This window comes from Amycolatopsis sp. cmx-8-4, assembly GCF_046548675.1.
Taxonomy (GTDB): Bacteria; Actinomycetota; Actinomycetes; order Mycobacteriales; family Pseudonocardiaceae; genus Amycolatopsis.
The window spans coordinates 115,344-230,686 of record NZ_JAEBDZ010000002.1 but is presented as its reverse complement, the minus strand read 5'-3'; the positions used below and the strand labels follow the sequence as shown (position 1 = coordinate 230,686).

The 115,343-nt window shown below is 73.4% G+C and carries 30 protein-coding genes and 1 pseudogene (2 of these 31 cut by a window edge); 15 read left to right on the top strand and 16 right to left on the bottom strand.

Annotated elements, in window-relative coordinates; genetic code table 11:
- From ACLJQZ_RS04300 to ACLJQZ_RS04265, 8 genes are all read left to right on the top strand, one after another.
- Window positions 1-4,416, top strand: the 3' end of a protein-coding gene (locus tag ACLJQZ_RS04300; RefSeq protein WP_410618706.1) for a type I polyketide synthase. Its footprint begins 43,149 nt before the window's first position; 4,416 of the gene's 47,565 nt are visible here — the last part of the coding sequence; its start codon lies beyond the left edge, outside the window; it ends in the stop codon at window positions 4,414-4,416.
- A gap of 450 nt (window positions 4,417-4,866) precedes the next feature.
- Window positions 4,867-20,916 carry a type I polyketide synthase gene (locus tag ACLJQZ_RS04295; RefSeq protein ID WP_410618705.1) on the top strand — a complete coding sequence of 5,350 codons (16,050 nt, stop codon included), beginning with the start codon at window positions 4,867-4,869 and terminating at the stop codon, window positions 20,914-20,916.
- A gap of 48 nt (window positions 20,917-20,964) precedes the next feature.
- Window positions 20,965-43,788, top strand: coding sequence for a type I polyketide synthase (locus ACLJQZ_RS04290; protein WP_410618703.1), 22,824 nt, complete (start codon window positions 20,965-20,967; stop codon window positions 43,786-43,788).
- A 63-nt stretch (window positions 43,789-43,851) separates the two neighbouring features.
- Window positions 43,852-59,604, top strand: a complete 15,753-nt coding sequence (locus tag ACLJQZ_RS04285) for an SDR family NAD(P)-dependent oxidoreductase (RefSeq protein WP_410619058.1) — start codon at window positions 43,852-43,854, stop codon at window positions 59,602-59,604.
- Window positions 59,605-59,620: 16 nt separating this feature from the next.
- Complete coding sequence (locus ACLJQZ_RS04280; RefSeq protein ID WP_410619057.1) at window positions 59,621-69,928, top strand: SDR family NAD(P)-dependent oxidoreductase; 10,308 nt, start codon at window positions 59,621-59,623, stop codon at window positions 69,926-69,928.
- Between the two features lie 199 nt (window positions 69,929-70,127).
- The gene (locus ACLJQZ_RS04275; protein WP_410618702.1) at window positions 70,128-84,959 is read left to right on the top strand and encodes a type I polyketide synthase; all 14,832 of its coding nucleotides are present in this window, start codon (window positions 70,128-70,130) and stop codon (window positions 84,957-84,959) included.
- A 109-nt stretch (window positions 84,960-85,068) separates the two neighbouring features.
- Window positions 85,069-85,851: a hypothetical protein gene (locus ACLJQZ_RS04270; RefSeq protein WP_410618701.1), complete on the top strand. Its 783-nt coding sequence runs from the start codon at window positions 85,069-85,071 to the stop codon at window positions 85,849-85,851.
- 11 nt (window positions 85,852-85,862) lie between these two features.
- Complete coding sequence (locus tag ACLJQZ_RS04265) at window positions 85,863-89,006, top strand: non-ribosomal peptide synthetase (RefSeq protein ID WP_410618700.1); 3,144 nt, start codon at window positions 85,863-85,865, stop codon at window positions 89,004-89,006.
- A 72-nt stretch (window positions 89,007-89,078) separates the two neighbouring features.
- On the opposite strand, the gene ACLJQZ_RS04260 is transcribed toward ACLJQZ_RS04265, so the two are convergent.
- The gene (locus ACLJQZ_RS04260) at window positions 89,079-90,314 is read right to left on the bottom strand and encodes a cytochrome P450 (protein ID WP_410618699.1); all 1,236 of its coding nucleotides are present in this window, start codon (window positions 90,312-90,314) and stop codon (window positions 89,079-89,081) included.
- Window positions 90,315-90,564: 250 nt separating this feature from the next.
- Here ACLJQZ_RS04260 and ACLJQZ_RS04255 point away from each other — a divergent pair, with 250 nt between their 5' ends.
- Both ACLJQZ_RS04255 and ACLJQZ_RS04250 read left to right on the top strand, forming a co-directional pair.
- On the top strand, window positions 90,565-91,338 hold the full coding sequence (locus ACLJQZ_RS04255; RefSeq protein WP_247049358.1) for an ABC transporter ATP-binding protein: 774 nt from the start codon (window positions 90,565-90,567) through the stop codon (window positions 91,336-91,338).
- Complete coding sequence (locus ACLJQZ_RS04250; protein WP_410618698.1) at window positions 91,323-93,287, top strand: hypothetical protein; 1,965 nt, start codon at window positions 91,323-91,325, stop codon at window positions 93,285-93,287. The genes ACLJQZ_RS04255 and ACLJQZ_RS04250 overlap by 16 nt, the downstream gene beginning before the upstream one ends.
- A gap of 337 nt (window positions 93,288-93,624) precedes the next feature.
- On the opposite strand, the gene ACLJQZ_RS04245 is transcribed toward ACLJQZ_RS04250, so the two are convergent.
- Genes ACLJQZ_RS04245 through ACLJQZ_RS04235 form a run of 3 tightly spaced genes read right to left on the bottom strand, consistent with a single transcriptional unit; the run spans window position 93,625 to window position 95,957 of the window.
- Entirely contained in the window at window positions 93,625-94,167 is a 543-nt protein-coding gene (locus ACLJQZ_RS04245) for a DUF1707 domain-containing protein (protein WP_410618697.1), read from the bottom strand.
- A 9-nt stretch (window positions 94,168-94,176) separates the two neighbouring features.
- On the bottom strand, window positions 94,177-94,371 hold the full coding sequence (locus ACLJQZ_RS04240) for an acyl-CoA carboxylase subunit epsilon (RefSeq protein ID WP_410618695.1): 195 nt from the start codon (window positions 94,369-94,371) through the stop codon (window positions 94,177-94,179).
- Window positions 94,368-95,957, bottom strand: coding sequence for an acyl-CoA carboxylase subunit beta (locus ACLJQZ_RS04235; protein WP_410618694.1), 1,590 nt, complete (start codon window positions 95,955-95,957; stop codon window positions 94,368-94,370). The genes ACLJQZ_RS04240 and ACLJQZ_RS04235 overlap by 4 nt, the downstream gene beginning before the upstream one ends.
- Before the next feature lie 227 nt (window positions 95,958-96,184).
- On the opposite strand from ACLJQZ_RS04235, the gene ACLJQZ_RS04230 reads away from it, so the two are divergent.
- Window positions 96,185-96,943: a thioesterase II family protein gene (locus ACLJQZ_RS04230; RefSeq protein WP_410618693.1), complete on the top strand. Its 759-nt coding sequence runs from the start codon at window positions 96,185-96,187 to the stop codon at window positions 96,941-96,943.
- Between the two features lie 34 nt (window positions 96,944-96,977).
- Here the strand turns inward: ACLJQZ_RS04230 and ACLJQZ_RS04225 are convergent, their stop codons facing one another.
- Entirely contained in the window at window positions 96,978-97,769 is a 792-nt protein-coding gene (locus ACLJQZ_RS04225; protein WP_410618691.1) for a hypothetical protein, read from the bottom strand.
- A gap of 264 nt (window positions 97,770-98,033) precedes the next feature.
- On the opposite strand from ACLJQZ_RS04225, the gene ACLJQZ_RS04220 reads away from it, so the two are divergent.
- The 3 genes from ACLJQZ_RS04220 to ACLJQZ_RS04210 all read left to right on the top strand — a co-directional run bounded on the left by ACLJQZ_RS04220 (window position 98,034) and on the right by ACLJQZ_RS04210 (window position 101,360).
- A complete protein-coding gene (locus ACLJQZ_RS04220) occupies window positions 98,034-99,674 on the top strand; it encodes an AMP-binding protein (RefSeq protein ID WP_410618690.1) in 1,641 nt (546 codons plus the stop codon).
- A 4-nt stretch (window positions 99,675-99,678) separates the two neighbouring features.
- Window positions 99,679-100,638, top strand: a complete 960-nt coding sequence (locus ACLJQZ_RS04215) for a phosphotriesterase (RefSeq protein ID WP_410618689.1) — start codon at window positions 99,679-99,681, stop codon at window positions 100,636-100,638.
- A 98-nt stretch (window positions 100,639-100,736) separates the two neighbouring features.
- Window positions 100,737-101,360, top strand: coding sequence for a TetR/AcrR family transcriptional regulator (locus ACLJQZ_RS04210; protein WP_326948006.1), 624 nt, complete (start codon window positions 100,737-100,739; stop codon window positions 101,358-101,360).
- Window positions 101,361-101,465: 105 nt separating this feature from the next.
- On the opposite strand, the gene ACLJQZ_RS04205 is transcribed toward ACLJQZ_RS04210, so the two are convergent.
- From ACLJQZ_RS04205 to ACLJQZ_RS04155, 11 genes and pseudogenes are all read right to left on the bottom strand, one after another.
- Window positions 101,466-102,353, bottom strand: coding sequence for an alpha/beta fold hydrolase (locus tag ACLJQZ_RS04205; RefSeq protein ID WP_410618687.1), 888 nt, complete (start codon window positions 102,351-102,353; stop codon window positions 101,466-101,468).
- Window positions 102,354-102,542: 189 nt separating this feature from the next.
- A complete protein-coding gene (locus ACLJQZ_RS04200) occupies window positions 102,543-105,284 on the bottom strand; it encodes a hypothetical protein (protein WP_410618685.1) in 2,742 nt (913 codons plus the stop codon).
- A 167-nt stretch (window positions 105,285-105,451) separates the two neighbouring features.
- On the bottom strand, window positions 105,452-106,543 hold the full coding sequence (locus ACLJQZ_RS04195; RefSeq protein ID WP_410618684.1) for an acyl-CoA dehydrogenase family protein: 1,092 nt from the start codon (window positions 106,541-106,543) through the stop codon (window positions 105,452-105,454).
- Complete coding sequence (locus ACLJQZ_RS04190; protein WP_410618683.1) at window positions 106,540-107,724, bottom strand: acyl-CoA dehydrogenase family protein; 1,185 nt, start codon at window positions 107,722-107,724, stop codon at window positions 106,540-106,542. Before ACLJQZ_RS04190 ends, ACLJQZ_RS04195 begins: the two co-directional genes overlap by 4 nt.
- Window positions 107,721-108,944 (bottom strand): acyl-CoA dehydrogenase family protein, encoded by a 1,224-nt coding sequence (locus tag ACLJQZ_RS04185; protein WP_410618682.1) that lies wholly within the window; start codon window positions 108,942-108,944, stop codon window positions 107,721-107,723. Before ACLJQZ_RS04185 ends, ACLJQZ_RS04190 begins: the two co-directional genes overlap by 4 nt.
- Complete coding sequence (locus tag ACLJQZ_RS04180) at window positions 108,944-109,966, bottom strand: phosphotransferase family protein (RefSeq protein ID WP_410618681.1); 1,023 nt, start codon at window positions 109,964-109,966, stop codon at window positions 108,944-108,946. Before ACLJQZ_RS04180 ends, ACLJQZ_RS04185 begins: the two co-directional genes overlap by 1 nt.
- Window positions 109,967-110,116: 150 nt before the next feature.
- On the bottom strand, window positions 110,117-110,569 hold the full coding sequence (locus ACLJQZ_RS04175) for a MaoC family dehydratase (protein WP_410618679.1): 453 nt from the start codon (window positions 110,567-110,569) through the stop codon (window positions 110,117-110,119).
- A 5-nt stretch (window positions 110,570-110,574) separates the two neighbouring features.
- On the bottom strand, window positions 110,575-111,336 hold the full coding sequence (gene fabG, locus ACLJQZ_RS04170) for a 3-oxoacyl-ACP reductase FabG (RefSeq protein WP_410618678.1): 762 nt from the start codon (window positions 111,334-111,336) through the stop codon (window positions 110,575-110,577).
- A gap of 134 nt (window positions 111,337-111,470) precedes the next feature.
- Window positions 111,471-112,915: pseudogene (locus tag ACLJQZ_RS04165) on the bottom strand (MFS transporter).
- Window positions 112,916-112,973: 58 nt separating this feature from the next.
- Window positions 112,974-113,972 carry a tannase/feruloyl esterase family alpha/beta hydrolase gene (locus tag ACLJQZ_RS04160; protein WP_410618677.1) on the bottom strand — a complete coding sequence of 333 codons (999 nt, stop codon included), beginning with the start codon at window positions 113,970-113,972 and terminating at the stop codon, window positions 112,974-112,976.
- A 432-nt stretch (window positions 113,973-114,404) separates the two neighbouring features.
- Window positions 114,405-114,818: a winged helix-turn-helix transcriptional regulator gene (locus tag ACLJQZ_RS04155; protein ID WP_410618676.1), complete on the bottom strand. Its 414-nt coding sequence runs from the start codon at window positions 114,816-114,818 to the stop codon at window positions 114,405-114,407.
- A 106-nt stretch (window positions 114,819-114,924) separates the two neighbouring features.
- Here ACLJQZ_RS04155 and ACLJQZ_RS04150 point away from each other — a divergent pair, with 106 nt between their 5' ends.
- A protein-coding gene (locus ACLJQZ_RS04150; RefSeq protein WP_410618674.1) for an enoyl-CoA hydratase/isomerase family protein crosses the window boundary here: on the top strand, window positions 114,925-115,343 show its 5' portion. Its footprint extends 415 nt past the window's final position; the window shows 419 of its 834 coding nt (coding positions 1-419); it begins with the start codon at window positions 114,925-114,927; its stop codon lies beyond the right edge, outside the window.

The window sequence follows — 115,343 nt, the reverse complement described above, 5'->3', positions numbered from 1 at the left end:
GACCCGCAGCAGCGCTTGCTGCTCGAGATCACCTGGGAGGCGTTCGAACGGGCCGGGATCGACCCGCGCTCGGTGCGCGGCAGCCGGACCGGCGTGTTCGCCGGCACCAGCGGCCAGGACTACGGCACGCTGCTCGCCGGCACCGAGGAAGCCGAGGGCTACCTGGCCACCGGCACCGCGGCGAGCGTCGTCTCCGGCCGGCTGTCCTACACCTTCGGGCTCGAAGGCCCGGCGGTCACGATCGACACGGCGTGCTCGTCGTCGCTGGTGGCCCTGCACCTCGCGGCGCAGGCGCTGCGGGCCGGTGAGTGCTCGCTGGCGCTGGCGGGCGGCGTGATCGTCACGTCGACGCCGGGCGTGTTCGTCGAGTTCTCGCGGCAACGCGGGCTCGCGATGAACGGCCGCTGCAAGTCCTTCGCCGAGGCCGCCGATGGCACCGGCTGGGGCGAAGGCGCCGGAATGCTCGTGCTGGAAAGGCTTTCCGACGCCCAGCGCAACGGGCACCCGGTCCTCGCGGTGGTCCGCGGCAGCGCGGTCAACCAGGACGGCGCGTCCAACGGCCTGACCGCGCCGAACGGTCCCTCGCAGCAGCGGGTGATCCGCCAGGCCCTGGCCGCGGCCGGACTGTCCACTTCGGACGTCGACGCGGTCGAGGCGCACGGCACCGGCACGAAACTGGGCGACCCGATCGAGGCGCAGGCACTGCTGGCGACCTACGGCCAGGACCGGGAGACGCCGTTGCTGCTGGGCTCGCTGAAGTCCAACATCGGGCACACGCAGGCGGCCGCCGGCGTGGCCGGGGTGATGAAGATGGTCCTGGCCATGCAGCACGGGACGCTCCCGAAGACGCTGCACGTCGACGCACCGTCGTCCCAAGTGGACTGGACGGCGGGGGCGATCGAGCTGCTGACCGAGCCGCGCGAGTGGCCGGAGACCGGCCGTCCGCGCCGGGCCGGCGTCTCCTCGTTCGGCGTGAGCGGCACCAACGCGCACGTCGTCATCGAGCAGGCCCCGGCACCCGTGGTCCTGCCGGACGTGCAGGGCCCGGCCGTGGTCCCGGTCGTGCTCTCCGGCCACGACGCCGCCGCGCTCGCCGCGCAGGCGTCGAGGCTGCGCGAGCATGACGGCGAACCGGCGGAGCTGGCCTACGCGCTGGCCACCACCCGGTCCGTCTTCGAGCACCGTGCCGTGGTGCTCGCGAGTGATCGCGACGAGCTGCTCGCCGGGCTGGACGCGGTCGCGTCCGGCGGCTCGGCGGCGGGCGTCAGCAGCGGGACGGCACGGCCGGGCGGACTGGCGTTCGCCTTCTCCGGGCAGGGCAGCCAGCGGGCCGGCATGGGCCGCGAGTTGTACGACGCGTACCCGGTGTTCACCGCGGCGCTCGACGAGATCTGCGCCGCGTTCGACTCCCGGTTGGACAGTCCACTCAAGACGGTCATGTTCACCGAGAACGACCTGCTCGACCGCACGGTGTACACCCAGCCCGCGTTGTTCGCCCTGGAAGTGGCGCTCTTCCGGCTGCTGGCGAGCTGGGACGTCCGGCCGGACGTCCTGGTCGGCCACTCGATCGGCGAGCTGGCCGCGGCGCACGTCGCCGGGGTGCTCACCCTGGCCGACGCCGTCGAGCTGGTCGCCGCGCGCGGCCGGCTGATGCAGGAGCTGCCCTCGGGTGGCGCGATGGTCGCGGTCCAGGCATCCGAAGAGGAGGTCCTGCCGCTGCTGGCGGGCTTCGAGGACGTCGTCGGGATCGCGGCGGTCAACGGCCCGGCCGCGGTGGTCATCGCCGGCGACGAGGAGCCGGTGGCCGAGGTCGCGGCGCGGCTCGCCGCGCTGGGGCGCAAGACGAAGCGGCTGACCGTCAGCCACGCGTTCCACTCGCCGCGGATGGAGCCGATGCTGGCCGAGTTCGCCGCGATCGCGCAGCGGCTCGACTACCACGAGCCGACGGTGCCGCTGGTGTCCACCTTGACCGGTGCGCCGGTCACCGCGGAAGAGTTCCGCACGGCGGACTACTGGGTTCGCCACGTCCGCGCGGCGGTCCGGTTCGCCGACGGCATCCGCGCGGTGTTCGCCGCCGGAGTGTCCACTGTGGTCGAGCTCGGCCCGGACGGCGTGCTGACGGCGATGGCGCAGGACTGCGCCGCGGTCGACGGCGGCACGCCCGTGGTGGTGCCGGCGCTGCGACGCGGCCGTCCGGAGCCGGAGGCCCTGCTCACCGCGGTGGCCGCGGCTCACGTCAACGGCGTCGCCATGGACTGGGCGGCGCTGTTCACGCCGGGCCGGGTCGTCGCGCTGCCGACGTACCCGTTCCAGCGCGAGCGCTACTGGCCGGAACCGGTGGCCGCGCCCGCGCCGCGGGACGCCGCCGAGGACCGGTTCTGGGCGGCCGTCGAGCGCGAGGACGTCGACGAACTGGCCGGGACGCTCCCGGCGGGCGTCGACCGCGAGTCGCTCGGCACGCTCCTGCCGGTGCTGTCCGGCTGGCGGCGGCAACGCCGTGAACTGTCCACACTGGACGACTGGCGGTACCGGGTGTCGTGGACCGCGGTGGCCGAACCGGAGACACCGCTGTTCACCGGCGGCTGGCTGGTCGTCCTGCCCGAGACGGAAGCCGCGTGGTGCGGCCAGGTCGTCGAGGCGCTGCGGGCCCACGGTGCCGAGGTGCGCACGGTGCGCGGCACCGCGAACCTCGCGCAGGACGGCCTCCCGCTGGCCGGAGTGCTTTCGCTGCTGGCCGTGGACACCCGGCCGCACGCGGAGTACGGCATGGTCGCCACCGGCGTCGCGGGCACCCTGGAGCTGATCCAGGCGCTCGGCACGGCGGGGATCGATGCTCCACTGTGGACTGCCACGCGGGAGGCGGTGTACGGCGACCACGTCGACATCGCCGGCGCCGAGGTCTGGGGCCTGGGCCGGGTCGCGGCCCTGGAGCACCCGGACCGCTGGGGTGGCCTGATCGACCTGCCCGCGGTGCTGGACGAGCGCGTCGCCGGGCTCCTGGCGGGCGTGCTCGCCGGGGACGGCGCGGAGGATCAGCTCGCGGTGCGGGCCGACGGGGTCTTCGCCCGGCGGCTGGCGCGGGCACCGTTGCCCGCGACGCCGGCCGAGCCGTGGCAGCCACGCGGCACGGTGCTGGTCACCGGCGGCACCGGCGGTCTCGGCGCCCGGATGGCGCGGTGGCTGGCCGAGCACGGCGCCGAGCACCTGGTGCTGGTCAGCCGGCGTGGCCCGGCCGCGCCGGGGGCCGAAGAGCTGCGGGCCGAGCTGGTCGCGACCGGCGTCGAGGTCACCGTCGCCGCGTGCGACGTCGGGGATCGGGACGCGCTGGCCGCGTTGGTCGGCGGGCTGGGTTCCCCGGTGCGCGCGGTCGTGCACGCCGCGGGCGTCAGCCAGGGCACGCCGATCGCGGCGAGCAGCGTCGCGGAGTTCGCCTCCGTGGTGGACGCCAAGGTGACCGGCGCGCTCGCGCTGGACGAGCTGTTCGGCGAGCTGGACGCGTTCGTGCTGTTCTCGTCGGTCGCGGCGACCTGGGGTGGCAGCGGCCAGTCCGGGTACGCGGCGGCGAACGCGGCCCTGGACGCCCTGGCGCAGCGGCGGCGGGCGGCCGGGCTGGCCGCGACGTCGATCGCGTGGGGCCCGTGGGGTGGCGGCGGGATGGCGGCCGAGGGTGAGCACGAGGAGCAGCTGCGTCGCCGCGGCCTCCCGGCGCTCGACCCGGCCCTGGCCGTCGCGGCGCTGACCCAGGCCGTCGACCACGGCGAGGCGGCGGTCACGGTGGCCGACGTCGACTGGGCGAAGTTCGCGCCCGGCTTCACCGCGCTGCGGCCGAACGCGTTCATCGCGGACCTGCCGGAGGTGCGGGCGGTGCTGGCCGCGGAGGTCGCCGAAGAGGCCGACACGGGTTCGGAGCTGCGCGGCAAGCTCGCGGAGCTGGACGAGGCCGGCCGCCGGCGGACGCTGCTGGAGCTGGTCCGCACCGACGTCGCGCTGGTGCTCGGGCACCGCGGCACGGCCGCGGTCGCGCCGGACCGGGCGTTCACCGAGCTGGGCTTCGACTCGCTGACGGCGGTCGAGCTCCGCAACCGGCTGACCGCCGGGACCGGGCTGAAGCTGGCCGCGTCGCTGGTGTTCGACTACCCGACCCCGCAGGACCTGGCCGCGCACCTGGGCCGGGAGCTGGGCGGCGAGGACGGCGTCGCGTCGGTGTTCGGCGAACTGGACCGGCTGGAGGCCGTGCTGTCGGCGGCCGCCACGGACGAGCTGACCCGCGCCAAGGTCAAGGTCCGCGTCCAGGCCCTGCTGGCCAAGTGGGAGAACGAGGAGGCCGTGGTCGAGGACAGCCCGGCGGGCGTCTTCGACGGCGCGTCCGACGAAGAGCTCTTCGAGTTCATCAACAAGGACCTCGGCCGCTCCTGACCCTCGTCGCACCCGGCCCCGGGACGCCTCGCACAAGCGTGGCGTCCCGGGGCTTCGCCATTCCCTCGGCGAGCCCGGTGGACCTGGCCTGCTGACGAGAGTCGCGGGCCGACGGCTCATGCGCCCCAATGTGGCGTTCGGTGCGTTGGACGCACCGAACGCCACATTGGGTGCGTCCAACGCACCCAACGCCACATTGGGGCGTTCCGGTACGCCCCCCGGGCACCTCCTTCGCGGCGCGGCGTCCCGGGGCTTTTCCGCAGGTCGGGGCCGGGTTCGCCTAGGGGCGTAGGGGGTCGCTAAGGGTTGTCGCGAGGGTCGGCGGATTCATAGGTTTCCCTGGCACCGGTTCGTCGGGGCAGCGCTGTGACCACGGGAAAGACCCCGGGAAACGCGCGCACCGAGCGAAGCCGGGAGACGCAGACACGGCGACAAGTGAGGTGTGCGGCGATGGCCGATGAGGCGACGCTCCGTGACTATCTGAAGTGGGTCACCGCCGACCTGCACCAGACCCGGCAGAAACTGCGCAGCCTCGAGGACCGGACGCAGGAACCGATCGCCGTCGTCGCGATGAGCTGCCGGTACCCCGGCGGCGTGCGGACCCCGGAACAGCTCTGGGAGCTGGTGTCGGAGGGACGCGACGTCATCGGCCCGTTCCCCGAGGACCGCGGCTGGGACACCGACGCCGTCTTCGACCCGGACCCCGGCCACAGCGGCACCACCTACGCCAACGAAGGCGGCTTCCTCCGCGAAGCAGGCCGGTTCGACGCCGCGTTCTTCGGCATCTCGCCGCGCGAAGCGCTCGCCATGGACCCGCAGCAGCGGCTGCTGCTCGAGACGTCGTGGGAGGCCTTCGAGCGCGCCGGGATCGTCCCCGCTTCGCTGAAGGGCACCCAGTGCGGTGTCTTCGTCGGCACCACCAGCCACGACTACGCGACGCTTCTCGCCGACGCGCCCGAAGGCGTCGAAGGGCACGTAGCGACGGGAAGCGCGGCGAGCGTCTTCTCCGGCCGGGTCGCTTACAGCTTCGGGCTCGAAGGCCCCGCCGTCACCGTCGACACCGCGTGCTCGTCGAGCCTGGTCTCGCTGCACCTCGCCGCGCAGGCGCTGCGCCGCGACGAGTGCTCGCTCGCGCTGGCCGGTGGCGTCACCGTGATGTCGACGCCGGGCGCGTTCATCGAGTTCAGCCGCCAGCGCGGGCTCGCGCCGGACGGTCGCTGCAAGGCGTTCGACGCCGCCGCCGACGGCACCGGCTGGGCCGAGGGCGTCGGCATGCTGCTGCTGGCCCGGCTGTCCGACGCGCGCCGCCTCGGTTACCCCGTGCTCGCGGTGGTGCGCGGCACGGCGATCAACTCCGACGGCGCGTCCAACGGCCTCACCGCCCCCAACGGCCCGGCCCAGCAGAAGGTCATCCTGCAGGCGCTGGCCAACGCGCGGCTGTCGGCCGGGCAGGTCGACGCGGTCGAGGCGCACGGCACCGGCACCTCGCTCGGCGACCCGATCGAGGCCCAGGCGCTGCTCGCCACCTACGGCCAGGACCGCCCAGACGGACGCCCGCTGCTGCTCGGCTCGATGAAGACCAACATCGGGCACTCGCAGGCCGCGGCCGGCGTCGGCGGCATCATCAAGATGGTCCAGGCCATCCGGCACGGCGTCCTGCCGAAGACCCTGCACGTCACCGAGCCCACCCCGCACGTCGACTGGGCGGCCGGTGCGGTCGAGCTGCTCACCGAGGAACGGACCTGGCCGGAGACCGGCGAACCGCGCCGCGCGGCCGTCTCGTCGTTCGGCATGAGCGGCACCAACGCGCACGCCATCATCGAGCAGGCGCCCGAGCCGGAAACCCCCGAAAAGCACCGGGCTCCCGTCGGCGGCACCCTGCCGCTGCTGCTGTCCGGGCGCACCGAGGCCGCGCTGACCCGGCAGGCCGAGGTCCTGCGCGACCACCTCACCGCGCACCCGGGACTATCCCTTGTGGACGTAGCCCGCACGCTCGCCACCACGCGGGCGGCCTTCGAACACCGCGCCGTCGTGGAAGCTTCCGACCGGGACGCGCTGCTGTCCGCTTTGGACGATCTGTCGACGGCCACGCGCGCCGCGGTCACCGGCTCCGGCCGGACCGCCTTCGTCTTCCCCGGCGCCGGCGCGCAGTGGGAAGGCATGGCCCGCGAGCTGATGACGGCGTCACCCGTCTTCGCCGCCCGGATGCGCGAATGCGCCGCCGCGCTGGCCCCGCACGTCGACTGGTCCCTGCTCGACGTCGTCGCCGGCGCCGAGGGCGCACCGTCCGAAGTGGACCGGGTGGACGTGCAGCAGGTGGTGCTGTGGGCCGTGATGGTCTCGCTCGCCGAGGTCTGGCGCGCGCACGGAGTGACCGCCGACGCGTTCGTCGGGCACTCCCAGGGTGAGATCGCCGCCGCGGTGGCCGCAGGCGCGTTGTCCCTTGAGGACGGTGCCCTGGTCATCGTGACGCGCAGCCGCCTGGTGCTCGGGGTGTCCGGCCGTGGCGGCATGGTCTCCATCGCCCTGCCGCAGGCCGACGTCGAGGCCCTGATCACCGGCGGCCCGCTGTCCATCGGCGCGGTCAACGGTCCGGCCAGCACGGTCGTCTCCGGTGACGACGGTGCGCTCGACGCACTGCTCGCCCGGTGCGAGCGCGACGGCGTGCGCGCCAAGCGCGTCGCCGTCGACTACGCCGCGCACTCGGCGCAGCTGGAAGAACTGCGCGAAGAGTTCGAACGCGCCGTCGCGCCAGTCCGCCCGCGCGCGACCGACGTGCCGTTCTACTCGACCGTCACCGGCGAGCGGATCGACACCGCGACCCTCGACGTCCGCTACTGGTTCCGCAACCTGCGCGAGACCGTGCGGTTCGACGGCACCGTCCGCGTCATGCTCGCCGAAGAGATCGGCGCGTTCGTCGAGGTCGCGCCTCACGCGGTGCTCACCGTGGGGCTGCAGGAGATCTTCGAGGACGAAGGCGTCGAGGCGGCCGCGCTGCGGACCCTGCGCCGCGGCGAAGGCGGCCTCGCGCGGTTCCACCTGTCGCTGGCCGAGGCGCTGGCCGGCGGGGTCGTGCCCGACTGGGCGGTGCTGTACGGCACCGGCGATCGCGCTGACCTACCGACCTACGCCTTCGAGCCCAGCCGGTTCTGGCCGGACGTCTCCGCGGTCCGCGCCGGCGACCTCGGGTCGGCCGGGCTCGGCGCGGCCGCGCACCCGCTGCTCGGCGCCACCGTCGCGCTGGCCGACGGCGACGGCTTCCTGTTCACCGGCCGGCTCTCCGCGCACGCCCAGCCGTGGCTGGCCGACCACGCCGTCGGCGGCACGATCCTGTTCCCCGGCACCGCTTTCGTCGAGCTGGCCGTGCGCGCGGGGGACCAGGCCGGCTGCGACCGGCTGGCCGAGCTGACCCTGGAGGCGCCGCTGGTGCTGCCCGCGCGCGGCGGCGTCACGCTGCAGGTGACGGTCGGCGCCGGCGACCCGCGGACCATCGAGTTCTACTCCCGGCCCGCCGACGCCGCCTTCGACGAGCCGTGGACGCGGCACGCCACCGGCACGCTCACGACGTCCGGCATCCCGGCGCCGGCCGACCCGGTGACCTGGCCGCCGGAAGGCGCGCAGGTGGTCCCGGTCGACGGCCTCTACGACGCCTTCGCCGCCGCCGGTTTCCAGTACGGGCCCGCTTTCCGTGGCCTGCACGCCGCTTGGCGCGCCGGCGACGACTTCTACCTCGACGTCCGCCTGCCCGACGCGGTCAAGCCGACGGCCGGCCGGTTCGGCCTGCACCCGGCCCTGCTCGACGCCGCGCTGCACGGCGTCGGCCTGACCGGTTCCGCCCGCGGCCTGCTGCCGTTCTCCTGGACCGGCGTGACGCTGTTCGCGGCCGGGGCCGACGCGATCCGCGTCAAGCTGAGCCCCGCCGGGCCGGACACGATCTCGCTCGACGTCGCCGACCCGAGCGGCCGTCCGGTCGCCGCGGTCGGGTCACTGGTCCTGCGTCCGGTCGACGCCGCGGCCATCGGCGACGCCGGCCGCGTCCGGGACGCGCTGTACCGAGTGGACTGGCCGGAGCTGCCGCTGTCCGTTGTGGACGGCTCGGCCACCTGGGCGCAGCTCGGCACGCCGCTGGGCGGCTCGGTCGCCTCCTGGACCGATCTCGCCGCGCTCGCCGCGTCGAGCGAAGGCGGCGCACCGGACTTCGTCGTGGTCGCGCCCGGTGGGGGAGACGGGCTCGCGGCCGCCGCGCACCGGGTCGCCCAGGACACCCTCGACCTGGTCCAGACCTGGCTCGCGGAGCCGAAGTTCGACCGCTCCCGCCTGGTCTTCGTGACCCGCGGCGCGCTCGGCCCGGACGGCGGCGGCGACCCGGCCGCGGCGACCGTCTGGGGCCTGCTGCGTGTGGCGCGCTCGGAACACCCGGGCCGCTTCGCCGTCGCCGACCTCGACGCCGTCACGCCGGACAGCCTGCTCGACCTGCTGCCGGCCGCGCTCGCCGCCGACGAGGCCGAGCTGGCCGTGCGAAACGGCGTCGCTTACGTCCCGCGTCTGGCGCGGCACACCGTGTCCGATGTGGACGACACGGTGTTCGGTCCGGATGGGACGGTCCTGATCACCGGCGGCACCGGCACTCTCGGCGGGCTCGTGGCCCGCCACCTCGTCGCCGAACGCGGCGTCCGGCGGCTGCTGCTCGTGGGACGTCGTGGCCTCGCCGCCGACGGCGCCGCTTCCTTGGCCGAGGAGCTGACCGGCCTCGGCGCCGACGTCGAGATCGCGGCGTGCGACGTCGCCGACCGCGACGCTCTCGAAGCGCTGCTGGCGCGGACCGGCGACCTCACCGCGGTCGTGCACACCGCGGGCGTGCTCGACGACGGCACCGTGGAGTCCCTGACCCCCGAACGCCTGGCCGCCGTGCTGCGCCCGAAGGTCGACGCCGCCGCGAACCTCCACGAACTGACCGCCGGACGGCCGCTGCGAGCGTTCGTGCTGTTCTCCGGCGCTGCCGGGATCTTCGGCGGCCCGGGGCAGGCGAACTACGCCGCCGCCAACGTCTTCCTCGACGCGCTCGCCGCGCACCGGCGCGCCGCCGGGCTGCCCGCGACGTCGCTGGCCTGGGGTTTGTGGGCACAGGCGTCCGGCATGACCGGCCACCTCGACGACGGCGACCTCGGCCGGATGAGCCGCGGCGGCATCGAGCCGCTGCCCACCGAAGACGCCCTCGCCCTGTTCGACCTGGCCACCGGCGGCGGCGACGCCCTGCTCGTGCCGGTCCGGCTGGCCGCCTCGACGGCGAAGCCCGGCACGGTGCCGGCGCTGCTGCGCGGGCTCGTCCGGGCTCCGGCGCGCCGGGCCGCGGCCGGCGCCGCCGAAGACGAGTCCCTGCTGCGCGAACGGCTCAGCGGCCTCGGCGAGGCCGAGGTCGAGCAGTCGCTGCTCGACCTGGTCCGGACCACCGCGGCCGCCGCGCTCGGCCACGCGTCCGCCGAAGCCGTGCGGGACGGCAAGCCGTTCAAGGACCTCGGCTTCGACTCGCTGACCGCGGTCGACCTCCGCAACCGCCTCAACCTCGCGACCGGCCTGCGGCTGCCGGCGACCCTCGTCTTCGACCACCCGACGCCGATCGCGCTGGCCCGGCACGTGCGCGGGGAGCTGTTCGGCACCGGCGAGATCGTGCCTGTCCGGCGCGTCAAGTCCACCGTGGACGATACGGACGACCGGATCGCGATCGTCGCGATGAGCTGCCGCTACCCCGGCGGCGTCCGGACGCCGGAAGACCTGTGGCAGCTGGTCTCCTCGGGCACCGACGCCATCGGCGCGCTGCCCGCCGATCGCGGCTGGGACCCCGAGCTGCTCTACGGTCAGGACCCGGACGGCGACGGCTCCCGCTTCGCCCGCGAGGGCGGTTTCCTCTACGACGCCGCCGATTTCGACCCGGAGTTCTTCGGCATCAGCCCGCGCGAGGCGATGGCGATGGACCCGCAGCAGCGGCTCCTGCTGACCACGACGTGGGAGGCCTTCGAGCGCGCCGGGATCGACCCGGCGGCCGCGCGCGGCTCCCGGACCGGCGTGTTCGCCGGCGTGATGTACCACGACTACGGCTCCCGGCTCTACAGCTCGGACGGCCTCGACGAGTACAGCGCCCACCTCGGCAACGGCGGCGCGGGCAGCATCACGTCCGGCCGCATCGCCTACACCTTCGGCCTCGAAGGCCCGGCCGTCACTATCGACACGGCCTGCTCGTCGTCGCTGGTCGCGCTGCACCTGGCCGCGCAGGCACTGCGCACCGGCGAATGCACGATGGCGCTGGCCGGCGGCGTGTCCGTGATGAACACCCCGACGATCTTCATGGAGTTCCTGCGCCAGCGCGGCCTCGCCGAGAACGCGCGATGCAAGTCGTTCGCCGACGGCGCCGACGGCACCGGCTGGGGCGAAGGTGTCGGCATGCTTTTGCTGGAAAGGCTTTCCGATGCGCGCCGCAACGGGCGCCCGGTCCTCGCGGTGGTCCGCGGCAGCGCGGTCAACCAGGACGGCGCGTCCAACGGCATGACCGCGCCGAACGGCCCGGCCCAGCAGCGGGTGATCCGCCAGGCGGTCGCCGCGGCCGGACTCGGACTGTCCGATGTGGACGCCGTCGAAGCGCACGGCACGGGCACGTCGCTCGGTGACCCGATCGAGGCGCAGGCCCTGCTCGCCACCTACGGCCGCGACCGCGCCGGGGAACCGCTGTGGCTCGGCTCGGTCAAGTCCAACTTCGGCCACACCCAGGCCGCGGCCGGCGTCGCCGGGATCATCAAGATGGTCATGGCGATGCGGCACGGCACGCTGCCGAAGACCCTGCACGCCGAGCGCCCGTCCACCCGGATCGACTGGGCGGACGGCGCGGTCGAGGTGCTGCGCGACACACGCAGCTGGCCGGAGACCGGCCGCCCGCGCCGCGCCGGTGTGTCGTCGTTCGGCATCAGCGGCACCAACGCGCACGCCGTGCTGGAACAGGGCGACCCGGCCCCCAAGCTTCCCGCTCCCGCCGACGGCCCGGTGGCGTGGGTCCTTTCCGGACGGACGGAAGCCGCGTTGCGCGCCCAGGCGTCCCGGCTGCTGGAGCACGCCGACGCCGGGCACCCACACGACATCGGCCAAGCGCTGGCCACCGCGCGCTCCGCGTTCGACGTCCGCGCCGCGGTCGTCGGCGAGAACACCGACGAGCTGGTCCGCGGCCTGACCGCCCTCGCCGGCGGATCGGCGGCCGCGAACGTCGTCCGCGGGTCGGCGACCGGCGTCGCGCCCGCGTTCCTGTGCACCGGCCAGGGCAGCCAGCGCCCGGGCATGGGCCGCGACCTCTACGACGTCCACCCCGAGTTCGCCGCCGCGCTGGACGCGGTCTGCGCGGAGTTCGACGCGTACCTGGACCGGCCGCTGCGGATGGTCATGTTCGCCGAAGCCGGGTCGGCCGACGCCGATCTTCTCGGCCGCACCGCCTACACCCAGCCGGCGCTGTTCGCGCTGGAAGTCGCGCTGTACCGGCTCTTCGAGCACTGGGGTGTGCGGCCGAGCCACCTGCTCGGCCACTCCGTCGGCGAAATCGCCGCGGCCCACATGGCCGAGGTGCTGTCGCTGGCCGACGCGGTCAAGCTGGTCGCGGCGCGCGGCCGGCTGATGGACGCGCTGCCGTCGGGTGGCGCGATGGTGGCTCTGCAGGCGACCGAGGCGGAGGTTTCGGTATATCTGTCAGACGGTATGACCATCGCCGCGGTGAACGGCCCGGCCTCGACGGTCATCTCGGGCGACGAGGACGCCGTGCTCGCGGTCGCCGCGCACTTCGCCGAGCTGGGCCGCAAGACCAAGCGCCTGGTCGTCAGCCACGCGTTCCATTCGCCGTTGATGGATCCGATGCTGGCGGAGTTCCGGGGTATAGCTGAGTCTCTGTCTTACGGTAAGACGGTTATACCGATAGTATCGAATGTCACCGGCGAGTTGATCACGGAGTTCGACGCCGAGTACTGGGTCCGGCATGTGCGTGAGGCCGTCCGTTTCGCCGACGGCATGCGGACGCTGGAAGGCCGCGGGGTCACGACGTTCGTCGAGCTGGGCCCGGACGCCGTGCTCGCCGCGATGGGCCCGGAGTGCCTGGAAGGCACCGGCACCGGCACCGGCACCGGCACCTTCGCCGCCGCGCTGCGCGAAGGCCGTCCCGCTGCCCGTACGGTGCTGACCGCGCTCGCCGCTGCCCACACCGGCGGCGCCCGGGTCGACTGGACCGCCGTCTTCGGCCCCGCCGCCCGCGTCGACCTGCCCACCTACGCCTTCCAGGAGCAGCGCTACTGGCTCGACGTCCCGGCCGTCTCCACGACCGGCCCGGTCGACGAGGGCGAGGCGCGGTTCTGGGACGCCGTCGAACGCGAGGACGTCGAAGCACTCGCCGGCACGCTCACCCTGCCCGAGGGCGAGGTCGGCCCGGTCGTCTCCGCGCTGTCGGCGTGGCGCCGATCCCGCACCGAACTGTCCACTTCGGACTCGTGGCGCTACCGCGTCACCTGGCAGCCGCTGCCCGCGGCCGCGAACCGGGTCGGCGGCACCTGGCTGCTCGTCGCCCCGGACGGCGAAGAGGACACCCTCGCCGCCGTCGTCGACACCCTGACCGAAGCCGGCGCCGAGACGCGGATCCTGCGCGTCCCGGTCACGGCCGACCGCGCGATCTTCGCCGAACTGCTGCGCGAGGTGCTCGCCGAAGGGCCGGTCTCCGGCGTCCTGTCGCTGCTCGCCACGGCAGACCCCGGCGCGAACGCCGGGCTCCCGGACGGCGTCGCGGCGACCGCGGCGCTGGCCCAAGCCCTCGGCGACATGGCGGGGGAGGCCGCGTTGTGGCTGGTCACCCGAGGTGCGGTGGCCGTCGGCCGGGCGGACCGACCGGCGGGGGACCGGCGGCTCTTCGCCGCCCAGGCCGCGGTGGCCGGGCTCGGCCGCGCGGTCGCGCTCGAACACCCCGGCCGGATCGCCGGGAGCGTCGACCTCCCGCGCGACCTCGACCCCCGCGCCCTGCTGCGGCTGCCGGGCGTGCTGGCCGGGCTCGGTGCCGAAGACCAGATCGCGGTCCGCGCCAACGGGCTCTTCGCCCGCCGCCTCACCCGCGCCACCGGCCGCGACGGCGTCTGGACGCCACGCGGGACCGTGCTGGTGACCGGTGGCACCGGCGCGCTGGGCGCCGAGGTCGCCCGCTGGCTCGCCGCGAACGGCGCGAGCAAGCTGGTGCTCACCAGCCGCCGCGGCCCGGACGCACCCGGCGCCGCGGACCTGCGCGCCGAACTGTCCGATGTGGACGTCGAGATCGTCGCCTGCGACATCGCCGACCGCGACGAGGTGGCCGCACTGGCTTCCCGCTTCGACTTCGACGCCGTCGTGCACGCGGCCGGGGTCGCCCAAGCCCAGGCCTTCGAGGAGATGTCGCCGGCCGACCTGGCCGACGTCGTCGGCGCGAAGGTCGCCGGGGCTACGCACCTGGACGAGCTGCTGGGCGAGCTCGACGCGTTCGTGCTGTTCTCCTCCATCGCCGGCACCTGGGGTGGCGCCGGCCAGTCGGCCTACGCCGCCGGCAACGCCTTCCTCGACGCGCTGGCCCAGGCCCGCCGCGCCGCCGGGTTGCCCGCGACGTCGGTCGCATGGGGCCCGTGGGCCGAGGCCGGGATGGCGACCGGCGACGCCGCCGAGCACCTGCGCCGCCGGGGCGTGACGCCGATGGCGCCGCGGTTCGCGGTCGCCGCGCTGGCCCGGGCGGTGGCGGGGGACGACCCGGTGGTCACGGTCGCCGACGTCGACTGGGCGCGCTTCGCGCCCGGCTTCACCGCGGCCCGGCCCAGCCCCCTGCTCGGTGAGCTGCCCGAGGTCCGCGCGGCGCTGGACAGCCGTCCCGCCGCCGAACCCGAGGAGCTTTCGGCGCTGCGGCGCCGGCTCGCCGGAGCGTCTGCTTCGGAGCGCTCGGCCGTCCTGCTGGACCTGGTGCGGCACCAGGTCGCCGGGGTGCTCGGGTACGCCGGGACCGACGCGGTCGAGCCCGGCCGCGCCTTCCGCGAACTCGGGTTCGACTCGGTGATGGCCGTCGAGCTGCGTGACCTGGTCGAGTCCGCGACCGGCCTGCGGCTGCCGGCGACGCTGGTGTTCGACCACCCGAACCCGCTCGCGCTGGCCGACCTGCTGGCCGCGAAACTGTTCGACGAGTCCACTGTGGACGAGATCGTCGAGTCCGCTGTGGACGGCACCGAGCCGATCGCGATCGTCGCGATGAGCTGCCGCTTCCCCGGTGGTGTCCGCACCCCCGAACAGTTCTGGGACCTGCTGCGCGCCGGCGGCGACGCTGTCTCGGACTTCCCCGCCGACCGCGGCTGGGACACCGACGCGCTCTACGACCCCGACCCGGACAACCACGGCACCAGCTACTCGCGCTCGGGCGGGTTCCTCGACGGCGCCGAGGAGTTCGACGCGGCGTTCTTCGGGGTCAGCCCGCGTGAGGCGCTCGCCATGGATCCGCAGCAGCGGTTGCTGCTGGAGACGTCGTGGGAGGTCTTCGAGCGGGCGGGTGTCGACCCGCGCACGGTGCGGGGCAGCCGGACCGGCGTCTTCACCGGCACCAACGGCCAGGACTACGTCAACCTGCTGATGGCCTCGGTGGAGGCGATGGAGGGCCACGTCGCCACCGGCAACGCGGCGAGCGTGGTGTCCGGGCGGCTGGCCTACACCTTCGGTCTGGAGGGCCCGGCGGTCACCGTCGACACTGCGTGCTCGTCTTCGCTGGTCGCGGTGCACCTAGCCGCCCAAGCCCTGCGGTCGGGCGAGTGCTCGCTGGCGCTGGCCGGCGGCGCGACGGTGATGGCGACCCCGGCGGCGTTCATCGAGTTCTCCCGCCAGCGCGGCCTCGCCGCCGACGGCCGCTGCAAGGCGTTCGCCGACGCGGCCGACGGCACCGGCTGGGGCGAGGGCGCCGGCATGGTCCTGATGGAAAGGCTTTCCGACGCCCAGCGCCACGGGCACCCGGTGCTCGCGGTGCTGCGCGGTTCCGCCGTCAACTCCGACGGCGCGTCCAACGGCCTGACCGCGCCGAACGGCCCGTCGCAGCAACGCGTGATCCGCCAGGCCCTCGCGGCCGCCGGACTGTCCACATCGGACGTCGACGTCGTCGAGGCACACGGCACCGGCACCCAGCTGGGCGACCCGATCGAGGCGCAGGCGCTGCTCGCGACCTACGGACGTGATCGCGAACGTCCACTGTGGCTCGGCTCGGTCAAGTCCAACATCGGGCACACCCAGGCCGCGGCCGGGGTGGCCGGGCTGATCAAGATGGTGCTCGCCGTCGAGCACGGCGTGCTGCCCCAGACCCTGCACGTCGACGCGCCGTCGTCCCACGTGGACTGGTCGGCGGGGTCGGTCGCGCTGGTCACCGAGCCGACGCCGTGGCCGGAGACGGGCGCGCCCCGCCGGTTCGGGCTCTCGTCGTTCGGCATGAGCGGCACCAACGCCCACGCGGTCTTCGAGCAGGCTCCTCCGGCCGAAGCTGTGGCCCCTTCTGAGTCTTCGGAAGAACTGTCGACGGCCCCGTTCGTGCTGTCGGCCCGCAACGCCGACGCCCTGCGCGACCAGGCCCAGCGCCTCCGCGCCCAGCTCGACGACCAGCCGGACCTCAGCCTGGCCGGCCTCGGCGCCGCGCTGGCGGGCACCCGCGCCGTCCACGAGCACCGCGCGGTCGTGCTCGCCGGTGACCGCACCGCACTGCTCGACGGGCTCGGCGCACTGGCCCGCGGCGAGTCGTCCACCGGCCTGATCGAGGGGACGGCCCCGGCGACCGGCCGGACGGCGTTCCTGTTCACGGGCCAGGGCAGCCAGCGGCCCGGGATGGGCCGCGAACTGTACGAGGTGCACCCGGTCTTCGCCTCGGCGCTGGACGCGGTGTGCGCCGAGTTCGACACCCATCTGGACCGTCCACTGCAGACGGTCATGTTCGGCGAACCCGCGCTGCTCGGCCAGGTCACCGGCACCCAGTCCGCGCTGCCCGGCCAGCTCACCGGCACGCAACCCGCTCTGCTCGACCAGACCGCCTACACCCAGCCGGCGCTGTTCGCGCTGCAGGTGGCGCTGTTCCGGCAGCTGGAGCACTTCGGCGTCCGGCCCGACTTCCTGGCCGGGCACTCGATCGGCGAGCTGGCCGCAGCGCACGTCGCGGGCGTGTTGTCACTGGCCGACGCCGCGACGCTGGTCGCTGCCCGCGGACGTCTCATGCAGGCCCTGCCAGCGGGTGGCGCGATGGTCGCGATCCAGGCGACCGAGCCCGAGGTTTCGGTATATCTGTCAGACGGTATGACCGTTGCGGCGGTGAACGGCCCGGACTCGACGGTCATCTCGGGCGACGAGGCCGAGGTGCTCGCCGTCGCCGCGCAGTTCGCCGAGCTGGGCCGCAAGACCAAGCGCCTCACGGTGAGCCACGCGTTCCACTCGCCCCTGATGGATCCGATGCTGGCGGAGTTCCGCGGTATAGCTGAGTCTCTGTCTTACAGTCAGTCGGTTATACCGATAGTCTCGACCGTCACCGGTGAGCCGGTGCTGGAGTTCGACGCCGGCTACTGGGTCCGGCACGCCCGCGAAGCCGTCCGGTTCCTCGACGGCGTCCGCACGCTGGAGGCCGCCGGCGTCACCCGTTTCCTCGAACTGGGCCCCGACGGCGTCCTGTCCGCGATGGGCCAGGACTGCGTCACCGGCGACGCCGTCTTCGCGCCGACCCAGCGCGCCGGGCGCCCGGAAGAGGCCACGCTGCTCGGTGGCCTGGCGACGGCGTTCGTCCACGGCACCCCGGTCGGCTGGTCCGCCGCCTTCCCCACCGCGGTCCCGCGGGTCGCCCTGCCGACCTACGCCTTCCAGCGCCGGCGCCATTGGCCGACGCTGCGAGCGGCCGTCACCGGCGACCCGTCGGCCCTCGGCGTCGCCGCGGCCGGGCACCCGCTGCTCGGCGCGGCCGTCGCGACCGCCGGTGACGACGGGTTCCTGCTCACCGGCCGGCTTTCCGTCCGGACCCACCCGTGGCTCGCCGAGCACCGGGTGCGCGGCGCGATCCTGGTGCCCGGCACCGCGTTCGTCGAACTGGCCGTGCGGGCCGGGGACGAGGCCGGTCACGACCGCGTCGAGGACCTGACCCTGCACGCCCCGCTGGTGCTGCCCGAGGACGGGGCGGTCGACGTCCAGGTCCGCGTGGGCGAGGCCGACGAGCGCGGACTCCGCCCGCTGACCGTCCACGCCCGCGTGGCCGGCGGCGGCGAGTGGACCTTGCACGCCGAAGGCGCGCTCGGGACGTCGGCGGCCGCGCCGTCCGAAGGGCTGGCCGTGTGGCCGCCCACCGGCGCCGAGCCCATCGACGTCAGCGGTCTGTATGACGGTATGACCGAGGCTGGGTTCGGCTACGGCCCGAGCTTCCGCGGCCTGTCCGCGGCCTGGCGGACGGCCACCGAGATCTACGCCGAGGTCGCGCTGCCGGCCGGCACCGCGGAGTTCGGCCTGCACCCCGGGCTGCTCGACTCGGCCCTGCACGCGCTCGCCCTCGGCACCGGCGACCAGCTCGCCCAGCCCGGCGAGCGCCCCGGCCGGCTGCCGTTCGCGTGGACCGGCGTCACCCTGCACGCCGCCGGTGCCGCGAAACTGCGCGTCCGGCTGACCCCGTCCGGCGACGACGCCGTGTCGCTGCTGGTCGCGGACGCGTCAGGAGCGCCGGTCGCCACCGTCGAGTCCCTGGTGCTGCGCCCGGTTTCGGCCGTGGCGGACCCCGGTCCCGCAGCTCCCGAGTCGCTGTACCGGCTCGCCTGGACGCCGATCCCGAAGCCGGACGCGGTCGCCGTCGTGGTCCCGCTGAGCGAGGTCGCCGACCCGGTGCCCGAGCTGGTCGTGGCCGACGCGAAGAGCGTCGCCGAGGTCCTGGAACTGGTCCAGAGCTGGATTTCCGAAGAACGCTACGCCGGCTCGAAGCTGGCGCTGCGAACCCGCGGCGCGGTGTACACGGCGGAACCGGATCCGGCCGTGGCCGCGGTCTGGGGCCTGGTGCGGTCCGCGCAGGCCGAGCACCCCGGCCGGTTCGTCCTCGTCGACGCGTTCGACGGCGAGCCGCTCGACGCGGCACTGGCCACCGGTGAACCGCAGATCGCGGTCCGAGGCGGGGACTTGTTCGTCCCGCGGGTCACGCGGGGCGGCGGCGCGCTGCAGCCGCCGTCCGGTGAGCGGGCCTGGCGGCTCGACACCCGGGCCAAGGGCACCCTGGACAACCTCGTCCTGGTGCCGAGCCCGGAGGCCGTCGCACCGCTGGCCGGCCACGAGGTCCGGGTCGGCGTCCGCGCCGCCGGGCTCAACTTCCGCGACGTGCTGAACGCGCTGGGCATGTACCCCGGCGAGGCCGGGCTGCTCGGCATCGAAGGCGCCGGCGTCGTGCTGGAAGTCGGGGCCGGCGTGACCCGGCTGGCGCCGGGCGACCGCGTGATGGGCCTGCTCGCCGGCGGGTTCGGGCCGGTCTCGGTGTCCGACAACCGTTACCTGGTCACGATTCCCGAGGGGTGGAGCTTCGAGCAGGCCGCGTCCGCACCGATCGTGTTCTTGACCGCGTACTACGCGCTGGTTCAGCTCGGCGCGCTCCGGGCGGGCGAGCGCGTGCTCATCCACTCCGCCGCGGGCGGCGTCGGCATGGCCGCCGTCCAGCTCGCCCGGCACCTCGGCGCCGAGGTCTTCGGCACCGCGAGCCCCGGCAAGTGGGACGTCCTGCGCGGCATGGGCCTGGACGACGCGCACCTCGCCAGCTCCCGCACGCTCGAGTTCGAGCAGTCGTTCGGTGGCGGGATGGCCGTCGTGCTCGACGCGCTGGCCGGCGAGTTCGTCGACGCCTCACTGCGCAGCACCGCGCCCGGCGGGCGGTTCCTGGAGATGGGCAAGACCGACGTCCGCGACCCGGAGCAGGTGGCCGCCGCGCACGACGTCCACTACCAGGCGTTCGACTTGATCGACGCCGGGCCGGACCGGATCGCCGAGCTGTTCGTGGACGTCCTCGCGCTGTTCGCCAGCGGTGCGCTCAAGCCGCTGCCACTGTCCACATGGGACATCCGGCACGCGCCGGAGGCGTTCCGTTACCTCAGTCAGGCCAAGCACGTCGGCAAGGTCGTGCTGCGGGTGCCGCGCCCACTCGACCCGGCGGGCACCGCGCTGGTCACGGGCGGCACCGGGGCGCTAGGGCGGCTGGTGGCCCGGCACCTGGTCACCACGCACGGCATCAAGCACCTGCTGCTGCTCAGCCGGCGCGGTGGCGCCGAAGACCTCGTCGAGGAACTGGCCGGGCTGGGCGCCGAAGTCACCGTCGCGGCGTGCGACGTCACCGACGGTGCGGCGCTGGGCGCGGTGCTCGGCACCATTCCCGCCGAGCACCCGCTCACCGCTTTGGTGCACACCGCCGGCATCCTCGACGACGGCACCGTCGAATCCCTCACCTCCGAGCGGCTCGACACCGTGTGGGCACCGAAAGCCCTTGCGGCGCAACGGCTGCACGAGCTGACCGCAGAGGCCGACCTGGCTGCGTTCGTGCTGTTCTCCTCGGTCGCGGGGACGTTCGGCAACGCCGGGCAGGCCAACTACGCGGCGGCCAACGTGTTCCTGGACGCCCTCGCCCAGCGGCGCGTGGCGGCCGGGCTGCCCGCGACGTCGCTGGCCTGGGGTCCCTGGGCGGGCGGCGGCATGCTCGGCAGCCTGACCGAGGCCGACGTGCGCCGGATGACCCGCGGTGGGATCCCGCCGCTGACCGCCGCCGAAGGCCTGGCGTTGTTCGACGCGGGCCTGGCCTCGGCCGAACCGGCACTCTTGCCGGTGCGCCTGGACCTGGCCGCGTTGCGGGCCCGCGCCGCCGGCGGTGGCGTGCCCACTGTCCTCAACGGACTGATCCGGCACCGCGCCCGCCGGGCCGCGGAAAACTCCACCGGTGGCGGGATCGCACTGAAGACGCGGCTGGCCGCGATGTCCGAAGTGGAGCGTGAGCAGCTGCTGACGGAGCTGGTCTGCGCCGAGGTCGCCGCGGTCCTCGGTCACCTCTCGGCGGCCGAGGTCGACCCGGCCCGGCCGTTCAAGGAGCTCGGGTTCGACTCGCTGACCTCGGTCGAGCTGCGCAACCGGCTCAACGCCGGTACTGGCCTGCGGCTGCCCGCGACGCTGGTGTTCGACCAGCCGACGCCGCTCGAACTGGCCCGGTACCTGCGCGAGGCGCTGCTGGACGAGCCCGTCGCCGCGGCCCGCCCGGCCGTGCTCGGCGAGCTGGACCGGCTCGAAGCGCTGCTGCTGGCGCCCGGTCACGACGAAGCCGAGCACCCCCGGATCACGTTGCGGCTGCAGAGCTTGCTGGCGAAGTGGAGCGACGCGCACCGGAGCGCGGACACGGCCGACGCCGAGCTCGCCTCGGCCACCGGCGACGACATTTTCGAGCTGCTCGACAAAGAACTGGGCATGTCGTGAACCCCCGCCCCAGCCCCCGTTCCCCCCGCGTCCCCGAGGTGACTTCGAATGCCTGACGAAAGCAAGTACCTCGAGTACTTGAAGCGGCTCACGGCCGACCTGCGCACCGCCCGCCGGCAGCTGCGCGACGTCGAGGAGCGGGACACCGAGCCGATCGCCATCGTCGCGTCGAGCTGCCGCTTCCCGGGTGGTGTGCGCAGCCCGGAGGACCTGTGGCAGCTGGTCACGACCGGCGGTGACGCGATTTCGGACTTCCCCGGCGACCGCGGCTGGCGGCTCGAGCCCGGCCGTCACGATGGACACAGCGTGCCGCAGGGCGGATTCCTCTACGACGCACCGAAGTTCGACGCCGGGTTCTTCGGCATCAGCCCGCGCGAGGCCCTGGCCGTCGACCCGCAGCAGCGTGTCCTGCTCGAGGTCGCCTGGGAGGTGTTCGAGCGGGCGGGCATCCCGGCGGACGCCGTCCGCGGCTCGGACACCGGCGTCTTCATCGGCGCGGCGTCGTCGCAGTACGGCGCGGGCAGCGGCGCGGAACTGGCCGGGCTCGCGGGGCACCTGCTCACCGGCAACGCGACCAGCGTCGTCTCCGGACGGCTGGCCTACACCTTCGGGCTGGAGGGCCCTGCGGTCACTGTGGACACCGCGTGCTCGTCTTCGTTGGTGTCGCTGCACTTGGCGGTGCACGCGCTGCGCACCGGCGAGTGCTCGATGGCGCTGGCCGGCGGCGTGACCGTGATGGCGCACCAGGGCACGTTCGTCGCCTTCGACAGTCAGCAAGGGCTTTCTCCGGACGGGCGCTGCAAGGCGTTCGGCGCCGCGGCCGACGGCACCGGCTGGGCCGAGGGCGCCGGAGTCCTGCTGCTGGAACGGCTCTCCGACGCCCGCCGCAACGGCCACGACGTCCTCGCCGTCGTGCGCGGCACCGCGGTCAACTCCGACGGCGCGTCCAACGGCCTGACCGCCCCGCACGGCCCGTCCCAGCGCCGGGTCATCCGCCAGGCGCTGGCCAACGCGCGGCTGTCCGCCGCGCACATCGACCTGCTCGAAGCGCACGGCACCGGCACGAAGCTGGGTGACCCGATCGAGGCGCAGGCGCTGCTCGCCACCTACGGCCAGGAGCGCGAGCCGGGGCTGCCGCTGTGGCTCGGCTCGCTGAAGTCGAACCTGGGCCACGCCCAGGCCGCGGCCGGTGTCGGCGGCGTGATCAAGCTGGTCGAGGCGCTGCGGCACGCGAAGATGCCGCGCACATTGCACGCCGACGAGCCGACCCCGCACGTCGACTGGGCTTCGGGTGCGGTCGAGCTGCTCACCGAGGAACGCGACTGGCCGGCGACCGGACGTCCCCGGCGTGCCGCGGTGTCCGGTTTCGGGATCAGCGGGACCAACGCGCACGCGATCCTGGAGGAAGCACCCGAGCCCGAGCCGCTCGCGGAAGACGCCAAGGTAGTCGTCATCCCGCCGCGCGCGCTGCCGTCACCGCTGCCGGTGCTGGTGTCGGCCCGCAGCGCGGAGGCCCTGCGCGCGCTCGCCGGAGACTTCGTCACCCACCTGACCGCACGGCCCGAGCTGCGGCTCGCGGACGTCGCGTTCTCGGCCGCGGCCGGTCGCTCTTCCCTGGAACACCGCGCTGTCCTGCTCGCCGAGGACCGCGAAGCGCTGCTCACCGGCCTAGCCGCGCTGGCGGGCGACACCGCCGCGCCGGGCCTGGTCCGCGGGGTTACGGCCGTGCGTGGCCGATTGGCATTCCTCTTCACCGGTCAGGGCAGCCAGCGGGCCGGCGCCGGGCGGGAGCTGTACGCAGCGTTCCCGGAGTTCGCGGCCGCGGTCGACGAGATCTGCGCCGCGTTCGAGTCCCACTTGGACCGTCCACTCAAGACAGTCTTGTTCGACGAGACCGGTCTGCTCGACCGGACCGAGTACACCCAGGCCGCGCTGTTCACCCTAGAGGTGGCGCTGTTCCGGCTGCTGGCGCACTTCGGCGTCACGCCGGACTTCCTGGTCGGCCACTCGATCGGCGAGCTGGCCGCCGCGCACGTCGCCGGGGTCTGGTCCCTGGCCGACGCCGTCACGCTGGTCGCCGCGCGCGGCCGGCTCATGCAGGCGCTGCCGCCCGGCGGTGCGATGGTGGCTCTGCAGGCGACCGAGGACGAGGTTTCGGTATATCTGTCAGACCGTGTGACCGTTGCGGCGGTGAATGGCCCGGATTCGACGGTCATCTCGGGTGACGAGGACGCGGTGCTGGCCGTGCTGGCGCGCTTCGTCGACCTGGGCCGCAAGACCAAGCGGCTCGCCGTGAGTCACGCGTTCCACTCGTCGTTGATGGATCCGATGCTGGCGGAATTCCGCGGTATAGCGGAGTCTCTGTCATACGGTCAGCCGGTTATACCGATAGTCTCGAACGTCACCGGCGCTCCGGCCACCGCGGCCGAGCTGGCCGACCCGGAGTACTGGGTGCGGCACGTCCGGCAGGCCGTCCGGTTCGCCGACGGCATGCGCACGCTGACCGCGAAGGGCGTCACGACGTTCCTCGAGCTGGGTCCGGACGGCGTGCTGTCCGCGCTCGGCCGCGAGTCCGCCGGCCCGGACGCGGTGTTCGCCGCCATGTTGCGGGCCGGCCGTCCCGAGCCCGGCTCGGCGCTGGCCGCTCTCGCCGCCGTCCACGTGCACGGCGTCGCCGTGAACTGGCCGGTGCTGTTCGAGGGCGCCCGGCGGGTCGAGCTGCCGACCTACCCGTTCCAGCGGGAGCACTACTGGATCGAGCCGAGCGCCGCCACACCGGCCACCACCGCCGAGGACGCCGGGTTCTGGCAAGCCGTCGACAGCGGCGATCCGGCCGCGCTCGCCGCTACGCTCGACCCGGGTAACGCGGACCTGGCGTCGTCGCTGGGCGACGTCCTGCCCGCGCTGGCGTCCTGGCGCGACCGCCGCCGCGAAGAATCCATTGTGGACGGCTGGCGGTACCGGATCTCGTGGACCCCCAAGCCGATCGCGACCGGCGAACTGTCCGGCACGTGGCTGGTCGTCGGCCCGCCCAGCCCGCTCGCCGTCTCGGCTGTCGACGCCTTGGCCGCGCACGGCGCGCGGGTCCGCTGGATCGCCGACGCAAGCGAACTGCCCGGCGCCATCGACAGTGCGGGGGACCTGGCTGGCAACCTCGCCGACGCGAGCGAACTGCCCGGTGGCCTCGCGGGAGCGGGCGGCCTGGCTGGGGACGTCGCCGGTGCGAGCGACTTGGTTGGCAACCTCGGCGCCACGAGCGAACTGGCCGGCGGCCTCGCAGGCGAGCCGCTCGCCGGGGTGCTCTCCCTGCTCGCACTCGACGAGACCCCGGACCCCGCGCACCCCGGCCTGGCCACGGGCCTGACCGGCACGATCGAACTGATCCAGGCCCTCGGCGTGACCGCGCCGATCTGGCTCGCGACCTCCGGCGCGGTCGCCACCGGCCGCGCCGACCGGGCCGTCACCCCGGCCCAGGCGCAGGTCTGGGGCCTCGGCCGGGTGCTCGGCCTGGAGGAGCCCGGCCGCTGGGGCGGGCTCGTCGACCTCCCGGCCGAGCTGGACGCCCGCGCCGGTGCCCGGCTGGCCGCGGTGCTCGCCGACGCAAGCGAAGACCAGGTCGCCGTGCGCGCCAGCGGCGTGTTCGCCCGCCGCCTGGTCCGGGCCCCGGCGACGCCGGTGCGGTCCTGGGCCCCGCGCGGCACCGTCCTGATCACCGGCGGCACCGGCGCCCTCGGCGCGCAGGTCGCCCGCCGCCTCGCCGCCACCGGTGCGGAACGCCTGGTGCTGACCGGCCGTCGCGGCCTGGACGCGCCGGGCGCGGCCCAACTGCGTGACGAACTCACCGCGCTCGGCGTGGACGTCGTCGTCGCGGCGTGCGACGTCGCCGACCGCGACGCCCTGGCCGCGTTGCTCGCCGAATACCCGGTGACGTCGGTGTTCCACGCCGCCGGCGCGACCGGATCGGCGCCGCTGCACGAGACGTCCCTTGCGGAGTTCGCGGAACTCTCGCGGGCCAAGGTGCTCGGCGCGGCCAACCTCGACGAACTCGTCGGCGAGGTCGACGCCTTTGTCCTGTTCTCCTCGATCGCCGGGGTCTGGGGGAGCGGCGGGCAGGCCGCGTACGCGGCGGCGAACGCCCACCTGGACGCCCTGGCCGAGCAGCGACGATCTCGCGGGCTGACCGCGACCGCGATCGCCTGGGGCCCGTGGGCCGGGGGCGGCATGGTCGAGGGCGACGGCGAGCAGCAGCTGCGCCGTCGCGGCCTGCCGCCGATGGCCACCGAGCCGGCGCTCGCCGCGCTGGCCGGGGCGCTCGATGGTGACGAGACCACGGTGACCGTCGCCGACGTGACCTGGGCGGCCTTCGCGCCCGGGTTCGCCGCGGCGCGCCCGCGTCCGCTGCTCGCCGAGCTGCCCGAAGCGGTCGCCGCGCTGACCGGCGGCCCCGCCCGCACGGAGTCCGAGGTGGGGGCCGAACTGCGCGCGCGGCTCGCCGCGCAACCGTCCGAAAAGGACGCTCTCGGCGTGCTCGCCGGGATCGTCCGCGCCGGTGTCGCCGCCGTGCTCGGGTTCACTTCGGTGGCCGACGTGCGCGACGACCGCCCGCTGGCCGACCTCGGCTTCGACTCGCTCACCGCGGTCGAGCTGCGTGACCTCCTGGCCACCGAGACCGGGCTGAACCTGCCGGCGTCGCTGGTGTTCGACCGGCCGACGCCGGAGCTGCTCGCCGCGCACCTGCACGCCGAGCTGATCGGCGACGCGCCGGTCGCCACCGTCATCAGTACGTCCACTGTGGACGACCCGATCGCCATCGTGGCGATGAGCTGCCGGTACCCCGGCGGCGTCACCTCGCCCGAGGACCTCTGGCGCCTGGTCGAGGGCGGCGTCGACGGCATCGGCCCGTTCCCGGCCGACCGCGGCTGGGACCTCGACGCACTGTACGACCCCGACCCGGACAACCCGGGCACCAGCTACACCCGCGAAGGCGGGTTCCTGCCCGCGGTCGGCGGGTTCGACGCGGCCTTCTTCGGCATCTCGCCGCGCGAAGCGCTGGCCATGGACCCGCAGCAGCGTGTGCTGCTGGAAACCGCGTGGGAGGCGTTCGAGCGCGCGGGCATCGACCCGCGTTCGGTGCGCGGCAGCCGGTCCGGCGTGTTCGTCGGCTCGAACGGCCAGGACTACGCGGCTCTGCTGATGCGCTCCGGCAACGCCGGCGAGGGCTACCTCGCCACCGGCAACGCCGCCGCCGTCGTGTCCGGCCGGCTGGCCTACACGTTCGGCCTCGAAGGCCCCGCGCTGACCGTCGACACGGCGTGCTCGTCGTCGCTGGTCGCGCTGCACCTGGCCGCGCAGGCCCTGCGCAACGGCGAGTGCACGCTGGCGCTGGCCGGTGGTGTCACGGTCATGACCACGCCGACCGCGTTCGCCGAGTTCTCCCGTCAGCGCGGTCTGGCCGCCGACGGCCGCTGCAAGTCCTTCGCCGCCGCGGCCGACGGCACCGGCTGGGGCGAGGGCGCCGGGCTTCTGCTGCTGGAAAGGCTTTCCGACGCGCAGCGCAACGGCCACCCGGTGCTCGCGCTGGTCGCGGGCAGCGCGGTCAACTCCGACGGCACGTCCAACGGCCTCACCGCACCCAACGGCCCAGCCCAGCAGAACGTGATCCGCCAGGCGCTCGGCGCGGCCGGGCTCACGCCGTCCGATGTGGACACCGTGGAGGCGCACGGCACCGGCACGGTGCTCGGCGACCCGATCGAGGCGCAGGCCCTGCTGGCCACCTACGGCCGCGACCGCGACGGCGAACCGCTGTGGCTGGGCTCGCTGAAGTCGAACATCGGGCACACCCAGGCCGCCGCCGGGGTCGGCGGCGTGATCAAGGCCGTCCTCGCGATGCGGCACGGCATCCTGCCGCGCACGTTGCACGTCGACGAGCCGACCCCGCACGTGGACTGGACGTCCGGCGCGGTCGAGCTGCTGACCGAGCCGCGGGCCTGGCCCGAGACCGGACGTCCGCGCCGCGCCGGCGTGTCGTCGTTCGGGGTCGGCGGGACCAACGCGCACACGATCATCGAGCAGGCCCCTTCTGCCGAGCCGGCTCCGGACCGCGGTGCGCGGCCGTCGCTGGCGCCGGTCGTGCTGTCCGCGCGCACGCCGGAGGCGCTGCGAGCGCAGGCGGCGGCACTGACCGTCGACGCCGACCTGGGTGACCTCGCCTTCTCCCTGGCCACCTCGCGGGCGGCGCTCGACCACCGCGCGGTCGTCACCGGGGAGACCGCCGAGGACGTCGAGCGCGGCCTGCGCGCGTTGGCCGAGGGCCGGTCCGACGCCGCTCTCGTCCGCGGTGAGGCCGGTGGCGGGCTGGCGTTCCTGTTCACAGGCCAGGGCAGCCAGCGGGCGGGGATGGGCCGGGAGCTGTACGCGGCGTTCCCGGTGTTCGCGGACGCCCTGGACGCGGTGTGCGCGGAGTTCGACACGCACCTCGACCGTCCACTGCAGACAGTCCTGGTCGAAGACTCCGAGCTGTTGGACCAGACCGCGTACACCCAGGCTGCGTTGTTCGCGGTCGAGGTGGCGCTGTTCCGGTTGCTGGAGCACTGGGGTCTGCGCCCGGACTTCCTGGTGGGCCACTCGATCGGCGAGCTGGCCGCGGCGCACGTCGCCGGTGTCCTCTCGCTGACGGACGCGGTGACGCTGGTCGCCGCCCGGGGCCGCCTGATGCAAGCTCTGCCGTCGGGTGGCGCGATGGTGGCTCTGCAGGCGACGGAGGCGGAGGTTTCGGTATATCTGTCTGACCGTGTGACCATCGCCGCGCTGAATGGCCCGGACTCGACAGTCATCTCCGGTGATGAAGACGCCGTGCTCGCGGTCGCGGCGCAGTTCGCCGAGCTGGGCCGCAAGACCAAGCGCCTGGTTGTCAGTCACGCGTTCCACTCGCCTCTTATGGACCCGATGCTGGCCGAGTTCCGCGGTATAGCCGAGTCTCTGTCTTACGGTAAGACGGTTATACCGATAGTCTCGAACGTCACCGGTGAGCTGGTGACCGAGTTCGACGCGGCCTACTGGGTGCGGCACGTCCGCGACGCCGTCCGGTTCGCCGACGGCATGCGCACCCTGATGGACCGCGGTGTCACGACGTTCCTGGAGCTGGGCCCCGACGGCGTGCTGTCCGCGATGGGTCAGGACTGCGTCGCCGACGGCACCTTCGCGCCGCTGCTGCGGTCCGGCCGCCCGGAACGCGACACCGTCGCCACCGCGCTGGCCACCGCGTACGCGCACGGCGCGAAGATCGACTGGGCCGGGCTGTTCGCGGGCGCCGACGTCCGCCGGATCGACCTGCCCACCTACCCCTTCGAGCACAAGACGTTCTGGCCCGAGCCCGCCGTCGCCCCGGCCTCGGGCGCCGAGGACGCCGGGTTCTGGCAGGCCGTCGAAACCGGCGACGCGGACGCGCTCGCCGCGACCCTGAACCTGCCCGCCGGTTCGCTCGCCGACGTCCTGCCCGCGCTCGCCGGCTACCGCCGCCGCGGTCAGGACAGGTCCACTGTGGACTCCTGGCGCTACCGGATCGAGTGGCTGCCGGTGCCGTCGGACACGACCCCGGAGCTGTCCGGCCGCTGGCTGCTGGCCGGGGCCGACGACCTCGGTGTCACCGCCGCCCTCGCCGCGCACGGCGCCGAGGTCGAGCCGCTGACCCCGGCGGCGCTCGACGGCCCGGTCGCCGGTGTCGTCTCCCTGCTCTCGCTGGACGAGCAGGACGGCCTCGCCGCGACGCTGGACCTGGTCCAGACCCTGGCCGCGCACGAGATCGCGGCCCCGCTGTGGCTGGTCACCTCGGGCGCCGTCGGCACCGGCCGCGCCGACCGGCCGCGCAGCGCCACCCAGGCGATGACCTGGGGGTTCGGCCGCGTCGTCGGCCTGGAGTACCCGCAGCACGGCGGTGGCCTGATCGACCTGGACACCACGCTGGACGAGCGCGCCGCCACCCGGTTCGCCCGGGTGCTGGCCGACGGGACCGAGGACCAGGTCGCGATCCGCGCCACCGGCGTCTTCGGCCGGCGCCTCACGCACGCCGCGCCCGCCACCACCGCCTGGACTCCGCGCGGGACGGTGCTCGTCACCGGCGGCACCGGCGCGCTCGGCGCCCACGTCGCCCGCCACCTGGCCGCCGAGGGCGTCGACCGGCTGGTGCTCACCAGCCGTCGCGGCCTGGACGCGCCGAGCGCGGCCGAGCTGCGTGACGAACTCGCCGGGTCCGGAGTGGACGTCGTCGTCGCGGCCTGCGACGTCGCCGACCGCGACGCGCTTGCCGCGCTGCTGGCCGAGTACCCGGTGAACGCCGTAGTGCACGCGGCCGGCGCGGGCGACCCGGCACGGCTCGCCGACCTGACGCGGGACGGGCTCGCCGCCGTCGTCGGGGCCAAGGTCACCGGAGCGGCCAATCTCGACGAACTCGTCGGGGACGTCGACGCGTTCGTCCTGTTCTCGTCGATCGCGGGCGTGTGGGGGAGTGGTGGCCAGGCCGCCTACGCCGCCGCAAACGCTTACCTCGACGCGCTCGCCGAGCAGCGTCGCGCCCGCGGCGCCACGGCGACCGCGATCGCCTGGGGCCCGTGGGCCGAGGGCGGCATGGTCGGCGCCGAAGCCGAGGCCGACCTGCGCCGCCGTGGCCTGCCGGCGCTCGCGCCCGAACTCGCCGTCACCGCGCTGACCTTCGGTGACGCCGCTGTCGTGATCGCCGACGTCGACTGGGCCCGCTTCGCTCCCAGCTACCAGCTGGCTCGGCGGCGGCCGCTGATCGGTGACCTGCCCGAGGTTCGCGCGCTCGACACCGCCCCGGCGACCGGGGACCGGCCCGCGCTCGTCACCCGCCTCGCGCCGCTCGCCCCCGCCGAACGGGAGCGCGCTCTGCTCGACGTCGTCCGCGCGGAGGCCGCGCTCGCGCTCGGCCACGCCGGCCCGGACGCCACCGCCGCGGTGCCGGCGGCCCGCGCGTTCCGCGACCTCGGCTTCGACTCGCTGACCGCGGTCGACCTGCGCAACCGCCTCACCGCGGCGACCGGGCTGACGCTGCCCGCGTCGCTCGCCTTCGACCACCCGAACCCCGAGGCGCTCGCCCGGCAGCTCGACGCGGAGCTGTTCGGATCCATCCACAATGGACCCGAGACGCCGGTCGCGGTGGTGACCGGCGACGACCCGATCGTGGTCGTCGCGATGAGCTGCCGCCTGCCCGGCGGCGTGCGCAGCCCGGAAGACCTCTGGGACCTGGTCGTCTCCGGCGGCGACGCGGTGACCGAGTTCCCCGCCGACCGCGGCTGGGACCTCGGCGCGCTCTACCACCCGGACCCGGCCCACCCCGGCACGTCCTACGCCCGTACCGGCGGTTTCCTGCACGACGCGGGCGACTTCGACCCGGCGTTCTTCGGCATCAGCCCGCGTGAAGCGCTTTCGATGGACCCGCAGCAGCGGCTGCTGCTGGAGACGTCGTGGGAGGCGTTCGAACGGGCCGGCATCCCGGCGGAGTCCCTGCGGGGCAGCCGGACCGGCGTGTTCGTCGGCTCGAACAGCCAGGACTACGCGACCCTGCTGATGGTCGCGCGGCAGGACGCCGAGGGGTACGTCGCCACCGGCAACGCCGCGAGCGTCGTCTCCGGCCGGCTCGCCTACACCTTCGGGCTGGAGGGCCCGGCCGCGACGATCGACACCGCGTGCTCGTCTTCGCTGGTCGCGGTGCACTGGGCCGCGCAGGCGCTGCGGGCCGGCGAGTGCTCGTTGGCGCTGGCCGGCGGGGCGCTCGTGATGGCCACCCCCGGCACGTTCATCGAGTTCTCCCGCCAGCGCGGCCTCGCCGCGGACGGCCGTTGCAAGGCGTTCGCCGACGCGGCCGACGGCACCGGCTGGGGCGAAGGCGCCGGAATGCTGGTGCTGGAAAGGCTTTCCGACGCCCGCCGCAACGGCCACCCGGTCCTCGCGGTCCTGCGAGGCTCAGCGATCAACTCCGACGGCGCGTCCAACGGCCTCACCGCACCCAACGGCCCGGCCCAGCAACGCGTGATACGCCAGGCCCTCGCCGCCGCCGGACTGTCCACTTCGGACGTCGACGTCGTCGAGGCGCACGGCACCGGCACCACCCTGGGCGACCCGATCGAGGCGCAGGCCGTGCTGGCGACCTACGGGCGTGACCGCGACGGCGAGCCGCTGCTGCTGGGCTCGCTGAAGTCGAACATCGGGCACACGCAGGCCGCCGCCGGCGTCGCCGGGATGATGAAGATGATCCTGGCGATGCGGCACGGTACCGTGCCGAAGACGCTGCACGTCGACGCGCCGTCGTCCCAGGTGGACTGGACGGCGGGAGCGGTCGAGCTGGTCACCGAGGCCCGCCCGTGGCCCGAAGTGGGCCGCGCGCGGCGCGCCGCCGTGTCGTCGTTCGGCATGAGCGGCACCAACGCGCACGTGGTGCTGGAAGAGGCGCCGCCCGCCGACCAGGCGCCCGCGGTCTCGGTGCCGGTGGCGTCGTGGACGCTGTCCGCGCACACCGCCGAGGCCCTCCGTGAGCAGGCCGCCCGGCTGCTGACGCACCTGGACGCCGTCGACGGCTGGGAGCCGACGGACGTCGCGTATTCGCTGGCCACGACCCGTTCTCTGCAGCCGCACCGCGCGGCTGTGAACGGCACCGACCGCGAGACGCTCCTGGCCGGGCTCGCGGCTCTGGCCGCGGGCGAACCGTCGGCGCTCACCGGCGTCGCCGGGGAAGGCCGGCTGGCGTTCCTGTTCACGGGTCAGGGCAGCCAGCGGGTCGGGATGGGCCGTGAGCTGTACGAGGTGTACCCGGTCTTCGCCGACGCGCTGGACGCGGTCTGCGCGGAGTTCGACACCCACCGCGACCGTCCACTACGGACTGTCCTCTTCGGAGAATCCGAGCTGCTGAACCAAACGGCCCACACCCAGGCCGCGCTGTTCGCCATCGAGGTCGCCCTGTTCCGGCTGGTGGAGCACTACGGTCTCCGGCCCGACTTCCTCGCGGGCCATTCGGTCGGCGAGCTGGCTGCGGCGCACGTTGCCGGGGTCCTGTCGCTGGCGGACGCGGTGACGCTGGTCGCCGCGCGTGGCCGCCTCATGCAGGCGCTGCCGGGAGGCGGCGCAATGGTGGCGATCCAGGCAACGGAGGCGGAGGTCTCGGTATATCTGTCTGACAGTGTGACCATCGCCGCGATCAACGGCCCGGCCTCTACCGTGATCTCCGGCGACGAGGACGCCGTCCTGGCGGTCGCGGAGCACTTCGCGGATCGCAAGACCAAGCGGCTGACGGTGAGCCACGCGTTCCACTCGCCGTTGATGGATCCGATGCTGGCTGAGTTCTGCGGTATAGCGGAGTCTCTGTCTTACGGTCAGTCGGTTATACCGATAGTCTCGAACGTCACCGGCGAGCTGATGACCGAGTTCGATGCGGGCTACTGGGTGCGGCACGTGCGCGAGGCCGTGCGGTTCGCCGACGGGATGCGGAGCCTGGCCGACCGCGGGGTGACGACGTTCGTCGAGCTGGGCCCGGACGGCGTGCTCTCCGCGATGGGCCAGGACTGCGTCGCCGATGCCGTCTTTGTCCCCGTGCTGCGGAGCGGACGGCCCGAAGAGCAGACCTTTGCCCACGCCCTCGGGCAGGCGCACGTCCGCGGTCACGTCCCGGACTGGGCCACGGTCCTGGCCGGCGCCCGCCGGATCGACCTGCCCACCTACGCCTTCCAGAACCGCCGCTACTGGCCGGAAGTCGAGTTGCCGAACGGCTTCGAGGCCACCGCGGGTGTCGCCGACGCCGAGTTCTGGACCGTCGTCGAAGCCGACGACCCCACCGCGCTCGCCACGACCCTCGCCATCACCGAGCGCGACGCCGAGACGCTGCTGCCCGCACTGGCGAACTGGCGCCGGTCCGGCCAGGAGAAGTCCACAGTGGACTCCTGGCGGTACCGGATCACCTGGCAGCCGCTGACCGACCTGCCCGCGCCGGTACTGTCCGGCACCTGGCTGCTGCTGGCCCCCGCCGGCCACCCCCTGTCCGGGGTGCTGACCCGCTACGGCGCGGACACCGTCGTCGTCGAGCCCGCGGCTCGCGAATCCCTGGCCCTCGAGATCGCCGGCGCCGTCTGGGAACGCGAGATCGCCGGGGTGCTTTCGCTGGTCACGGCCGACGACCCGGCCACCGTGTCCGCGCAGCTGCTCGACGTGCTGCGGGCGCTGGGTGACGCCGACGTCGCCGCGCCCCTGTGGGTAGCGACCGAAGGCGCGGTCTCGACCGGGCGCGCCGACCGCGTCCGCGCCGCCGGGCAGGCCGCCGCGTGGGGCCTGGGCCGGGTGGCCGGCCTGGAGCTGCCGCAGCGCTGGGGTGGCCTCGTCGACCTGCCGGAGGTGCTCGACGAGCGGGCCGGCGCCCGCCTCGCCGGGGTGCTCGCCGGCGCCGAGGACCAGGTCGCCGTCCGCCTCTCGGGTGTGCACGTCCGCCGTCTCGTCCGCGCCGAAAAGTCCACAAAGGACTTCTGGGCGCCGCGAGGGACCGTGCTCGTCACCGGCGGCACCGGCGCCCTGGGCGCGCAGGTCGCCCGCTGGGCCGCGGAAAACGGCGCCGAGCGGCTGATCCTGACCAGCCGTTCCGGGCTCGCCGCGCCGGGTGCCGAAGCACTGCGGGACGAGCTCGGCGTGGACGTCGTGATCGCCGCTTGCGACGTCACCGACCGCGACGCCGTCGCCGCTCTGCTCGCCGAATACCCGGTGGACGCCGTGGTGCACGCCGCGGGTGTCGACCGTCCGACGCCCCTGGCCGACGGCGACCCCGCCGAGTTCGCCGACGTCCTGGCCGCCAAGGTCGCGGGCGCGGCGAACCTCGACGCTGTGCTCGGAGAGACCGCGCTCGACGCGTTCGTCCTGTTCGCCTCGATCTCCGGGACCTGGGGTTCCGGCGGCCAGGGCGCGTACTCGGCCGCCAACGCCTACCTCGACGCGCTGGCGCAATCGCGTCGCGACCGCGGCTTGACCGCGACCGCCGTCGCCTGGGGCCCCTGGGACGGCGGCGGCATGGCCTCGCGCGGCGACGCCGCCGACCAGTTGCGCCGCCGCGGTCTCGAGCCGATGTCCGCGACGCTCGCGGTCCGCGCGCTCGCCCAGGCCGTCGGCGCCGGCGAAACCGCGCTGGTCGTGGCCGACGTCGACTGGGCGCGGTTCGCGCCGTCGTTCGCCGCGGCCCGCCCGCGCCCGCTGCTCGACACCATCCCCGAGGTCGCCGCCGCACTGGCCGGCGACGAAGAGACCACCGAGACGTCCGAGTTCGCCCGGCAGCTGGCCGACCTGGCCGGCGCCGAGCGCGAGCGGGTGCTGCTGGACCTGGTGCGCACGCACGCGGCCGCCGTTCTCGGCCACGAGGGTGTCGGCCAGATAGCACCGCGCCAGGCCTTCCGCGAGCTGGGCTTCGACTCACTCACCGCGGTCGAGCTGCGCAACGCCCTGGGCACCGCGACGGGCCTGCGCCTGCCCGCGACGCTCGTGTTCGACCACCCGACTCCGTCCGTGCTCGCCACGCACATCGCCAGTCTGCTGCTCGGCGGCGAGGCCGTCGCGCGGGCCGCGGTCAGCACCGTGCGTGACACCGACGACCCGATCGCGATCGTGGCCATGAGCTGCCGGTACCCCGGGGACGTCCGCTCGCCGGAGGACCTCTGGCGGCTGGTGGCCGACGGCCGCGACGCGGTGTCCGAAATGCCCGGCGACCGTGGCTGGAACCTCGACGCGCTGTACGACCCGGACCCCGACAGCGAAGGCACGTCTTACGCCCGCGAAGGCGGCTTCTTGCACGACGCGGCCGAGTTCGACGCCGACTTCTTCGGCATCTCGCCGCGCGAAGCGCTCGGCATGGACCCGCAGCAGCGGCTCCTGCTCGAGATCACCTGGGAGGCGTTCGAACGCGCCGGGATCGACCCGAAGGCGGTGCACGGCACCGAGGTCGGCGTCTTCGCCGGCACCAACAGCCAGGACTACGCGGCGCTGCTGATGACCGCGCCGCAGGGCGCCGAGGGGCACGTCGCGACCGGCAACTCCGCCAGCGTCGTCTCGGGCCGGCTCGCCTACACCTTCGGGCTCGAAGGCCCGGCCGTCACGGTGGACACCGCGTGCTCGTCTTCGCTGGTCGCGCTGCACCTCGCGGCGCAGGCCCTGCGCAACGGCGAGTGCTCGCTGGCGCTGGCCGGCGGGGCGCTGGTGATGGCCACCCCGGGCACGTTCGTCGAGTTCTCGCGGCAGCGCGGCCTCGCGCCGGACGGCCGCTGCAAGGCGTTCGCCGCGGCCGCCGACGGCACGGGCTGGGGCGAGGGCGCCGGGATGCTGCTGCTGGAGCGGCTGTCCGACGCGCGCCGTCACGGCCACCCGGTGCTCGCGCTGGTGCGCGGGACCGCGATCAACCAGGACGGCGCGTCCAACGGCCTCACCGCACCCAGCGGCCCGGCCCAGCAACGCGTCATCCGCCAGGCACTCGCCAACGCCGGGCTGGCTGCTTCGGACGTCGACGCCGTCGAGGCGCACGGCACGGGCACGGTGCTCGGCGACCCGATCGAGGCGCAGGCACTGCTCGCGACCTACGGGCAGGACCGGACCGAGCCTTTGTTGCTGGGCTCGCTCAAGTCCAACATCGGCCACACCCAGGCGGCCGCGGGTGTCGGCGGGATCATCAAGATGGTCGAGGCGATGCGCCACGGCGTGCTGCCGAAGACGCTGCACGTCGACGAGCCGTCACCGCACGTCGACTGGACCGCGGGCGCGGTTTCGCTGCTGACCGAGGCGTGCGGGTGGCCGGACGCGGGACGTCCGCGCCGCGCCGGGGTGTCGTCGTTCGGCATGAGCGGCACCAACGCGCACGCCGTCATCGAGCAGGCGCCGGACTTCACGCCGGCCGCTCAACCGGTTGGCCAGGCGTCGTTGCCGGTGCCGGGTGCGGGTGCCGGACTGGTCGGCCGGGTGCCGTTGTCGGGTGCTGGTGCCGGGCCGGTCGGCCGGGTGCCGCTGCTGGTGTCGGGTACCGACGCCGAGGCCGTCCGGGCGCAGGCCCGCCGGCTGCTCGCGCACTGGGACGCCGCTCCGCACGTGGCGCCGGCCGAGCTGGCCGTCGCGTCGGCGACCACCCGGGCGGCGTTGCCCGCTCGGGCCGCGCTCCTGGCCACCGGCCGGGACGACCTGCGCGCCGCCCTCGGTGCTCTCGGCCGCGGTGAGGCCGGAGTCTCGACGGTGACCGGCACGGCGTCCGGCGGCCGGCTGGCGTTCCTGTTCACGGGCCAGGGCAGCCAGCGGGTCGGGATGGGCCGTGAGCTGTACGCGGCGTACCCGGTCTTCGCCGACGCGCTGGACGCGGTCTGCGCGGAGTTCGACACGCACCTGGACCATCCACTTCGGACGGTCATCTTCGAGGACCCGGCTCTGCTCGACCAGACCGCGTACACCCAGGCCGCGTTGTTCGCGGTCGAGGTGGCGTTGTTCCGCTTGCTGGAGCACTGGGGTCTGCGGCCGGACTTCCTGGTGGGTCACTCGATCGGCGAGCTGGCGGCGGCGCACGTCGCCGGTGTTCTCTCGCCGACGGACGCGGTGACGCTGGTCGCCGCGCGTGGCCGCCTGATGCAGGCGCTCCCGTCGGGTGGCGCGATGGTCGCTCTGCAGGCGACCGAGGCGGAAGTTTCGGTATATCTGTCTGACCGTGTGACCATCGCCGCGTTGAACGGCCCGACCTCGACGGTGATCTCCGGCGACGAGGACGCCGTACTGGCGGTCGTGGCGCACTTCGCGGATCGCAAGACGAAGCGCCTGGTCGTGAGTCACGCGTTCCACTCGCCGCTGATGGATCCGATGCTGGCCGAGTTCCGCGGTATAGCGGAGTCTCTGTCTTACGGTAAGACGGTTATACCGATAGTCTCGAACGTCACCGGTGAGCTGGTGACCGAGTTCGACGCGGACTACTGGGTGCGGCACGTGCGTGAGGCCGTCCGGTTCGTCGACGGCATGCGGACCCTCGAAGCGAGCGGCGTCACCACCTTCCTCGAGCTGGGCCCGGACGGCGTGCTGACCGCGCTCGCCCAGGACTGCGTGGCCGGCGGGGTGTTCGCCCCGGCGCTGCGCGGCGACCGGCCCGAGGAGGACGCGCTCGTCGCGGCCGTCGCCACCGCGCACGTCCACGGCGTTTCGCCGGACTGGACGGCGGTGGCCGGTGGCCGCCACGCCCACGTCGACCTGCCGACCTACGCGTTCCGGCGCCGGCGCTTCTGGCCCGAAGCCGCGGCTCCGGCCGCGGCGATCGACGGAACCTCGGGGACCGAAGCCGAGCGGGAGTTCTGGATCGCGGTGGAGAACGCGGACCTCGGCGGGCTCGCCGGCACCCTTGCGCTCACCGGCGACGAGCCGTTCAGCGAGGTCCTGCCTGCCTTGTCGGCCTGGCGCCGCCAGCAGCACACCGAGTCCACTGTGGACGGCTGGCGATACCGGACGGCCTGGCAGCCCTGGACGGACCTCGGCGAGTCTGCGCTGTCCGGCACCTGGCTGGTCTCCGACGGCGCCCCCGCCATGTCCGACGCCGTATCCGACGCCGTGACCCGGGCCGGTGCGGACGTCGTCCGGATCACCCTGGACGAGACCCTCGCCGCGCAGCTCGCCGGCGTCGGCGAGGTGGCGGGCGTGCTGGCGGTGCTCACCGACGACGCCGGCGACCTCGCGATGCCGGACTCGCTCAAGGCCGCTCTGACCACGCTCCGGGCCCTCGGCGAGGCCGGTGTCGGCGCCCCGCTGTGGGTGCTGACCAGCGGCGCCGTGTCGACCGGCCGGGCCGACCGGCTGCGCAGCGCCGCCCAGGCGATGATCTGGGGTCTCGGCCGCGTCGCCGCGCTCGAACTGCCCCAGCGCTGGGGTGGCCTGATCGACCTGCCCGAGAACCTCGACGAGCGAGCCGGTGCCCGCCTCACCGCGATCCTCAACGGCGGCAACGAGGACCAGGTTGCCGTCCGCGGCTCCGGTGTCTACGTGCGCCGCCTCGTCCGGGCTCCGCGACCGGTGGCCACGGCGTCATGGACGCCGCGCGGGACCGTCCTGATCACCGGCGGTACCGGCGCGCTGGGCGCGGAGGTCGCCCGCTGGGCGGCCGAGAACGGCGCCGAGCGGCTGGTGCTGACCAGCCGCCGCGGCCTCGACGCGCCGGGTGCCGCGCAGTTGCGTGACGAGCTTGCCGAGTCCGGTGTGGACGTCGTGATCGCCGCCTGTGACGTCGCCGACCGTGACGCCGTGGCCGCGTTGCTGGCCGAGTACCCGGTGAACGCCGTGGTGCACACCGCGGGTGTCGACTCGCCGACCGATCTGACCACTGTGGACACCGAGGCGTTCGCCGACGTGTTGTCCGCGAAGGTGCTCGGAGCGGCCCATCTGGACAGCCTGGCCGGGGCGGTGGACGCGTTCGTCCTCTTCTCTTCGATCTCCGGTGTGTGGGGCGCGGGTGGGCAGGCCGCCTACTCGGCCGCCAACGCCTACCTGGACGCGCTCGCCCAGTCGCGCCGCGACCGCGGGTTGCCGGCCACGGCCGTCGCCTGGGGTCCGTGGGCCGGTGGCGGCATGGCTTCGCGTGGTGACGCGACGACGCACCTGCGCCGCCGCGGTGTCACGCCGATGCGGCCGGAGACGGCGATCGCCGCGCTCGCCCAGGCGGTGAACCAGGATCCGGCCGTGGTCGTGGCCGATGTGGACTGGACGCGGTTCGCGCCGTCGTTCGCCTCGGTCCGCCCGCGTCCGCTGCTCGACGGCGTGTCCGAGGCTCGGGTCGCCCTCGCCGCGGCGGAAGCCGCGCCGGTGACCGGCGACGACACCTTCCGCACCCGGCTGGCCGGCATGGGCCGCGCCGAACAGGACCGGACGCTCGTCGCGCTGGTCCGGGCCGAGGCGGCCGCGGTGCTGGGCCACGACGGCGCAACGGCGATCGAACCCGGCCGGGCGTTCAAGGACCTCGGCTTCGACTCGCTGACCGCCGTCGAACTCCGCAACCGGCTCGCCACCGCGACCGGTGTCCGGCTGCCCGCGACCGCCGTCTTCGACCACCCGAACTCCACCGCGCTGGCCGCGAGCCTGCGGGCGGATCTGGTCGGCGAAACGGTGACCACTGCGGTCGAGACCGTGTCCACTGTGGACGACGACCCGATCGCCATCGTGGCGATGAGCTGCCGTTACCCCGGCGGCGTGCGGTCTCCGGAAGACCTCTGGCACCTGGTCGCCGACGGCATCGACGCCGTCTCCGAGTTCCCCGCCGACCGCGGCTGGGACCTGGGCACGCTGTACGACCCGAGCCAGGAAGCGTCCGGCACGAGCTACGCCAAGGAAGGCGGCTTCCTGCGCGGCGCGGCGGACTTCGATCCGGCGTTCTTCGGGATCAGCCCGCGTGAGGCCCTGGCCATGGACCCGCAGCAGCGGTTGCTGCTGGAGACGTCGTGGGAGGCGTTCGAGCGCGCGGGCATTCCGCCCAAGGCGTTCCGCGGCAGCCGGACCGGCGTGTTCGCCGGCACCAACAGCCAGGACTACGCGGCGCTGCTGTTCGGCGCGGCGGAGAACACCGAGGGCTACGTCGCCACGAGCAACGCGGCGAGCGTCGTCTCCGGCCGGCTGTCCTACACGTTCGGCCTGGAAGGCCCGGCGCTGACGGTCGACACGGCGTGCTCGTCGTCGCTGGTCGCCGTCCATCTCGCGGCCCAGGCACTGCGGCAGGGCGAGTGCGAACTCGCGCTGGCCGGCGGTGTCCTGGTCATGGCGACCCCGGGCACGTTCATCGAGTTCTCCCGCCAGCGCGCGCTGGCGGCGGACGGCCGCTGCAAGGCGTTCGCCGAGGCTGCCGACGGCACGGGCTGGGGTGAAGGCGTCGGCATGCTGCTGCTGGAGCGCTTGTCTGACGCGCAGCGCAATGGCCACCCGGTGCTGGCGATCGTCCGGGGGAGTGCGATCAACCAGGACGGCGCGTCCAACGGCCTGACCGCGCCGAACGGTCCCGCGCAGCAGCGCGTGATCCGACAGGCGTTGACCAGTGCCGGTCTGTCCACTTCGGACGTCGACGCGGTCGAGGGCCACGGCACCGGAACCACTCTGGGCGATCCGATCGAGGCGCAGGCGTTGCTGGCCACGTACGGCCAGGACCGCGAAACCCCGTTGCTGTTGGGGTCTTTGAAGTCCAACATCGGGCATACGCAGGCGGCCGCAGGCGTAGGCGGGATCATCAAGATGGTCCAGGCGATGCAGCACGGGCTGCTGCCGAAGACGCTGCACGTCGACGAGCCGTCGTCCCAAGTGGACTGGAACACCGGCTCCGTCGAGCTGCTGACCGAGGCACGCGAGTGGCCCGAGGTGGGGCGCCCGCGTCGCGCCGGCGTCTCGTCGTTCGGCATGAGCGGCACCAACGCCCACGTCATCCTCGAGCAGGCCCCCGAAACCCCGGAGGCCACTGCTTCGGAGACACGGCCAGTGCTCCTGCCCTGGGTGCTGTCCGCGCGCAGTGCCCCGGCGCTGCGCGCCAGGGCTGCCGAACTGGTCGCCGACGTCGATCCGCTGGACCTCGCGCACGCCCTCGCCACCCGGCGCGGCGCGCACGAGCACCGCGCGATGATCGTCGCGCCGGACCAGGAGGCGCGGCTCGCCGCGCTGGCCGCGCTCGCCACCGGTTCCTCCGCGCCCGGCCTGGTCGAGGGCACGGTCGGCAACGGGTCGCTGGCGTTCCTGTTCACCGGACAGGGCGCGCAGCGTGCCGGGATGGGCCGCGAGCTGTACGCGGCACACCCGGCGTTCGCGACCGCGTTTGACGCCGTCTGCGCTCACCTCGACCAGCACCAGCACCTGGACCATCCACTGCGGACAGTCGTGTTCGCCGCGCCCGGCTCGGACGATGCGGCGCTGCTCGACCACACCGGCTACACCCAGCCCGCGCTGTTCGCGCTCGAAGTCGCGCTGTACCGGCTGCTCGAGAGCTTCGGCGTCACCCCGGGCTTCGTCGCCGGGCACTCCATCGGCGAACTGGCCGCCGCGCACGTCGCCGGGGTGTTCGACCTGGCCGACGCGGCCGCGCTGGTGGCGGCCCGCGGCCGGCTGATGCAGGCCCTGCCGTCCGGTGGCGCGATGGTCGCGATCCAGGCGAGCGAGGACGAGGTCGTGCGGCTGCTCACCGACGGTGTGGCGATCGCGGCGGTCAATGGTCCACAAGCGACAGTCGTTTCCGGTGACGAGCAGGCTGTACTGGATCTGGCCGCCGGATTCGGGGCCACCGGGCGCAAGACCCGGCGGCTCACCGTCAGCCACGCCTTCCACTCGCCGCGGATGGACCCGATGCTGGCGGAGTTCCGGGCCGTCGCCGAACGCGTCACCTACACGCCGCCGCGGATCCCGCTGGTGTCCACAGTGACCGGTGAGCCGGCGACCGAGCTCGGCGCGGACTACTGGGTCGGCCAGGTCCGCGAGGCGGTGCGCTTCGCGGACGCCGTCCGCACCCTGGAGATGGCCGGCGCGACGACGTTCGCCGAGATCGGCCCGGACGGCGTGCTCAGCGCGATGGCCGCCGAGTCGTTCACCGGCGTGACCGAGGACCCGGTCGTGTCGCCGGCCCTGCGCGGCGACCGGCCCGAAGCCGACGCGTTCGCCGCGGCCCTGGCCCGGCTCTACGTCCGCGGGTTCGCCCCGGACTGGGACGTCGTCTTCGCCGGCACCACGCCGCGCCCGGTCGACCTCCCGACCTACCCGTTCCAGCACGCCCGCTTCTGGCCGACGGCCGCGCCCGCTCCGGAAAAGGCTTCCGCGGGCGACGACGAGTTCTGGACGGCCGTGCGCCAGGGTGACTTGTCGACACTGCCGGGGTTCCCCGCGGACGCGCTGCAGGAAGCGCTGCCCGCGTTGTCCGAGTGGCACGAAGGCCGTCGAGAGCAGTCCATCGTGGACTCCTGGCGCTACGGCGTCAGCTGGGTCTCCTTCGAGACCAGTGCTTCGCCGGCGTTGAAGGGGACATGGCTGGTCATCGGCGTGCCCGGCGACGAGCGCACCGCTCCGATCGCCGACGCGCTGGAAACGCACGGCGCGAAGGTCGTCGGCCTCGACGTCGACCCGCACGCGTCGTTCGCCGACCCGCTGTTGCTCGCCACCGCCGGGCACGAGTTCGCCGGGGTGCTTTCGCTGCTCGGTACCGCCGAGGGCGCGCACCCGGACCACCCGGTGCTGCCCACGGCGGTGGCCGGCACGGTCACGCTCGTCCAGGCCCTGGCGGAGATCGGGCTCGGCGCTCCTTTGTGGATCGTCACCCGCGACGGCGTCGACCGGCCGGAACCGGCGCAGGTCTGGGGCCTCGGCCGGGTCGTCGCGCTGGAGTACCCGCAGCGCTGGGGCGGCCTGGTCGACCTGCCCGAGCGGTTCGACGACCGGGCCGCGACCCGGTTGGCCGCGGTGCTCGCGGGAGACCGCGACGGGGAGGACCAGGTCGTGATCCGGCCGTCCGGGACGCTGGCCCGCCGGCTGGAACGGCGGCCGCGCACCGGCACCGGCACCTGGACCCCGCGCGGCACGGTGCTCGTCACCGGCGGCACCGGTGCCCTCGGCGCCCGGGTCGCGCTGTGGCTGGCGAAGAGCGGCGCCGAGCATCTGGTCCTGACCAGCCGCCGGGGTGCGGACGCGCCCGGCGCGGCCGAACTGACCGCCGGGCTCACCGAGCTGGGCGCCCGGGTGAGCGTGGTCGCCTGCGACGTCGCCGACCGCGACGCCGTGGCGAGCCTGGTCGCCGAGTACCCGCCGAACGCCGTTGTGCACGCCGCCGGACTGGACGTCCCGGTGCCGCTGCCCGAGGTCACACCGGCGCTGTTCGCGCAGGTCCTGGCCGGCAAGGTGGCCGGCGCACGGTACCTCGACGAGCTGCTCGGCGACACCCCGCTCGACGCGTTCGTGCTGTTCTCCTCGATCTCCGGGATCTGGGGCAGCGGCGGCCAGCCCGCCTACGCGGCGGCCAACGCGAGCCTCGACGCGCTCGCAGTGTCCCGGCACGCCCGGGGCCTGGCGGCCACCGCGGTTTCGTGGGGCCCGTGGGCCGACGGCGGCATGGCGCAGGGCGCACCCGAAGAGCACCTCCGCCGTCGCGGCCTGCCCGCGATCGCGCCGGACGCGGCGATCACCGCGCTCGGCCAGGCCCTCGCGGACGGCGACCCGCAGCTCACCGTCGCGGACGTCGACTGGGCGCGGTTCGCCCCGGCGTTCGCGGTGAGCCGGGCGCGGCCGCTGCTGACCGGCGTGCCGGAGGCGGCGAAAGCCATGGCCCCGGCGGAAGAATCGGTCGCCGTCGGCGAAACCGCTTTCAGCCGGCTGCTCGCCGACGCTCCGGCGTCCGAGCGGCAGGACACGCTCACCGGGGCGATCCGGCGGGAGGCCGCGGCCGTGCTGGGCCACGCCGACGGCGTCGAGCAGGTCGGCCCGAACCGGGCCTTCCGCGAGCTCGGGTTCGACTCACTGACCGCGGTCGAACTCCGCGATCGGCTCGCCACCGCCTCCGGGCTGCGACTGCCGGCGACGCTGGTCTTCGACTACCCGACGCCGTCGGCGCTGGCCGCGCACCTGCTGGCCGGGCTGGCCCCGGACGCCGGCTCGTCGCTGCTGGACGAGCTGGAACGGCTGGAGACCGCGCTGGCCACAGCCGACGTCCCGTCCGGAGTGGACGATCTGCACGGCGCGGTCGCCGCCCGGCTGCAGGCGGTGCTGGCGCGCTGGAACGACCGCCGCGCCGGTGAGCCGAAGGTGACCGCCGCGCAGCAGCTGAGCGACGCGAGCGCGGACGAACTCCTCGAATTCATCGACAACGAGCTGGGGATGTCATGACGGGCACGAACCGTCCACTGGGGAATGAGGGGCAGGCCTGACATGGCGACCGAAGAAAAACTGGTGACCTACCTCAAGAAGGTCACCGCGGATCTGCACGAGACCCGGCAGCGCCTGGCCGCGGCCGAGTCGACCGGCACCGAGCCGATCGCGGTCGTGGCGATGAGCTGCCGGTACGCCGGCGGCGCCGACACGCCCGAGGCGTTGTGGCGGCTCGCGGTCGACGAGACCGACGCGATCACGCCGTTCCCCGGCGACCGCGGCTGGGACCTCGACACGATCTACGACGAGGACCCCGACCACCAGGGCACCAGCTACGTCCGAGAAGGCGGTTTCCTGGACCGAGCCACCGAGTTCGATTCGGCGTTCTTCGGCATCAGCCCGCGCGAGGCGCTGGCGATGGATCCGCAGCAGCGGCTGCTGCTGGAGACGTCCTGGGAGGTCCTCGAGCGCGCCGGGATCGATCCGGAGTCGCTGCGCGGCAGCAAGACCGGCGTGTTCGCGGGCACCAACATGCAGGACTACGCGACGCTCCTGCTGCTGGCGCGCGACGGTATGGAGGGCCACCTCGGCACCGGCAACGCGGCCAGCGTCGTCTCCGGCCGGATCGCCTACGCCCTCGGTCTGGAGGGGCCGGCGGTCACTGTGGACACTGCCTGCTCGTCCGGGCTCGTGTCGCTGCACCTGGCCGTGCAGGCCCTGCGCAACGGCGAATGCGGCCTGGCGATGGCGAGCGGCGTCGCGGTGATGTCGACGCCGGGCGCGTTCGTGGAGTTCTCGCGCCAGCGCGGGCTGGCCGTCGACGGCCGCTGCAAGGCGTTCGCCGAGGCGGCCGACGGCACCAACTGGGGTGAGGGCGTCGGCGTTCTGCTGCTGGAACGGCTTTCCGACGCGCAGCGCAACGGCCACCCGGTGCTCGCGGTCGTCCGCGGCTCGGCGGTCAACTCCGACGGCGCGTCCAACGGCCTGACCGCCCCCAACGGCCCCGCGCAGCAACGGGTGATCCGGCAGGCCGTGACGTCCGCCGGTCTCGCACTGTCCGATGTGGACGCCGTCGAGGCGCACGGCACCGGCACCGCGCTGGGCGACCCGATCGAGGCGCAGGCGCTGCTGGCCACCTACGGCCGGAACCGGCCCGCGGGACGGCCGCTGTGGCTCGGCTCGCTCAAGGCCAACATCGGCCACACGCAGTCCGCGTCGGGCATCGCCGGCGTGATCAAGATGGTCCTCGCGATGCGGCACGGCCTGCTGCCGAAAACACTGCACGTCGACGCGCCATCGTCCAAAGTGGACTGGACGGCGGGCGAGGTCGAGCTGCTCACCGAGGCCCGGCTGTGGCCGGAGACCGGTGCGCCGCGCCGGGCGGCGGTCTCGTCGTTCGGGATGAGCGGGACGAACGCGCACGTCGTGCTGGAGCAGGCGCCCGCGGTCTCGCCGCCGGCCGCGCGGCCGGCGGAAGAGCCTCGGCTGCGGCCGTGGGTGCTCTCCGCCCGTAGTGCCACGGCCCTGCGCGAACTCGCTGCGTCCCTGAGCGGTCAGCTCGAAACCGACGTCCGCCTCGACGACCTCGGCCACTCGCTGGCCGTCACGCGGACCGCGCACGAGCACCGGGCCGTGCTGATCGAGCCGGACCGCGCCGGGTTCGCCGACGCCCTGGCCGCGCTCGCCGGGGACACCGAACGTCCTGGCCAGGTCCGCGGCACGGCCTCCGACGGCAAGCTCGCGTTCCTGTTCACCGGCCAGGGCAGCCAGCGCGTCGGCGCGGGCGCCGAGCTGTACCGGACCCAGCCGGTGTACGCGGCCGCGTTCGACGAGGTCTGCGCCGCGCTGGACGTCCACCTCGACCGTCCGCTCAAGGCAGTCCTGTTCGGTGAGCGGGAGCTGCTCGACCAGACGCGGTACACCCAGCCGGCGCTGTTCGCCGTCGAGGTCGCGCTCTATCGCTTGGTCACTCACCTCGGGCTGCGGCCGCGGTTCCTGCTAGGCCACTCGGTCGGCGAGCTGGCCGCCGCGCACGTGGCCGGGGTGCTGTCCCTGGCCGACGCCGCCGAGCTGGTGACCGCACGTGGCCGGCTCATGCAGGCGCTGCCCACCGGCGGTGCGATGGTGGCTTTGCAGGCGACCGAGGCGGAGGTTTCGGTATATCTGTCAGACCGAGTGACGGTTGCGGCGGTGAACGGCCCGGCATCGACGGTCATCTCGGGTGACGAGGACGCCGTGCTGGCGGTGGTGGCGCACTTCGCCGATCGCAAGACGAAGCGGCTCGCGGTGAGCCATGCGTTTCACTCGCCGTTGATGGATCCGATGCTGGCGGAGTTCCGTGGTATAGCGGAGTCTCTGTCTTACGGTAAGACGGTTATACCGATAGTCTCGAATGTCACCGGTGAGTTGATCACCGAGTTCGACGCGGACTACTGGGTGCGGCACGTGCGTGAGGCCGTGCGGTTCGCCGATGGCATCCGCACCCTGCGCGCGAACGAGGTCGATACGTTCCTCGAGCTGGGGCCCGACGCCGTGCTGTCGGCGATGGGCGCCGCGTGCGTCGCCGACGACGCCTCCTTCAGCTCGGTGCTGCGCGCGGACCGGCCGGAGGAGCGCACACTCCTGACGGCGCTGGCCGAGGTCCACGTACGCGGCCCGGTGCCGGACTGGGCCGCGTTGCTGCCCGGTGGCCGCCGCGTCGAGCTGCCCACCTACCCCTTCCAGCGGTCCGTGTACTGGCCCGAACTCGCCACGTCCGGCCCCGGGGACCTCACCTCGGCCGGGCTGAGCTCCGTCGAGCACCCCCTGCTGGGAGCTGCGGTCGGCCTGGCCGACGGCGACGGCTTCCTCTTCACCGGAAGGCTTTCACTGCGTTCGCACCCGTGGCTGGCCGAGCACCGGGTGTCCGGCCCGGCCGTGCTGCCCGGCACCGCGTTCGTCGAGCTGGCCGTCCGCGCGGGGGACCAGGCCGGCTGCGACCACCTCGAAGAGCTGACCCTGCAGGCCCCGCTGGTCCTGCCGGAGACCGGCGGCGTCGCGGTCCAGCTCGCCCTCGGCGCGCCGGACCACGACGGCCGCCGCAACCTGACCGTCCACTCACGACTCGACGACGAGCCCTGGACCCTCCACGCTTCCGGCACCCTGGCCACCGCGAGTCCGTCCACTCAGGACGGACTCGCCGAGTGGCCCCCGGCCGACGCGGAGCAGGTCGACCTGACCGGCTTCTACGACCGGACCGCCGAACGCGGATTCGGCTACGGCCCGGTCTTCCGCGGCCTGACCGCGGCCTGGCGGCGCGGCGACGACGTGTTCGCCGAGGTCGCGCTGCCCGCCGGCACGGACGCCGCACCGTTCGGGCTGCACCCGGCGTTGCTCGACAGCGCCCTGCACGCGGTCGGGCTCGGCCGCTTCCTCACCGAGACCGGCGGCGGCAGCCTGCCCTTCGCATGGACCGACGTCCGGCTGCACGCCACCGGCGCCTCCGCGCTGCGGGTCCGGCTGAGCCGGGCCGGAACCGACGCCGTCGCGCTCACCCTGGCCGACACCGAAGGCCGTCCGGTCGCCTCGATCGGGTCCCTGGTGCTGCGGCCGGTCTCGGCCGAACAGATCGCGGCCGCGCGGACCCGGGGCCACGACAGCCTGTTCCGCGTCGACTGGACCGCCGTCCCGGCCACCCCGATGCGGCACGAGTACGTCCTGGCCGGTCCGGACGAGCTGGGTCTCGGCGGTGCTGTCGCCGAGCTGGGCGCCGACGTGCCCGAGGTGGTCGTCGCCGGGTTCGCCGGGGACGACGCGGCGGAGCGGGCCCTGGCCGTGCTCCAGAAGTTCCTGACCGATTCGCGGTTCGACGAGTCCGCGCTGGTCGTGGCCACGCGGGGCGCGGTGCCGGTCGGCGAGGCAGGCGTGGCCGACCTGGCCGCGGCGCCGGTCTGGGGCCTGGTGCGGTCCGCGCAGTCGGAGAACCCGGGCCGGTTCTTCCTGGTCGACCTGGACCTGGCCGCGGGCATCGGCGACCTGGTCGCGGCGGCCGCCACCGGCGAGCCGCAGACCGCCGTCCGCGACGGCGGCGTGCTCGCCCCGCGCCTGGCGCGGGTCGCCCGGGCGGACGAAACGCCGTCCGCGCTGGACCCGGACGGCACGGTCCTCATCACCGGCGGCACCGGTGCGCTGGGCAAGCTGTTCGCCCGGCACCTCGCCGAGCACCACGGTGTCCGGCACCTGCTGCTGGTCAGCCGCCGCGGCGCCGACGCCGACGGCGCGGCCGAGCTGGCCGCCGAGCTGGGGGACCGGGTCGCCTTCGCCGCCTGCGACGTCGCGGACCGCGACGCTCTCGCCGCGGTGCTGGCCTCGGTCCCGGCCGCGCATCCGCTGACCGCGGTCGTGCACACCGCCGGCGTGCTCGACGACGGCGTCATCTCCGCGCTCACCCCGGAGCGGCTCGCGACGGTGGCTCGCCCGAAGTCTGCCGCCGCGCTGAACCTGCACGAGCTGACCGCGGACGCCGACCTGCGCGCGTTCGTCCTGTTCTCGTCGGCGTCCGGCATCACCGGCAGCGCCGGCCAGGCCAACTACGCGGCCGCCAACACCTTCCTCGACGCCCTCGCCGCGCACCGCCGCGCCGAGGGCCTCGCCGCGACGTCACTGGCCTGGGGCCTGTGGGCGGCGGGCGGCAGCATGGCCGCGTCGCTGGACGACGCCGACCGCGCCCGGATGAGCCGCGCCGGCGTGCTCGCGCTGTCCGCCGAGCAGGGCACCGAACTGTTCGACACCGCTCTGTCCACATCGGACGCTGTCCTGGTCCCGATGCGGGTCGATCCCGCCGCGCTGCGAGCCGAGGCGGCCACCGGCGCGCTCGCGCCGATCATGCGCGGGCTGGCCGGGGTGCCCGTCCGCCGCGTGGTGGACACCGCCGCGGCCGCCTCGACGCTGGGCTCGCGGATCGCCGAGCTGTCCCCGGCCGACCGGGAAACGGCGTTGCTGGACCTGGTCCGGACGCAGGTCGCGCTGGCCCTCGGGCACGCCGACGCGGGCGAGATCGAGCCGGGCCGGGCGTTCAAGGACCTCGGGTTCGACTCGCTCACCGCGGTCGACCTGCGCAACCGGATCGCCGCGACGACCGGCCTGCGGCTGCCCGCCACCCTCGTGTTCGACCACCCGAACCCGGCCAAGGTCGCCGGCTACCTCGGCATCGAACTGACCGGCGGCCCGAGCCGCGCCCGCGTCGCCGTGACGACGTCCGGCAGCGACGAGCCGATCGCGATCGTCGCGATGAGTTGCCGCTACCCCGGCGGCATCGCGAGCCCCGAAGACCTGTGGCGGCTGGTGCTCGACGGCGGCGACGGCATCTCGCCGTTTCCCGGCGACCGCGGCTGGAACCTCGACGCGCTGCACGACGTCGACCCGGATTCCTCGGGCACGTCCTACGTCCGAGAAGGCGGTTTCCTGCACAACGCGGGTGAATTCGACCCGGCTTTCTTCGGGATCAGCCCGCGTGAGGCGCTGGCGATGGACCCGCAGCAGCGGCTGCTGCTGGAGACGTCGTGGGAGGCGTTCGAGCGCGCCGGGATCCCGGCGGAGTCCGTGCGCGGCACGCGGACCGGCGTGTTCGCCGGCGTGATGTACCACGACTACGCCTCGCGGCTGCACACGATCCCGCCCGGCGTCGAGGGCTACCTCGGCACCGGCGGGTCGAGCAGCATCGCCTCGGGCCGCGTCGCCTACACCTTCGGCCTCGAAGGCCCGGCGGTCACGGTGGACACCGCGTGCTCGTCGTCGCTGGTCGCGTTGCACTGGGCGGCCAAGGCCCTGCGCTCGGGCGAATGCGAGCTGGCGCTGGCCGGCGGGGTCACCGTGATGTCGACGCCGGGGGCGTTCGTCGAGTTCAGCAAGCAGCGCGGGCTGTCGTTCGACGGCCGGTGCAAGTCGTTCGCCGCCGCGGCGGACGGCACGGGCTGGTCCGAGGGCGCGGGCATGCTGCTGCTGGAGAAGCTGTCCGACGCGCGCCGCAACGGGCACCCGGTGCTCGCCGTGGTCCGCGGCTCGGCGCTGAACTCCGACGGCGCGTCCAACGGCCTCACCGCGCCGAGCGGGCCCGCGCAGCAGACCGTGATCCGGCAGGCGCTGGCCGAAGCGCGGCTCGCACCGTCCGATGTGGACGTCGTCGAGGCGCACGGCACCGGCACCACGCTGGGCGACCCGATCGAGGCGCAGGCACTGCTCGCGACGTACGGTGCCGAACGGACCGGTGAGCCGCTGTGGCTCGGCTCGTTCAAGTCGAACGTCGGGCACACGCAGGCCGCGGCGGGTGTCGGCGGGATCATCAAGGTCGTCATGGCGATGCGCCACGGCGTCCTTCCGCGCACGCTGCACGTCGACGAGCCGACCCCGCACGTGGACTGGGCGTCCGGCGCGGTGGAACTGCTCACCGAGCAACGGCCGTGGCCCGAGACGGGCCGGCCGCGGCGTGCGGCGGTGTCGTCGTTCGGCGTCAGCGGGACCAACGCGCACACGATCATCGAGCAGTACCCGGAACTCTCGCCCGCCGTCACACCGGCGTCGATGCCGGTGGTGCCGTGGGTGCTCTCGGCCAAGACGCCCGAGGCGCTGCGCGGTCAGGCCTCGGCGCTCTTGGACTTCGTGTCCGAGGAGAACCCCGCCGACGTCGGGTTCTCGCTGGCGACCGGGCGGGCCCGCTTCGCGCACCGCGCGGTCGTGACCGGCTCGGATGTCGCCGAGCTGCGTGCCGGGCTGGAAGCCGTCGCGCGCGGCGAGTCCGGCGCGGTGGCCGGCGGTGGGCTGGGGTACCTGTTCACCGGCCAGGGCAGCCAGCGGGCGGGGATGGGCCGGGAGCTGTACGCGGCCTACCCGGTGTTCGCGACGGCGTTCGACGAGATCGCCGCCGGTCTGGATCTCGACGGGGACGTCGACCAGACCCAGTACACGCAAGCGGCGCTGTTCGCGCTGGAAGTGGCGCTGTTCCGGCTGTTCGAGTCGTGGGGCCTGCGGCCGGATGTGCTGGTCGGCCACTCGATCGGCGAGCTGGCCGCGGCGCACGTCGCGGGTGTCCTGTCGCTGCCGGACGCGGTGAAGCTGGTGTCCGCTCGCGGCCGGTTGATGCAGGCGTTGCCGTCAGGTGGCGCGATGGTGGCCCTGCAGGCCACTGAGGCGGAAGTTTCGGTATATCTGTCAGACCGTGTGACCATTGCGGCGCTGAATGGCCTGGATTCGACCGTGATCTCGGGCGACGAGGACGCGGTGCTGGCGGTCGCGGCGCACTTCGCCGACCTGGGTCGCAAGACCAAGCGGCTGGTCGTGAGCCACGCGTTCCATTCGCCGCTGATGGACCCGATGCTCGAGGAGTTCCGCGGTATAGCGGAGTCTCTGTCATACGGTCAGTCGGTCATACCGATCATCTCGAACGTAACCGGTTCGCCGATTACGGAATTCGACGCTGACTACTGGGTGCGGCACGTGCGTGAGGCCGTGCGGTTCCTTGACGGTGTCCGCGCGGCGGCGGCCCGGGGCGTCACGACGTTCGTCGAGCTGGGTCCGGACGGCGTGTTGTCGGCGCTGGGCCAGGAGATCGTCGCGGACGCGACGTTCGTCCCGGCGCTGCGCAAGGGCCGTCTCGAGCCGCACACCGCGGTGGCGGCGCTCGGCGTGGCGCACGCGACCGGCGCTCCGGTCGACTGGGCCGCGTTGTTCGACGGCGCCCGGCGCGTCGACCTGCCCACCTACGCCTTCGAGCGCAGCTGGTTCTGGCTGCACGCCCCGGTCAGTGCTGCCGATGTCGCGGCCGCCGGCCTGGTCGCCACCGGGCACCCGCTGCTCGGCGCGGCCGTCGAACTGGCCGAGGTGGACAGTGTGCTGTTCACCGGCCGGCTGTCCGTGGCCGCTCAGCCGTGGCTGGCCGAGCACCAGGTGCACGGCGCGATAGTGCTGCCCGGCACCGCGCTGGTCGAGCTCGCCCTGCGGGCCGGCGCCGACCTCGGCTGCGCCCGGATCGAAGAGCTGACCCTGCAGCAGCCGATCGTCCTGCCCGCCGACGGCGAGGTCACGGTGCAGCTGACGCTCGGCGCCGCCATCGGCGACCGCCGGTCGCTGGCCGTGCACTCCCGGATCGGCGGCGAGCCCTGGGTCCGCAACGCGAGCGGCACCCTGACCGCCGAGTCGGCCATTCCGGCGACCGAGCTGGCGGTTCCGGTACGCCGGTCGACCGATTCCGAATCCGGAGTGGCCAACACGGCGACCGGAGCGGCCAACACAGTGCAGGCACCGGCCAACTCGGCGACCGGGACCGCCAACACAGTGCCGGGAATGGCCAACACGGCGACGGGAGCGGCCAACACGACGGAGTGGCCGCCCGCCGGGGCCGTGCCGGTCGACGTCACCGGGCTCTACGACGCGTTGTACGCCACCGGTCTCGGTTATGGCCCGGTGTTCCAGGGCCTGCGCGCGGCCTGGCGCCGCGGCGGCGAAGTGTTCGCCGAGGTCATGCTCGACGACCAGGTCGAGTCGTCGCGCTTTGGGGCGCACCCGGCCCTGCTGGACGCGGCCCTGCACGGCATCGGCCTCGGCGTCCTCGACGCCGACGATGCCCGGCTGCCCTTCTCCTGGTCGGGGGTCTCGCTGCACGCCACCGGCGCGTCCGCGCTGCGGGTGCGCCTGGCCGCAGCGGGCACCGATGCCGTCTCGATCGAGGCGACCGATCCTGCCGGGCAGCCGGTGTTCAGCGCGGACTCTCTGGTCCTGCGCCCGATCCAGGCCGCGCAGCTCGCCGGGGATCGATTGCCGCTGTACACAGTGGACTGGACCGCGGTCGCCGCCGGTGGCGAGCCGGACCCGGGCGACTACACCGTGGTGACCGACCTCGCCGAGTTGACCGACGTGCCCCCGGCCGTCGTGGTCGAAGTGTCCGATGTGGACCGGACTCTGGAACTGGCTCAGGCGTGGCTGTCCGATGAGCGGTTCGCGCGGTCCACGCTGGTCGTCGTCACGCGCGGCGCGGTCGCCGCCGGCCCGGACGACCGGATCACCGACCTCGGCGCGGCCGCGTCGATCGGCCTGATCCGCACCGCCCAGACCGAGAACCCGGGCCGGTTCACCCTGGTCGACGCCGGCGACGCCGACGTCACGCGGATCCTCGCGGCCGCCGGGAGCGGCGAGCCACAGACGGCGATCCGCGGCGGTGAGGTTCTCGCGCCACGGCTGGCCGTGGAGACCACAGGTACGCCGGTGGTGTTCCGGCCCGACGGGACCGTCCTGATCACCGGCGGCACCGGCGCGCTCGGTTCGCTGTGCGCCCGGCACCTGGTGACCGCGCACGGCGTGCGGAACCTGCTGCTGGTCAGCCGGCGCGGCACCGACACCGGACTGGGTGCCGAGCTGCGCGAGCTGGGCGCCGAGGTGACGTTCGCGGCCTGCGACGTCGCCGACCGCGACGCCCTCGAAGCGCTGCTGGCCGAACACCCGGTGACCGCCGTCGTGCACACCGCCGGTGTCCTCGACGACGGCGTGCTCGGTTCGCTGACCCCCGAACGACTCGCCGCGGTGCTCCGCCCGAAGGCGGCCGCGGCGCTCAACCTGCACGAGCTGAACGAAGACCTCGACGCGTTCGTGCTGTTCTCCTCGGCCGCCGGGATCTTCGGCGGGGCGGGTCAGGCGGCCTACGCCGCGGCCAACAGCTTCCTCGACGCACTCGCCGCGCACCGCCGTGAGCAGGGCGAACCCGCGACGTCGCTGGCCTGGGGCCTGTGGGCCGAGACAGGCGGCATGGGCGGCACCCTCGACGAGGCGGACCTGCGCCGGCTGGAGTCGTCCGGGGTCGCTGCACTGTCCACTCAGGATGGACTCCGGCTCTTCGACGCCGCTTTGGCAGCCGGATCGGCCCAGCTCGTGCCCGTCCGGCTGATGCTCGACGTCCTGCGGGCGCAGGCCGCGGCGAACGGGACGGTGCAGCCGCTGCTGCGCGGCCTCGTGCGGGCCCCCGCCCGCCGCGCCGCCGCGGTGGCCGAGCCCGGTTCGCTCGCGGCACGGCTGGCCAAGGCCGAGGACCGTGACACGTTGGTGCTCGACGTCGTCCGTGCGGAGGTCGCCGGCGTGCTCGGCCACGCCACGCCGGCCGCGATCGGCGCGCGTACCGCGTTCACCGAGCTCGGCTTCGACTCGCTGACCGCGATCGAGCTGCGCAACCGGCTCACCGCGGCCACCGGGCTGCGGCTGCCGGCGACGCTCGTCTTCGACTACCCGACCCCGGAGGTCCTGGCCGGGTTCCTCGCCGCCGAACTGCTCGGCACACAGGCGCGGGAGACGGTCGCGGCGGCGGCGTCCCATGTGGACGAACCGATCGCGATCGTCGCGATGGCCTGCCGGTACCCCGGCGGCGTCCGGTCGCCGGAGGAGCTGTGGCGTCTGGTCGAGACCGGCGGCGACGCCGTCTCGGAGTTCCCCGCCAACCGCGGCTGGGACCTCGCCTCGCTCTACGCCGAGGACCGTGGCCAGGCCGGCACGAGCTACACCCGCCACGGAGGATTCCTGCACGACGCCGACCAGTTCGATCCGGCGTTCTTCGGGATCAGCCCGCGCGAGGCGCTGACCATGGACCCGCAGCAGCGGCTGCTGCTGGAGACGTCGTGGGAGGCGTTCGAGCGGGCCGGTATCGACCCGCACGCGGTCCGCGGCAGCCGCACCGGCGTGTTCGCCGGCGTGATGTACAACGACTATTCCGCGCTGCTGCACACCGTTCCGGCCGGTGCCGAGGGGTATCTGGGCACCGGGACGTCCGGCAGTGTCGCGTCCGGCCGGGTCGCCTACACCTTCGGGCTCGAAGGCCCGGCGGTCACCGTGGACACGGCGTGTTCGTCGTCGCTGGTGGCGCTGCACCTCGCGGCGCAGGCCCTGCGGCAGGGCGAATGCGAACTGGCGCTGGCCGGCGGGGTCGCGGTGATGTCGACCCCGGCCGCGTTCATCGACTTCAGCCGCCAGCAGGGCCTGGCCGAGGACGGCCGTTGCAAGGCGTTCGCCGCCGCGGCGGACGGCACCGGCTGGTCCGAAGGCGCCGGAATGCTCCTGCTGGAAAGGCTTTCCGACGCCCGACGCAACGGACATCCGGTGCTCGCGGTCGTCCGCGGGACCGCGGTGAACTCCGACGGCGCGTCCAACGGCCTGACCGCGCCGAACGGTCCCTCGCAGCAGCGGGTGATCCGCCAGGCGCTGGCCAACGCGCGGCTCACACCGTCCGATGTGGACGCCGTCGAGGGTCATGGCACGGGCACGGTCCTCGGCGACCCGATCGAGGCGCAGGCGCTGCTCGCGACCTACGGCGCCGAGCGCACCGGCGAGCCGCTGTGGCTGGGCTCGCTGAAGTCCAACATCGGGCACAGCCAGTCGGCGGCCGGGGTGGGCGGTGTGATCAAGATGGTGCAGGCCATCCGCCACGGCGTGCTGCCGAAGACCCTGCACGTCGACGAGCCGTCGCCGCACATCGACTGGTCGGCCGGTGCGGTCGAGCTGCTCACCGAGCAGCGGTCGTGGCCGGAGACCGGGCGGCCGCGCCGGGCGGCGGTGTCGTCGTTCGGGTTCAGCGGAACCAACGCTCACACGATCATCGAGCAGGTCCCGGTCGCGGCGGAGCCGCCGGCCGCGGACGCGGCCGGGCCGCACCCGTGGGTGCTCTCGGCGCGCGAGCCGCAGGCCCTGCGGGACCAGGCGCAGCGGCTCCGAGCCCACCTCGACGCTCACCCGGAGTTCGGCCTGGCCGAGATCGGCCGGGCGCTGACGGACACGCGGGCGTCGTTCGACCACCGCGCGGCCGTCGTCGCAGCCGACCGGGACGGCTTCCGCGCCGGGCTGGGCGTATTGGCCCGCGGTGAGCACACACCGTCCGTCGTGGAGGGTGAGGTGACGACCGGCGGCCTGGCCGTGCTTTTCACCGGGCAGGGTAGCCAGCGGGCCGGGATGGGCCGCGAGCTGTACGAAACTTATCCGGTGTTCGCGGCCGCATTGGACGCCGTGTGCGCGGAGTTCGACGGTCCGCTGCGGACGGTCGTCTTCGAGGACGCGGCCGCTCTCGACCGGACGGAGTACACGCAGCCCGCGCTGTTCGCACTGGAAGTCGCGCTGTACCGGCTGTTCGAGGATTGGGGGATGCGGCCGGGTCACCTGCTCGGCCATTCGGTCGGCGAGATCGCCGCCGCCCACGTGGCGGGAGTCTTGTCGCTGGCGGACGCGGTGAAGCTGGTCGCAGCCCGCGGCCGGCTCATGCAAGCGCTGCCCGAGGGCGGCGCGATGGTCGCCGTCCAGGCCACCGAGGCGGAGGTTTCGGTATATCTGTCTGACCGTATGACCGCCGCTGCGCGGGGCGGGTCGGAGTTGACGGTATATCCGTCTGACAGTGTGACCGTCGCTAAACCTAGCGATCTGGCTTTGACGGTATATCGGTATGACCGTATGACCGTCGCTGAGCCGAACGACTCGGAGTCGATGGTATATCAGTCAGACGGTATGACCGTCGCTGCGCCGAACACGTCGGAGTCGACGGTATATCAGTCAGACCGTGTGACCATTGCCGCGCTGAACGGCCCGAACTCGACGGTGATCTCCGGCGATGAGGGCGCGGTCCTGGCGGCTACGGCACACTTCGCCGACCTGGGTCGGAAGACCAAGCGGCTGGTCGTGAGTCACGCGTTCCACTCGCCGCTGATGGAGCCGATGCTCGAAGAGTTCCGGGGTATAGCGGAGTCTCTGTCTTACAGTAAGTCGGTTATACCGATCGTCTCGAATGTCACCGGGCAACTGGTGACGGAGTTCGACGCGGGCTACTGGATGCGGCACGTGCGTGAGGCCGTCCGGTTCACCGACGGTGTGCGGGCGCTGGCCGCGCAGGGCGTCTCGACGTTCCTCGAGCTGGGACCGGACGCCGTGCTGACGGCGATGGCCCAGGAAAGCGCCACCGGCACCTTCGTGAGCGCGCTGCGCTCGGGTCGGCCCGAGCCGCTCACCGCGGTCACCGCGCTGGGCACGCTTCAGGTGCGCGGGCACGTCACCCGGCCGTTCGGCCCGGCAACGACCCGGCCGGTCCCGCTGCCGACGTACGCCTTCCAGCGCCAGAGCTTCTGGCCGTCGGCGGGCGCGCCGAGGCCGGGCGACGCGAGCGCGTTCGGCCTCGCCCCCGGTGGCCACCCGCTGCTCGGCGCGACCGTCGCGCTGGCCGGGGGCGAAGGACTCGTCGCGACCGGCGTGCTCTCGACGCGGACCCACCCGTGGCTCGCCGACCACGCCGTCCAGGGCGTGATCCTGTTGCCGGGCACCGCTTTCGTCGAGCTCGCGCTGCGGGCCGGCGACCAGGCGGGCTGCCCGCGGATCGAGGAGCTGACCCTGGAGGCGCCGCTGATCCTGTCCGAGCAGGGCGGGGTCGCGGTGCAGGTCGGCGTCGGCGCGCCGGACGCGTCCGGCCGTCGCCCGGTGACCGTCCACTCGCGACCGGAGAGCACCGAGGACCCCTGGACGCGGCACGCGGCCGGGACACTCACCCCCGAGCCGGGACCGGCCGCCGCGGACCTCGAGTCCTGGCCGCCGGAAGCCGAGCAGGTGCCCCTAGACGGCTGGTACGAGGCACTGGCCGGCGCCGGGTTCGGTTACGGCCCGGCGTTCCAGGGCCTGCGGGCCGCCTGGCGGCGCGACGGCGAAGTCTTCGCCGAAGTCGAGCTCGCCGAGGAAGCCACCGGGTTCGGGCTGCACCCCGCCCTGCTCGACGCCGCGCTCCACGCGGTCGGGCTCGGCACACTGGTCGAGGACACCGGCACCGGCCGCCTGCCGTTCTCCTTCGCCGGGGTCGGGCTGCACGCCACCGGGGCGTCGCGGCTGCGTGTGCGGCTGAGCGGTGCGGGTCGTGACGCGGTCAAACTGGATATCGCGGACGCCACCGGCGCGCCGGTCGCCACGATCGACGCCCTGGTGCTCCGCCCGGCCGGGCGGCTCGCACCGGCCCGCTCGGGGTCGCTGTTCCAGCTGGGCTGGTCCAGCGTCCCGCTGGCCGCGCAGCGGCCCGGCACCTGGGCGATCGCCGGCGACGACCCCGCGCTGGCGGATGCCCTGCGAGCGAGTGGCGTCGAAGTCCGCGAATACGAGGACTTCCTCTCCGCGACCGACGACGATGCCGCGGCGCCGGAAGTCCTGGTGCTGCCGTGCGAAGCGGGCCCGGCCGACGCCGGCGCGGTACGGCTGGCCGTCTTCCGCGCACTGGCCCAGGCCCAGGCCGCATTGGCCGACGACCGCCTGCTGGACACCAAGATCGTGTTCCGGACCCGGTACGCGGCCGGCCCGGACGTCGACGACCTCGCGAACGCCGCGGTCTGGGGCCTGCTGCGGTCCGCGCAGTCGGAATACCCGGACCGTCTGGTGCTGGTGGACGTCGATGACCAGGACGCGTCGCTGCGCGCTCTGCCCGCCGCGCTGGCCACCGGCGAGCCGCAGCTGATGCTCCGCCGGGGCGTGGCGAGCGCGCCGCGACTGGCACGTGCCGAGACCGCGAGCGAGGGGCTCGCGTCCCTCGACCCGGCCGGAACGGTGCTGGTCACCGGGGCCACCGGTGCGCTGGGCGGGCTGTTCGCCCGGCACCTGATCACGGCGTACGGCGTGCGGAACCTGCTGCTGGTCAGCCGCCGCGGCACCGACACGGGGCTCGGCGCCGAGCTGCGCGAGCTGGGCGCCGAGGTGACGTTCGCGGCCTGCGACGTCGCCGATCGCGACGCCGTGGCGGCGCTGCTGGCCGAACATCCGGTGTCCGCGGTCGTGCACACCGCCGGTGTCCTCGACGACTGCACGTTCGCCGGGCTCGACCCCGACCGCCTCGACGTCGTGCTGCGGCCGAAGGTCGACGCCGCGCTGAACCTGCACGAGCTGGCCGGGGACGTCGACGCGTTCGTCCTCTTCTCCTCGGCGGCGGGCACGATGGGCAATGCCGGCCAAGCGAACTACGCGGCGGCAAACGCTTTCCTCGACGCGCTGGCGGCGTACCGACGGGCCCAGGGCTTGCCGGCGACGTCGCTGGCCTGGGGTCTCTGGGCGACCGAGGGCGGCGGTATGGGCGCCGACGCCGACGTCAAGCGGATGTCCCGCGGCGGTGTGGCCGCGCTGACCGAAGACGAAGGCCTGGCGCTGTTCGACGCCGCGCTGGCGTCCGGTGAATCCGCGTTCGTGCCGATGCGGCTCGACACCGGGCTGGTCCAGGCCCGCGCGGCGACGCACGGGGTGCCCGCGGTGCTGCGCGGCCTGGTCCGGACGCCGGCCCGCCGGGCGGTGGCCGAGGCCGATCCGGCGGCCGCGGTGCTCGCCGCACTATCCGGAGTGGACGGTGCGGACCGGGTCGCGCTGCTGCTGGACCTGGTTCGCTCCCAGGCCGCGGCCGTGCTCGGGCACAGCGGACCGGAGGCGATCGTCCCGGCCCGCGGGTTCCTCGAGCAGGGGTTCGACTCGCTGACCGCGCTGGAGCTGCGCAACCGCATCGCTACCGCGACCGGCCTGCGGCTGCCCGCGACGCTGCTGTTCGACCACCCGAGTCCGGACGTCCTCGCCGCGCACCTGGGCGGCGAGCTGGGGGCCGTCGGAGAGGCCGGCCCGGCGCCGGTGCTCGCCGAGCTGGGCCGCCTGGAGACCGCACTCGGGGACGCGCTGACCGGGCTGGACGACGACGCCCGCGCCGGGCTCGCCGTCCGGCTGCAGGCGCTGCTCGGCCGGTGCGCACCCGCGGCCACTGTGGACGAATCGGTCTCGCGGCTCGGCTCGGCCAGCGACGACGAGATCTTCGACTTCATCGACAACCAACTCGGCATCTGAACGGGACGCAGCCATGGTGAACGAAGAGAAACTCCGCGATTACCTCAAGCGGGTGACCGCCGACCTGGCCCAGACCCGGCAGCGGCTGCAGGAGGTCGAGGCCGAGCCGATCGCGATCGTCGCGATGAGCTGCCGCTACCCGGGCGGGATCACGAGCCCGGAAGACCTGTGGCAGCTCGTCGAGTCCGGTGTGGACGGTGTGACGCCGTTCCCGCGCGACCGCGGCTGGGACGTCGAGAAGCTGTACCACCCGGACCCCGACCACGCCGGCACGTCGTATTCGGCCGAAGGTGGGTTCCTGCACGACGCGGCCGAGTTCGACCCGTCATTCTTCGGGATCAGCCCGCGTGAGGCACTCGCCATGGATCCGCAGCAACGGCTGTTGCTGGAGACGTCGTGGGAGGCCTTCGAGCGGGCCGGCATCGACCCGGTTTCGTTGCGCGGCAGCCGGACCGGTGTCTTCGCCGGCGTGATGTACCACGACTACGCGTCGCGGCTGCCGATGGTGCCCGAAGGCGTCGAGGGCTACCTCGGCACCGGCAGCTCCGGCAGTGTCGCCTCGGGCCGGGTGTCGTTCACCTTCGGGCTGGAGGGCCCGGCGGTCACCGTCGACACCGCCTGTTCGTCCTCTTTGGTCGCGATGCACTGGGCGTGTCAGGCGCTGCGCCGCCAGGAGTGCACGATGGCGCTGGCCGGCGGCGTGACGGTGATGTCCACCCCGGCCGCGTTCATCGACTTCAGCCGTCAGCGCGGGCTCGCCGCCGACGGCCGGTGCAAGGCGTTCTCCGCCGACGCGGACGGCACCGGCTGGGCCGAGGGCGCCGGGATGCTGCTGCTGGAAAGGCTTTTCGACGCGCGTCGCCACGGGCACCCGGTGCTCGCGGTGATCCGGGGGAGCGCGGTCAACTCCGACGGCGCCAGCAGCGGCCTGACCGCGCCCAACGGCCCGTCGCAGCAGCGCGTGATCCGCCAAGCTCTGGCCGACGCGCGACTGTCCACAACGGACGTCGACGCCGTCGAAGCGCACGGCACCGGCACCACGCTCGGCGACCCGATCGAAGCCCAGGCGCTGCTCGCGACCTACGGCGCCGAGCGTGCCGGCGAGCCGCTGTGGCTGGGGTCGTTCAAGTCCAACATCGGGCACGCGCAGGCCGCCGCCGGCGTGGGCGGCGTGATCAAGATGGTCCAGGCCATCCGCCACGGTGTCCTGCCGAAGACCCTGCACGTCGGCGAGCCGTCGCCGCACATCGACTGGTCGGCCGGAGCGGTCGAGCTGCTCACCGAGCAGCGTGAGTGGCCGTCGGTGGACCGGCCGCGCCGTGCCGGCGTGTCGTCGTTCGGGTTCAGCGGGACCAACGCGCACACCATCATCGAGCAGGCGCCGGCGGAAGAGCCCGCCGCGCTGTCGCAAGTGGACGTTCCGGCGGCGCCGCGGGTCGTGTCGGCCCGTTCGCCGGAAGCGCTCGCCGCGCAGGTCGAGGCGATCCGCGAGCTGACGGCCGACCCCGCCGACGTCGCCCACGCGCTGGCGACCGGACGGGCCGCGCACGAGCACCGCGCGGTGCTGGTCGGCGACACCACCGTCACGGGGGTTGCCGGAGAGGGGAAGCTGGCCTTCCTGTTCACCGGGCAGGGCAGCCAGCGGATCGGCATGGGGCGCGAGCTGTACGCCGCGTACCCGGAGTTCGCGGCCGCGTTCGACGCCGTTTGCGAGCGTCTCGAGCTGGACCGCGACGTCGTGTTCGGTGACGACGCCGACCGGCTGAACCTGACGCGGTACACGCAGGCCGCACTGTTCGCCGTCGAGGTGGCGCTGTTCCGGCTCGTCGAGCACTGGGGCCTGCGGCCGGACCTGGTGATCGGGCATTCGATCGGCGAGATCGCCGCCGCGCACGTCGCCGGGGTGCTGTCGCTCGACGACGCGGCCAAGCTCGTCACGGCGCGCGGCCGGCTGATGCAGGCGCTGCCCGAGGGCGGCGCGATGGTGGTTCTGCAGGCGACCGAGGCGGAGGTTTCGGTATATCTGTCTGACGGTATGACCATCGCGGCGCTGAACGGCCCGGCCTCGACGGTCGTCTCGGGCGACGAAGACGCCGTGCTGGCCGTGGCGGCGGCCTTCGCCGAACTGGGTCGGAAGACGAAGCGGCTGACGGTCAGCCACGCGTTCCATTCACCGCTCATGGATCCGATGCTGGCCGAGTTCCGCGGTATAGCTGAGTCTCTGTCTTACGGTAAGTCGGTTATACCGTTAGTCTCGAGCGTCGCCGGGGAACTGGTGACGGAGTTCGACGCGGACTACTGGGTGCGGAACGTCCGCGAGACCGTCCGGTTCGCCGACGCCGTGACCGCCGCGCACGAGGCCGGCGCCCGCACGTTCGTCGAACTGGGCCCCGACGGCGTTCTCTCCGCGCTCACTTCTCAGACCGTCGAAGGCGTCCAGGCACTGCCCGTGTTGCGCGCCGGCCGTTCCGAGCCCGAGACCGCCGTGGCCGCGCTCGGCCTGGCCTGGGCGAACGGCGCGCGCGTCGACTGGACGCGGCTGCTGCCCGGCGACCACGCGTGGGTCGACCTGCCCACCTACCGGTTCCAGAAGGAGCACTTCTGGCTGTACCCGGCGCGGACCTTCACCGGCTCGGCCACCGGGTTCGGCCTCGGCCCGGCCGACCACCCGCTGCTCGGCGCCGCGGTCGGCGTAGCGGGAGCCGAGGGCGGTCTGCTGCTCACCGGCCGGCTCGCGCTGGACAGCCACCCGTGGCTGGCCGAGCACGCCGTCGGCGGCACCGTGCTGCTGCCCGGGACCGCGTTCGTCGAGCTCGCGGTGCGGGCCGGCGACCAGGTCGGCGCGCGGAGCGTCGAGGAGCTGACGCTGCACGCGCCGCTGGTGCTGCCCGAGCGCGACGCCGTCCACCTGCAGGTGTGGGTCGGGGCCGCGGACGAGCACGGCCGATACCCGCTGACCGTCCACTCGCGACTCGAGAGCGCGCTCGCCGACGAGCCGTGGACGCGGCACGCCGAAGGCACCTTGACCGCGTCGGAGATCCCGGCCGAGCCGCTGGGGGACTGGCCGCCGGCCGGCGACGCGATCGACCTGTCCGGCCACTACGCCGCGCTCGCCGAAGCCGGCTTCGGCTACGGGCCGTCGTTCCAAGGCCTGCGCGCGGCCTGGCGCCGCGGCGAGGACGTCTACGCCGAGGTCGAGCTGCCCGACGAGCGCGCGGCCGCCGGGTTCGCGCTGCACCCCGCACTGCTCGACGCCGCGCTGCACGCCATCGGGCTCGGCGCGTTCGTCGAGCCGGGCCGCGCGCACCTGCCGTTCGCGTGGTCCGGTGTCGCGCTGCACGCCACCGGCGCCACCGAGCTGCGCGTCCGCCTGTCATCCACAGTGGACGGCGTTGCCCTGACCGTCGCCGACGGCGCCGGCGAACCCGTTGCGACCGTGTCGTCCCTGGCCCTGCGCCCGCTGGCGAGCGTCGAGCGCGGCACCGACGCGCTGTTCGGCGTCGACTGGGTGCCGGTGCCCGCCGAGACGACCGTCGAGGGCCGCTGGGTGCTGCTGGGCCCGGACGCCGGGCTGGACGTCGAGCGGTACGACGACTTCCTCGAGTTGGACGAGGACATGGAGTCGGCGCCGGACGTGCTGGTGCTGAACCTCACCGGCGACGTCCACGAGCGCGGGCACCTCGCCCTGGCGCTGCTGCAGACCCTGCTCACCGACGTCCGCTTCGACGAGACGTCGCTGGTCGTGCTCACCCGCGGCGCCGCGGTGCTGCCCGGCGAGGACGTCACCGACCTCGCGGGTGCGGCCGCCGGCGGGCTCGTGCGGTCGGCGCAGGCCGAACACCCGGGCCGCATCGCGCTCGTCGACACCGACGGCTCGGTCGCGTTGCCCATCGCCGTTTCCGCGGGTGAGCCGTATGTCGCGGTCCGCGGCGGCCGGGTTCTCGCACCTCGGCTGACCCGGGTGAGCGCGTCCGGCGGCACCTTCGCCGGGCTCCGTCCTCATGGGACGGTTCTGGTCACCGGCGCCACCGGCGCACTCGGCAGCGCGGTCGCCCGGCACTTGGTCGTGACGCACGGCGTCCGGCGGCTGCTGCTGACCAGCCGTCGCGGACCGGACGCGCCCGGCGCGGCCGAGTTGGCCGCGGACCTGCGCGGGCTGGGTGCCGAGGTGACCGTGGCCGCGTGCGACGTCGCCGACCGCGCCGCGCTGGCCGCGTTGCTGGCCGAGCACCCGGTGACCGCCGTCGTGCACGCCGCCGGTGTCCTCGACGACGGGGTGCTGTCCACGCTGACCGCCGATCGCCTGGACGCCGTCCTGCGCCCCAAGGCCGACGCGGCGCTCAACCTGCACGAGCTGACCGAAGACCTCGACGCGTTCGTGCTGTTCTCCTCGGCCGCCGGGGTCTTCGGCAACGCCGGCCAGGGCAACTACGCCGCAGCAAACGCTTTCCTCGACGCCCTCGCGGCCCACCGGCGCGCCCAGGGCCTGGCCGCGACGTCGCTGGCCTGGGGCCTGTGGGACGACGGCATGATCGACGGCGCCGACGTCGGCCGGCTGGGCCGCGGCGGGGTTGCCCCACTGTCCACTGAGGATGGACTGGCACTGCTCGACGCGGACGCCGGGCGGGCCCTGGTCGTGCCGATCCGGCTGGACCTGGCCGGCATCCGAGCCGGCGGGGACATTCCGCCGCTGTTGCGCGGGCTGATCCGCACGACCGTGCGGCGGACCGCGGCGGCCGGGCCGACCGGCTCGCCGCTGGCGCGCAAGCTCGCCGCCACGCCCGAAGCCGACCGTGAGGCCCTGGTGCTGGCGACGCTGCGCACGCAGATCGCCGCGGTGCTCGGGCACGCGGCCGTCGAGGACGTCGACGTCACCCGTACCTTCGGTGACCTCGGCTTCGACTCGCTGACCGCCGTCGAACTGCGCAACCGGCTGGGCGTGGCCACCGGGCTGCGGCTGCCCGCGACGCTGATCTTCGACTACCCGACTCCGGCCGCGCTGGCCGGGCAGCTCCGGACCGACCTGCTCGGCGAGGTCGCCGAAGCCGAGACGGTCACCGCGAAGACCGGCGTCGACGAGCCGATCGCGATCGTCGCGGCCGCCTGCCGTTACCCCGGTGGCGTGCGCAGCCCTGAAGACCTGTGGGACCTGGTGCGCGACGGCCGGGACGCGATCTCGGCGTTCCCGGACGACCGCGGCTGGGACGTCTCCGGGCTCTTCGGCGGCGACCCGGATCGCGAGGGCAGCAGCCACGCCTCCGAAGGCGGGTTCGTCTACGACGCGGGTGAGTTCGACCCGGCGTTCTTCGGCATTTCGCCGCGTGAGGCGATCGCGATGGACCCGCAGCAGCGGTTGCTGCTGGAGACGTCGTGGGAGGCCGTCGAGCGGGCCGGGATCGATCCGGTTTCCCTGCGTGGCAGCCGGACCGGCGTGTTCGCCGGCGTGATGTACCACGACTACCTGTCGCGGCTGCCCGCGATTCCGCCGGGCGTCGAGGGCTACCTGGGCACCGGCGGGTCGGGCAGTGTCGCCTCCGGCCGGGTGTCCTATGTGCTCGGTCTGGAGGGTCCCGCGGTCACGGTCGACACGGCGTGTTCGTCCTCTTTGGTCGCGGTGCACCTGGCCGCGCAGGCCCTGCGCTCCGGCGAGTGCACGATGGCGCTGGCCGGTGGTGTGACGGTGATGGCGACGCCGGGCGCGTTCGTCGAGTTCAGCCGGCAGCGCGGGCTCGCGTCCGACGGCCGCTGCAAGGCTTTCTCGGCCGACGCGGACGGCACGGGCTGGGCCGAGGGCGCCGGCGTCCTGCTGTTGGAGCGGTTGTCGGACGCGCGGCGCAACGGTCACGAGGTGCTCGCGGTGGTCCGCGGGAGCGCGATCAACCAGGACGGCGCGTCCAACGGCCTGACCGCACCCAACGGTCCCTCGCAGCAACGCGTGATCCGCCAGGCCCTCGCCGACGCCGGTCTGTCCACTTCGGATGTCGACGTCGTCGAGGCGCACGGCACCGGGACCTCGCTGGGCGACCCGATCGAGGCGCAGGCGTTGCTGGCCACCTACGGTGCCGAGCGTGCCGGTGAGCCGCTGCTGCTGGGTTCGGTCAAGTCGAACCTGGGGCACACGCAGGCCGCGGCCGGCGTCGCCGGGATCATCAAGATGGTCCAGGCGATGCGTCACGGCCTGGTCCCGCGGACTCTGCACATCGGCGAACCGACCCCGCACGTCGACTGGTCGGCCGGGGCGGTGGACCTGCTCACCGAGCAGCGGGCGTGGCCGTCGGTGGACCGGCCGCGGCGCGCGGCGGTGTCGTCGTTCGGGTTCAGCGGCACCAACGCACACACGATCATCGAGCAGGCGCCCGTCGAGCCTTCGCGCGTCGTTCCGGGCGTGGACCGTGCGGTGCCGGTGGTCGTCTCCGGCCGGACCGACGCGGCTCTGCGCGAGCAGGCACAACGTCTGCGCGACCACCTGGCGGGTACGGACTTCCGCGTCGCCGACGTCGCGTTCTCGCAGGCCACGACCCGGACGTTGCACGAGCGTCGGGTGGTGCTGACCGCCGAGGAGCCTGGCGCGCTGCTGGACGCCCTGGGTGCCGTCGAGACCGGCACGGTCGCGGGTGGCCTGGCGTTCCTGTTCACCGGCCAGGGCAGTCAGCGGGCCGGCATGGGTCGTGAGCTGTACGGCGAGTTCCCGGTGTTCGCCGAGGCGCTCGACGTGGTCTGTGGTGAGTTCACTTTGGACACTCCGCTGAAGACGGTGTTGTTCGAAGAGAGCGCTTTGCTTGACCGGACCGACTACACCCAGGCGGCTTTGTTCGCGCTCGAGGTGGCGCTGTTCCGGCTGTTCGAGAGCTGGGGTGTCAAGCCGGGACACCTGGCCGGGCACTCCATCGGCGAGATCGTCGCCGCGCATGTCGGCGGGGTGCTGTCGCTGGCCGATGCGGTGACGCTGGTCGCCGCTCGTGGCCGGTTGATGCAGGCGCTGCCCACCGGCGGCGCGATGGTGGCTTTGCAGGCGACCGAGGCGGAGGTTTCGGTATATCTGTCTGACCGTGTGACCGTTGCGGCGGTGAACGGCCCGGCATCGACGGTCATCTCGGGTGACGAGTCCGAGGTGCTGGCCGTGGCGGCGCACTTCGCCGATCGCAAGACGAAGCGGCTCGCGGTGAGCCATGCGTTCCATTCGCCGTTGATGGATCCGATGTTGGCGGAATTCCGCGGTATAGCTGAGTCTCTGTCTTACGGTAAGTCGGTTATACCGATCGTTTCGAACGTCACTGGTGAGCTGGTGACGGAGTTCGACGCGGGCTACTGGGTGCGGCATGTGCGGGAGGCCGTGCGGTTCGTCGACGGCGTCCGCACGCTGGAAGCGGCCGGGGTCACGACGTTCGTGGAGCTGGGGCCGGATGGCGTGTTGTCCGCGATGGCCCAGGACGCCGTGGTCGCGACGGCGGTTCCGGCGCTGCGCAAGGGGCGCCCTGAGGCCACCTCGGCGGTCGCCGCACTCGGCGCCGCGATCGCCGCGGGCGCCACCCCGGACTGGATGGCGGTGTTCGCCGGGACTGGCGCGCGGCGGGTTGCCCTGCCGACCTACGCCTTCCAGCGGGAATGGTTCTGGCTGCACCCGCCCGCGATGGTCGGCGACGTCGCTTCCGCGGGCCTTGGCGCCGCTGGGCATCCGCTGCTCGGCGCGAGCGTCGACCTGGCCGGTGACGACGCCGTCGTGTTCACCGGGTTGCTGTCGCGGCGGACCCATCCGTGGCTGGCCGACCACGCTGTCGGGGGCACGGTGCTGCTGCCGGGCACCGCGTTCGTCGAACTCGCTCTGCGGGCCGGTGACCAGGTCGGCTGCGATCGCGTCGAGGAGCTGACGCTTGCCGCGCCCCTGGTGCTGCCTGAGCAGGGGGCGGTTCAGCTGCAGCTTTCCGTCGGGGCGCCCGGCGAGTCCGGGTTGCGAGAAATCGCGCTCCACTCGCGTACCGGTGACGGCGAGCCGTGGACCGTGCACGCCACCGGCGCCCTTGCGAGTGGTGCGGCCACACCGGAGATGCTCACCGAGTGGCCGCCCGCCGACGCCGAATCGGTTGCGGTGGAAGGGATCTACGACGACCTTGCGCTGGCCGGGTTCGACTACGGACCGGCGTTCCAAGGGCTGCGGGCGATCTGGCGGGCAGGCGAGGACGTCTACGCCGAGGTCGTCCTGCCCGATGAGGCCGAGGCGACGGCGTTCGGGCTGCACCCAGCGCTGCTCGACGCCGCGCTGCACGCGATGTCGCGGGGGAAGGCGCCGACAGGCGGGGAAGGCGGGCCGCGCCTGCCGTTCTCCTGGTCCGGCGTCTCCCTGTACGCCACCGGGGCCACCGCCCTGCGGGTCCGGCTGCGTCCGGCCGGTGCGGACGCGATCGCGCTCGACGTCACCGACCACGCCGGCACGCCGGTCGCCCGCGTCGAGTCGCTGGTGGTCCGGCCGCTCGCGCTGCCGTCCGGGGGCAGCGTCGAGTCGCTGTTCCGGATGGGCTGGCAGCCCGTCGCCCCGGTTGCCCACGGCGTCCGGCAGCTCGCCCTGCTCACCGGCGACCTGGCCGCGGCCGAGGCGATCGGCGCGGTCGCCCACGCGGACTTCGCCACGCTCACCGACGTCCTCGACGACGGCGGTCCGGCGCCGGACACGCTGGTCGTGCCGGTCACCGGCGGGCTCACCGCCGCGGCCGCGCACGAGTCCACCGGGTTCGCACTGGCGCTGGTCCAGGCCGTACTCGCGGATGAGCGGTTCGCCGCGACCCAGCTGGTGCTGCTCACCCGGGGCGCGGTCGCCGCCGCCGAGGGCGACACCGTGCCGGACCCGGCCGCCGCTGCGGTCTGGGGTCTCATCCGCACCGCGCAGTCCGAAGAGCCCGGCCGGTTCCGGCTGGCCGACCTCGACGACGACGTCGAGTCCTCGAAGGCGCTGGCCGGGGCGCTGGCCACCGACGAGCCGCAGCTGGCCGTGCGTGCCGGGGACGTCTTCGCGCCGCGGCTGACGCGGGTGCCGCGGCCGGAGGACGCGCCGCGGTTCCGGCCGGGTGGCCGGGTCCTGCTCACCGGCGCGACCGGTGCGCTCGGCCGGGTGCTCGCGCGGCACCTCGTCACCGCGCACGACGTCCGTGACCTGCTGCTGCTCAGCCGTCGCGGTGCAGACGCCGAGCTGGCGGCCGAACTCTCCGGATTGGGCGCCGAGGTGCGGATGGTGGCCTGCGACGTCGCCGATCGCGACGCCCTGGCCGCGGTGCTGGCGGAGCACCCGGTGACCGCCGTCGTGCACGCGGCCGGCGTCCTCGACGACGGCGTGCTGTCGGCGCTCACCCCCGAGCGGGTGGCCGCCGTGCTGCGGCCGAAGGTCGACGCCGCGGTCAACCTGCACGAGCTCACCGGTGACCTCGACGCGTTCGTCCTGTTCTCCTCCGCGGCCGGCGTGTTCGGCAACGCGGGGCAGGGGAACTACGCCGCCGCAAACGCTTTCCTCGACGCGCTGGCCGCACACCGGCGCGCCCGGGGGCTCCCGGCGACGTCGCTGGCCTGGGGCCTGTGGGACGACGGCATGGCCGGGAGCGCCGACGTCCGGCGGCTGCACCGGGGCGGCGTCGCCGCACTGTCCACGGAGGAAGGTCTGGCGCTGTTCGACACCGCGGTCGCGATCGGCGACCCGGCGCTCGTGCCGGTCCGGCTCGACCTCGCCGCGGCTCGCGCGCAGGGCGAGGTGCCCGCGTTGCTGCGGGGTCTCGTCCGGGTCCCCGCGCGACGCGGCGCGGACGTCTCGGCGGGAGCCGGTGCGGCGCTGGCCGCGCGGCTGTCGACCGCGTCGCCCGAGGATCGCGAGCGGATCCTGCTGGACCTGGTCCGCGGGCAGGTCGCCGCGGTGCTCGGGCACGCCGACGCCGATCTGGTCGAACCGGCGCGGGCGTTCAAGGAGCTCGGGTTCGACTCGCTGACGGCGGTTGAGCTGCGCAACCGGCTGGCCGCGGTCACCGGGCTGCGGATGCCCGCGACGCTGGTGTTCGACCACCCGACCCCGCTGGACCTGGCCGCGCGGCTCGCGGCCGACCTGGCCCCGGACGGCACCGCAGCGGTCACCGCGCTCCTGGCCGAGCTGGACCGGCTCGGCGCCGCGCTGACGCAGGTCGTGCCGGACGAGTCCGGCCGCGCCCGGATCGCCGGCCGCCTCCGCGGTCTGGCGTCCGCCTGGGCCGACCCGGAACCGGAAGAGGAGACGTCCGTCGCCGACGGCCTGGAAGTGGCCTCGGACGACGAGATCTTCGACTTCATCGGCAAGGAGTTCGGCATCTCATGACCACCCGACTCACCACCGCCAACGGCCGACTCGCCAACCGGAGTGGCCAACTCGCCGCCGGGAGCGGCCAACTCGCCGCCGGGAGCGGCCAACACGCCGACCGGAGCGGCCAACACGCCGACCGGAACGGCCAACACGCCAGAGCTGGGGCACGGCGGGACACAGACTTCGACGGCTCGACGCTGAGGGGCGCGCTGACATGACCGAACAGAACGACGACAAGCTCAGGTACTTCCTCAAGCGGGTGACCGCGGACCTGCACGAGACGCGGCGCCGGCTGCGCGAGGCCGAGGCCGGGGCGCAGGAGCCGATCGCGATCGTCGCGATGGGCTGCCGCTATCCCGGCGGGGTGCGCACGCCCGATGACTTGTGGCGGCTGGTCGCCGAGGGGCGGGACGGCGTCAGCGGGTTTCCCGCGGACCGCGGCTGGGACCTTGACGCGCTTTACGACGACGATCCCGATGCCGCGGGCACGAGCTACACCCGTGAGGGCGGGTTCCTGCACGACGCCGCGCAGTTCGATCCCGAGTTCTTCGGGATCTCGCCGCGCGAGGCCGTGGCGATGGATCCGCAGCAGCGGTTGCTGCTCGAGACGTCGTGGGAGGCCTTCGAGCGTGCCGGGATCCCGCCGGCCGCCGTGCGTGGCAGCCGCGTCGGTGTGTTCGCCGGGGTGATGTACCACGACTACGCGACCCGGCTGCTGGCCGTGCCCGAGGGCGTCGAGGGCTACCTGTCCACCGGCACCGCGGGCAGCGTCGTCACCGGCCGCGTCTCCTACGCGCTCGGCCTCGAGGGCCCGGCGGTCACCGTGGACACGGCGTGCTCGTCGTCGCTGGTCGCCGTGCATCTCGCCGCGCAGGCACTGCGGAACGGGGAATGCACGCTGGCCCTGGCCGGCGGGGTCACCGTGATGGCGTCCCCGGGCGCGTTCGTCGAGTTCAGCCGGCAGCGCGGGCTCGCCTCCGACGGCCGCTGCAAGGCCTTCTCCGCTGATGCCGACGGCACCGGCTGGGGTGAAGGCGCCGGTGTGCTGCTGCTGGAGAAGCTGTCCGACGCCCGTCGTAACGGCCACCCTGTGCTGGCCGTCGTCCGCGGCTCCGCGGTCAATCAGGACGGCGCGTCCAACGGTCTCACCGCGCCGAACGGGCCCTCGCAACAACGCGTGATCCACCAGGCGCTGGCGAACGCCGGACTGTCCACTTCGGACGTCGACGTCGTCGAGGCGCACGGCACCGGCACCCAGCTGGGCGACCCGATCGAAGCACAGGCGCTGCTCGCGACCTACGGCCAGGACCGCGCCGGCGAGCCGCTGCTGCTCGGCTCGATCAAGTCGAACCTCGGCCACACTCAGGCCGCGGCCGGCGTTGCCGGGATCATCAAGATGGTCGAGGCGATGCGCCACGGCGTCCTGCCCAAGACCCTGCACCTGACCGAGCCGACTCCGCACGTCGACTGGGAGTCCGGGGCCGTCGAGCTGCTCGCCGACGAGCGCGCGTGGCCGGACGTCGACCGCGCTCGACGCGCCGGGATCAGCTCGTTCGGGTTCAGCGGCACCAACGCCCACGTGATCGTCGAGCAGGCCGAACCCGCTGAGATCGACGAGCCCACCAACGATGGGCGGCGGGTTCCGCTGGTCGTCTCGGGCCGGTCCGAGGCGGCGCTGCGCGCCCAGGCCGCACAGTTGCGTGAGCAGCTCACCGAGTTCGACGTCACCGAGGTCGCCTACTCGCTGGCCACCACCCGGACCCTGCACGAGCACCGCGCGGTCGTCCTCGCCGACGAACCGGGGGAGGTCCTCGCTGCCCTTGACGCGATCGCCGCGGGGGAGCCCGGCGCGATCACCGGGGTCGCCGGCGCGAAGACGGCGTTCCTCTTCACCGGCCAGGGCAGCCAGCGCGTCGGCATGGGCCGCGAGCTGTACGCTTCCCAGCCCGCGTTCGCCGAGGCGCTGGACGCCGTCTGCGCCGCGTTCGGGTCCCGGTTGGACACTCCACTCAAGACGGTCCTGTTCGACGACCCCGAGCGGCTGCTGGACAAAACCCGCTACACGCAGGCCGCGCTGTTCGCCGTCGAGGTCGCGTTGTTCCGCCTGTTCGAGCACTTCGGCGTCACGCCGGACTTCCTGATCGGGCACTCGATCGGCGAGATCGCGGCCGCGCACGTCGCGGGCGTGCTGGACCTGCCGGCCGCGGTCGCGCTGGTCGCCGCGCGCGGCGAGCTGATGCAGGCGCTGCCCGAGGGCGGCGCGATGGTGGCGATCCAGGCCACCGAGGACGAGATCATGCCGCTGCTGACCGACGCGGTGAGCGTCGCCGCGCTCAACAGCCCGGCCTCGACCGTCGTCTCCGGTGACGACGACGCCGTGCTGGCCGTCGCCGACCACTTCACCGCCCTGGGGCGCAAGACCAAGCTGCTCACGGTCAGCCACGCCTTCCACTCGCCCCGCATGGACGCGATGCTGGAGGACTTCTACGCCGTCGCGGAAACCCTGACCTACCAGGAGCCGCGCATTCCGATCGTGTCCAATGTGTCCGGACGCCTCGCCACGGCCGAAGAGCTGGCCGACCCGGACTACTGGGTGCGCCACGTCCGTCGTGCGGTGCGGTTCGCCGACGGCGTCCGCACGCTCGAGGAGCGCGGTGTCACGACGTTCGTCGAGCTGGGGCCGGACGGCATCCTCTGCGCGATGGCGCAGGAGTGCCTGACCGGCACCGTCACCGCCGTCCCGGCGCTGCGGGCCGCGCGTGACGAAGAGACGACCGTCCGGCACGCGCTCGCCGCGGCCATCGCGGCCGGGGCGTCGCCGGACTGGTCCGTGCTCTTCGCCGGGATCAGCCCGAAGCGGGTCGACCTGCCGACGTACCCGTTCCAGCGGGCGCGGTACTGGCTTGACGCGCCGGAACGGCCCGCGGGCGCGGCGTTCGGGGCCACGAACGCGCTCGAGTCCGCTTTCTGGGCCGCCGTCGACCGCGGTGACCTGGGGGAACTCGTCGCGACGCTGGCCGTCGACGCCGACGACCCGCTGAGCGCGGTGCTGCCCGCGTTGTCCGCGTGGCACAGCCAGGCCGCCGAAGAGTCCACTGTGGATGGCTGGCGGTACCGGATCGCGTGGAACCCGCTGCCGGAACCGGCCGGGATCCCGCAAGGCACGTGGCTCGTGGTCGTCCCCGAGGGCGTCGAGACCGCGTGGCCCGAGGCGCTGCGCGCGGCCGGTGTCGACGTCCGCGTCGTGACCGGGATCGACCAGAACACCGAGCCCGTGGACGGCGTGCTGTCCCTGCTGGCGCTGGACGAGCGTCCGCACCCGGACGCCGCCTCCGTCCCCGCGGGGCTCGCGGCCACCGCCGAGCTGATGCGGGCCCTGGGTGACACTCCACTGTGGATCGCCACCGCCGGCGCGGTCGCGCCGGTCTCGTCCGCGGCCCAGGCCGCGGTCTGGGGCCTGGGCCGGGTGTTCGGCCTGGAACGGCCCGAGCGCTGGGGCGGTCTGGTCGACCTGCCCACTGAGGTCTCCGACCGCGCCGCCGCCCGGCTCGCCGCCGTGCTGACCGGCACCGAAGACCAGGTCGCCGTGCGCGACAACGGCGTCCTCGCGCGCCGGCTGGTGCCTGCGCCTGCCGCAGGTACCGTCTCGCGTCGCCAGGGCTGGCGGCCGGACGGCGCGACCGTCCTGATCACCGGCGGCACCGGGGCGATCGGCGCGCACGTCGCACGCTGGCTCGCCTCCGCCGGCGCCGCGCACGTCGTGCTCACCAGCCGTCGCGGCGCGGACGCCCCGGGCGCGGCCGCACTGGCCGCCGAGCTGACCGAGCTGGGCACCCGCGTCACCGTCGCGGCCTGCGACGCCGCCGACCGCGACGCTCTCACCGCACTCGCCGCGAGCCTGGACGACCCGGTCACCGCGGTCTTCCACGCGGCCGGCCTCGGCGAGACCGGCGCCGTCGACGACCTGGTCCTCGACGACCTGGCCCGGATCGCCACCGCCAAGATCAGCGGTGCGCAGGCACTCGAGGACGTCTTCCCCGAGCTGGACGCCTTCGTGCTCTTCTCCTCCAACGCGGGCGTCTGGGGCGGCGGTGGCCAGGGCGCGTACGCCGCGGCGAACGCCTACCTCGACGCCTTCGCCGAGCAGCGCCGCGCCCGCGGGCTCAAGGCCACCTCCATCGCGTGGGGGGCCTGGGCCGACGGCGGCATGGCCGAGGGCGAGGCGGGGGAGCAGATGCGCCGCCGCGGCGTCCCGGCCATGGACCCGAAGCTCGCGATCGCCGCGCTGCGTCAGGCCTTGGAGCGCGACGAGACGTTCCTGGCCGTCGCCGACGTCGTCTGGGAGCGGTTCTTCCCGGCGTTCACCGCGGCCCGCCCGCGGCCGCTGCTGGACGAGCTGCCCGCGGTTCGCGCCCTCCGGGCGGCGGCCGAGCAGGCCGCCGCCGAGCGCACGCCCGAGGCGTCCGCGCTGCACGCGCGGCTCAGCGGGATGTCGGCCGCCGACCAGGAGGACGCGCTGGTCGACCTGATCTCGCAGCACGCCGCCGCGGTGCTCGGCTTCGCCGGCGCGGACGGCCTCGGCGCGCAGAAGGCGTTCCGCGAGCTCGGGTTCGACTCGCTGACCGCGGTCGAGCTGCGCAACCGGCTCACGGCCGTCACCGGCCTGACCCTGCCGACGACGCTGGTGTTCGACTACCCCTCGCCCCGGGTGCTCGCGGAGTTCCTGCGGGCCGAGGTGCTCGGAGTCGCGGCCGACGCCGCCCAGGTCACCGCGGTCGGCGCGACCGACGAGCCGATCGCGATCGTCGCGATGGCCTGCCGCTACCCGGGCGGGATCTCGACGCCGGAGCAGCTGTGGGACCTCGTCGCCGAAGGCCGCGACGCGATCTCCACGTTCCCCGACAACCGAGGCTGGGCGCTGGACGCGCTGTACGACGACGACCCCGAGTCGGCCGGCACGAGCTACACCCGAGAAGGCGCTTTCCTGCACGAAGCGGGCCTGTTCGACGCCGGGTTCTTCGGGATCACCCCGCGTGAAGCGCTCAGCATGGACCCGCAGCAGCGGCTGCTGCTGGAGATCGCCTGGGAGGCGCTGGAACGCGCCGGGATCGACCCGGAAACCCTGCGCGGCAGCCGGTCCGGCGTGTTCGTCGGCGGTGCCACCCAGGACTACACCTCGGTGCTCACGAGCAGTACGGCGAACGCCGAGGGCTACATGCTCACCGGCACGTCGTCCAGCGTGATGTCCGGCCGGATCGCCTACACGCTCGGCCTCGAAGGTCCGGCGGTCACGGTGGACACGGCGTGCTCGTCGTCGCTGGTCGCGCTGCACTGGGCGGTGCAGGCCCTGCGCAGCGGCGAGTGCTCGATGGCGCTGGCCGGCGGCGTGCAGGTGATGCCGACGCCGGGGCCGTTCGTCGAGTTCTCCCGCCAGCGCGGGCTGGCCAAGGACGGCCGGTGCAAGCCGTACGCGTCCGCCGCCGACGGCACGGCCTGGGGCGAGGGTGCCGGGATGCTCGTCGTGGAACGGCTTTCCGACGCCCGCCGGCTCGGGCACCCGGTGCTCGCGATCGTCCGGGGCAGCGCGGTCAACTCCGACGGCGCGTCCAACGGCCTCACCGCGCCGAACGGGCCCGCGCAGCAGAAGGTGATCCGCCAGGCCCTGGCCAACGCCGGACTGTCCACTTCGGACGTCGACGTCGTCGAAGGGCACGGCACCGGCACCACGCTCGGCGACCCGGTGGAGGCGCAGGCCCTGCTGGCCACCTACGGCCGCGACCGTGAGGAGCCGCTCTGGCTCGGCTCGCTCAAGTCGAACATCGGGCACACGCAGGCCGCGGCCGGTGTGGGCGGCGTGATCAAGATGGTGCAGGCCATCCGGCACGGCGTGCTGCCGCGCTCGCTGCACATCGACGAGCCGACCCCGCACGTCGACTGGGCCTCGGGCGCGGTCGAGCTGCTCGCCGAGGAACGGGCCTGGCCGGAGACCGGCCGCCCGCGTCGCGCGGCGGTGTCGGCGTTCGGCGTCAGCGGTACCAACGCGCACGCGATCATCGAAGCACCGTCCGAAATGGATGTCGAGAATGTCGAACCCAACTATCAGGGCGCGATTCCCTGGGTCCTGACCGCGCGGACGGAAGGCGCGCTGCGGGCCCAGGCCGCTCGGCTGGCCACTGTGGACGGTAACCCCGTCGACGTCGGCCACGCGCTGGCCACCACCCGGTCAGTGTTCGAGCACCGCGCGGTCGTGGTGGGCCGCGACGCCGATGAGCTGAAGGATCGGCTCGCCGCGCTGGCCGGCGGCATCGCCGGGCACGGCGTCTCACAGGGGTTCGCCCGCGGGGAGCGGCCGGTGTTCGTGTTCCCCGGTCAGGGTTCGCAGTGGCCGGGCATGGCCGTCGAGCTGCTGGAGACCGAGCCGGTGTTCGCCGCGCGGATGGCCGAGTGCGCCGCCGCGCTGGCCCCGTTCGTCGACTTCCAGCTCCTCGACGTCGTCCGCGCGGCCGAGCCCATCGAGCGGGTGGACGTCGTGCAGCCGGTGCTGTGGGCGATCAACGTCTCGCTGGCCGAGGTCTGGCGCGCCTACGGCGTTCGCCCGGCCGCGGTGATCGGGCACTCGCAGGGCGAGATCGCGGCGGCCGCCGTCGCGGGGGCACTGTCCCTTTCGGACGCCGCTCGCGTCGTCGCGTTGCGCAGTAAGGCGATCCTGGCGCTGTCCGGTCGCGGCGGGATGGTCTCGCTCGCGCTTTCCCGCGCCGGTGCGGAAGAGCTCCTGAAGGGGTGGACCGGGCGGATCTCCGTCGCCGCGGTCAACGGGCCCGAAGCGACCGTCGTGTCCGGCGACGCCGACGCGCTCGACGAACTGGTCGAGCACTGCCGCGGCCACCACATTCGCGCCCGCCGGATCGCCGTCGACTACGCGTCGCACTGCGGGCACGTCGAGGCCATCGAAGACGAGCTGCTGCGGCTGCTCGCCCCGATCCGGCCGCGCGACACCGACACGGTGTTCCACTCCACGGTCACCGGCGGCCCGGTCGAGACGTCTGCTTTGGACGCCGCCTACTGGTACCGCAACCTGCGCCAGCAGGTCCGGTTCGAAGAGGTCACCCGCGCGCTGCTGGCGCTGGGCCACGAGTCGTTCGTCGAGGTCAGCGCCCACCCGGTGCTGACCGTCGGGATCCAGCAGACCATCGACGACGCCGGTTCGACGGCCACCGTCAGCGGCACGCTGCGCCGGGACGAGGGCGGCCGCGACCGCGTGCTGCTCGCGCTGGCCGAGGCGTTCGCGCACGGCGTCACCGTCGACTGGGCCGCGGTGTTCGCCGGCTCCGGCGCCCGCCGCGCCGACCTGCCGACCTACGCCTTCCAGCACGAGCACTACTGGCCGGAGCCGGCCGCGCCCGCGTTCGCGGACGTGTCGTCGGCCGGGCTGGGCGCGGTCGCGCACCCGCTGCTGGGCGCCGCGGTCGGGTTCGCGGAGAACGCCGGCTACCTGTGCACCGGCCGGATCTCCCGGCAGACGCACCCGTGGCTGGCCGACCACGTCGTCGGCGACGCGGTGCTGCTGCCCGGGACCGCGTTCGTCGAGCTGGCGATCCGCGCCGGCGACCAGTCCGGCTGTGACCGCCTCGACGAGCTGACCCTGCACGCCCCGCTGGTGCTGCCCGTGACCGGCCACGTGCTGCTCCAGATCGTCGTCGGCGAGCCGGACGTGGGCGGGCTGCGCTCGTTCACGGTGTACTCGCGGGAAGAGCAGTCGCTGGACGAGCAGGCGTGGACGCGGCACGCGTCCGGTGTGCTCGGCTCCGGCACGGTGGAGTCCGAAGTGGACACCGAGTGGCCGCCCGCCGGCGCCGAAGCGGTGTCGCTGGAGGGCTACTACGACGGCCTGGCCGACTACGGATTCGCCTACGGCCCGGTGTTCCAGGGCCTGACCGCCGCCTGGCGACGCGGGGTGGAGGTGTTCGCCGAGGTCACGCTGCCCGACAGCGCCGCCGCGGCCGCGTTCGGCCTGCACCCGGCCCTGCTCGACGCCGCCGTCCAGGCTGCCGGGCTGGGGCTGGTCGAGGGCGGGCGCCTGCCGTTCGCCTGGACCGGGGTCACGCTGCACGCGTCCGGCGCCGCCGCACTGCGGGTCCGGCTCGCGCCGTCCGGAACCGACGGCCTTTCGCTGACGGCGTCCGACCCTGCGGGCCGGCCGGTGGTGACGGTGGACTCGCTGGTGCTGCGGCCGATGTCGGCTCCGGCGTCGTCGTCCGCCGCGGGCTCGCTCTTCCGCCTCACCTGGACCGAAGTACCGGTCACCGAAGAGACACCGTCGGTGGCCGTGCTCGGCGAGGACCCGTTCGGCCTGACCGGCGCGTTCGGCGCGGTCTGCCACGACACGCCGAACGCCCTCGCCGAGGCCGACCAGCCCGACCTGGTGCTGGTCAGCTTCGCCGCGGACGACGTCCGGGCGAACGCCGGACGCGCGCTGAAACTGGTGCACGGCTGGCTGGCCGACGAGCGCTTCACCGGCCGGCTGGTGCTGGTCACGCGCGGCGCCGTCGCGATCGACGGCGAATCGCCCGACGTCGCGACCGCGGCCGTCTGGGGCCTGCTCCGCTCGACGCAGTCCGAGCACCCGGGCCGGTTCCTGCTGCTCGACCTCGACCCGGCGGGCGGCATCCCGGAGGGTGCGCTGACCGGTGACGAGCCGCAGCGGGCGATCCGCGGCGGCCGGGTCCTGGTACCGCGCCTGGCGCCCGCCGAGTCCACTGTGGACGTCCTGGGCGGCGACGGCACGGTCCTGGTCACCGGGGCCACCGGCACGATCGGCTCGCTGCTGGCCCGGCACCTGGTGACCGCGCACGGCGTCCGCCGCCTGCTGCTGACCGGCCGTCAGGGCTGGGCCGCGCCGGGCGCGCCGGAACTGGCCGCCGAGCTGACCGGGCTGGGCGCCGAGGTGACCATCGCGGCCTGCGACGTCGCCAACCGCGACGCCTTGGCCGAACTGCTCGCCGGGGTGCCCGACCTGACCGCGGTGATCCACGCGGCGGCGGTGCTCGACGACGGCGTCGTCGAGGCGCAGACCGAGGCGCGCCTGGACACCGTGCTGCGGCCCAAGGCGGACGCGGCGCTGCACCTGGACGAGCTGACCGCGGACCGCGACCTGCGCGCGTTCGTGCTGTTCTCCTCGGCCGCCGGGCTGCTCGGCAGCGCCGGGCAGGCCAACTACGCCGCGGCCAACGCCGTGGTCGACGCGCTGGCCCAGCGCCGGCGCGCCGCGGGCAAGCCCGCGGTCTCGCTGGCCTGGGGTTTCTGGGAGGAGCGCAGCGCGCTCACCGGCGACCTCGGCGACGCCGACGTCCGCCGGATGAGCCGCGGCGGGGTGGCCCCGCTGTCGTCGGCGCAGGGCATGGCGTTGTTCGACGCGGCCATCGGTTCGCTGGACGCGCTGGTCGTGCCGATGCGGCTCGACGTCCCGGCGCTGCGCAAGCAGGCCGCGGCCGGGATGATCCCGCCGGTCATGCGCGGCCTGGTCCGCGCGCCGAGCCGTCGTACGGCAGCGCTCGCGGGCGCGGACCGGGTCGACTCGGTCGAGGCGCGGCTGGCGGGTCTGCCCGCCGCCGAGCGCGCGGCGTTCCTGCTGGACCTGGTCCGCGGCCAGGCCGCCGCGGTCGCCGGGCACGCGTCGGCCGAGGCGGTCGACCCGGACCGCGCGTTCCGCGAGCTGGGCTTCGACTCGCTGACCGCGGTCGAGCTGCGCAACCGGCTCGGCGCGGCCACCGGCCTCCGGCTGCCCGCGACGATGGTCTTCGACTACCCGGCACCCGCGGCGCTGGCCGCCGAGCTCGACCGCCGGCTGGCCGGCACGGCCCGGACCGGGCCGGTCGCCCGGAAGGCGGCCACGGCCGACGACCCGGTCGTGATCGTCGGCATGGGCTGCCGGTACCCGGGCGGGGTGCGCGGCCCGCAGGACCTGTGGCGTCTGGTGTCCGAGGGCACCGACGCGATCTCGGTCTTCCCGGCCGACCGCGGCTGGGACGTCGCCGGGCTGTTCGACGACGACCCGGACAACCAGGGCACCTCCTACGCCCGTGAAGGCGCTTTCCTCTACGACGCGGGCGAGTTCGACGCGGCCTTCTTCGGCATCTCGCCGCGTGAGGCGATCGCGATGGACCCGCAGCAGCGGTTGCTGCTGGAGACGTCGTGGGAGGCCTTCGAGCGCGCCGGGATCGACCCGGGCACGCTGCGCGGCAGCCGGACCGGCGTCTTCGCCGGCGTGATGTACCACGACTACGCGACTTCGCTGGCTTCCGTGCCGGAGGGCGTCGAGGGTTACCTCGGCACCGGCACCTCGGGCAGCGTGGCGTCCGGGCGGCTGTCCTACACCTTCGGTCTCGAGGGCCCCGCGGTCACCGTGGACACGGCGTGCTCGTCGTCGCTGGTCGCGCTGCACCTCGCGGCGCAGGCCCTGCGGTCCGGCGAGTGCGAGCTCGCGCTGGCCGGCGGTGTCACCGTGCTGGCCACACCGAACGTGTTCATCGAGTTCTCCCGCCAGCGCGGGCTGTCCTCGGACGGCCGGTGCAAGTCGTTCGCCGACGCCGCCGACGGCACGGGCTGGGGCGAGGGCGCCGGCATGCTGCTGCTGGAGCGGCTGTCGGACGCGCGGCGCAACGGCCACGAGGTGCTCGCGGTCGTCCGCGGCACGGCGGTGAACCAGGACGGCGCGTCCAACGGCCTCACCGCGCCGAACGGCCCGGCGCAGCAGCGGGTGATCCGCCAGGCGCTGGCGACAGCGGGTCTGTCCACCTCGGACGTCGACGCCGTCGAGGCGCACGGCACCGGCACGAAGCTGGGCGACCCGATCGAGGCCCAGGCGCTGCTGGAGACCTACGGCCAGGACCGCTCCGGCGAACCGCTGTTGCTGGGGTCGCTGAAGTCCAACATCGGCCACACCCAGGCCGCGGCGGGCGTCGGCGGCATCATCAAGATGGTCGAGGCGCTGCGCCACGGCGTGCTGCCGAAGACGCTGCACGTCGACGCGCCGTCGTCCCAAGTGGACTGGACGGCGGGTTCGGTCGAGCTGCTGACCGAGGAGCGCGCGTGGCCGGAGACCGGCCGCCCGCGTCGCGCCGGCGTCTCGTCGTTCGGCGTGAGCGGCACCAACGCGCACGCGATCATCGAGCAGGCGCCGTCGGTCGCCGCGCTCGAAGAGTCCACTGAGGACTCGAAGGTGCTGTCGTGGCTGATCTCCGGGCGGACCGCCGCCGCGCTGCGTGAGCAGGCGGACCGGCTGATCACGCGTGTCGCGGCGGAGCCGGAGCTGTCCGCCACGGCGGTCGCCCGCACCCTCGCCGCGCACCGCGCCACCTGGGAGCACCGGGCCGTCGTGCTCGGCGCCGACCGCGACGAGCTGCTCGACGGCGTCCGCGCCGTGGCCGAGGGCGCCGACGGCCCAGGCGTCCTGCGCGGGACGGCGGGGCACGCCGGGGCGGTGGCCGTGCTGTTCTCCGGGCAGGGCAGCCAGCGCGCCGGCATGGGCCGCGAGCTGTACGCGACCGAGCCGGTGTTCGCCGCCGCGTTCGACGACGTCTGCGCGGTGCTGGACCGGCACCTCGACCGTCCACTGAAGACGATCGTCGACGAGCCGGACCTGCTCGACCGCACCGGCTACACGCAGCCGGCGCTGTTCGCGATCGAGGTCGCGCTGTACCGGCTGGCCGAGCACGCGGGGCTGCGCCCGGCGTACCTGCTCGGGCACTCGGTCGGCGAGATCGCCGCCGCGCACGTGGGCGGGGTGCTGTCGCTGGCCGACGCGGCCGAGCTGATCACCGCCCGCGCCCGGCTGATGGAGGCGCTGCCCGCGGGCGGCGTGATGGTCGCGGTGCAGGCCGGCGAGGACGAGGTCCACCCGCACCTGGGCGACGGCGTCGCGATCGCCGCGCTCAACGGCCCGGAGTCCACTGTGGTCTCCGGCGACGAGGACGCCGTGCTCGCGCTGGCCGAGCACTTCCACGGCCTCGGCCGCAAGACCAAGCGGCTGAGCGTCAGCCACGCGTTCCACTCCGCGCGGATGCAGCCGATGCTCGCGGAGTTCCGCGGTATAGCGGAGTCTCTGTCATACGGTAAGCCGGTTATACCGATAGTCTCGAACGTCACCGGCGAGCTGCTCACCGAGGTGGACGCGGACTACTGGGTCCGGCACGTCCGCGCCGCGGTCCGGTTCGCCGACGGCGTCGCCACCGTGCACGACCTGGGCGTCCGGACGTTCGTCGAGCTGGGACCGGACGCGCCGCTGTCCGGCCTCACCCGCGAGTCGCTCGACCACGACCCGGCGGTCCTGGTCGTCCCGGCCCTGCGGGGCGACCGGCCGGAACCGGCCGCGTTCGCCGCGGCGCTGGCCGCGCTGCACGTCCGCGGCGTCCGGCTCGACTGGCCGGCGCGGGCCGCGGGCTGGGGCGCGGGCCGGGCGGACCTGCCCACCTACGCCTTCCAGCGGGAGCACTACTGGCTGCGGGCCGAAGCACCCGTGGCCGCTGCGACGGCGCCCGACTCGGCGTTCTGGGCCTCGGTCGAACGCGCCGACGCCGGTGCTCTGGCCGAAGCGCTGAACGTCGGCGAGGACGGCCGGGCCGCCCTCGACACCGTGCTCCCGGCGCTGTCCGCGTGGCACCGCCGCCGGCGCACCGAGTCCACTGTGGACAGCTGGCGGTACCGGGCCGAGTGGCACTCGATCCCCGAACCGGCCGGTGGCATGACGTCGGGCACCTGGCTCGTCGTGGCGCCCGCCACGCACGCCGAGGACGAGCGGGTCGCCGGTGCCGTGCGGCTGCTCGAAAGTCTCGGCGCGACCGCGGCCGGGGTGGCGCTGGACGACACCGACGCCGACCGCGACCTGCTCGCCGGCGGCCTGCGCACGGTGCTCGACGGCCCGGTCGGCGGCGTGCTTTCGCTGCTGGCGCTGGACGAGACGCACGGGCTCGCGCTCAGCACCGCGCTGGTCCAGGCCCTCGGCGATGCCGGGGTCGAGGCGCCGCTGTGGTGCCTGACCAGCGGCGCCGTCCGGACCGGGACGGCCGACGCGGTGCCCGCGGCGGGCCCGGCGCAGGTCTGGGCGCTCGGCCAGGTGGCCGCGCAGGAGTACCCGCACCGCTGGGGCGGCCTGCTCGACCTGCCCGCCGCGCCCACGGCCGCGGACTGGCGGCGGGTGGGCGCGGTGCTCACCGGCGGCGGCCGCGAAGACGACGTCGCGGTGCGGCCGGCGGGCGTGCTCGCCCGGCGGCTGGTCCGCGCGCCGCTCGGCCACGCGGGTAAGTCGTCGGCGCCGGATGGTCTGGTGCTCACCGGCGGTGGGCGCGAGGACAACGCGGGTTCGTCGTGGACGCCGGAAGGTCCGGTGCTGCTCACCGGGGCGGTGTCGGAGTCGGTCGAGGCCTGGCTCACGGGCCTGGGCGCCGAACCGACCCGCGACGTCACGGCGGGCGCTCGCACGGTCGTCCACCTCGTGACGCCGTCTTCGCCCGCGCCGCTGGACACGCTCACGCCGAGCGCGTTTGAAGCGGCCGTGCAGGAGCAGGTCGCCGAAGCGCTCGACGTCGGCGATGACGTCGAGGCGTTCCTGGTGCTCGTGCCGGGCGCGTGCGTCTGGGGCGGGGCGGGTGCGGCGGTCGACGCCGCGGCCGGCGCCCGGCTCACCGCGCTCGCCCAGCAGCGGGGCGCCGGAACCCTGTGTGTCGCCACCGGGCCGTGGGAGGGCACGCCGACGACTCCGGGCGTCGCTCAGCTCGACCCGCGGCACTTGCTGGCCGCGGTGCGTGTCGCGGCGGGGCGGGGTGAGCGTGGGCTCGTGCTGGCCGACGTCGACTGGGCCGCCGTGGCTCCCGCGCTGCGTGCGACCCGGCCGGCCGCGTTCCTGGACGTGCTGGCCCCCGTCGTCGAGGCCAAGCCGGAACCGGTGCGCCTCGGCGCGCTGGAAGGGCTCGGCTCGGCGACCGGCGCCGAGCGCGTCGAAATCCTGCTCGGCGTGGTCCGCGAACAGGCCGCGTTCGTGCTTGGTCACCGTTCCGCGGACGCCGTCGAGGCTGATCGCGAGTTCCTCGAACTCGGGTTCGCGTCGCTGACCGCGGTCGAGCTGCGCAACCGGCTCACCGAGCTGACCGGCCTCGACCTGCCGCCGGCGCTGGTCTACGAGTTCGGCACGCCGAACGCGCTGGCCGGGTACCTGGCGGACCGGCTCGCGGGCACGTCCTCCGTCGAACAGGCCGAAAGCACGCTCGGCGCGTTGTTCCGGCAGGCCTGCGCCCAGGGCCAGGCGGGCGACTTCGTCAGCATGCTGATGACGGCGTCGCGGTTCCGGCCCACCGGCGCGTCCGCCGCGTCACTGGTGCGGCTGGCGCCGGAGACGGCCGAGCCGAGCCTGATCTGCGTCCCGTCGATGACCGCCATCTCCGGTCCGCACCAGTACGCCGGGATCGGCGCCGCGCTGCGCGGCGTGCGTGGCGTGTCGTCGCTGTCGGTGCCCGGATTCGGGACCGGGGAAGCACTTCCGGCCTCGGCGGACGCGGCGGTCGAGCTGATCGCCGACGCCGTCGCCGAGCGGGCCGGCGACGGGCCGTTCGTGCTGGCCGGGCATTCGTCGGGGGCGGTCCTCGCCCACGCCGTCACCGCGCGGCTGGAGGAACGCGGCCTGCGCCCGCAGGCGCTGGTCGTTCTCGACGGGTACGCACCGGGCGGCGAAGGAATCGACGAACTGCTGCCCGGACTGATGGGCGGCATGGCCGACCGCGACGGCCGGTACGCGCCGGTCGACGACGACCGGCTCACCGCGATGGGCGCCTATTTCCGGCTGTTCGAACAATGGCGCGCCCCCGCAGTCACCGTTCCGGTCCTGCTCGTCACCGCGGCCGAGCCGATGCCGGAATGGCCCGCCGAAGATTGGCGGTCGAAGTGGGTTTCCGCCACCACCGAGGCGGAGACCGAAGGAAACCACTACACGATGCTGGAAGAGCACGCCGAGGTCGTCGCCAAGCACGTCAACGACTGGCTGGTCCAGCTTTCCTGACCATCGCCCTGCCGGAGATCTCGCACCCCTAGGGTCTCCGGTAGGGGTTAATGACCTGGGGGTCATCCATTTAGGCTTGACGCGAATTCCAGAGTACTGGGGAGTTGTGATGAACGATTTCACCGAATGGCGAATCCTGAAGAACGGCGCGAAGAACGACTTCGTGCTGGCGGTCGACTTCTATTCCCCCGGCCGCTCCGAAGCGACGTTCTCCGACCTGGCGCCCGCGCTGAGCGTGCCCAGCACGGTCTGGGAGACGATGCAGCCGGAGCCGGGCACCGAGGACGACATGACCGGCGAGGACTACCTGACCCGGTGGCTCGACGCGCTGCCCGGCGGCGAGATCCGCGGCGTGCTCGGCTTCTGCGTCGGCGGCGTCTACGCCTCGGCGCTGGCCCGCCGGATCGGCGAACGCCGGGGCACGCAGCCCGCGGTCGTCATGTTCGACCCGGAACCGGTCAGCGCGATCGTGCTGTACTGGCAGTTCCACAAGCTGCTGGACAAGCTCGTCGGCGTGCTGACCCCGCAGGAGATCGAGGAGTCGAAGACCGTCGGCTTCGCCGAGGCCGACGGCGCCGACGACCTCGTGGTGCTCGGCGACTCGCTGATCAAGCTCTACCGCGAGGTCGGGCACGTCGGCCTCGGCCGGCTCGGCCTCAACGAGGCGCGCCGCAACGAGATGATGAGCTGGTTCGACGCCTACGTGCACTACCTCGTCGGCGCGACCCAGGTCGAGACCGCCGTCGACCTGAGCACCTGCACGGTGATCAACTCCGACGCCCCGGCGGACGGCCGCCACCTGGCCGGCGCCGAGCTTTCCTTCGACCTCGACCGCCATGACCTGCTTCGCCGCTCCGCGGTGGCCGAAGCCGTGTCGGGCCTGCTGAAGTAGGAGAACCCACGATGCGCACGTTCACCGGCAAGGGCCCGGGGCAGGACGTCGAGGTACCGGCGAGAGCCGGCGTCACGTCCAAGGAAGAAGCGTTGTGGCTGCTGGACCGGCTGGTCCCCGGCAGCGGCGTCAACACGGTCGCGGTGCGGTTCGAGGTGCCGGTCGCGCTGGACCCGGTGGTGCTCGCGGAAGCGGCCCGGCTGGTCCAGCGGCGGCACCACGGGCTGCGCCGGGTCTTCCACGACGAGGGCACCCGCCTCACCGCCGAGGTGCTGCCCGCGTCCGCGGTCACCCTCGACGTGTCCACTGTGGACACGAGCCGGGAGCTGGTGGACGCGCGGGTCGCCGGGTTCGCGGCCGCGCCGCTCGAGATCGGCGGGACGCCGCCGATCCGGCTGGCGCACTTCCGCTGCCCGGACGGCGACGTGGTGGTCGTCTCCGCGCACCACCTCGTGTTCGACACCATTTCCGCCGCCGTCTTCTTCACCGAACTGGCGAAGGCCTACGAGGCGCTGGCCGTCGGCCGCTCGTGCCCGGCCGTGCTCGCGGCCGAGGTCCGCGCCACCCCCGACGTCGTGCCGACCGAGACCGGGATCGCCTACTGGCGCGAGCACCTCACCGGGTTCGACGCCACCGCGCTCGGGCTCTCGGTCGGCACGCCCGAGGCGGCCGGGTCCGTCCTGGACGGGGACTTCGTCGAGCACCGGCTCTCCCGCGAGGCCCTCGCCGCGCTCGACCGCCTGCGGCGCGAGCTGCGGGCCCCCGACGCGGTCGTGCACATGGCCGCCTACTACCTGCTGCTGGCCCGGCACGGCGCCGGCCCGGACCTGGTCGTCGGCACGCCGGTCAACACCCGGCCGCCGCACGCCCAGGGCGCCATCGGCTACCACGTGAACGTGCTGCCGCTGCGGGTCGGCGTCGAGTTCGGCGCCGGTTTCGCCGACCTCGTCGCCCGCACCCGCTCGGTGTACTTCGACGCGCTGGCGCACGCCGACGTCCCGGTCGACCTGCTGCTCCCGGAGCTGCCGCGGGCGGGCTCCGACTGGCGCAGCACGATCTTCCGGCACCTGTTCAACTACCAGCCGGGTGGCGGGCTGCCGCGCTTCGGCATCGGCGGGGTGCACACCCGGGGAGTCAGCGTCGAGAACGGCACCAGCAAGTTCGACCTGGAACTGGTGGTGCAGGCGGACGCGGACGAAACCGTCCTCAAAGGACGGTACGCGACCGGTTCGCACTTCCGCGCCGACGTCGAGGCGCTGCTGCGCCGCTACGACGCGCTGCTCGTCGCCGCCGGCGCCGACGCGCAGCGGCCGGTGGGGCAGCTGCCGCTGTTCAGCCCCGCCGACCGGGCCGTGGTCGACGCGGCCAACAAGACCCGGCGGCCGACTCGGGCGCGCACGGTCCTCGAGGCGGTCGCCGACCACGTCGCCACCCAGCCGGCCGCGGTCGCCGTGCGGGACGGCGAGCGCGCGGTGACCTACCGCGAGCTGTGGCTCACCGCGCAGGCCACCGCCGACCGGCTGCGCGGCCAGGGTACCGGCCCCGGCGACATCGTCGGGCTGGCCGGGCGGCGCGGTCCCGAACTCGTCGCGGCGGTGTTCGGCTGCTGGCTGATCGGCGCGGCCTACCTGCCGATCGACCCCGACCACCCGGCGCACCGCGTCGAGCACCAGCTCGCCGACTCCGGCGCCCGGGTGCTGCTGGTGGGCGTCGGCGTCTCCCTTGACGCCGACGGCCGGACCGTGCTGCCGCTGCCGGCCATCACCGCCGACGGGCCGGCCGTCCCGGACACCCTCGTCGTGGAAGGCGACGAGGCGGACGACGCGTGCGCGTACCTGATCTACACCTCGGGGTCCACCGGCAAGCCCAAGGGCACGGTGCTCGCGCACCGCAACCTCGCGAACCTGGTCACGCACTTCCGCGGCGAGACCGGGCTGGGCCCGGGCGACGGCGGGCTGTGGATGACGACGTTCGCGTTCGACATGTCGGTGATGGACCTGTTCCTCCCGCTGTACGCCGGCGCCACGCTGGTCGTCGCGCCGGACGAGGCCCGCACCGACGGCCGGGCGCTGCGCGCGGTGCTGGCCGAGCACCGCGTCGACTTCCTGCAGGCGACGCCCACGACGTGGCGGCTCGTGCTGGACGACGTCGCCGACCTCCTGGCCGGGGTCAAGGTGGTCTGCGGCGGCGAGCCGATGCCACCCGCGCTGTTGCGGCGGCTCGTCGCCACCGGGTGCGAGCTGCGCAACCTCTACGGCCCGACCGAGACGTGCGTCTGGTCCACCGCGGCCCGGCTGACCTCGCCGGACGACCCGATCGTCGTCGGCCGGCCGATCCGCAACACCACGGTGTTCATCGCCGACGACGCCGGGCGCGAGCTCCCGCCGGGCGTGCACGGCGAGCTGTGCATCGCCGGTGGCGGCGTCGCGATCGGCTACCACAACCGGCCCGAGCTGACCGCGGACAAGTTCCGCGAGCACCCGGTGCACGGGCGCTTCTACCGCACGGGCGACCAGGGCCGCTGGCGCCACGACGGCACGTGCGAGCTGGTCGGCCGGGTGGACCGGCAGATCAAGCTGCGCGGCAACCGGATCGAGCTCGGCGAGGTCGAGGCCGTGCTGGCCGAGCACCCGGAGGTGGCCGGCGTCGCGGTCGTCCTTGTCGGCGAGCCGAGCGCGGGCGGCATCCTGGTCGCGTTCGTCGAAGGGCCATTCGTTGAGGGGTCCGAGTCGCCGGGGCTGGCCGACCGGCTCTGGCAGCACGCCCGGGCCCAGCTGCCCCGGGCCGCCGTCCCGCACGAGTTCGTTACCATCGACCGGCTGCCCACCACGGTGACGGAGAAGATCGACTACCCGGCCCTGACCCGCCTGGCCGCCGACCGGCGCGCCGCGGCGGGGGAGGAGCCGGGCTCCCCGGCCGCCGACGGCGACCTGCTGGACACGCTGATCGGCCTGTGGGCCGGCCTGCTGGGCCGCCAGGACGTCGAGGCCGACACGAACTTCTTCGTCGTCGGCGGGCACTCCCTGCTCGGCGTGCAGCTGGTGCAGCACGTCGAGGACCTGACCGGTGTCGGGTTGAAGCTCACGGACGTCTTTTCGATGCCGACCCCGGGTCAGCTCGCGGACCACGTCCGCGACCTGCTCCGGACGCCCTGACCACCCTCCCCCCTCGGACCCCGGCGCGCCCCTCCGCGCCGGGGTCCCTCCCTTTCCGGGGTACGCGAAAGCTCAGCCGGTCACCGGGAACGCGTGCAGGCCGCGGATGAACGGTGACGCGCGGCGTGTCACCTCGCCCGCCCGTTGCAGGTTCGGGAACCGGTCCAGCAGCACGCGGAAGGCGACGTCGCCCTCGAGGCGGGCCAGGGGGGCGCCGAGGCAGTAGTGGATGCCGCTGGAGAACGAGATGTGGTCCGGGCCCGACGGCCGTTGCAGGTCGAAGACGTCCGGGCGGTCGAAGGCGTCCGGGTCGCGGTTGCACGCGCCGGTCAGGATGGTCACCTGGCTGTCCACCGGGATCCGCTTGCCGCCCAGCTCGACCTCCTCGTGCGCGAACCGCGCCTGCATCAGCACCGAGGTGTCGTAGCGCAGCGCCTCCTCGACGGCCTTCGGCGCGAGGTCCGGGTCGGCGCGCAGCAGGTCCCACTGCCCGGGGTGTTCCAGCAGGGCGAGCGTGCCGTTGCCGATCAGGTTGACCGTGGTCTCGGTGCCGGCCAGCGACAGCATCCCGCACATCGCGACCAGCTCGGCCGCGGTCAGCTTGTCGCCGTCCACCGACTGCAGCAGCCGGCTGACCAGGTCCGGACCCGGCTCGGCGACGCGCAGCGCGAGCAGCTCGGTGAACAGCGCGGTCATGCCGTCGACGGCGTCCTGCAGGCGCTTGGCCTCGTCGAGGGAGACGACGCCGTCGAGCACCAGGCTCAGCCCGGCGGCGAGCTCGTCGAACTCCGCCTGCCGCGATTCCGGAATTCCGAACAGCGTCGTGATCACCGCGCACGGAACGCGTTTCGCGTATTTCTCCATCAGGTCGAACGGCTTGCTCGAATCGACGGCGTCGAGCAGTTCACGGCACGCCCGTTCGATATCCGGGCGCAGTGCCCCGATGGTCTTCGGGCTGAATGCCGGCATCGCGAGTTTGCGCAGCCGGGTGTGTTCCGGCGGGTCCATCGCGAGGAAGGAATTGTCGAACGTCGACGTGCCCTGCGGCCAGTAACCGCCGAGCGTCCGGCGGCCGAACCGGCGGTCGCGCAGCACGCTGTCGGCGATGTCGCGGCCGAGCACCGCGTAGATCCCGATCCGGCTCTTCTGCACCGGCCCGCGGGCCCGCATCTGCGCGTACACCGGGTACGGGTCCTCCGGGCCGAGCATCAGCGCGGCGATCCGGTCGCCCAGGGCGCCCAGCGAGGTGAGCCCGGCCCGCGCGGTGCGCAGCTGGGCCTCCAGTTCGCTGTCGGTCGATGTCGTCATCGGCTCTTCCCTCGGCTCGGAATTGCTTTTCGCTGCCCGGGGTGGTTAGTCTGATTCGGCCGGTTTGGTCGACTCGGCAGTCGGCTGCCACCGTAATTGCGCGACACGCCGATTCGTAACCCCTATGCCCACCCTTATCGCGGGACGCGAACTGTTCAGTTGTGCCGCGTTCTCTTTTCCCCGGCAGGCCGCTACGCTGTGCCCGGTAAAGCGCGGCCGGCGGGCCGCCCGAACCATGGGGATGATCCACGTGCCTACGATCGACGAAAGTGCACCCGCGCTCCGGCTCTCCGGGTTGCGCAAGAGATTCGGCCGGAAGGTCGCGGTGGACGGGGTCGACCTCGCCGTGCCGAAGGGTTCGTTCTACGGCCTGGTCGGGCCCAACGGGGCGGGCAAGACGACGTCGCTCTCGATGGCCGTGGGCCTGCTGCGCCCCGACGCCGGCGCGTCGCACATCTTCGGCGTCGACGTCTGGGCCGACCCGGTGCACGCCAAGGCCCTCGTCGGCGTGCTGCCCGACGGCATGTCCCTGCCCGAGCGCCTGACCGGCCGCGAACTGCTGACGTACCAGGGTCTGCTGCGCGGGCTGCCCGAGGCGCAGATCGACGAACGCGCGGGCGAGCTGCTGGAGGTCCTCGAGCTGACCGAGGCCAACCGCACCCTGGTGATCGACTACTCCACCGGCATGCGGAAGAAGATCGGCCTCGCGACGGCGTTGCTGCACGCGCCCAAGCTGCTGGTGCTGGACGAGCCGTTCGAAGCGGTCGACCCGGTCTCCGCGGCCACCATCCGCACGATCCTGCAGCGCTTCGTCGCCTCCGGCGGCTCGGTCGTGTTCTCCAGCCACGTGATGGCCCTGGTCGAGCAGCTCTGCGACCACGTCGCGGTGATCGCCCGCGGCCAGGTCGCCGCGGCCGGGCCGGTCGACGAGGTCCGCGCCGGGCGCGGCCTCGAAGACGTCTTCGTCGAGCTCGTCGGCGCCCGCACCGGGGGGATGGAGGGGCTGGCGTGGTTGGCGTCCTGATCCGGATGAAGCTGGCGGTGCTGCGCCGCTCGATGAGCGGGCAGCGCGCGGCCAGCATGCTCGCGGGCGGGTCGATCGGCCTGGTCCTCGCGATCGGCACGCTCGTGGTCGGGTTCTCGCACTTCGGCTCGCCCGAAACCGCGGTCGCGGTGCTCTCACTGCTGCTGATGGTGTGGACGCTGGGCTGGCTGTTCGGCCCGATGCTCACCGGCGGCGACGCGGTGCTGCGGCTGGAGTACTTCACCCTGCTGCCGATCCGCCCGCGCACCCTGGCCATCGGCATGGTCGGCGCCGGGTTCGTCGGCATCACGCCGGTGGTCGCGCTGGTCGCGTTCGCCGTGCTCCTCGTCTACGGCGCCCACCTCGGCCTGGCCGCCGCGCTCGTCGCGATCCCGGCCGTGCTGCTGCAGCTGTGGTTCGTCGTCGTGCTGTCGAAGGTCGGCATGCAGGCGCTGGGCCGGCTCGTCCGGTCGCGGTTCGGCTGGGAGCTCTCGTCGCTGGTCGTCGGCTTCGTGCTGGGCCTGCAGAACACCGGCTGGATGGACATCGGCCTGGCGATCCGCACGTTCAGCGGCGGCTGGGCCGACGGCGGCGGCATCGTCCTGCGGATCCTCCCGTCGAGCTGGGCGGTCGTCGCGGTGGACGCGGCGGGCAAGGGCAACTGGGGCGTCGTCGCGCTCTCGCTGGGCGGCCTCGCCGTCCTGGGCGCGGTGCTGTTCTTCGTGTTCTCGGCGCTGCTTTCGCGCCAGCTCGTCCGGGGCCTCTCCGACGGCGGCACGACGCAGACCGGCGGCGACAGCCTGGCCACCAAGCGGATCCTGCCCGGCGGGCCGTTCGGCGGGGTGCTGGGCAAGGAGCTGCGGCTGTGGGTCCGCGACCTGCGCCGCGCCCGGTTCCTCAGCATCGCGCTGTGGGCGGGCCTGTTCAGCGGGCTGTTCCCGCTGCTCGACGGCAACACCGTGCTGCTGCCCTTCGCGGGTGTGATCACCGCGCTGTTCGCCGGCGCGCTGTCGGCGAACGTCTACGGCCTCGACGCGGGCGCGCTGTGGCTGACCCTGGTCGCCCCGGCGGCCGAACGCGTCGACGTCCGCGCCCGGCAGGTCGCGTGGCTGCTGCTGGTCGCGGTCCCGGTGCTCGTGCTGACCGCGTTGCTGACGCTGGTCAGCGGGCAGGGCTGGGCGTGGCCGTGGGTGCTGGCCGTGCTGCCGGCGATGCTCGGCGGGGCGGCGGGCCTGGTGCCGCTGGTCTCGCTGGTCGGCGTCGCGCCGTTCCAGGACCGCCCCGGCGGCAACCCGATGGACGGCTTCACCGACGAGAGCGGCGACCAGGTCCGGCTGAAGATCTTCGGCATGCTGTTCGGCCAGATCCTGCTGGCCGTGCCGGCCGCGGTCGTCGTGCTGATCGGGTTCCGCACCGGCAGCACGCTGCTGAGCTGGGCGGGCGTCGCGGCCGGGCTGCTCACCGGCGCGTTCTACTACTGGCTGTTCGGCCGGCTCGCCTACCGCCGCCTGGAGAAGGCGGGCCCGGAGATCCTCGACCTGATGCGCAAGGGCGTCCGGGCCGAGGTCAAGGTCGCCGCCGACGAGCTGGAAGAGGGCGAGGAAGAGGAACCGGCGAAGAAGGACGACCTCAGCGGTCCGCAGAACGCCGCGGTCGCGCTGTTCGTCCTGCTCGGCGTCCTGCTGGTGATCCCGCAGGGATTCGTGTCGCTGGGCCTGAGCCTGTTCGGCGCGACCCTGCCGGGCTGGTTCCTCGTCGCCCACGTCGCGCCCGGGCTGCGGGTGCTGGTGGCCATCGGCTCGATCGTGCTCGGCGCGTGCTCCTTCGGCATGGTCGTGCTGATGCACCGCGTCGCCAAGCGCAAGGCCGAAGCCTTGGCGGCGGCGGAAGAAGCCGAAGTGCCGCAAGCGGAAAAGGAGAACGGCCGCGAGCACGCGGCGGTCCGCTGACCCGCACTGCGAAAGGCCCGGCTCACTCGGTGAGCCGGGCCTTTTCGCTGAACGACATCCGACGCCAGGGTCGCGGCGCCCGGCCCCATCCCCGATGGGGCCGGGCGCCGGACCGGCCAACACAGCGACCGGAGTGGCCAACACGGCGTCCGGAATGGCCAACACGGCGACCGGAGTGGCCAACACGGCGACCGGAGTGGCCAACACGGCGACCGGAGTGGCCAACACGGCGTTGGCCACTGGCGTCGGGGCCGGGTGCCGGTGTGTTGGCCGTTCCGGGCAGTGTGTTGGCCGCTGCGGGCAGTGTGTTGGCCGTTCCGGGGTGGGGGAGGGTGGTTCAGCGGGGGTGGCGGAAGCGGATGTTGCCCGCGGTCACCTTGCAGTGCGCGCGCAGCACCGGCAGGCCGGGCTCGGGTGGCGCGGTGACCTTGTTCGTGATGTCGCCGGCGCCGGTCGCCATGGCCTCGAAGACCAGGGTCCAGCCGCGCGGGACGATGACGAGGATGGTGCCCCAGCCGCAGTCCAGGTTGAGCGTGACCTCCCGGTGCGGGCACGTCGCTTCACTGAAGTCGATCCGGACGTCGCCGGAGGAGCACTTGGCGTCGATGCGGCTCGGCACGTCCCACGGGCCGGTGCGCTTGACGTCGCCCATGCCCGCCTTGAGCACCAGCGGCGGTGTCTCGAGCGCGGCGAGCGTGCCGGTCGGCAGGTCGGCGAGCAGCGGTGCCAGGTCGCCGCGGGTGCGCGCGGCCGCCGCCGCGGCCGAGCGCTGGGCGAATTCTTCGAGTTCCAGCATGCCTTGGCCGAGCGCGTCCTGCAGCAGCCGCGCGGCGCGTTCTCTGTCCAGATTGGACACACGGAGGGTGTCTTGGTCGCTCATGTTTCCACGCTAACCAGCGGGAAAGCCCGGCGGCACCCCTACTTCCCGGGGACGGCTCATCCAGGAGCCGGGCGGGGTGTAGCCCGCGGCGCGCAGCCACGGCGCGGCGGTGGGCGGCCGGTCCCGCTTCGGGCCTCTCGCGCCCCCCAGCGCGCCGAGGACGGCGAGTATCACGGCCAGCTCGCCGTCGTCCGGGCCGCTCATACCGGCGGATTCCCGTGCTTGCGCGCGGGCTGCGCGGCGTACTTCGTCCGCAGCACGGCGAGCGCCTCGATGACGACCGGACGGGTCTGGGCCGGGTCGATCACGTCGTCCACCAGGCCGCGCTCGGCGGCGTGGTAGGGGTGCACCAGCTCGGTCCGGTACTCCTGGATCCGCCGGCGGCGCGCCTCTTCCGGGTCGCCGGCCGCGGCGATCTCGCACCGGAACACGACGTCGACGGCGTCCTCGGCGCTCATCACCGCGATTTCGTTGGTGGGCCAGGCGAAGGACAGGTCGCAGCCGATCGAGCGGGAGTCCATCACGAGGTACGCGCTGCCGTAGGCCTTGCGCAGGATTACCTGCACGCGCGGCACGGACGCGTTGCAGTAGGCGTAGAGCAGCTTCGCGCTGTGCCGGACGATGCCGCCGTGCTCCTGGTCGCTGCCGGGCCGGAACCCGGGGATGTCGACGAGCGTGACGAGCGGGATGCTGAAGGCGTCGCAGGTCTGGACGAACCGCGCCGCCTTCTCCGACGCGGGGATGTCCAGCACCCCGGCGCCGGACGACGGCTGGTTCGCCACGATCCCGACGACCTCGCCGCCGAGCCGCGCGAGCCCGCACAGGACGTTCGGTGCCCAGCTCGTGTGCACCTCGAAGAAGTGGCCGTAGTCGACGATCTCCGCGATGACCTCGCGCATGTCGTAGCCGCGGTTCGCGTCGACCGGCACCAGCTCCGGCAGCGCCGGGTTCGGCCGGTCCACCGGCTCGCCGGGCGGCAGCGACGGCGGCAGCTCGCGGTTGTTCGCCGGCAGCATCGAGATCAGGTGCCGGACCTCTTCGAGGCACTCTTCCTCGGTGTCGTAGACGAAGCCGGCCGAGCCGGACACCCCGGCGTGCACGTCCGCGCCGCCGAGCTGCTCGTGGGTGATGTCCTCGCCGGTGACCGAGCGGACGACGTCGGGCCCGGTGAGGTACAGCTGCGTGATGCCGCGGACCATGAACACGAAGTCGGTCAGCGCGGGGGAGTGGGCCGCGCCGCCGGCGCACGGGCCGAGCAGCACGCTGATCTGCGGGATCACCCCGGACGCCTGGACGGTGCGCCGGAAGATCCCGCCGTACCCGGCGAGCGCGGTGACGCCCTCCTGGATCCGCGCGCCCGCACCGTCCGAAAGGGACACCAACGGTGCGCCCGCGGACTCGGCGAGGTCCATCAGCTTGTGGATCTTCGCCGCGTGCGCCTCGCCGAGCGAACCGCCGAAGATCCGGAAGTCGTGCGCGTAGACGAAAACGCGCCGTCCGAAGACCTGGCCCCAGCCGGTGACCACGCCGTCGGAGTAGGGCCGCCGGTCCTCGAGGCCGAGCCCGGCGGCGCGGTGCCGCCGCAGCTGGTCGATCTCGTGGAACGTGCCCTCGTCGAAGAGCAGGTCGAGCCGCTCCCGGACGGTGAGCTTGCCCTTGGCGTGCTGCCGCTCGGTCGCGCGCCGGGACGGCGACACGGCGTGCGCCCGCAGCTCGGCCAGTTCGGCGACCTTGGCCTCGATGTCGAGAGACGGCAGGTCGCCGACGACGAGATCTTCGGTGGCGGTCATGACTCACCCCAACGTGTTTCTTTCGGCGGTTCCCCTCGCGGCCGGATGCCGGTAAGTCATTGAAACCGGCCGGCACCGTCCGAACCAGCACGTCGGCCCCCCTGTCTGCCACCCCCGGCCCCCAGCACCCCCTCATCCGGAACCTAGGGGTCGACCCGCGCGCGGGTGTTTGACAGATTCGGCGGGGTAAGCGCGCGACAGACAGCCGACACGCGGAAGGCCCGGCCATGACCCTCTCCCTGGACAGCCAGCTCTGGATCCGGCGGTTCCACCCGGCCCCGGCCGCCACGGCCCGGCTGGTCTGCTTCCCGCACGCCGGTGGTTCCGCGAGCTACTTCCACCCCGTGTCGGCGGCGCTTTCGCCGGCGGTGGAGGTCCTCGCCGTCCAGTACCCGGGCCGCCAGGACCGCCGCACCGATCCGCTGGTGGACGACCTGTTCGTCCTCGCCGACCAGCTGGCCGGGATCCTCGCGGCCGAGCCGGGCCCGCTGGCGTTCTTCGGCCACAGCATGGGCGCCAGCCTCGCCTTCGAGGTCGCGCGCCGGCTGGAACCCCGCGGCACCGAGCTGCTGGGCCTGTTCGTCTCCGGGCGCCGGGCGCCCTCGGCGTTCCGCGATGAGCGCTTCCACCGGGAGAGCGACGACGGCCTGCTCGCCGAGGTCAAGCGCCTGAGCGGCACGGACGCGAAGGTCCTGGAGGACGACGAGATCATCCGCATGGTCCTGCCGGCGCTGCGCAACGACTACAAGGCCGCCGAGACCTACCGCTACCGCCCCGGCCCCGACGTGAGCTGCCCGGTGCTGGCCCTGATCGGCGACCACGACCCCAAGGTGACCGCCGACGAGGCCCAGCAGTGGGCCACGCACACGTCCGGCGCGTTCGAGCTGCGCACCTACCCGGGCGCCCACTTCTACCTGAACGAACACCACGCGGCCGTCAACAGCCTGATCGCCGCCCGGCTCTCCGCCGCCTCGTCGCGCGGCTAGCGGCCGGCGCACGGGGTGCGCCGGCCGCGGGACCTCACAAGCCGCAGGGTGCGAGCGCGTCGAGGCCTTGGGGCTTGTCCGCGTTGCGGCCGATCGCGGTGGCGATCCGGTTGATCGTGGCGACGCGCTTGTCCTCCAGCGGGCCGAGGATGGCGTTCTGGACGAAGTTCGCGCCACCCTCGCCCGCGCTGGTGACCAGGCGGTTGTTCGCTTCCGCGAGCTGCGTGTCGAGCAGGGCGAGGTTGCGCTGGACCTCGGCCTGGGCTTGCGCGGGGATCGCCGGCAGCCGGCTCTCGACGTCGGGGCAGGTGATCTGACCGGACGCGCCCTGGGCCGGCTCCGCGGCGCTCGGTTCCGTGGACGCCGGTGCGGCCGCGGTCGTGGTGGCGGCCGGCTGCCCGCCGAGGGTGCAGGCCGCGAGCGCGTCGAGGCCCTGGGGTTTCTCCGCGACGCGGCCGATGGCGATCGCGATGCGGTCGATGGTGCTGGCCCGTTTGTCCTTCAGCGGGCCGAGGATGGCGTTCTGGACGAAGTTCGCGCCGCCCTGGCCGGCGCTGGTGACGAGGCGGTTGTTCGCCTCGGCGATCTGGGTGTCGAGCAGGGCGAGGTTGCGCTGGACCTCGGCCTGGGCTCGGGCGGGGATCGCGGGCAGCTGCCCGGCGACGTCGGGGCAGGTGATCTGCGCGGCGCTCGCCGCACTGGCCTGGCCCGTCTGGCCGGTCGTCGTCGCGATCACCAGGGCGCCGGCGGCGAGCGCGAGGCCCAGTGCCGCCGTCGCGAGTTTTGTCCGCCGGGAAATGCGGTGTCTTCCACCGGTATCAGGCATGAATGGCTCCCATGTTCCGTACTCGTTAGCGTGAACATATGCGCGGCCAGGCGCCATCTTGACGTCTCGACCAGGGGATTGTCCAGCCTGATCTGCCGGAAAAAGATAATCTGAACCAAGTCGAACCGGCGTCCGTATTCTCCAGTGAAGCACCCGGTCTGCGTATTCCGGAAAACGTCGAAGGCCGGCCGGGTCTTGACGAGGACCAGCACCGCCTCCTAGCGTCGCCATACCGACCGGTCGGTGTCCAAGGGAGGTCACGGGATGAGCTGGTACGACGAGAAACCGTGGCTGGCGAGCTACGGCGAACGGCCCCTGGAACCGGTCGAGGCGACCACGCTGCCCGAGACCTTCCGCCGGGCCGCGGACCACGTGCCCGACCGGGACGCCGTCGTCTACTTCGACGGCCGGCTCACCTACCGGCAGCTCGACGAGCTCTCCGACGGCGTCGCCCGCTACCTCACGCACCACGGCTTCGAGCGCGGCGACCGGCTCGCCCTGGTGCTGCAGAACATCCCGCAGTTCGTCATCGCGCTGGTCGGCGCGTGGAAGGCCGGCGGGATCGTCGTGCCGGTCAACCCGATGTACCGCGAGCGCGAGCTGACGCACGTGCTAACCGACGCCGGCGTCAAGGCGATCGTCTGCTCGCAGCGCGGCTGGAACGTCTACATCGGCGCGACGGCGAGCGCGCTGCCCATCGCCCTCACCACCAGCGAACTCGAGTTCCAGACCCGCGACGACGAGCGCGTGCTCGGCAAGGTCGTCCGCGAGGAGACCCCGGGCGCCACGGAACTCCTCGACGCCGCCAAGACGCCCGGGCCGAAGCCGCCGGAGCCCGCGTTCGCGCTCGACGACGTCGCCCTCATCAGCTACACCTCCGGCACCAGCGGGACGCCGAAGGGCGCCACCAACACCCACGGCAACCTCGGCACGAACGCCGCCGCGCTCGGCTCCTTCAGCGGCCTGCCCGCCGGCACGACGCTGTTCGGGCTCGCGCCGCTGTTCCACATCACCGGCATGGTCTGCGAAGTCGGCTCCGCGATCGACATCGAGGGCACGCTCTCGCTCGCCTACCGCTTCGAAGCCGGCGTCGTGCTAGACGCCTTCCTCGAGCACGAGCCGTCGTACACGGTCGGGCCGTCGACGGCCTACATGGCGCTCATGGCCCACCCGTCCTTCAGCCGCGAGCACTTCGCGTCGTTCTCGCTGCTCTACTCCGGCGGCGCCGCGCTGCCGCCCGCCGTCGTCGAGGCGTTCCGCGCGAAGACCGGGCACTACATCCACAACGGCTACGGCCTCACCGAGACGACCGCCGGCTGCGTCGTCGTCCCGGGCGACCTCGAAGCGCCGATCGACCCGGCGTCCGGCACCATCTCGATCGGCCTGCCGGTGCCCGACACGATCGTCCGCATCCTCGGCGAGCACGGCGAGGAGCTGCCGTTCGGGCAGCCCGGCGAGATCGCCGTCGAAGGGCCGATGGTCGTGTCCGGCTACTGGAACCGCCCGGACGCCACGGCCGAGTCGATTCCCGGCGGGCGGCTGCTCACCGGCGACATCGGGTTCATGGACGAACGCGGCTGGGTCTACGTCGTGGACCGCAAGAAGGACATGATCAACGCGTCCGGCTTCAAGGTCTGGCCGCGCGAGGTCGAAGACGTCCTCTACACGCACCCGGCGGTCCGCGAGGCCGCTGTGGTCGGCATCGCCGACGACTACCGCGGCGAGACGGTCAAGGCGTACATCAGCCCGGCACCCGGCGTGACCGCCGATCCGGCGGAGCTGGTCGCCTGGTGCAAGGAACGGCTGGCGGCCTACAAGTACCCGCGCACCATCGTGGTGCTCGACGAGCTGCCGAAGACCACCAGCGGCAAGATCCTGCGCCGCGAACTGCGGGCGAGGGGATAGCGCCGTGGTCGAGACCGTCCGCGGCGGGATCGCGTCGGAAGCACTGGGCCGGGTGCTGATGCACGAACACCTCTTCGTGCTCAGCCCCGAGTTCGTCGACAACTACCCCGAGCACGAAGGGTTCCAGGAGGACAAGCACGTCCCCGAGGCGATCCGGCGGCTCAAGGAGCTGAAGGACGCCGGGATCGACACGATCGTCGACCCGACGGTGATCGGGCTCGGGCGCTACATCCCGCGCGTGCAGCGGGTCGCCGCCGAGGTGGACGTCAACATCGTCGTCGCCACCGGGCTCTACACCTACAACGACGTGCCGCACTACCTGCACTTCCGCGGGCCCGGCACGATGCTGCAGGGTGAGGACCCGCTCGTCGGGATGTTCGTCGGGGACATCCGCGACGGCATCGCCGGCACCGGCGTCAAGGCCGGGCTGCTCAAGTGCGCCACCGACGAGCCCGGCGTGACGCCGGGTGTCGAACGCGTGCTGCGCGCGGTGGCGAAGGCGCACGCCGAGACCGGGGCGCCGATCATGACGCACACCCACGCCGTCAGCCGGCGCGGGCTGGAGCAGCAGGCGATCTTCGCCGACGAGGGCGTCGACCTGAGCCGCGTGCTGATCGGGCACTCGGGCGACTCCACCGACCTCGGGTACCTGACCGAGCTGGCCGACCGCGGCTCGATCCTCGGCATGGACCGCTTCGGCCTCGACCTGCTGCTGCCGTTCGAGGAGCGCGTCGCCACGGTCGCGGCGATGTGCGAACGCGGGTACGCGGGCAGCATGGTGCTCTCGCACGACGCGTCCTGCTACATCGACTGGCTGCCCGAGGACCAGCTGCCGGTGCTGACGCCGAACTGGCACTACCTGCACATCACGCGTGACGTGCTGCCCGCGCTGCGCGAACGCGGGGTGGGTGAAGCCGACATCACGACGATGCTCGTGGACGTACCGAGGCGGTTCCTCGGGTGAGCGATATCCTGTGCGTCCGATCCAGAGTGGGACCGTGGCGCGAAGCGCCTCCGTTGAGGGTGGTGGCGGGGGCATGGATGGAGATGGGGGGACTTGCCATGACGCGAGCAAGCGCCCGCAAACCGGGCGAGGCGGCCGGCGACGAGCAGGCCGCCGTGCCGCGGCGCCTGCTGGAGCAGGCCACGAAGCTCTTCGCGAAGAAGGGCTTCGACCGCACGTCCGTCCAGGAGATCGTCGAGGCCGCGGGCGTCACCAAGGGCGCGATGTACCACTACTTCGGCTCGAAGGACGACCTGCTCTACGAGATCTACGCCCGGGTGCTGCGCGAGCAGACGCGGCAGCTGGAGAGCGTCGCCTCGTCGGGCGCGCCGCTGCGCGAGCGCCTGGCCGCGGCCGCGTCCGACGTCGTCGTGTCCAGCATCGACAACCTGGACGACAACACGATCTTCCTGCAGTCGATGCACCAGCTGTCCCCGGACAAGCAGAAGGCGGTGCGCGCCGAGCGCCGCAAGTACCACGAGCGCTTCCGCGGCCTGGTCGAAGAGGGCCAGGCGTCGGGGGAGTTCCGCACGGACAAGCCGGCCGACGTCGTCGTCGACTTCTTCTTCGGCTCGGTGCACCACCTGGGCTCCTGGTACCACCGCAGCGGCTCCCTGACGGCCCGCCAGATCGGCGACCACTACGCGGACCTGCTGCTGGACGCCCTGCGCCCACCTGGTTGATCGGCGCGCTCGCCGACGTCACCTGGCGGCAGTGGCCGACCCTGGTCCGCGACCACACGCCGGCCACCGGCACCGGCCCTACCGGCAGCTCGCCGCCAAGACGGGCTAGTGCCGGCCCACGTGGTCCAGCAGCAGGGCGATCACTTCGTCGGCCGTCTCCGAGGCCAGGAGCTGGCCGGCGCCCTCGATGATCTGGAAGCGGTACTCGGCGTCGATGTGGTGCACCGTCAGCTCGGCGGCGCCGCGGCCGAGCCAGGGGTCCTCGCTGCCCCAGACGTAGAGCGTCGGGACGGTGATCCGGCCCGCCGGGACGTCGAACGCGTCGGTCGTCGCGCCGCGGTACCAGTTCAGGGTCGCGGTCAGCGCGCCCGGTTCGGAAAGGCGCGCGATGTTGCGTTCGACGAATTCGACGGGAATGCGCTTGTCGTAAACCGCGCGTAACCGCTTGGCTCCGTCGCGTAAGAGGTATTTCTCGGCTTTGCCGGCACCGCGGCGGAAGAACCGGATGTAACCGAGGTCGTGGAACTGCCCGTCGTCGGTCGCGGCCGCGTGCTGCAGCGCCGCCGGGTGCGGCGTGGAGAGCACGGCCAGGGACCGCAGCCGGTGCGGGTGGGTCGTCGCGAGCGTCCACGCCACCATGGCGCCCCAGTCGCGGGCGATGAGGTGGAACCGGTCGGCGCCCTGGCTGTCGGCGAACGCGAGGGCGTCGCTGACCAGCTGCTCGATGGTGTAGGCCGCGACGTCGTCCGGGCGCGCGCCCACGGCGTAGCCCCGCTGGTCGACGGCCACCGCGCGGTAGCCGGCCTCGCCGAGGGCGTGCAGCTGCTCGGTCCAGGCGTCGGCGAATTCGGGCCAGCCGTGCAGTAACAGGACGAATTCGCCCGACGCGGGCCCGGCCGCGAGCGCGCTGTGGTGGTGGTCGCCGACGGCGATGTCCAGTTCTTCGAGCGTGCCGGGCGGCCCGGCTTCCGTCGGCGCGACGGCGAATTCCATGGCGCCCAGGCTAGATCGCATCCACCGCGTCGAACCATGGGAAGAAGGGCACTTTTGCCACCCTTTTGCCCTCGCAGTGGTCTAGCTCACATATTTGTCGCTCATCTGAGCGAAAACCGGAAAGAGTATGAATGCGATTCATGTAAACGGGCGGGGCTCACCGGTCCGGAAAGCCCCGCCCGGTGGCGCTCAGTCGCCCGACACCGGCGGGTCCTGGACGGAGAACGCGTAGTACGCCGTCTCGGTGAGGCCGCCGTCGGCCCGCCGGCCCTGGACCGTGAAGTAGTAGCTGCCGTAGCTCTCCGGGGTCCAGTCGATCGACGCCGTCCCGTCCGCCCCGGCCGGCACCGTGCGCTCGGGCTCGTCGGTGCTCTCCGGCCAGCTCCGGTGCACCTGGTAGACGTACTCGGTCATTCCGGGCGCGTTCGGGGCGAAAGAGAAGGTCCCCGGCACCCCCGTTCCGACGGAGCCCTGGTCTTCGGGGTAACTCGCCGAGGACACCACCGGCTTGTCGGTCACGGTGAACGAGTAGTACCCCCAGCCGGACGTCCGGCCGTCCGCGGCCCGGGCCCGCACGTAGACGGTGTGGTAGCCGGACGTCGGCGGCGTGTACGCCGCGGTCGCCGTGCCGTCCGGCCCCGCCGGGACGTCCGTGGTGGTGTAGCTGTCCACCGCGAACTCGAACGCCACCGTGCCCGCCATCCGCGAGGTCAGCCGGAACGTGCCGGGCCGCATCGGGCCGGCCGGCTCCCGGACGAAGTCCGCCGACGTCACGACCGGGCTGTCGTAGACGGTGAAGGACGTCGAGCCCTCGGCCGAGAGCACCCCCGCGGTGTTGCGGGCCTGCGCGGTGAACCAGACGTTCCCGGCCTCGGTGGGCGTCCAGGTGACCTCGGCCGTGCCGTCCGGCCGGGCCGGCACGGTCAGCTTGTGCGCCGGGTCGGTGGACGGCCAGTAGACGTACTCGGCGATGTTCTCCATCGACGAACGGAACGTGAACGTGCCCGGCTGTCCGGGCGCGTCCGCACCACTGGTGCGCGTGACGTACGGCGCGACTCCGTCGATCGACAGGCTCTTGTACCGCACCTCGGACTGCGTGCCCGCCGCGTCGGTGCTGCGCGCCCGCAGGGCGACCGAAGCCTGCTTCAGCGGTGTCCAGACGAAGGACGCGGTGCCGTCGGCCGTCGCGGGCACGGTGACGGGGTCACCCATCGGCCGGTCCTGGTCGTCGGTGAACCAGTAGGTGTACGACGTCGTCCCGGCCAGCCGCGGGGTCAGCCGGAACGGCGTCGCCGAGCCGATCTTGACCAGGTCGGCCGACTCGATGACCGGCGCGGTGTCGACCTGGAACCGGTACTCGCGGTAGCGCGAAACCGTCCCGTCGGCGCCGGTGTTGCGCACGTACAGCACGTTCTCGCCGCCGTGCGCCGGCGCCAGCGTCACATGGGCTTCGCCGTCGGCGCCGGCGGCCACGGTCTGCTCCGGCGCGTTCTCCAGGTGGTAGGTGTAGCTCACGGTGTCCGGCAGCCCGGGGCTGAAGTCGAACACGCCCGGCACGCCGACGTTGCCCGCCGGGTTGGTGCTTCCGGTCGGGTAGTAGAGCGACGACCAGACGTACGGCCGGATGTCCCGGACGGTGAAGCTCCGGTACTGCTCGTAGGAGTAGTTGTTCCCGCGGTCCACGCTGCGGACCCCGACCGAGAACGAGCCGGAGTCGGTCGGCGTGAACGTCACCGTGGCCGGTCCGCCGAGGGATTCCGCGGGCACCGAGGTCCAGTCGGATTGGCCGGTGAAGCGGTATTCGTACCGGGCGACGTCGGTGGACCCGTGCGCCGTGAACGTGAACTGTCCCGGCACGCCGATGCCGCCGCGCGGGTCCCACGGGCTGTCGGTGAGGTAGACCTCGGAGGTGACGTCGGGAACCTCCGGCTTGACGCTGTCCGGGGTGAGGTAGCAGGTCGGCGACCAGTCCGAGGTGTCGACGCCGTCGGTGACCTGCAGCCGCCACGCGTAGGTGTGGTCGGCCGGCAGTCCCGGGTTGTCGAACTGGGCGTAGGCCTGCCCGTCGGTCACCGGCCAGTCGAGGTCGCGGCGCACCGACGGGTCGTCCACCGACCACATCTCCCAGTGCGCGACCAGGTCCTGGCCCGGATCCGGATCCGTCACGTCGGCGTAGTGCCCGGTGATCGGGATGTCGTGGGCGCGGGTGAACACCCCGGGCGCGGTCGTCGCGCACGGCGCGTCGGGGTAGGCCGTGCGCAGGTTCGCCGGCACGCTCGGTGGCGTGTTGTAGGAGACCTTCAGGCTGACGTCGTTCGCGAACCAGCGGCCGTAGCGCGGGTCCAGCTCGTGCGCCGCGGGGACCCGCAGCTCGAGCGTGAGCGTCTTTTCCCCGGCCTGCACGGCTTTCGCGACGGCGGCGGTGAGGTCGAGGCCGCCGAGATCGGCCGGGCAGCCGCCGGAGGACGCCCCGGCCGTCGCCAGCTTGGCCAGCTCGGCGGGCGGCTTGGCCCACGACGACTTCCCGGTGAGCGGGGCGGTCGACCAGAGTTCGACCGCGCGGTGCGCGCAGTCGGTGGCGCGCTTCTCCGGGATGGTCAGGGCGGCGGAGACGACGTGCTTGCCGCGCAACGAGGTCAGGTCGAGCGTGTAGTACGACCGGGACGCGTGGGGTCCCGTGGCGGCCACGCTCGCGCCGACCGGCGCGTCGCCGGGGGCGTTCACCTTGACGTGCAAGGGATCGGCGGCGTCGGTGAAAGCCCAGGACGACCGCGACAGCGTCTTCACGGGCAGGGGCGGCGGCTCGGCGGCCGAGGCGGCGGCCGGCAGCACGGCCGCCGTCCCGGTGAGCAGCAGCGTGGCGGTCAGCAGCGCGACCGCCCGTCTTCTTCTTCCGGGCAGCGTCGATCGCCGCACGTGGGTGCGCAACATCGGTGGATCCCCCTCGAAACGCGGGGGCAACCGGTAGCCACCCCCAGGCGTGTTCACCTCAGCACCCGGAAACGGGGGACGTCAAGGGATCACCGGGATCTACCGGATCGCGCGTGACACAACCGGAACACCGGGTGTCGCGGCGGTGCCACGCGCGATCGTGCAGGTCAGGCGGGCAGGTCGACCAGGTCGGCCAGGCGGGCGCGGTGGCGGCCCGGGGTGCCGAGCGCGATCTCGTCGGCTTTGGCGCGCTTGAGGTAGAGGTGCGCCGGGTGTTCCCAGGTCATCCCGATCCCGCCGTGCAGCTGGATCGCCTCTTCGGTGGCCTTGACCGCGATCGGCGCGTTGCGGGCCTGGGCGACCGAGACCGCGATCGGCACGTCGACGCCCGAGGCCAGCGCGTCCGCCGCGTTGCGCGCGGTCGCGCGGGCCAGCACCAGGTCGGTGTAGAGGTTCGCCAGCCGGTGCTTGAGCGACTGGAACCCGCCGACCGGCCGGCCGAACTGGTAACGGCCCTTGAGGTAGCGCACGGTCTCGGTGAGCGCCCACTCGGCGATCCCGGTCTGCTCCGACGCCAGGATGCCCGCGCCGGCGAGCAACGCCTGCTCCAGCGCGCCCGCGGCCTGCTCACCCGAGGCCACCAGGACCGCCGGCGCGTTCTCCAGCACGACGTCGGCCACCCGCCGCGTCAGGTCGAAGGAGACCAGCTCCGTGACCGTCGCCGCCGACGCCTCGACGACGTACAGTGCGGGCCCGTCCGGGCCGGCGGCCGGGACGACCAGCAGGTCGGCCACCGACGCGTCGGCGACCGTGCCGACCCGGCCGGTCAAGGTCCCGCCGGTCGCGGTCACAGACGACGGGAAGCCCGCCCCCGGCGTCGTCGACAGCGGCACGGCCAGCGCGCCGATCGCCTCGCCCGCGGCCAACCGGCCGACGAACTCGCCGTCGTCGGTGTGCAGCAACGCCGTCGTCGCCAGCACGACGCTGCCGAGGAACGGCACCGGCGCGACGCTGCGACCCAGCTCTTCGGCCACGACGGCGACCTCGCGGGCCGACGCGCCGTGCCCGCCGCGCTCCTCCGGCACCGCCAGCCCGGCGACGCCGAGGTCGGCGGCCAGGGTGCGCCACAGCTTCAGGTCGTACCCCTCGGCCGTCTCGATGCGCGCCAGCAGCGTGGCCGCGTCGGCCTTGGCCTTGAGCAGGTCCCGGACGCTGGCCCGCAGGTCTTCCTCGACGTCTGAATAGAGCAAGTCGGTCATCGGGGCAGGTCCTTCCAGGCGACGTCCTTGTCGACGCGCGGCTCCGACGGGAGACCGAGCACGCGCTCGGCGATGATGTTGCGCAGGACCTCCGAGGTGCCGCCCTCGATGGAGTTCCCCTTCGCGCGCAGGTAGCGGTAGCCCGCCTCGCGGCCGGTGAAGTCGACGATCGCCGGGCGCCGGAACGACCAGTCGTCGTAGGCCAGGCCCTCTTCGCCGAGCAGTTCGACCTCCAGGCCGGTGAGCGCCTGGTTCAGCTCCGAGAACGCGACCTTCATGGCCGAGCCCTCGGGGCCGGGCGCACCGGCGGTGAGCTGCTGACGCAGCCGGGTGCCGGCCAGGCGCAGCGTCTCCGCCTCGACCCAGCGCTGCACGAGCCGGTCACGCAGTTCCGGCGTGCGCAGCTCGGGACGTTCGCGCCAGGTCTTGGCGACGATCCCGACCAGCCCGCCCTCGCGCGGTTGAACGTGCCCGCCGATCGCGACGCGCTCGTTCATCAGCGTGGTCTGCGCGACCTTCCAGCCCTCGCCGACGGCGCCGAGCCGCTGCGTGTCCGGGATGCGGACCTCGGTCAGGAAGACCTCGTTGAACTCGGCCTCGCCGGTGATCTGGCGCAGCGGCCGGACCTCGACGCCCGGCGCCTTCATGTCGCACATGAAGTACGTCATGCCCTGGTGCTTCGGCACGTCCGGGTCGGTGCGGGTGACCAGGATCGCCCACTGCGACTCGTGCGCGCCCGACGTCCACACCTTCTGGCCGGTGACGATCCAGTCGTCGCCGTCGCGCACCGCGCGGGTGCCCAGTGCGGCCAGGTCGGAGCCGGCGCCCGGCTCGCTGAACAGCTGGCACCACACCTCGTCGCCGGTCCACAGTGGACGCAGGAAGCGCTCGCGCTGCTCCGGCGTGCCGAAGGCGAGGATGGTCGGCGCGGCCATGCCCAGGCCGATGCCGATCCGGCGCGGGTTGTTGTCCGGCGCGCCCGCGTCGACAAAGAGACCGTCCACAACGGACTGCAGCGCGCGCGGCGCGTCCTGCCCGCCGAGCCCGGCGGGGAAGTGGATCCAGGCGAGACCCGCGTCGTAGCGGGCCCGCAGGAAGTCCATCCGGTCCGTGGTCTTCGGGTCGTGCGCGGCCAGGAACTCGCGGACCTGGCCGGTCAGTTCTTCGGCGGTGACAGTCACTTCGCGCCCTCCGACAGGTACTTCTTCAGCTCACGGCGGGCCAGGGACCGCTTGTGGACCTCGTCCGGCCCGTCGGCCAGGCGCAGCGTGCGGTTGCCCGCCCACATCGCGGCCAGCGGGAAGTCCTGGCTGACGCCCCCGGCGCCGTGCACCTGCACGGCCTTGTCCAGGATCCACTCCACCGCGGACGGCGTCGAGATCTTGATCGCCTGGATCTCGGTGTGCGCGCCCTGGTTGCCGACGGTGTCCATCAGCCACGCGGTCTTGAGCACCAGCAGCCGCTGCTGCTCGATGCGCACCCGGGACTCGGCGATCCAGTCCTGCACGACACCCTGCTGCGCGATCGGCTTGCCGAACGCCTCGCGCGAGATCGCGCGGCGGCACATGAGCTCCAGTGCGCGTTCGGCCATCCCGATGGCGCGCATGCAGTGGTGGATCCGGCCCGGCCCGAGCCGCGCCTGGGCGATGGCGAAGCCGTCACCCTCGCCGGCGATGAGGTTCTCGACCGGCACGCGGACGTCCTCGAACAGCACCTCGGCGTGGCCGCCGTGGTCGCTGTCGTCGTAGCCGAAGACGTGCATGCCGCGCTTGACCGTCAGGCCCGGGGCGTCGCGGGGGACCAGGATCATGCTCTGCTGCTTGTGTGGCGCGGCTTCGGTGTCGGTCTTGCCCATCACGATGAAGATCTTGCAGGCCGGGTTCATCGCGCCGGAGATGTACCACTTGCGGCCGTTGACGACGTACTCGTCGCCGTCGCGGCGGATGCTCGTCTCGATGTTGCGGGCGTCGGAGGAGGCGACGTCCGGCTCGGTCATCGCGAACGCGGAGCGGATCTCGCCGTTGAGCAACGGCTCCAGCCACTGCTTCTTCTGGTCGTCGTTGCCGAACATGGCCAGGACTTCCATGTTCCCGGTGTCGGGCGCGGCGCAGTTGACCGCGGTCGGGGCCAGCCGGATGCTGCGGCCGGTGATCTCGGCGAGCGGCGCGTACTGCAGGTTGGTCAGGCCCGCGCCGTGGTCGCCGGGCAGGAAGAAGTTCCACAGCCCGCGCTTGCGCGCCTCGGCCTTGAGCTCGTCCATGACCGGTGGGATGGCCCACGGGTCGTCGCGCTCGGCCAGCTGCCGCTCGAACACGGCCTCGGCCGGGTAGACGTGGGAATCCATGAACTCGAGGAGCTTCGCGCGCAGCTCCTCGGTTTTGGCGTCGAACGCGAAGTCCATTACTTCTCCTCGTTGAGAATCTCGTTGCCGTGCGAGATGAGCAGCGGGACGCCGGCTCCGACGCCTTCGAAGCCCGCCCCGACCGTCTGGCCCTTTTGGTAGCGGTAGTAGATGCCTTCCAGGATCACGGCCAGCTTGAAGAAGGCGAAGCTGACGTACCAGCCGAGCTGCGAGACGTCGCGCCCCGAGCGTTCGGCGTAGCGGGCGACGACCTCGTCGGTGCTCGGGTAGCCGGGCGCCGAGCCGGCGTTCGACACGAACTGCAGCGACACCTTGTCCCGCTCGGCGTAGGCCACCAGCAGCGCGAGGTCGGTCAGCGGGTCGCCCAGCGTCGACATCTCCCAGTCGAGCACCGCCGAGATCCGGTCCTCGCCGTCGACGAGGACGTTGTCGAGCCGGTAGTCGCCGTGGATGATCGACGGCTTCCCGGACACCGGCACGGCTTCGGCGAGCCGCTCGTGCAGCTCGTCGATGCCCGGCAGGTCGCGGCTGCGCGAGGCGTCGAGCTGCTTCTTCCACCGTCGCAGCTGCCGCTCCAGGAAGCCCTCGGGCCGGCCGAAGTCGCCCAGCCCGGCCGCGACCGGGTCCACCGCGTGCAGGTCGACGAGCGTGTCGACCAGCGCGTCGGCGATGGCCCGGGTACGCCCGGCGCCGAGCGCGGCCAGCTCGTCGGCCGTCCGGTAGGGCGTGCCCTCGACGAAGCTCATGACGTAGAAGCTCGCCCCGACGACGTCGGGGTCCTCGCACAGCAGGAGCGCCTCGGGCACCGGGACGCGCGTGTCGCGCAGCCCGGAGATCACCCGGAACTCGCGGGTCATGTCGTGCGCCGTGGGCAGCACGTGCCCGAGCGGCGGGCGGCGCACCACCCAGCGCGACCGGCCGTCGCCCACCACGTAGGTGAGGTTCGACCGGCCGCCTTCGACGACGTCCGCGGTCAGCTCCCCGGCGACCAGCCCGGGCCGCCGCGCGTCCAGGTGGGCGCGCAGCCGGCCCAGGTCGAGACCCGGCGGATCGGTGCTCATCCAGCCTCCTCAGACTTCTTTCCGGCGATGATACCGACCAGTCGGTATGGCGCAAGGTAGACCCGGTAAAGCGTCACTTTCCCTAGGAAAGATACGTCCAGGGGCCCTTCGGACGTCACTTTCCCAGGGAAAGATGCGCTTGGGCGGGTGTCACGCGAGGAAGCGCGTCACCCATTCGGCGACGCACGCGGGCTTCGCCGCACCCTCGATCTCCACGGTCCACCGCGACACCGCCTGCTTGCCGCCGTCGATGTCGGTGATCTCGACCAGCTCGGCCCCGGCGCGCACCTTCGAGCCGACCTTCACCGGCTGTGGGAAGCGGACCTTGTTGAGGCCGTAGTTGATGCCCATCTTGATGCCGTTGACCCGGTAGATCTTCGGGCCGAACGCCGAGAGCAGCGAGAGCGTCAGGAAGCCGTGGGCGATGGTGCCGCCGAACGGCCCCGCGGCCGCCATCGCCTCGTCGACGTGGATCCACTGGTGGTCGTCGGTGGCGTCGGCGAACTTGTTCACCCGGTCCTGGGTGATCGTGTGCCAGTCGCTGTAGCCGAGGTGCTCGCCGACCGCGGCGGCGAAGGCGTCGAGGTTGTCGAATTCGCGCATCCGCCTCAGTCCTTCGGTCCGCCGGCGACGTAGATGACCTGGCCCGAGATGAACCCGGCGCCGTCGCTCACCAGGAACGACGCCAGGTTGGCGATGTCGTCCGGCGTGCCGACGCGCTGCACCGGGATCTGCGACGCGGCGGCCGCCTTGAAGTCGTCGAACGACATGCCGATCCGCTCGGCCGTCGCCGCCGTCATGTCGGTGGCGATGAAGCCCGGGGCGATCGCGTTCGCCGTGACGTTGAACTTGCCCAGCTCGATCGCGAGGGTCTTGGTGAAGCCCTGCATGCCGGCCTTGGCCGCGGAGTAGTTGACCTGACCGCGGTTGCCGAGCGCCGAGGTGCTGGACAGGTTGACGATCCGGCCCCACTTCTCCGCCGTCATGTGCTTCTGGACCGCGCGGGTCATCAGGAACGAGCCCTTGAGGTGGACGCCGAGCACGGAGTCCCAGTCCTGCTCGGTCATCTTGAAGATGAGGTTGTCGCGGGTGATGCCGGCGTTGTTGATCAGCACGGTCGGCGCGCCGAGCTCCTCGGCCACCCGCGCGACGGCGGCGTCCACCTGCTCGGCGTCACTGACGTCGAGCGTCACGCCGACGGCCTTGCCGCCCTCGGCGACGATCGCGTCGGCACCCTGCTTGACGCCGGCCTCGTCCAGGTCGAGCAGCCCGACGGCGAAGCCGTCAGCGGCCAGCCGGGCGGCGACAGCGGCCCCGATGCCACGGCCGGCCCCGGTGACCACGGCGACACGGGAAGGGGAATCGGTCACGGAGGACCTCCTCGTCGTTGAGAAGCGGGTTGGTTGCCGCTCGCGAGCCTACTAAGCGGTTGCTTTCTCGACGATACGCGGGACCGGTCCCCGATGTGGTGTCACCATGCGCAGGATCATAGCCACGGATCTCGTCAGCGCTCAGTCACCTGACACGCTGAACTGCCGGCCCGAGGTACCTCGGTCTCGCCACAGCATCTCGCCGTCTCCGGCTGGGCGCTCGGCGTCGGCGCCGACTTCCTGGCGGCGGCGACCTTCGATGGAACGTCGGCCAGATTGCGCGGGCGGGTTTCCTTGGCGGCGAGGACACCGAGTGCGGAGACAGCGGCGGCGATGATGTAGATGGCGATGGGGGTCGCGGTGCCATAGCTCTTGAGCAGTGCGACGGCGATGATCGGCGCCAGGGAACCGGCGAAGATGGAGGTGACCTGGTAGCCGATGGACGTCGCGCTGTAGCGGACGGTGATGTCGAACTGTTCGGCGAAGAACGCCGCCTGCGGGCCGTACATGGCGGCGTGCATGACGAGGCCGCCGACGACCGCGACGGTGATGAGGACGGGCTGGCGGGTGTCGAGGAACCGGAAGAACAGCAGCGCCCACACGGCAGTGCCGATCGCGCCGGCCAGGTAGACGGGCCGCCGGCCGACGCGGTCGGACAGCGCCCCGAAGGCGGGGATCGCCACGAGGTGCACGGCGTTGGCGACGAGCAGAGCGCCCATGACCACACCGCTGGACATCTTCAGGTGGGTGGTGACGTAGGTGAGGACGAACGCGGTGATGACGTAGTAGGAGACGTTCTCCCCGACGCGGGCGGCCATGCAGATGAGGATCTGCTTGGGGTAGCGGCGCAGGGCTTCCAGGGCCGGCGCCCGGCGCGGAGTCTCACCGGCCTCGGCGAGCGCCTTGGCTTTGACGAAGGCGGGCGCGTCTTCGACGGCGTTGCGGATCCAGAAACCGAGGACGACCAGGCCCGCGGAGAGCAGGAACGGGATGCGCCAGCCCAGGCCAGAAAGGTCGCGTCGTCCATGGTCGCGGCGAGGATCGCGAGCACCGCGGTGGCGAGCAGGTTGCCGACCGGGACGCCGGCCTGGGGCCAGCTGGCCCAGAATCCGCGGCGCTCGGCGGAGCCGTGCTCACTGATCAGCAGGACGGCGCCGCCCCATTCGCCACCGACGGCGAAGCCTTGCACCAGCCGCAGCGTGGTCAGCAGGATCGCCGCCCACATGCCGATGCTGCCGTAGGTGGGGAGCAGGCCGATCGCGGCGGTGGAGGTGCCCATGAGCAGGAGGCTCAGCATGAGCAGCTTCTTGCGGCCGACGCGGTCGCCGAAGTGGCCGAACACCAGGCCGCCGATGGGGCGGGCGACGAAGCCGAGGGCGTAGGTGAGGAAGGCGAGCATCACGCCGACGAGCGGGTCGCTGGTGGGGAAGAACAGCTTGTTGAACACCAGCGCGGCGGCGGAGCCGTAAAGGAAGAAGTCGTACCACTCGACGGCGGTGCCGATGAGGCTGGCGGCGACGACGCGACCGAGGCCGGTCCGCGGCGGGGACGCGGTGGAGTGCTCGTTGGTGCTGGTCATGGCGAGCTCCTGAGGTCAGTGAGATTCCACTGTGGATGGATGGTGGCGCGGGGTTGCGTTATCGCCGGCAGGTGAAGCTGCCGGCGGCGTTCGGGTCCCCGGCGACGTAGCGGGGCCAGGTGGGGTACGGGCACAGGGGACGGGTGCGGTGCCCGTTGGCCGGGTTCACGTCGGTGACGACCGGGCGGGCCGGCGCGGTGCCGTGTTCGGTCCAGTTCTCCAGCGCGGTCAGGGAGTCCCAGCCGGCGGCGAAGGCGGCACCGACGTTGACGTGGTTGGCGCCGGGCACGACGTAGAAGCGAGCGAACCGGTCGGTGGCCTGGCGGCCGACGGTCTGCTGGACGCGGTCGAAGTACTGCGCGGTGGCGCGGGGGCTGACCAGTTCGTCGGCGGCGCCGTGCAGGAGCAGCAGCTTTCCCCCGGCGCGGGCGAACGGGCGCAGGTCGGGGTTGTTGACGTCCTGCAGCGCCGAGAGCGAGCTGATGCGCTGCAACCAGCGACCGGGGTCGCGTGGGTCGAGAGTGAGCGAGTTGTAGGCCGGGGTGCGGGTGACGAAGAAACGGACCCACTGGTCCCAGAACTGGGGTCCGTAGCCGGCCGTGGTCGGCATCGGCGAGGCCGGTGCCTGGGTGCCCATGCCCAGCAGTGCGGTGGTCATGGTCGCGCCGGACAGGAACGGGAAGCCCGGATAGCCGTGCTCGCCGCTGCGGATCGGATAGTTCCAGTACAGAGGGGAGGAGATCCGCACGATGGCGTTGATCTGGGTGTCGGACAGGCAGGTGTCCGCAGTGTCGGATCCGCCGGGGCAGCGCAGGGTCGCGGGGTCGAAGTGGCAACCGTCCGGGTGGGACACGACACCGTCGGCGAGTCCGTCGCCGCGGTCACAGGCGGCGATGACGCTGCGGTAGAGCAGGTTCTGCTTGATGGGGCCGGGGAAGGCACCGGGCTTGGACAGCAGCTGCCGAATGGACGGACGACGACCTGTTCGGAGTCGGCCTCGACGGGGTGCTCGATCACCTCCTCCCCGGCGGCTGATCGCGTACCTCTCAGCCGGCATCGGGCCCCGTCGTCGTCGGCCGATGGGCACCGAGCACCGCGGCAACGAGCACGATCTCGGCCCAGACCGTCTTCCCGGGTGTGCCGCTGCTCTTCTTGGCCCCAGGCGACCGCGCACCGTTCGACCAGGGCGAGGCCTCGGCCGGTTGACGCGGTGCAGAGGTCGCACCTGCCGGGGCGGCGTTCCGTGCCGCAGTGCGTGGGACACCAGTTCGTCGAGCACGACGCCACCACGCGTCACCCGTCCGCCAAGTCAACTCGCCGCGATTGCGGACAACCTATGGACAAGTCCGCTGTTCCTCCGCGGCGCTCGTCCGCCGCCACAGGCACGCTCAGCGTCGACGGCGACTCTTCGCGCGTCCGAAAGCCGGGCCCGGATGACAGGTGGTGGTGCGGGTGGCCGTCACCCGGGTGGTTCGACGTACCGCCGAGTTCACGGTGCGGACCCGCGGTCGGTGCGGTGGTCGTAAGTCTGCTGGGCCTGCTGGATCTGTGCGCTGTGGTCGACCGTCCAGGAGTAGAGGTGACCGAACGGCTCCCGCAGTGACTCGCCCAGCGGGGTCAGGGAGTACTCGACGCCGACCGGCGAGGTCGGCAGCACGGTGCGGCGGATCATCCCGTTGCGTTCCAGGCGGCGCAGCGACTGGGTGAGCACCCGCTGGGTGACCCCCTCCAGCCGGCGCATCAGCTCGTTGAACCGCGTCGGCTGCTCCAGCACCGCCATGATCATCATGGACCACTTGTCCGCGATCTGGTCGAGGATCGGCCGGCTGGGACAGTCCGAGCGGAACACGACCCGGCCGCCGGTGACGTCCGCGGCCTCGCCGAGCAGGTAGGTATCCCTCATGATCCCTGGTTCTCCCAAAGTGCGTTCTTGATCTTCATCGTCGTGCTGACCAGCATGGGTATGCATCGCAAACCTACAGGCCGATCAGTAACGAAAGGGATCCGTGATGACCGAACAGCCCTACTCGACCCTGCACGTGAGCACCGATCGCGGGGTCGCCCGCGTCGTGCTGCACAACCCGCCGGTGAACGTGCTCGGCGCGACGATGATGCGGGAGCTGCGCACCCTGCTCGACGGGTTCCGTGACGATCCTTCGGTCCGGGTCGTCGTCTTCGCCAGCGCCGACCCCGAGTTCTTCCTCGCCCACGTCGACATGCTGATCCTGGAGGATGCCGACGGCCTCGACGAACTCGCCAAGGCAGCACCCGAGGGGGTCAATGTGTTCCAGGCCGTCGGCGAGCTGCTGCGCCACCAGCCCCAGGTGACGATCGTCGAGCTCGCGGGCAAGGCCCGCGGCGGTGGCGCGGAGTTCGTCGCGGCCGCGGACATGGCCTTCGCCGCGGCGGAGACGGCTGGGCTCGGCCA

Bases quoted from the DNA above. Each gene is read 5' to 3' on its own strand.
- ACLJQZ_RS04295 (WP_410618705.1), top strand. From the start codon at position 4,867: ATGGCCGATGAGGCGACGCTCCGTGACTATCTGAAGTGGGTCACCGCC.
- ACLJQZ_RS04290 (WP_410618703.1), top strand. From the start codon at position 20,965: ATGCCTGACGAAAGCAAGTACCTCGAGTACTTGAAGCGGCTCACGGCC.
- ACLJQZ_RS04275 (WP_410618702.1), top strand. From the start codon at position 70,128: ATGACCGAACAGAACGACGACAAGCTCAGGTACTTCCTCAAGCGGGTG.
- ACLJQZ_RS04270 (WP_410618701.1), top strand. From the start codon at position 85,069: ATGAACGATTTCACCGAATGGCGAATCCTGAAGAACGGCGCGAAGAAC.
- ACLJQZ_RS04265 (WP_410618700.1), top strand. From the start codon at position 85,863: ATGCGCACGTTCACCGGCAAGGGCCCGGGGCAGGACGTCGAGGTACCG.
- ACLJQZ_RS04260 (WP_410618699.1), bottom strand. From the start codon at position 90,314: ATGACGACATCGACCGACAGCGAACTGGAGGCCCAGCTGCGCACCGCG.
- ACLJQZ_RS04245 (WP_410618697.1), bottom strand. From the start codon at position 94,167: ATGAGCGACCAAGACACCCTCCGTGTGTCCAATCTGGACAGAGAACGC.
- ACLJQZ_RS04240 (WP_410618695.1), bottom strand. From the start codon at position 94,371: ATGAGCGGCCCGGACGACGGCGAGCTGGCCGTGATACTCGCCGTCCTC.
- ACLJQZ_RS04235 (WP_410618694.1), bottom strand. From the start codon at position 95,957: ATGACCGCCACCGAAGATCTCGTCGTCGGCGACCTGCCGTCTCTCGAC.
- ACLJQZ_RS04230 (WP_410618693.1), top strand. From the start codon at position 96,185: ATGACCCTCTCCCTGGACAGCCAGCTCTGGATCCGGCGGTTCCACCCG.
- ACLJQZ_RS04225 (WP_410618691.1), bottom strand. From the start codon at position 97,769: ATGCCTGATACCGGTGGAAGACACCGCATTTCCCGGCGGACAAAACTC.
- ACLJQZ_RS04220 (WP_410618690.1), top strand. From the start codon at position 98,034: ATGAGCTGGTACGACGAGAAACCGTGGCTGGCGAGCTACGGCGAACGG.
- ACLJQZ_RS04210 (WP_326948006.1), top strand. From the start codon at position 100,737: ATGACGCGAGCAAGCGCCCGCAAACCGGGCGAGGCGGCCGGCGACGAG.
- ACLJQZ_RS04205 (WP_410618687.1), bottom strand. From the start codon at position 102,353: ATGGAATTCGCCGTCGCGCCGACGGAAGCCGGGCCGCCCGGCACGCTC.
- ACLJQZ_RS04200 (WP_410618685.1), bottom strand. From the start codon at position 105,284: ATGTTGCGCACCCACGTGCGGCGATCGACGCTGCCCGGAAGAAGAAGA.
- ACLJQZ_RS04195 (WP_410618684.1), bottom strand. From the start codon at position 106,543: ATGACCGACTTGCTCTATTCAGACGTCGAGGAAGACCTGCGGGCCAGC.
- ACLJQZ_RS04185 (WP_410618682.1), bottom strand. From the start codon at position 108,944: ATGGACTTCGCGTTCGACGCCAAAACCGAGGAGCTGCGCGCGAAGCTC.
- ACLJQZ_RS04180 (WP_410618681.1), bottom strand. From the start codon at position 109,966: ATGAGCACCGATCCGCCGGGTCTCGACCTGGGCCGGCTGCGCGCCCAC.
- ACLJQZ_RS04175 (WP_410618679.1), bottom strand. From the start codon at position 110,569: ATGCGCGAATTCGACAACCTCGACGCCTTCGCCGCCGCGGTCGGCGAG.
- ACLJQZ_RS04160 (WP_410618677.1), bottom strand. From the start codon at position 113,972: ATGCCGGCTGAGAGGTACGCGATCAGCCGCCGGGGAGGAGGTGATCGA.
- ACLJQZ_RS04155 (WP_410618676.1), bottom strand. From the start codon at position 114,818: ATGAGGGATACCTACCTGCTCGGCGAGGCCGCGGACGTCACCGGCGGC.